The following is a 115,343-nucleotide window of genomic DNA, read 5'->3' as shown; positions in this document are numbered from 1 at the left end:
CTCCTTAAGATGCAGCATCGACATGACGACCTCCTCATCTCTCTATTTACTAAACGATATCGGCCATGCACATCGCTGGAGTTGCCCCCGCTACCAGAAAGATGAAGGGCTTGGAGAAAATCTCTCCAAGCCCTTTTTCGTTGTTGTCCGACTGGAGCGACGTCCGCCCCTCCCCTCTTCCGCCGCACTCAGCGCGCCGGAGCGTCGAGATCGTCCTCGGAATCCGATTCGCAGAGAGACACCTTCTTCAGCTTGGCGCTCAGGGCTTGCTGGGAGATGCCGAGAATGCGCGCGGCCACGGTCTGGTTGCCGCAGGAGATGCGCATGGCCTGACTGATGAGTATCTGCGCGACCTTCTGGGTGGCGACCTTGAGTCGGGGCATGTTGTCCGCGGAGAAATCCAGGTTGTCGAGCGGATTGGCGGAGCGTCCCTCCGCCCCACGAGTCTCCGGCTCCCCTTCCTGAAAGATGTAACGTTTGAAGGTCTCCGACGAGAGCATCCGCGAGGTGTGGTTCATCAGCGCGTCCCCGACCATGGCCCGCAGTTCGCGGACATTCCCGGGGAAAGCATAAGACCGCAGCAGATTGACCAATTCGGGATGGTAGGACGGACGTTTGCGCCGAAGTTCCCGGGCGTCCTGATCCAGAAAGTGGTCCAAGAGCCTCGGTATGTCGTTGGGCCGCTCCCGCAACGGCGGAATGTGGACCTGGTGCGTGATGAGCCGGTAGTAGAGATCTTCGCGGAACTGCCCCTTGCGCCGGAGGTCGCCGATGTTCTTGAGGGTCGAGGCCACGATGCGCACGTTGGCCTTCTTCAGCGAGTCCGACCCCACGGGGAAGTATTCCTGCTCCTGCAGCAGGCGCAGAAGCTTGACCTGCGACGGCAGGGGCAGATCGCCGATCTCGTCCAGGAAAAGCGTGCCTCCGGCGGCCTTCTCCACCAACCCAGGCCGGGCGCTTTCCGCGCCGGTGAATGCGCCCCGCACATGGCCGAACAAGGTGTCCGCGAACATCGGGTCGTCGAAGGCCGCGATGTTCACGGCCACGAACTCGCCCTTGCGCCCGCTGAGATCATGGATGGAGCGGGCGATAAGCTCTTTTCCCGTGCCGGTCTCCCCGGTGATCAGGATGGGCCGCGTGCTCGGGGCCACGGCCTCGCAGTATTTGAAGATCGCGCACATCTTCGGATCCTGGGTGACGATCTCGGCGAAGGCCTCCGGGTGCAGCAGGGCTTCATCCAACAGGGACTCCCGCAGCAGGGCGTTCTCCTGCTCCAGTTCGCGCACCTCCAGGGCCTTGCGCACCCGGTTCCTCAGATGGTCCTTGTCCACGGGCTTGATGATATAGTCCTGCGCCCCGTTGCGGATGCACTCGACAACGGAGTCCACATCGTTCACCGCGGTGATGATGAGCACCGGCACATCAGGGCAGATGCGCCGGATCTCCAACAGCAGTTCGGAGCCGCTCAGGTGCGGCATGATGAGGTCCAAAAGAATAAGCTCGACATTGTTTTTCGCCAAAAAAGGCAACACCTTGCGACTGTCATCCAGAGTCACGATGTTGGTGTAGCCGGACGAGACGAGTGTGATCTCGAACCCGTCCAGGGCGGCTCGCTCGTCATCCACCACCAGAATGGGGCGCGCGGGAAACGTGTGTCGGTCCATGGCTGACTCCTCTCGGCTGTCGGATCAGGCGCGGGCATCGGGCACGGGGAACAGGAGCTTGACGCGGGTGCCCTCCCCGGGCTCGGAGGATATCTCCATGATCCCCCGGTGCTCTTCAATGATCCCCGCTGAAACCGACAAACCGAGTCCCGTGCCGCCCTGATCGCGCTTGGTCGTAAAGAACGGATCGCAGACGTTCTTGAGGTATTCGGCGCGGATGCCGTGCCCCTCGTCCTCTATCTCGAAGCAGACATGCCCGTCGTTCTGGCCGGTGCGGATTCTGATGGCCTGGCTCCTGCGGGTCAATGCCTGGTAGGCGTTCTGAATGAGGTTGACCAGAACCTGCTCGACGCGCCGCAGATCGCCGCGGAAGCTGGGCAGATTCGGGGTCATCTCGACCTCGAGCCTGTTGGTCGCCTTGCGCAGGGGATTGGCCAGCAGCTCCAGCGACGAGGTCAGAGCCAAATTGATGTCCACTGTGCCGCCCATGTCCAGGGGACTCTGGCGGGCATAGTCCTTCAGGTTGCGAATGATCGTGGAGACCCGTTCCGCACCCTGGTGGATGCCACGCAGAAGCTTCGGAATGCTCGACCTGGCGTAGTCGAAGGGCATCCCGGCGATCCACAGGTCGCTTTCCGCGTTCTTCTTGTCCAGCATCGACAGCAGGCCGTTCCAGACCTCCTCGAGCATGCCGATGTTCAGGCGGATGAAGCTGGCCGGGTTGTTGATCTCGTGGGCAACGCCGGAGACGAGAATGCCCAGCGAGGCCATCTTGTCCGCCTGGCGCACGGACTCGAAGCTCCGTTTCAGCTCTTCGGTGCGGGAGCGCACCTGGGCTTCGAGGCTCTCGTTGAGTTCCTTGAGCCGTTCCTCGCTGCGCAGGAGCCGCTCTTCGGCCAGCTTGCGTTCGCTGATGTCGTCCAGGAGCCAGATGCTGCCGTGCCGTACGCAGTCCGGATTGACCGCACTGATGGACAGGACGCACCAATGGCGCCGGGCGGGCGAGATGGTGACGGGCAATTCCACGCAAAAGCGGCCTCCATCCGACAGGGCCTGCTGCACCTCGTCCATGATCCCCGGCCGGATGCCCGCGCGGCGCAGGAACGAGTCGAGCTGGATGGCTCCTCCCGGCGAACGCTTCCCTACCCCACAGAGCCATGTGAATCGGTTGTTGCTCCAGACGAGTTGGTCATCCTTGGCATAGGCGATGCCGATGGAGGCGTTCTCAAGGATGAGCCGTTGCTGGTTGCCAGTCTCCTCCAGGGCCGCGCTCACGGCTTCTCTCCGCTTGACCTCCACCTCCAGTTCGTGGACATGCCGGTCCAGTTCATCCTCGGCCAACAGGCTGGTCTCCTGGATGAGCGAGAACCACCAGATCCAGATGCCGGTGATGAGCATGGAAAAGAGGAACAGGGTGACGAAGATGTCCGACAAAAGCTTTCGGTCGTAGTCCGTGCTGGTGGCGAAATAGGCGTAGCAAAGGGCGAAGATGAGCGCCAGGGCGCAGAGGATGTTGAAGAAATGGATGCAGAATATCCTCACCCTGCGGCTGAAGTGGCGCGAGAGGGAGGTTTCGAAGGCGAAGTTGAACACGCGGTCGCGCCAAGTCTTTCCGTTGACGGAAACCTTGCAGAAGCCTTTGCAGATGCTGTCCAGGGAGCAGCAAAGCGAGCAGACCTGCTCGTCGTAGGCCGGACAACAGACCGTGTCCCTGGCCTCGTAAAGCTTGTTGCAGATGGTGCAGGCCACGAGATTCTCCCCCTGCGACGGGGAGACCTTGCGGGCCAGATAATATTTCCCGCCCGTGATCAGGGCGAGGAGCACCGTGGCCGGAATGGACACCCCCAGGCCGATGAGCGGGGCGAAGGCCTTGGGATAGGCCCCGAAAAGGCCCAGGTGGCAGAGAATGGCCGCGCCCGCGGCGATGAGCATGGCGCCGAAGCCCACGGGGTTGACGTTGTAGAGGTTGGCCCGCTTGTACTCGATGTGCGCCGGACTGATCCCCAGGGGTTTCAGGATGGCCAGGTCGGTGAAGATCGCCCCGACCCAGGCCACCGCGAAAATGGCGTAGACCATGAGCACGGAATGCAGGATGTAGAACACCCCGAACTGCATGAGCAGCACCGAAATGGTCACGTTGAAGATGAGCCAGACCACCCGGCCCGGGTGACTGTGGGAAATCCGCGAGAAGAAGTTGGACCAGGCCAGGGAACCGGCATAGGCGTTGGTCACGTTGATCTTCACCTGGCAGATGACGACGAAGAGCGTGCTGACCGCCAGGGTCAGCCCCCCCGGCCCGAACATGGCTTCAAAGGCGTTGAGGTAGAGGTTGAAAGGCTCCAGCGCGTCGCCCATCGTCGCCCCGGCCTTGCGCATGAAGAGCACCGCCAGAAAGGAGCCGCACAGCAGCTTGATCGCCCCGATAATGATCCAGCCTGGTCCTGCGGCCGCCATGGACACCCACCAGGCCACGCGGTTCTCGCGGGTCTTGTCCGGCAGGAAACGGAGATAGTCCACCTGCTCCCCGATCTGCGGCACGAGTGAAAAGGCCAGGGACAACGCCCCGCCGAAAAGCAGCGGATTGAACGCCTCCGCCGCGCCGCCGAGACCGGCGAAGGAGGTCCAGGATTCCAGGGCCGTGGGATCGGTATGGAGGATATAAGCGAACAGCGATACGGAAAGAATGATCCAGAACGGTTGGGTGTAGAGCTGCAGCTTGTTGATGAAGGTGATGCCGTAGAAGACCAGGGGGATGATGACCACGGAACTGACCAGATAGCCGATGGCGAGCGGGATGCCGACGGCCACCTGGAGGGCCTTGGCCATGATGGCCGCCTCGATGGCGAAGAAGATGATCGTATAAGAGGCGTAGACGAGCGAGGTCACGGTGGAGCCGAAGTAGCCGAAGCCGGCTCCCCGCGTGAGCAGATCCACGTCCACGTTATAACGCGAGGCGTAATAGGAGATGGGCAGGCCGGTAATGATGATGATCAGCGAGAGACAGAGAATCGCCAAGGTGGAGTTGATGAACCCGTAATCGAGGATGAGCAGCGCGCCGATGGCCTCCAAGGCCAGGAAGGTGATGCCGCCGAGAGCCGTATTGGCCAGCAGCCAGCACGGCCAGCGGCGAAAAGACTTGGCCGCCCTGCGCAGGGAGTAGTCTTCAAGGGTCTCATTGCTGACGAAGGCGTTATAGGTACGACGCCTCTTCAATACCTTTATTGAAAGGTTCATCGCTCCTGATCCGGAAAGCAGATACCTTTCCTTCATACAACACCTATTTATCAGTCTATTGGGCGTAAAATATAATCAAACTCATCCTGACGACCGTATTATTCACTGCATTGGTACATTCGTGATGCAATTTTGTACAGATATATAATTTAACATCAAGCGCAATTACAGACAAAAATCTTTCTTTTCTCATCTGTAAATGTAATTAAGCATTCACTTCCCCCCGCCTGCAGCTCGGGCTCAAAAATCATCCTTCACTGAACAGCAGGTGCTCCGCCCTGCACTGTGGGGAGCAAAACTCCCTCAATGACTCCCCGGGATGCGGCGCCGCTTGCGTCGAGGGTTCGGCTCCCGGCTGGAGTTCGACCAGAAACCGGCGGCCGCAGTGGTCGCATATCCTGACGTAACGCTGGATGAGAACGCGCAGGCAATGGTCCGAACACACGGAAACCTCATCGCCGCCCGCGGCATGAAGCGCGACGGATCGGCGGCAGGGACGCCCGCAGATGCGGCACGGAGCGTCGGGCAGAGCTGCGGTCAGGTCGCCGCCGCATGCCGGGCAAAAACGCCTGGGCACGTCCGGAAATGGTTCGCCGCAATGCGGGCAGTCCGTTCGCATGGAAGTCTGGCAGTGCGGGCAGGACAAGCCGACAACAGGTTGAGCTTCCAGGCCCTGCACGAAGGAATCCCGGACCCGGCTCCCGTCGGGGCCGCGCCGGTATCCGCATTCCGGGTTGGGGCAATAGGCGAAATATGTCCGAGACATTGCGCTCTCCTCCTTGATGATTTCACCCTTCCCGATCCCTGACGAGAATCAGGCCCCCTCGGCAGAGAGCGAATTGGGTGCCAAAAGACGTCATTGTCACAATGAATTGAAATAATGGCATAAAAAAGTAAAATATCACCTGCGGGGCAAGACATGTGGCACAAATAAAATTGTGGCCAAACTGCGATTTGGCCTCCCTCCCCCTTATCCGACGCCGCGACGCCTCCGGACGCTTCGACAACTTCCGTTGTGACCGTTCATGGGTAGGCGCGGCGAGAGCGGAAAGACGGCACGCCAATCCGTCTTTCCGCCCATTTGGAAGGTAAACCTGCTGGCGTGTGATGCGGAGGGTGCCGCTCTCTCACGCCGGATCGCGCAGCATGCGGAGGTTCTCCTCTGGGGTTCCGGCTTTGCCGGCGGGTACCGGGGCGGTATTCCGGAAGAGCGCTCCGGCGAAGAGAAAGAGCCAAGTGACCACGATGAACGGCCAGGTCAGGGCGGGCATGCCGATGGGCGCGAGGAGCACACCGAACGAGGCCGTGGCGATGGAGCCGAGAACCATGCAGCCCAGGGCGTAGAGGAACGTCTTCCAATTAAGGTAGAAGAAGACGCCGCCCATGGCGATGCCGCAGAGCACGGAGTTGAAACCATACAGGCCGAGACGCACCGGGGCCTCGGGCGATTGCATGACCAGGGCCGTGAGCAACCCCACCAGCGAGCCGATGACGGCGAACAGGGCCGAGAGCCGCGAGTTCACCAGGATGGCTATCGCGAAGATGATGCCCGTGACCACGTTGTCCTGGAACATGACCTCCCCAAGGCCCTTGGCGACGCCGTCCTGGAAGGTCGCCCCGGCCACCGCGCCCATGTCCATAGGCGCGCCCGGAACCGGCAGGGACGGGAGGATGAGCGTCCCGGGCTGGAACAGGGCGAACTTGTAGACGCAGAACATGAGCAGCCAAGTGGCCAGGACGAAGGGCGCGGTAAGGGCCGGGACGCCCCACTTGCCCAGGAGATTCAAAAGCGCGGCCATGATGACGGTCGAGAACGCGCCGTTCAGGATCACGTAAAGCAGCATGGACGGTTCGAAGGCGAAATAAAACGGCAGGGCGATACCCGCCAGGGTGCCATTGAAGCCGAAGAGACCGGCCCGAACGAGTTGTTTGTCCGCGCCGAGCAGTTGGGCCGTCAGCGTGGCGGCCATGGTGCCGAGCACCGCGCAGACGCCGAAGGTTACGGAGTTGTAGAATATCCCGGCGAAGAACAGCAGGCCCGTGATGGCGTTGTTCTGAAACATGACCTGCCCGCAGCCGCGACAGACCGAGTCAAGAAACTCGAAAAACGGATTTTTCAACAGCGATTCGTAGCTCATGACGTTTCCCCCGAGGTTGTGGTTCCCGTAAATCAGGCGGGCGCCTTCAGTTCGGCCTTGAGCTTGTCCCTCTCCTTGGACTTCGCCAGGCCCTTGAGCATGTCCTTTTCCCAATGATCCGCGTTGCGATAGTGCGTGAGCGAAATGATGCGCGTCGTCTCGCACGAGTCGCAATACGGGCAACGGCCTCCGGATTCGCTCTTGTGGGCGAAGACCTCGAAGTCCGTGCGGCAGCTTCTGCAATGGAATTCATAGATCGGCATCGTGGTGCTCCTTGGGTTCGTTGCCTTGGGCTGTAGCCACAAACGTGCCATCGGCAGAACTTCTGCAACCATCTCTATTAATGCATATTTTTTTGTAAATGTGCGCGGACTCCCAGGGCAAGTCCAACAAACACGCTTGTCGTCGCAACACCCGGACGACCCGCCCGGGAGCGGCCTGAGCCGTTCCGATAATCCACGCCCGCCACCGGAATTCTGGTGGGAGTTCCGGGCTTCCGATCCGGGCTCCGGCCGGGAACCGGCCGGGCCTGGGGGGAAGGGGAACGGTCCAGCCGGATATGGCTGAACCGTTCGTTGAGGTCGCGCGGTTTCATGGGACAGCCTGTTCGGGTTGCTTCGCCGTGCGGCCGCTGGATGCGTTTCAGGAAGCTTCCTGGGCCGCCTGCTGGGCGTAGAACCGCCGCTTGAGCCGCAGGTCGTGGGCCAGGAAGAAGGTCACCGCCAAAGCGAAGGTCAGGAATCCGGCGAAGATGTACAGGGTGGCGCTGTAGCTGCCGGTGGCCTCCAGGACGTGGGTCACGATGGACGGGCCGACCATGCCGGCCAGACCCCAGGCCGTCAGCTCGTAGCCGTGGATGGTGCCGAGCTGCTTGGTGCCGAACATGTCGCCCAGGAAGGCCGGAAGGGTCGAGAAACCGCCGCCGTAGCAGGTCAGGATGATGAAGATGAGGCACTGGAAGAACAGCGGATTGGTGGTCTTGGTCAGAGCCAGGAAGGCGAACACCTGGATGATGAAGAACGCCATGTAGGTGCGCGCCCGTCCCAGGTAGTCGGAGAAGCTGGCCCAGCCGATCCGGCCGCCGCCGTTGAACAGGCCCATGAGCCCGACCATCGCGGCCGCCTGCATGGGCGAAAGCCCGACCACTTCCTGCGCCATGGGCGAGGCCACGGAGATCAGGGCGATGCCGCAGGTGATGTTGATAAAGAGCATGACCCACATGCAGTAGAAGCGCCGGGTGCGCAACGCCTCGGCCACGGTGAGCTGGGCCAGATCCTTCTTGATGACCTTGCGGCCCGACTCGGAAGCCGCGGCGGAATAGCCGGGAGGCAGCCAGCCGGCGGGCGGCGGGGCGATATACAGCGAGGAGCCGAAGATGAGACAGAAGTAGATGGCGCCCAGCAGGAAGTAGACCTTCCAGATGTCCATGACCAGGAACAGCTTGGCCATGATGGGGCCGAAGATCATGGCCGCGAAGCCGAAGCCCATGATGGCCATGCCGGTGGCCAAGCCACGGCGGTCCGGGAACCACTTCACCAGCGTCGAGACGGGGGTGATGTAGCCCACGCCGAGCCCGATGCCGCCGATCACTCCGTAGCAAAGCAGAAACAGGGGCAGTGAGCCGATCTTGACCGCCAGGCCCGACCCCATGATGCCGCAGGAATAGAAGATGGCCGCGAGGCGGCCGGATTTGCGCGGCCCCATCTTCTCCACGGACCGGCCGAGAAAGGCGGCCGAGAAGCCAAGAAAGAGAATGGCCAGACTGAAGGCCATGGTGATGTCGCTCTTCTGCCAGCCGTGGAGTTCCTTGAGCGGCAGGGTCATCACGCTGTAGGCGTAGACCGAGCCGATGGATATGTGGATGCCCACGGCCGATGCGGCTATGAGCCAGCGATTTTTTACCTTTTCCATTCCGTTCTCTCCTGTGCGGCCGCCCTTGGGGGCTCCGGCTCCGCCGTCGGTCTCGGCCGGAGCCCCGGGCCGCTGATGCTGCTGGGAGTGAAAAGGCGGCCGTTTCCGGCCGCCTCGACAAGACACTTTGCGGGGCCTGGACGATTACAGGCCGAAGCGACCGCCGGTGGTGGGGTAGCCGTAGATCGTGCCGTCCTTGATCTTGATCTTGTCTTCCCAAGGCAGATGGTACTTGCCCTTGGCGAAGTCCTTGACCCAGTTGTAGGGGCATTCCTTCACGCCGCCGGGCTGCGCCACGTAGCCGCGAGTGCCGACGTTGTAGATGTTGTTCTCCAGACCCCAGTCCGTGCGGGCCTGGTCGGCCATCTTGGGGAACACTTCGCCGGTCACGATCTCCCAGGGGTTGCGATGTCCCTGAACCAGGGTCGTGCCGTCGAAGTTGCAGATCTGGCCTTCGCCGAAGTAGTAGAAGACGCCGTCGTAACCGGCCAGGTTGACCGCGGCGGTGTACATCAGGTTGTGCCAAGCGTTGGAACGGTTGGTCAGGATCCACTGCTCGTTGACCTGGGTGCTGTAGCCGGAGATGCGGATGTACACGTTGCAGCCGTTGTAGGCGGCTTCGCGGGCCTGCTCCGGGAACATGCCGTCGTGGCAGATGCAGATCGAGAGCTTGCTGCCGCCGGGGCCTTCGCACACGGGCTGGCCGAGGTCGCCGGGCATCCAGGGCTCGATCGGAACCCAGGGGTTCAGCTTGCGGTACTTCAGGGCGAGCTCGCCCTTGTTGTTGAAGATGACCGCGGTGTTGTACGGCATCTGGTTCTTGTTCGGGTTGCGCTCCATGATGGAGAACACGCCCCAGACGTCGTTCTCCTTACAGGTCTGGGCGTAGCGCTGGAACAGGGGGCCTTCCACGTCGAGCAGGAACTCGTCGGTGACCCACTTCTTGGTGTTCAGGCCCTGGCTGCTGTATTCCGGCCACACGATGAGATCCATGCCCGGATAGCCGGCCTTGGTGGCGGCGGTGGCGGCGCAGATGCGGTCGATGCTGGCCTCGATCTCCTTGCGGGAGTTGATGACCGGAACGGGATACTGAACCAGGCCCATCAACATGCCTTCAGTCGGTCTGCTGATACTTCCGATGCTACCCATTGTGATTCTCCTGGTGGTTGTGTCGTTCAGTGATGCTTCTTGCCTACCGTCATGACTGGCCAGTCAGTGTTTGATCGGGAATAGCCACAAGCGTGCCAAGCATTTTTCACTCTTAATATGTTGATATAGTTATATTATTTTTCTAGACCGCAAAGCTCGTGGCACAATGGGCGTTGTGGGTGGGGAGCGGCCGGAACACGGGAGCGAAGCGGCGCGCGAATCGGAAAGGCGCACAAGCGGCATTGTGGCCTCCCGGAGTCCGAGGTCAGTTGGCGGAGGGGCGCGGGCGAAAAAAAACGCTCCCGGCCCAAAGGCGGGAGCGTGTCGGAGCGGAGGGAGGCGATTTACGCGCGGTGACGGGGTCCGGGATCGCGACGATCCAAAACCGCCGCCCCTGTTGACGCCTGATGCAAAGAGCGAGTAATGCCGCCAGGATGAACGAACAGTCCAGCGGCAGCGGCAGAACGGCCTTCCAGGCCTTCGATCGGGTCGCGGTGCTCAGCGGCAACAAAATCCACGCAAAAATCGACAAGAGGATCCTGCGGCTGTTCGCACCAAGCGTGATCCAGGTGTTCGAGAAGGGTCAGGCAGCCCTGGACCAAATCGAGCGTCACGGGGTCGATCTCGTTCTCTGCGACTCGGGACTTGCCGACATGACCGGCCTGGATTTTTTGGGAAAAATCCGCGGGGAACTGAAGCGGCGCAGCCTGCCGGTAATCATGGTCTCGCTCATGAACAGCCGGGAATACGTCCTGGACGCCATCGGCCAGGGCTGCTCGGGATACGTGATCCGGCCATACGCTCCCAAGACCCTGGAGCGCTATCTCGTGGCGGCCAAACGCATGGCCGACTACCCGGAAGAGCAGCGTGTACGGATGGAAAAGGCCCGGGCCCTGGCCGAACAGGGCGACCACAAGGCCGCCGCCGAGCACTACGAGGAGATCATCAGCGGGGGCAACGAGGCCCAGTTCTACTACGACATGGGTTGTTCCTTCCTGGTGAAGAAGGAATACGCCAAGGCCGTGGTCGCCTTTCAGAAGGCCATCAAGTACAATGAACTCTTCGCCGAGGCCTACAAGGGGCTGGCCGAGGCCTACAAGGCCCGGGGAGATTTCGAACGCTACAAGACGAACATCGAGAAGGCCGCCGAGGTTCTGGCCCAGCTGGACCGTTTTGAAGAGGCCAGGTTGACCTTCATCCAGGTGCTCAAACACAACCGCGAGGCCCACAACCCCTACAAGCTGCTCGGGCTCAAACTGCGCCGCGACGGCGACTTGGCGGGGGCCGTGGAAGCCTATTTCCGTGCCCTCGAAATGACCCCGGACGACGAGCAGATTCACTTCAACCTCGGCAAGGCTCAGCATCTCCTCGGACAGGAGGCCGAGGCCCGGGAGAACATCTCCCGGGCCCTGGACCTCAATCCATTTTTCGAGGAAGCCAAGAAGCTCTACACCGAGCTTTTCAAGAAGCCCTTCCAGGCGCCACTCGGAGCGGCCTTCAAGGGCCTGTCCTCGGCCGCCCGTCTGCGCGGGTTGGACGCCGACTGACCCACCCCGCCCGCTCAGACCGTGACCGGCAGCACGGTGAAAGGCAGCGCCCGGCGCAGAAGCCTGCGTTGAACGCCGAAGACCACCTGGTTGTGCAGCAGCCTGCTCCAGAACGATTCCCTGGGGAACACGAGTTGTCCCGCGAAGAATACTGACCAGGGGTAGCGCTCGGCCACCTCCTCGGCCAGACCGGCGATCACCTCCACCACGTCGGTGCCCACCCCGAGCACGCTCTCGGCGTGATAGCCGCGTCGCCGCATGAGCCGAACGTACTGCCCCAACTCGTCGGAGAGCCGATCCCGCAGTTCCTCCATCTCCCGTTTTCCGCGATAGACGCCCGCGTCCACGGCCCCGGCGCAAAGGAAGACGTAATTGCTGAATTCGCCGGGAAAGCGTCGGTGGATCGCCAGCAGGCTGTGCAGCCCCAGGCCGTTGTAGCCGCTCACCAGGACCACCGCCGTGCGCGCGAAGGAGCCGGCCGGCGCGGAGAGATCGCCCGGTTCCGGGTTGTCGGGCAGGCGGCTCATGTCCTCCTCCACCGCCTGCTTGAGCCCGTCCAGTTTGCGCACCAGCGCGCCCACTCGCCGGTAGTGACGCCGGATGAGCAACGCGGCCCCGGCCAGGGCCCCGGTGACCACCAGGGTGGCCCAGCCACCCTCGAAGAACTTCACGGCCACGATGGTGGCCAGGATGAAACCCGTGAGCACCAAACCCAGACCATTGAGCAGCAGCCCCTTGCGCCAGTGCGGCTCCTCGCCGCGCGCCTGCCACCAGTGTCGGACCATGCCCGCCTGGGACAGGATGAAAGTAACGAAAACATTGATGCTGTAGAGCACGAGAAGCACTTCCACCGAGCCCCCGGTGATCTCCATGAGCACCAGGGCCGCGCCGCCCATGAGCAAGATGCCGTTCTGGGTCACCAGACGGTCGCTCAGGTGCGCGAACTGGGCCGGGGCCCAGCGGTCCAGGGCCATGTTGGCCAGGATCCGCGGGCCGTCGAGGAATCCGGCCTGTGCCGCGACGAAGAGGATGGCCGCCTCGGTCACCAGCACCGCCGAGACGACCACCGGCCCGGCCACGCCCCAGGAACTGATCATGGCCCCGAAGAGCACGGCGTTCAAGGTCTTTCCGGGCTGGAACTCCACCCGGTGGAGCATGTAGTTGAGGATCAGGCCCACCACCATGAAGGACAGGGACAGGGCCATGTAGAGCATGGTCCGCTTGCCGGTGCGGGCCCTGGGCTCGCGCAGCACCGGCAGGCCGTTGGACACCGCCTCCAGGCCCGTATAGGTGCCCGCGCCCATGGCGTAGGCCCGCAGGATGAGGGCGATCATGCCCCAGAACCCCAGCTCCCGTTGCGTCGCGCCCACGTCGGCCGCTGCCCGGGACACGATCTCCGGCAGGCCGTCCAGATGCTGGCCCAGACCATAGAGGATGAGAAAGACGTGCCCGACCAGGAAGGCCAGGAAGATCGGCACGAGGACGCTCACGGATTCCTTGACCCCGCGAAGGTTGAGCACGGTGAGCAGAATCACTCCCGCGAGGGCGAAGGCCAGCTTCCCGCCCTGCCACGATGGAGGCAGGAAGCTGAACACCGCGTCGGCCCCGCTGGCGATGGAGAGCGTGATGGTCAACACGTAGTCGATGAGCAGGGCGCAGCCGGAAACCATTCCCACGGAGGGCGAAAGCAGGCGTCCGGCCACCAGGTAACCGCCCCCGCCCGTGGGGAAGAGGTCGATGATCTGGGTGTAGCTCGCGCTGATGACGCAGACCGTGACCACCGTGGCCAGGGCCACGAACAGGGAGAGGGCGTGATGCCCGCCCAGGGCCAGGAAGGCCTCCGAAGGACCGTAGCAGGACGAGGACAGGGGGTCGGCGCCCAGGCCGACCCAGGCCAGAAACGAGGCCAGGGCCAGTTTGTGGAACAGGCCGCGATCCTCGGGATCGAGGGGGCGGCCGAGAACAAGCGCACGGAAGCGCGCCGTCAGCGAAGACCGGGACATGCAGTCCCTCCTTCTTGGCTGGGGGAATCCGCGCGGTGCGCGGCGGTCGGAAAGGGGAGTTTCGCCCGTCGAAGAAGACTGGGCGAGAAGTTTTCCTCGCGCGCGTGACCGCAGGGAGGCTCCCCCCGCAGCCTTCGGAAGGAAGTCTCCTCGACGCCTGCGAGGTTAGCTGACGGGCTCGGGCCGAGAAGTGCCCTACGCCTTGCGGCGATGCGCCCCAAAGGGTGGTTCCCCCGCTCCCGCCCCAGGCGGGATTCGGCGATATGGCTTTTTTACGCCGGCACCGTGGGACTGTCAATTTTCGGGGTTCAGAGCAGCCGGATGCGCGGACACTGGGACTTGCGGGGAATGTACAGGCCCATCTCCGGCGGCTGGGGCAGGGGCTGGGGCAGCACGTCGCGCAGGAAGGACGAGGCCTGCTTCAGTATCTTCTGGTCGGGATTGCGGACGGTGAGGCAGAAGACCTCGCCCCAGTTGGTGGCGTAGACCACCGAGGCGGTGACGATCTTCTGGGCATCCTGGGGCACGGCCAGGTTGAGGATGAAGAAGGCCCGGGTCACGCGCTCCGGCCGGAGGGTCTCCTCCATGTCCACCTCGAAGGTGCTTTCACGGGGGAAGAACTCGTACAGAGCCTGGAGCGACTTCTTCAGATCATCAACGGACATGGGCGCGATGCTGCGCTCCCCATGCACGTGCGTGGACGGGGAATAGAGGCCGTTGACCACCAGCCAGGCCAGGAGCAGGGCCGGGTCGGTGTCCTTGCGCAGCACCTGCATGTCCTTGCTGGAGATTTTGCCGCTCCCGGCCTCCTGGCCGCGGGCCAGCCAGACGGTGCGGCGTCCGGGGGCCTTTTCGGCCTCGAAATAGAACTCCGGGAACAAATGGCCGCTCAAGTCCAGGAACGGCACCCGCTCGACCTTGTGCTTGCGCGGAGCGAAGTTGGCCTGGATCTTCCGTCCCAGCCGGGTCAGATCCTCGGGAGAGATGCGCGCGCCGGCCCTCTCCCCGCCCTGCTCCAGCCGCTCCTGGATGCGCTCGTAGGTCTTGATGAGGAAGCGGCTCAGCGTGGCCCCGGCGGTCATGGAGCGGGCGAAGCTCCAGGTCTGGCCCAGTCCGCGCACGGCCTCCTCGCTGATTTCCTCCTTCCCGCTCAGGAAGGTCAGGAAGCTCCGCTCCTCCTCCACGCAAGGGAAGCCCAGGGAGACGTCGAAGGAACCGATGCCCGCCTTGAGGGTGAAGGACTCGGTGAGCAGGTCCACGGCCTCCTGGTCGTCCAGGGAGCGATAGTAATCCCGCAGGTTGCGGAAGAGCACGGTGTAGGGGTCGGCCTGCCAGGCGGGGGAACGCCGGGTCACGGCGTCCTTGATCTGGTCGCAGAGCATGAGTTCGCCGGAGGCGTCCCGTCCGGCGTACTTCTCCAGCAGGCCGAGCTTCATCACCGACTTGTACGGGCTGTGCAGGCCCTTGACGATCTGCCAGAGGGACGCCCCGAAGAACTCCTCCGGCGGCACCGCGTCCAGGCGGCCCAGGTCCACCACTCGACCAGGCCCCAGCAGCGGCGACCGGGACGCGGCCAGACCGTATGATTCCCATGTTTCACGATCCGCGCCGGGCGGGGTCAGCCACCAGAGCGGCTCCTTGCCCGCCACCCGCAGGGCCGTGCGGTAGAACTCCTCCTTGAGCAACAGGGCCTGGGCCGTTCCCGCGCTTTCGCTGTCGCTGAAGCCGAAATCGTTGGCCCGCACGGAGGGCAGGCTCATGAGGAAGAAATGGACCTCGGCCCCGAACCCGGCCTGGGCCCAGGCGGCCACGGCCTCCAGCTTGCGCCGCAGGCGGGCGTCCTCGGCCGGGCCCACGCCCTCCGGGTCGTAGCAGACCCAGATGTCCATGTCCGAGGCGTCGGTCTGAGCGATGCTCCCCAGGCTGCCCATGGCGTAGACCGCCTCCAGCAGTACGGGCCGGGCCTGGGTCTCGGGCGGCGTCACCCCGGCGAAATGCTTGCGAGCCAGCCGCAAGGTCTCCAGGTCCGGGCGGTATCCGGCCAGGACGCAGGAAGGGACGTTCTCGATGGCGTCGCGGGTCTCGAAGTGGCGGGAATGCAGCAGCCAGGGCAGGAGCCGGAAAAACTCCGCCTGGCCGGGGGTCATGCGCCGCAACGCCAGACGCTGGCGTCGGGCGTTGTCCCCGAGCATGCGGCGCTCGAAACGCCCCAGGGCCCACTGGCGCACCCAGCGGCGCACGGCCGGTCCATGCAGCGCTGTCCCCTCCTCCGGCGGCAACTCCAACCGGATCGTCTGGGCCTCCAGCAACCTCCGCCGCAGGGTGTCGGCCCGGGCCTGGAGCAGAGCGGGCTCCAGGGCGTCGCTCTCGCGCACCCGACAGCCCGGGAAGAGGCAGTCCACAGTGCGGCATTCCACGAAGGAGCAGTTCAAGACCGCCGTATCGCGCAGCAGGCAGTCGGTGAACAGCACCCCTTCGAAGCGGCAGGACTCCAGCGCGGCCAGGGAGAAGTCCGAGGCCTCCAGGTCCGTGGCCGTGAAGGCCGCCTGCCGGAGCGAGGCTCCGGCCAGACCGAGGTGACGGCCCTCGCTCTCGTTCCAGGCACAGCCCTCCAGGGACGCCTCGCCGAAACGGCAGTGGGACAGGTCGCAGCCGTCCAGGCCGCCGCCTTCCAACATGGCCCCGGAGAAATCGCAGCCCTCCAGCACGCAGCCGCTGAAGCGGCACTGTTCCAGCACCGCCCCTTCGAAACGCACGCCGGAGAGCAGGCAGTCCTGGAAAACGGTCTTGCGCAGCCTCGCTCCGGCGAAATCGACGCCCAGGAGGCGGCACTTGATCAGGGAAACCTCGTCGAAGGCCGCTCCAGTGAGAACCACGTTCTGCAGGGTGCGCTCCTCGACCACCGCGCCCGTCAGTTCCGCGCCGCCGAAATTCTTGTCCTTGAGCATGCGGGCGTGGACCAGGGTCTCCCCCAGCTCAGGGCGTTTCTCGCCCAGGAACATGGAGAACAAGCCCTTCCTGGGTGCGGCCGGATCGCCGGATTCCCGGGCGGCCTGGGCGGCCGAGGCCCGGGCGACGGCGTCCGGGCGGGTCTCCATCCTCTCCAGATAGCGGTCCAGGGCCTCGGGCAACCCTTCCGACCCGGCTTCCACGGCCAGGCAGGCGCGCAGGAAATCCGTGTCCGCCCGGGCGATGAAGGCCAGCGTCTCAGCCAGGATCGCAGGTCGGACCTCGGGCTTGAAGGCCTCGAGAAAGTTCTCGAAGGCGGCCTCGGGCAGCGTGGCGGCCCGAGCGGCCATGGCCCGGCGCAGGCCCGGATCCTTGCGGCAGAACAAGGCCAGGGCCTGACCCGTCCTGGGCCAGTTGATGCCGATGAGAATGTCCATGCAGTGGGCCACTCGCCCGTTGCGGGCCACCTTGAGCACGGCCCGCACCGCCTGGGACAGGGCCGTCTCGCCCGCCTCCAGACACCGCGAAAGAATCTCCATGACCTCGGCGGTGCTCCGCTCCGGATGAGTGGCCACGAGGCGCGCCAAACGGCGACTCATGTCCGGGTGCCCCAGTCCGCGCACGGCCCGCGCCGCCTCGGCCAGTTCATCCCCGGCCAGGGGGTCGCGCAGCAGGCGCTCCAGCCAGTTCCGGAAGGAGCCGCGCAGCAGAGTCTCGCGCAGGGGAAACGCGGGCGTGTCGCCCAGGCGGTCCAGTACGCCGAGGGCCTTCAAAATATCCCGTGGCGGCGCTTCACCGAGGGTCTCCAGAACGGCGCGGGCCCAGGCCGAAACGGACCGCTCCAAGGTCCAATGGCGACGCAGGAGTTCATGCAGCAGATAGAAACGCGCTTCCGCCCCCAGGCTCTCGGCCCGTCCTCCGAGCATCTCGGCGGGGTTGCGCCAAGTCTGGACCTGGGCCGAGGCGGCCAGCCAGCCCGGCCGCCCGAGCAGCAGCAGCCCCTTGAGCGAGGCCAGTACGGCCTGTCGGCTGCCCGAAAGGCTTTCGCAGCAGCCGGAGAGAAGATCGGCGACCGTATGCGCCGCGCGCACCGCCTCCGGCGCCGGGGAGGCGTCCTCCAGGGCCGGGGCCAGCACGGCGGCCACGCGGGTCAGTTCGTCCAGGCAGTCCGAGCGCACGGGGAACGTCAGCCGCTTCAGGGTCTCCAATGCCCCGGGCAAAGAATGCAGATCCAACCCCATGCTTCAGCTCATCCAGAGACGGAGGGGACTGTCAAGGATTATCCGGCGAAAGGCGCGGAACAGAGGCGCGGAGGATGCGGTCATGTCGTGAAGCGTGTCGCCAGCCAGTCCAGCACCAGGGTCGGATTCGCCTGGGCTTCCAGGGCGTCCTGGGCTTCTCCCAGGGCCAATCCAAGACGACGCAGGCCCGAGGCGTCGAAACGGCGGGCCAAGCGGTCGGCCCCCGACGCGCTCTCACCGGTCAGGGTCCGACGCAGGCCGCGCATGACTTCCAGGATCACCCTCCGGGCCAGATCGCGGTCCACCGCGCCTTTGGCCATGGTCCGACCGAACCAGCCCCGGCCGGTCTCCCAGACTCCGTACAGCGCATCCGCCCACTGGGAGGCCTCGGCGTCTTCGCGGGAATCGTCGGGCCAAGCCAAGGTCAGGATGAAGCTGCGCGAGACCAGGGTGGGCAGGAGCCGTTCGCGCTGCGGCGCGGTGAGCACGAAGACATTCCCGGGCCGGGGCTCCTCCAGGGTCTTCAGCAGGGTGTTGGCGATCTCGGGGTTGCGGTCCTGGAACTCGGGAAAGATCGTCACCCGGCGTCCCTCGCCGTGCGGCGGTTGGCCCCAGGTGGGCCGCAGTTCACGGACCCGCTCCACATGCGACTTGTGGGTCGCTCCCTCGCTCTCGAAGAAAGCGCCGTCCACCAGGATGAGGTCGCGGAAGACCCGCTCGTCGATCTGGCGGCAGGTCTCGCAGGTTCCGCAGGCCCCGCCCGGGCAGTTGAGCAGCTTGGCCCAATAGAGGGCCAACGTCTCGCGCTCGTCCGCGCCCCCGCCTTCAAGAACCAGGCTCTGGGGAGGATGGGCCGCCAGGGCGTCCAGACGACGCCGGACGTGTTCCTGGCGAGCCGGGATATGGGAGCCGCCGTCCACCGTGAGATTCCTAGAAGGTCTGGCCCCGCTCCGGGCCAACGGACACGAGGCCCACGGGCACGCCGAGCAGCTGCTCGACCCGGTTCAGATAGGCCCGGGCGTTCTCCGGCAAATCGTCATAGCCCCGGGCCTTGGTGATGTCCTCATTCCAGCCCGGCAGGGTCTCGTAAATCGGCTCCACGTGGGCCAGGGCGTTCTGTTCCTGGGGCGGGTAGAGCACCTCTTCGCCGCCGTAACGGTAACGGGTGCAGATCTTCAGCTCGGACAGACCGGAGAGCACGTCGAGCTTGGTGATGGCCAGCTCGGTGGGGCCGTTCAGACGCACGGACTCGCGCAGGACCACGGCGTCCAACCAACCGCAGCGGCGCTTGCGGCCGGTGGTGGCGCCGAACTCGCCTCCCTGGCTCTGGAGATAGTCGCCCACCTCGTCGGACAATTCCGAGGGGAAGGGGCCGCCGCCCACGCGGGTGGTGTAGGCCTTGACGATGGCGATGATCCGCGTGAGTTCGCGGGGCGAGCAGCCGGAGCCCGAGGCCGCGTTGCCCGTGACCGTGGAGGAGGAGGTCACGTAGGGATAGGTGCCGTGGTCAATGTCCAGGTGTGTTCCCTGGGCTCCCTCGAAAAGAACCATCCCGCCGGACTTCTTGACCTTCTGGATGGCCGTGGAGACGTCGCCCAGGTAGGCGCGGATGCGCTCGGCGAAAGGCTTGATCTCCTCGAAGACCGCCGCCGGGTCCATGGGCTCGCAACGGAAGAGGTGGCGGAAGAGGACGTTCTTCTCCTCCAGGGCGCGGGCGATCTTCTCCTGGAGCAGCTTGAAGTCGGCCAGATCGGCGGCGCGGACGCCCACCCGGGCCACCTTGTCCTCGTAGCAGGGCCCGATGCCCCGGCCCGTGGTGCCGATCTTCCCGGCCGCGTCGCGGGCCGCCTCGCGGCAGCCGTCCATGCGCCGGTGATAGGGCATGATCACGTGGGTCTTCTTGGAAATCATCAGCCGCCGGGGCGTGACGTCCACGCCCTTGGCCGCCAGGGTGTCGATCTCACGACAGAAGACTTCCGGGTCCAGGACCACGCCGTTGCCGATGAGGCAGACCTTGCCGGGGTGCAGGATACCCGAGGGGATGAGGTGCAGGATGCACTTGTCGCCGCCCACCACCAGGGTGTGCCCGGCGTTGTTGCCGCCCTGGAAACGGACGATGGCCGCGGCCTTCTCGGCCAGCATGTCCACGATCTTGCCCTTGCCCTCGTCTCCCCATTGGGAGCCGAACACGACGATGTTCGACATTGGCTTCGCTCCTCGCGGCGGGCGCGATACCGCCCGCGGACAGGGGGAGTCGGCTCCCCCGTTCCGGTTCCGTGGCCTTTTCGACCTATTTCTTCTTGGGTTGCAGCTTGAGGACCTTGCCCGTCCGGGAGGATTTCTCCGGGGTTTCCCCCGGTTCCTTGGCGGCGGTAGGCGGGACGTCGCCGACGGGCGTCCTGCTCGGAACGGTGAGCGCGGCGAGGTCGATGTCCCCGACGGGCTCGGGCTTGCGCGACTGGGCCCAGTTGTAGTTGAAGAGCTGGTTCTTCAGGCGCATGCCCTGGATGATGCCGAAGAGCAGCGCCGATTCCTCCCAACGCTTGGTGGGCTCGAAGCGGCGGACCTTCTCGGCGTATTTCTCCCACAGGTCCATAAGGGACGCTTCGTCGTAGGCGTTGATCTGCCGGGCTATCTTCAAAAGCGCCCGCTCGATGTAGCTCTCGGACATGCTCGTTGTCGCTCCCTGCCTGAATGATCGGCGCAAGGCCGAATCTCTCATAACAGAAAGACCAGGGACCGCCAACGACTATCTGCCGGGCCCGGCCGGGTGGGCCGTTTGCCCGCCGAAGCGGCCTGTGCTATGGAGGCGTCCCACGTCAGACAAACCTGGAGCAGCCCATGAGCGACCTCAAAAAGATGTACTCCACCCTGCAGCAGGATCCCTTTCCCGCGGAGATGCGCCTGACCCTCGGGGACCAGGAACTGGTCTTCCACAAGCGCACCTGGCGCATCGGCGACGAAACCCTGGGCCTGCGTTACGGCGAGAACCCGGACCAGCCCGCCGCGCTCTATGAACTCAAGGAAGGCGGACTCTCCGTGGGCGGTGTGGCCTTCCGGGGTCCGGGCAAGGGTCTGGTCTCCGCTCTCACCGAGGAGCACATGATCCAGTCCGGCAAGCACCCGGGCAAGATCAACCTCACGGACGTGGACAACGGTCTGAACATCCTCCAGTACCTTTCGGCCAAGCCCGCCGCCGTGATCCTCAAGCACAACAACCCCTGCGGCGCGGCCTGGAGCGATGAGGGCCTGGCCGTCGCCCTGGAGCGGGCCCACATGTCCGACCGCATCGCGGCCTTCGGCGGGGCCATCGTGGTCAACCGTCCCTTGGACAAGGCCACCGCCGAACACATCGACTCGGCCTACTTCGAGGTGGTGGCGGCCCCGGACTACGAGTCCGGCGCGGTGGACATCCTCAAGAAGCGCAAGAACCTGCGCATTCTGCGCATTCCCGGCATCGCGGATCTGGCCGGGCTCTCCCGCGAGCCCTTCCTGGACGTGAAGTCCCTCATGGACGGCGGGGTCGTGCTCCAGTTCTCCTTCCGCAACCGCATCCTGGACGCCGCCGACTTCATCCCGGCCACGGCCGAGAAGGACGGCAACCACTTCGCGGCGCGCAAGCCCACCAAGGCCGAGGCCGAGGATCTGCTCTTCGCCTGGGCCGTGGAGGCGGGCGTGACCTCCAATTCCATCCTCATGGTCCGCGACGGAGTGACCACGGCCATCGGCACGGGCGAACAGGACCGCGTGGGCTGCGTGGACCTGACCATCGCCAAGGCCCACACCAAGTACGCCGACCTGCTGGCCTTCCGGGAACTGAACCTGTCCATCTACGAGTTGCGGCTCAAGGGCCGCGATGACAAGGCCCTGGCCCAAAAGCTGGCCGACATCGAGGCCCGCGCCAGTGAGGCCCGGGGCGGCCTGCCCGGTTCCGCGGCCGTGTCCGATGGATTCTTCCCCTTCCGCGACGGCGTGGACCTGCTCATCGCCTCCGGTGTCACCGCCATCGCCCAGCCCGGCGGCTCCATCCGGGACTTCGAGGTCATCCAGGCCGTGAACGAAGCCGCCCCCCAGGTGGCCATGGTCTTCACCGGCCAGCGTTCCTTCCGCCACTAGGACGAAAAAACGGAGCGGCCGCCACGGTTGTTGCACCGCGACGGCCGCTCCGTGAACCGGACCACGGCCGTCATGCCCCGTGCGCGGCGGACTCCAAGCGCGTCATGCAGCGTGTGCAATGGGTGGTGGCGGGCAGAAGCTCCAGCCGTCTCCAGGGAATGTCCTCGCCGCATTCCTCGCATATGCCGAACTCGTCCTCGTCCATGCGGTCCAAGAGAAGGCGCAGCTCGGTCAGGCGGCCTTCCGTCTTCTCCTTCCAGCCGATGTAGACCACGCGCGAGGCGCAGTCCTCCACCCGGCGATCACCGTTCTCGTCCAGCCCGTTGCAGGCCCTCCAGGCATCCAGCGCCTGCCGGATCTCCCGAATCTCGTCCTCCACGATTTCTCGCAATCTCGACAACTGTTCCGCGGTCATGACTTCCTCCTTTTCCGGTTGTTCGTCGCGGACAAAAAAAGAAGACCCCTCCTCCGGCTGACCGGAACGAGGGGCCTTCGTGCGGGCGTTCTCCAAAAAAGCGCGCTACACGAGGGCCCCCTTCTGCGCGAAGAGGAGCTTCTCCTGGACAGCCGGGCTCATCCCGGCGTCATGCATGCGGCGCGTTTGCATCATCGTTCGTTTTCCTGGGGAATGTCGTTCGGATTCGTCCTTACCATACCTCATGCAATGAAAAATGCAACCGCCCGCCGCGCCGCGTTTTTTTCCCGTTCACCGCCACACGTCCGCCTGGACCTCCGTCCCCTCATGGGCTATGGGATGCCGGCGCCGCGGCTTGACCTGCTTTCGGCCGGGCGCTACCCCTGGACGCGAACAGCGATTCCCTCACCCTTTCTGCAAAGAGAGCGACATGCCCAAGCCCCCCAAGATCGGCGGGTTCATCCATCCCGGCTGCGTGGTCGAATTTCTGCAAGGCAACCAGGTCCATCTGGCCTGGGTCCAGGAGGAGACCTCGGGACGCCTGCGCCTGTACACCCACACCAAGCGGGAGACGGTCCTGCCCGCCGCCCGGATTCTGCCCTGGACCGGGCCGGAATATCCCGGCCAAGCAGGACGGCAGGAGATGCTCGACCGTCTGACCGAGCATCACAAGCGCCGCGAGGAACTGGAATCCCGGGTCAACGCCATGGAAATCTGGGAGATGGCCCAGGGCGAGGTGGACACGGCCCCGGTGGATTGGTTCGCCGGGCTGATCTGGGAAAAACCCGGACCGGACGAGATCGCGGCCATGGGGCGGGCCCTGCTGGCGGCCAAAACGCATTTCAAGTTCCAGCCCCCGGATTTCGAGATCCATCCGGCGGAAAAGGTCGACGCCCGCTTGAACCAGCAGAACGAGGCCCGCGAACGGGAACGGCTGGTGGACGGCGGGCAGGCCCTGTTCAAGGCCCTCTGGGAGCGCCGCCGGGGAGGCCAGGGTCCGGCCCTGCCGCCGATGGACGAGGACGTGGCCGAACGCCTGCGCGGCCTGCTCCGTTCGGTCCTGGCCAAGTCCCTGGACGAACGCGACGCCAAGCTCTGGGAAACCCTGCGCAAAGGCCTGCCCGACCACCCGCACCTGGCCCTGCTCCTGGCCGAGGCCTGGGGCGCGGTGGAGCCGCATCACAACTCCCTGCTGGACGAGGCGGGCTTCGCCTGGGGCGACGCCTGGAGTTCCGACTTCGCGGGACAAATGGAAGACCAGCGCCGGGTCTTCGAGGCGGCGCGCCGGGAGCCCGAGCCGCTGCCCCTGGTGAGCATCGACGCGCCCACCACCCGGGACATCGACGACGCCTTCCACATCGAACGCGAATCCGGCGGCTACCGCCTGTGGATCGCCCTGGCCTGCCCCACCGTGACCTGGGCCTTCGGCTCCCCCCTGGACCAGGCCGTGTTCTCCCGGGCCACGAGCCTCTATCTGCCCGAGGGCACGAGCCACATGATGCCCGAGGCCCTGGGCACGGACCTCTTCAGCCTGCGGGCCGGAGAGACGCGGGCCGCGCTGCTGGTGGAGATGCGCCTGGACGAGCGGAGCCTGCTGTTGTCCGTGGAGCCGCGCCTGACCTTCGTCCGCGTGGCGGCGAACGTCTCCTACGCCGACGCCGAGACGGCCCTGGAGCGGGGAGATGATCCCCGCCTGGCCCTGGCCTTGGAGCTGGCCGAGAAGCGGCTGGCCCGGCGCGTGGAGGACGGGGCCTCGGTGATCCAGCGGCCCGACCCGGAGGTGATCCTGGAAGGCTCGGGCCGCGACGTGCGCGTGTCCGTGGAGGTCAAGGAGCCCCACCCGCGCGCCGAACTGCTCATCAGCGAGTTCATGATCCTGGCCAACGCGGGCATGGCCGCCTGGGCCCGGGAACGCGGCGTGCCGCTGCTGCACCGCACCCAGGACATCGCCCTGCCCCCGGAGGCGGCCGGCGTCTTCAGCGAACCCTCGGACATCTTCGCGGCGGTCAAGCTGCTCACCCCGCCGAGCCTGGAGGTCGCGCCCCGCCGCCATGCGGCCCTGGGCGTCCCGGCCTACAGCCCGATCTCCTCGCCCATCCGGCGCTACACCGACCTGATCAACATGGCCCAGGCCTCCTCGTTCCTGGCCACCGGCGCGCCCCGGCTGGACCGCGAGGCCCTGGAAGCCCTGCTGCCCAACCTCTCGGGCCGCATCCAGGCCGTGTCCGTGATCCAACGCTACCGCCCGCGCTACTGGAAGCTGCTCTTCCTGGCCCAGCACGGCCGCACCCCGCACCCCGCCGTGCTGGTGGACGACTCCGGGCCCTACCCCACCCTGGCCCTGCCCCAGCTCCAGATCAACGTGCGCGCCCCGCGCCACATGCTTGGGGACAAGCTCTACCCCGGCCAGCGCTTCGACCTCGTCTTCGGCCGCGTCGATCCCCTGACCAACGAGCTGAAGGTCCTGGAGGCCCACGAAGGCTGATACGTGCCCGGCCTCGTGGATCACGGAGGTGGGATCGGCGGACGTGAACAGCCGGATCAGGGCCCGGCCGTCGTCCAGGAAGGTGACGGCCGCGCGGGGGGATTTGTCGGACAAGGCCTCATGGAACAGGGGCTTGCCGTCCGATCCGAGAGGCGTTATAGCTTCATCAGAAGTCGTTCCCGCTCCATCCTGGGAATCGGAAGCGGATTCGGAGGACGACGCCTCCGCTCCCTCGCCTGGACGAGTACGCATAGGCCCGGCGAGCGTAGCGCCGGATGGGCCATAACCCCCACCGGAGGCACCGGAGGCATCGTCCTTCCATCCCGTCGGCAACCATGTTTCCCGCCCCCCCCGAAATGGTACAGCGAAAGCACGGCCGTGTGCCCGTCATGGGCGACATTCACCCTTTCGTCTCCGCCGCCTCCTGGAGCTGGGCCAGGATCGCACGCACGGCCTCCAAGCCGATGCCGGGGCCCTGCCCGGGGTCCGCGTCGCGCGGTTTGACCAAATCCGCGTCAGTATATATTCTCTGTCCTGTCGTGATTGCGCGTGGGTTCGCCCCAGGCAATCGGAGCCTGGAAGTGCGCGCCCAATCACGGCCTTCTTTTGCGAGCGCATTGTCGCCGGACGTGGAATCGTCTATATTTGAATCGCCAGGGGCGGAGATTGCCCGGATGACCTCCTGGGAGACACCTCCGTAGGACTCCATGGAACGCTCCCCCCTGGCTGCGGACTGGTACAGCGTGGGGTTCACCTCGCGCAGCTTGACAAGATCACTCTCGGAGTACATTTTATGACCAAAGCCGTTGCTTGGAGCACCCGGGGGCAATTGCAGCCTGTGTTGGTTCACCCACGCGCGGCTTTTGTTTTTTGTCCTGATACCGGAGCTTCCCGTTGGTGATCTGGTCTAGAAACCAGGCGGGCTTGTTTCCATAAACCGACGTGACCAGATTGACGAACGTTCTGTCCTTGTGAACGTCGAGCTCCACCAGCACCATAACCGTCTGCCCATTCTCCCCTTTAAGGCCGAACATCACGACAAGCCGCTCCGGCTGAGTGGCGCTGTCAAAAATCATGATCGGGTCATCCATGGCCCGGGGTATCTGCTTTGCTACTCCAAGCGATACCACGGGGTGTTCCTTCATTAGCCGACTGAGCTTTCCGGCGGTAATCACAAGGTCTAGCGGCTTCGCCCCGATGTAACACAAAGGGGGTCCGCATGATCCGAATATTCGAGCTGCGATCCTTTTTGGCGTCAACGGCAGAGCGATCCAGCTCTTCAGCAAACCGTGCCGCGTCTTCTTCTAAACGCTGTTTTGCGTTAGCCCCGATACCGTTTTGGTACAGCGTGGGGTTCGCCTCGCGCAGCTTGACAAGATCGGCTTCCGTGTATAGCTTTTTTCAGTCGCGAATGGCGGCGTCCCTCCTGCGGGCAATTGGCGCCCGACAGAGCCCGCCCATTCGTGACTTTTCGTATTGTTTATGTAGCGCAGCCTTCCTTTTTCTATCTGCTCCAGGAACCAATCGTTCCGCGGGGATTTCGTCTCCTCATAATTCTTGACGTACATGCTGGGCACAAGGTTCAGACTTGTAGCCCTTGGAACCTTCGCGCGCCAAAACCACGGGCACGACGACTGTTGCGCCGTGTGCGTCTTTCAACTCAAGCATCATGGTGAGATCGGATATGGCGGTCTGTGAATCCGTTTTGAACACCATGATGGGATCAGCCATCGCCGCCGGGATCTGTTTCACCAACTCGGCTGGAAGGTTGTGCTTCCCGGAGAGAACCTTGTCCATAACGCCGTAAAGCATGCGGATAGGCAGATTTCGCGCCCCCAGCATCTGCAGGACCAAGGGCGTTTGCCGCAGCATGGTCACCGGACGTGTTCTGACCAATGTCCCGTTGACATATCGGTCAACGCTTCTCCCCCAGCCTTCCGCGTCGCTTGCGAGCGCCTCGTCCGCCAGCCGGACATCCTCCCGGCTGGGCTGGAACAGTTCCTTGCCGCCGGACGTGGAATCGTCTATATTTGAATCGCCAGGGACGGAGATTGCCCGGATGACCTCCTGGGAGACACCTCCGTAGGACTCCATGGAACGCTCCCCCCTGGCTGCGGACTGGTACAGCGTGGGGTTCACCCCGCGCGGCTTGACAAGATCACTCTCGGAGTATATCCTATGTTTATAGCTGGTTCGTGGACGCCCCGGGGGCAATTGGAGCCCGTGTTGGTTCGCCCACGAACGGCTCATTTTTTGTCCTGATACCGGAGCTTCCCGTTGGTGATCTGGTCTAGAAACTAGGCGCGCTTGTTTCCATAAACCTACGTGACCAGATTGACGAACGTTCTGTCCTTGTGAACGTCGAACTCCACCAGCACCATAACCGTCTGCCCATTCTCCCCTTTAAGGCCGAGCATCACGACAAGCCGCTCCGGCTGAGTGGCGCTGTCAAAAATCATGATCGGGTCATCCATGGCCCGGGGTATCTGCTTTGCTACTCCAAGCTATACCTCGGGGTGTTCCTTCATTAGCCGACTGAGCTTTCCGGCGGTAATCACAAGGTCTAGCGGCTTCGCCCCGATGTAACACAAAGGGGGTCCGCATGATCCGAATATTCGAGCTGCGATCCTTTTTGGCGTCAACGGCAGAGCGATCCAGCTCTTCAGCAAACCGTGCCGCGTCTTCTTCTAAACGCTGTTTTGCGTTAGCCCCGATACCGTTTTGGTACAGCGTGGGGTTCGCCTCGCGCAGCTTGACAAGATCGGCTTCCGTGTATAGCTTATTTTTGGAGGCATTGGCTGGAGTAAAGGGGAAATAGACCCCGGCGCTGGCAGTCCAATGCTTCCATTTATGCCCGTTCATGTAGCGGGCATTTTTTTATAGCTGCTTTGCACAAACCATGTGTTTGACGGTATACCTTCGCGCTCTTTGGCATAAGCGCTCTTAATAATATTAATTTGCGATCCTGGAATTTCTCCTGTTGCTTTCAACACCACCGGCACGACCAGTGTCGCCCCGTTGGCATCCGTCAGTCCCAGCATGAACACCAAGTCGCCTTTGGCGCGGCTGGCCGGATTATCCGAATCAAAGATGGCGATGGGGTCCGCCATTGCCGCCGGAATCTGTTGAAGCAAATCCGGCGTGATATTGGGATGCGCGCCGTCAAAAAGATGGGGGGCGGCGTAGATGCCTCCTGTGGCGGCGGCCTTTCCGGTCACGGTGTCCGCTCCGAGCAGTTGCATCACAAGCGGCGTTTGGCCGAGCATTTTTTGAGGGCCGGACGGCGGCCTTCCGGATGAGGCGATTGCGTCCACCGTCTTTTTCCATTCCCGCACATCGCTTGCGAGCGCCTCGTCCGCCAGCCGGACATCCTCCCGGCTGGGCTGGAACACTTCCTTGCCGCCGGATGTGGAATCGTCTATATTTGAATCGCCAGGGGCGGAGATTGCCCGGACTACCTCCTGGGAGACACCTCCGTAGGACTCCGTGGAACGCTCCCCCCTGGCTGCGGACTGGTAGAGCGTGGGGTTCGCCGCGCGCGGTTTGACCGACTCCACGGCAGTGTATATTTTTTGTCGAACCGGGATTGAGCGTGTGTTCGCCCCAGGCAATTGGTGTCTGGAAGTGCGCGCCCAATCCCGGCTCTTTTTGCTGGGGCTGCCCGGGGCAGGAACGGCTCTTCGGCGTTGTCCTTGACAACCTGCGGCGTCCCCGCGGCGAAACACAATGAATGCCCACTGCTGGCCACGTGGGATTTCGGCTTATGTCGGATGAAGGCGTGGAGGTACCCGGTGGGCATTTCCTTTCCGGCTTCAGCCCGCAGAGCCGAACGTCAAGTTCCCCATACCCGTCCGGAACGTCCTTCACCGTCAGCACCGCATGAACGCGGCCGCCGGTGCGGGCTGGAACAAAGAGGGAACCTCGTCTATCTTGTTTCCGCCAGGGGGGGGAGATTGCCCGGACCATGCAGGCCGCCTCCGGGCCAGCCTCCGAGAAACGCTCCCCCCCGACCCTCCCTTGCAGCTCCCCTCTCCACGGTGTCATGTGCCCCCCCGCCGAACGGTCTTGCCGGGACAGGCGGCGTCCCTCCCGCGCGGACGTTGCCGATCCGGGCGGAAGCGGATACAAGGGGAGCCACGAAGGAGACGTACATGACCCTCTTGTGGATGGTGCTCGCCTATCTTCTCGGCTCCGTGCCCTTCGGCCTGATCCTGGCCAAGACCCTCTGCGGGGTGGACCCGCGCGAGGACGGCAGCCGCAACACCGGGGCCACCAACGTGGCCCGGCTCTGCGGCACGAAATACGGCGTCCTGGTTCTGGCCCTGGACATCCTCAAGGGGTACGTCCCGGCGGCTCTGGTCGTCTCCGGCCCGGCGGGAGCAACGTCCGTCAGCCTGGTGGCCCTCTGCGCCATCCTCGGCCACGTCTACTCGCCCTGGCTCAGCTTCAAGGGCGGCAAGGCCGTGGCCACGACCATCGGCGCGTTCCTGGCCCTGATGCCCCTGGGCACGCTCCTGGCCGTGCTGGCCTGCGTCGGGATCATCGCCCTCACCGGATACGTCTCCCTCGGCTCCCTGACCCTGGCCCTCTGCCTGCCGGTCTTCGCCCTGCTCACCGGCAAGTTCGCCTTCCTGCCGCTGGCCCTGGTGGTCATGCTCCTGCTCTTCTGGCGTCACCGCGAGAACATCCGCCGCCTGGCCCGGGGCGAGGAGATGCCCTGGCGGCGCAAGAAGGAGGCCGAATGAGGGCCCACCGGGTGCCCCCGCGCTACGCCGTCTACTCGATCATCGCCTCGCTTCTGACTCTGACTCTCAAATTCACGGCCTTCGCCCTGACCTCCTCGGTGGGGCTCCTCTCCGACGCCACGGAATCCCTGGTGAACCTCACCGCCGGGTTCATCGCCCTGACCGCCCTGCTCATCGCCGCCCGCCCGGCGGACGAGAGGCACACCTACGGCCACGGCAAGGCCGAGTATTTCTCCAGCGGGGCCGAGGGGGTGCTCATCATCGTGGCCGCCGGGGGCATCGCCTGGGCCGCCTGGGAGCGCTTCCACGCACCGGTGCCGCTGGACAACCTGGGCCCGGGCCTGCTGGTGGCCGTGCTGGCCTCGGCAGTGAACATCGTGGCCGCGCGCATCCTGCTCTCGGCGGCCCGCCGCTTCGACAGCATCACCCTGGAGGCCGACGCCCGGCATCTGCTCACCGACGTCTGGACCTCGGCCGGCATGATCGCCGGACTCTGCATCCTCTTCGTGGCCCCCACATGGCTCATCCTGGATCCGATCATCGCCGGGATCATGGCCGTGAACATCGTCTTCACCGGCGTCTCGCTCATCCGGCGCTCCGTGTCCGGACTCATGGACGAGGCCCTGCCCGAGGAGCAGATGCGCGCCATCGAGGAGGCCATCCGCGCCGTACTGCCGGACGCCGAATACCACGGCCTGCGGGCCCGCAAGGCCGGAGCCGCGCTGTTCGTGGACTTTCATCTGCTCGTGCCGGGGGAAACCACGGTCCAGGCCGCGCACGACCTGACCTGCGACATGGAGGACGCCATCCGCGCCCGGCTGCCGCGCAGCCAGGTCACGGTGCACGTGGAGCCCCTGGAGGACGACGCCTCCAAGGACGGTGACCACGTGGGCGGAATCTGCGGCGGGGGAAGAACTCCGGCGGAATGACCCCGGCTATTCCCCGGGGGCCCTGGCCTTGTCGCGCTTGTCCCAGGGGATGAGATTCAGGATCGCCTGGACCAGCGGCTCCAGGCCGGGCCGCTCCAGGGCCGAAAGCGGAATGCCCTGGGGGTGGAGCCGCCGGGCGGTCTCCCGGGCCTCCTCGTCCAGCAGATCCCACTTGTTCAGGGCCAGAATGCGCGGCGCCTCGTCCAACTCCAACTCCCGCAGAATGCTCTCCACGGCCTCGATCTGCTCCTCGACCTCGGCATGCGAGGCGTCGGCGACATGCACGAGCACGTCCGCGGACTCCAGTTCTTCCAGGGTGGCCCGGAAGGCCTCGCGCAGGTCTGGGGGCAGGCGGCGAATGAAGCCCACGGTATCCGTGAGCACAACCTCGCGGTCGCGGGGGAAGCGGATGCGCCGGCTCGTGGGGTCCAGGGTGGCGAAAAGCCTATTCTCGGCCAGCACCCCGCTCTGGGTCAGGGTGTTCAGGAGCGTGGACTTGCCCGCGTTGGTATAGCCCACCAGGGAAACCACCGGCAGCCCGGCCTTGGCTCGGCGTTCGCGGGTCTGACCGCGCTGGCGGCGCACGTCCTCCAGTTCCTTTTTGAGCCGGGCGATGCGGTCGCGGGCACGGCGGCGGTCGATCTCCAGCTTGGTTTCGCCCGGGCCGCGTCCGCCGATGCCGCCCACCAGCCGGGACATGGCCCTGTTCTTGCCCACCAGACGCGGCAGGGCGTACTTGAGCTGGGCCATCTCCACCTGGAGCTTGCCCGCCCGGGACGTGGCGTGCTGGGCGAAGATGTCCAGAATGAGCTGGGTACGGTCCAACACGCGGCGCTCGGTGAGGTCGGCCAGATTGCGCAGTTGCGAGGGTGAGAGATCCTGCTCGAAGAGGATCACGGCCGCTCCGGTCTGCAAGGCGCGCACCTCCAGGTCGGCCAGCTTGCCCTTGCCCAGGATGAACTTGGAATTGAGCACCGAGACGCGCTGAACCACCGTGCCCACGGGCGCAAGCCCGGCCGTGCGGGCCAGTTCGGCCAGTTCCTCCAGGGAGCGCTCCTGCACCGGACGCGGTGCTGCGGCCACGCTGACCAGCAACGCCCGCTCCCCGCCCCCGGCCTCCCGGGCCGTGTCCAGCCGGGCCAGTTCCTCTTCCAGCGCCGCCACCTGCGCGCCCAGGTCCAGTCCCTCCACCCGGTCCCAGCGCGCGGGTTGCGCCACGTCGTGGCTCTTGCCTTCGGGGTTGGGCGGCAGGAGGTGGGCCCACTGGAAGCGCTCGGGCTCGCCCGCGTCGCTCACCGTCAGCGCGCCCACGCTGTCCAGTCGCAGGAAGACCATGTCCATGAGGTCTTCCTGGGACAGGGTCTCGCCGGAAAGGTGCGTGTGCAGGAGGCGCAGGCCGCGCAAGCGCCCGGCGCCCAGGCGCAGACGGGGCAGTTCGGGGATGAGGATGCCCCCCGGGTCGCCCACCAGGACCATCAGGGGATAGCCTTGCCGATCGATGAGCAGGGCCACCTGGCGGCCGATCTCGCGGCTGATGGAGGCCAGTTCCCAGGCTTGCTCGTGGCTGTAGGGCGCGGCCTGGGGAAAACGCCGGGCGTAAAGCCGGGTCAGGCGTTTGATCTGGCTGGGCTTGAGGCCCTGGACGTTGCCCTGGGGCTTCTGGGCGATGGTGAACTCCTCGGCTAGGCGCGGTGCCCGGACAGATAGTCCGCGATCATGGCGTCATAGGCGCTGACCAGCCGGAAGGTCTCGGCGGCCATGTCCTTGCGCAGCGGGAGCGAGAAGCCGCCCCGTTCGGCCAGCTCCGTCAGGACGCGGCCGTAGTGGGCCACGCCGGGCACCACCAGGATGCTGTGGAAGTTCTTGGCCGAGGCGCGCAGCAGAGTGGGCCCGCCGATGTCGATCTGCTCCACCGCCGCGCGCAGGTCCAGGCCCTTCCGGGCCGCCTCGGCGAAGTTATAGAGGTTCACGCAGATCAGGTCGAAGGGCTTGATCTTCAGCTCGTCGAGGGTCGCCATGTGGGCGGGATCGTCCTTGTCGGCCAGGACGCCTGCGTGGACGTGGGGGTGCAGGGTCTTGACCCGGCCGCCGAGGATCTCGGGAAAGCCGGTCACGTCGCTCACGGAGGTCACGGGCAGGCCCGCCTCGCGCACGGCCTTCATGGTGCCGCCGGTGGACACCAACTCCACGCCCTTTTCGTTCAGGGCGCGGGCGAAATCAACGAGTCCGGTCTTGTCGGTGACGCTCAGAATGGCTCTGCGGGGAACGAGAAAATCCATGAGCACGCCTCGCTTTTGAGCAGGCTGTGCCAGATTTGCCGGAGGTTGGCAAGCGAGGAAGCCGCCCGTTCCCACGTTGGATGATCCCCCGTCCCGCCCGGGGGAGAGCCGGACGGAACGGGGAATCATTGGGAGGGGAGACCGAAATTCGTCCTAGAGCTGAGCCAGGAGTTCCTTGGCGGGCTCGAAGTCCGAGTTGCCTTCCAGGATGCGCTCCAGCTCGGCGCGGGCTTCATCCTTGCGATCCAGGCAGACCAGGCAACCGGCCAGGGAGTACCGCACCTCGGACTTGCCCGGGTCGATCTCCAGGTAGCGGGAGAGGTGCGGAATGACCTCTTCCAGACGGTTCTGTTCGTGGCCCAGGCGCACCAGGCTGAACAGGGCGACCATGTTCTCCGGGTTGACCTTGAGGGCCTCGACGAAGTGGCCGATGGCGTCCCCGCCGCGTCCCTGCTCCATGAGCACGAGGGCGATGCCGGCGTGGGTCTTGTCCGTGGGGTCCACCTTGTGGGCCTTCTGATACATGCTCAGAGCCCCGTCCAGTTGACCACGATGAATGGCGATGGCGGCCAGACCGAGATAGGGATCGGCATGCACGCCGTTGGAGCTGGCGGCCTTGGTGTAGTACTGCTCGGCCTTGTCCAGCTCACCCATGAACAAGTAGCATTCGCCAAGTTCCTTGTTGATTTCGTAGTCCAGATGACCGCTCATGATCTTCCCCTCCATACTCCTTGCCCGCCGGTCGGGCGGGAAAACGTGTCGGGCCCCATGCGGGCCTGCTTCGCATTTGCAACGCTCATGCCAACCTATCCGAAGAGAAAAATCGTCCCCAAGGGGCCGGCCCTCGGAAAAAGTTAATCAACATGCTTATTCCATTGGATAAAAATGCACGGCTTTTTATTCCGCGCGGAGGTCTGGGCGTGGTGGCGGTCGGATCGCCGCCAAAGCGGCCCGGAAAACCTTGCCGCCCGATTTCCGGCGCGTGCAGAATCGTCATCTCTCTGGTAAAATCAATGTAAAACAGCATGTTAATTTGTTTGGCATGACGGTTGCTCATCATTCCCGACAGACGGCCCCGGCCCCAGGCCCGGCCCACCGGGAAAAAACGTCCGGAACCGGAGGAAGTGAGCAATGAGAAGCCTTTTTGACGGACACATCGAACTCCAGGAGAAGGTCCTCGACCTGCGCCTCCAACGTCAAAATCTCGTCATGAGCAACATCGCCAACGTGAACACGCCCCAGTACAAGGCCAAGCGTCTGGAGTTCGAAAAGGATCTCCAGTCCGCCCTGGCCCTGGACGTGAGCGGCAAGGTCACGCGGACCAACGATGCGCACATGCCCGCGGCCTTCGACGAATCCACGTTCCAGGGCACCGGGATCAAGGAGTTCAAGCCCCGCTACATCCACGGCGAGGACTCCGTCGACCTGGACAAGGAAATGACCGTCATGGCCAAGAACGCCATGCTCTACAACGCCCTGACGGAAATCATCACCAAGAACTTCACCGGGATGCAGAAGATCATCAGCGAGGGAGGGAAGTAGCGTATGGACTTCATGACCGCGCTCGACGTCGCCGCCACGGGCATGAAGGCCCAGCGGGACTACATGAACGTCATCTCCATGAACATGGCCAACGCCAAGACCACGCGCACTGCGGACGGAGGCCCCTACCGCCGCAAGAGCGTGTCCTTCGAGTCCGCGCCCATCCTCTCGCCCTTCGACGAGGCCATGCGGGACCAGCTCAACCGTGACCTCCAGGGCGTGACCGTGCGGGGCGTGGTCAACGACACCCGGCCGTTCAAGTACGTCTACGAGCCGGGCCATCCCGACGCCAACCAACAGGGCTACGTGGCCTACCCGGACATCAACGTGGTCGAGGAAATGACCAACATGATCACGGCCATGCGTTCCTACGAGGCCAACGCCCAGTCCATCCAGGACGTGAAGAGCATGTTCAACAAGGCCCTGGCCATCGGCCGCGGCTAACCCGAGGGAGACGAACCATCATGATCGGCAGCGCATACGGCATCCAGGCGTACCAGAAGGCCATCGGCCGCCAGACCGCCATTGAGGGCAAGGTCTCCCAGGGGTTGGCCAAGAACCAGCCCAAGAACGGCGGATTCCTGGACGCTCTCCAGAATTCGCTCAAGGAAGTCAATGAGATGGAGGCCGAGAAGAGCGCCCAGATCACGGCCTTCGCCTCCGGCAAGAGCGAGAACGTCCATGAACTCATGATCAGCCTCCAGAAGGCGGGAGTGGCCATGAGCTTGACCGGCGCCGTGCGCAGCAAGGTGCTCTCGGCCTATCAGGACCTCATGCGGATTTCCTTCTAGGAACTGAGAACCGGCGCGCAACGAGCGGAACAGACGGAAACGAGGAGTCCGAGACATGCCCCCCGCCATCAAGCAGTACTTCCAAAAAGTGACCTCCTACTGGGCCGACCGCACCATGTCGCAGCGCATCCTGCTACTGGGTCTGGCGCTCTCCGTCACCGTCGCCTTCGTGCTCATGATCTACTGGCTGAACAAGCCGGATTACCGCGTGCTCTACTCCAAGCTCTATCCGGAGGACGCGGCCAAGATCGTGGAGATGCTCAAGGCCGGCAAGGACAAGTATCAGCTCCAGGACAACGGCCAGACCATCCTGGTCCCGGCCGATCGGGTCTACGACCTGCGCCTGAAGATCGCCGGCGAGGGCAACCTGCACGGCCAGGGCATCGGCTTCGAAATTTTCGACGACCTGAAGATCGGCCAGACCGACTTCGTCCAGCAGATCAACTACCAGCGCGCCCTGCAGGGTGAGCTGTCGCGCACCATCAGCGAGTTTCCCCAGGTGGAGAAGGCCCGCGTGCACCTGGTCATGCCGCACAAGAGCCTGTTCATCGAGGACCAGCTGCCGCCCTCGGCCTCGGTCGTCCTCAAACTCAAGGACAAGGGAACCCTGGAAGCCAAGCAGATCCAGGGCATCGTCAACCTCGTCAGCATGTCCGTCGAAGGTCTGGACAAGAAGCGCATCACCATCACGGACATGAACGGACAGCCCCTGTACATCCCCGAGGACGAGAGCACGCCCGGGCTGTCCACCACGCAACTGGACTACAAGGCCCAGATGGAGCGCAAGCTGGAGCGGCGCATCGAGGAACTCCTCATGCCCGTGGTCGGCCCCCAGAAGGTCATCGCCCGCGTCAACGCGGACCTGGATTTCAGCCAGAAGACCATCCGCAAGGAGATGTACGATCCCAACGCCACAGTGGTCCGCTCCGAAAACCGCAGCGAGGAGACCACCCAGGGGCGCGCGGCCATCGACGGCGGCGCGCCCGAGGCCAACTTCCGGGGCGACGGCTTCGCCGGAACCCAGTCCACCCAGGACTCCACCCGCGAGGCCCGGACGACCAACTACGAAATCAACAAGGAAGAGCAGAGCATCGTCTCCCCCGTGGGAGAGTTGCAGCGCCTGAGCGTGGCTGTTATCGTCGACGGCACGTACGCCAAGGACGCCCAGGGCCAGATGGCCTACACGCCCCGCTCGGCCGAGGAGATGCAGCGCATCCAGAACCTCGTCCGCTCGGCCGTGGGCTTCGACAGGAACCGCGGCGACGCGGTGGAGGTCTCCAACATCTCCTTCGGCGCGCCGGAACTGGAAGACGGCCAGACGCTCATGCGGACCATGCTGGAATACGCCCAGCGGCTGGGCAAGCCCTTCCTCAACGGCCTGCTGATCTTCCTCTTCCTCATCCTGGTGGTCCGGCCCGTGATCATGGCCCTCATCCGGCCGCGGGTGGCCGAACAGGAAATCTCCGAGGTGGCGGGCCTGCCCGGCATGGAACGGCTGGCCATCGAAGAGGGCGAGATGGACGAGGAGGCCCTCGACGCGGCGCGAAAGCTGGAGAACATCAAGGCCCAGGCCCTCCAACTCTCCGAACAGAACATGGAGCAGGCCGTGAGACTCCTCAAGGTCTGGATCAAGCAGGAGGCATAGCGTGAGCGGCTTCACCGGTCCCCAGAAAACGGCCATCGTACTCCTGGCCCTGGGCGAGAAGTTCACCGCCGACGTCTTCAAGCGCCTGGAGCGGGCCGAGATCGCGGCCATCTCCAAGGCCATGCTGGACATCGATTCCGTGCCCAAGGAGCAGGTGCTGGAAGTGCTCAAGGAGTACAACGAGAGCCTGGCCTACGGAGCGGAACTCCTGGTGGGCGGCCCGGACCAGGTGAAGCGCCTGCTGGCCAAGGCCCTGGACCCCGAAACCGCCAAATACATCATGGACTCCCTGGAGATCGACACCGGCCCCACGCCGTTCCAGGAGCTGGGCAACGTGAGCCCGCGCATCCTGGCGCAGATACTGCGCAACGAGCATCCCCAGACCCTGGCCCTGATCCTGGGCCACCTGCACCCGGACCAGGCTGCGGAACTGCTCTCCAACCTGCCCGCCGGCGTGCGCGCCGAGGTGCTCATGCGCCTGGCCAAGCTGGAGTCCGTGGCCGCCGAAATGCTCATGGAGGTGGACAAGGTTCTCCAGAGCCAGCTCATCGCCATGGGCGGCAAGGAAGGCAAGAAGGTCGGCGGCGTGCAGGCCGTGGCCGAGATATTGAACGCCGTGGACCGCGCCACCGAAGAGGAAGTGCTCTCCGAAATCGAGGAGGAGTCCTCGCAGATGGCCGAGGACATCCGCAACCTCATGTTCGTGTTCGAGGACATCAAGGCCCTGGACGATCGCGGCATCCGCGAACTGCTCAAGGAGATCTCCAACGAGGATCTGACCACGGCCCTCAAGGGCGCCTCCGACGATCTCAAGGAGAAGTTCCTCAAGAACCTCTCCGAACGCGCCGGGGCGATGATCCGCGAAGACCTGGAGATCATGGGCCCGGTGAAGCTCTCCGAGGTGGAGGGCGCGCAGCAGAACATCGTCAAGACCGTGCGCCGCCTGGAAGACGAGGGTCGCATCGTGGTCAGCAGAGGGTCGGGAGATGTCTTCGTCTGACGCCCAGGAAAAGTTCTACACCGGACGGGTCATTCTGGGCATGGACACGCCCGGCCCGGACGTCATGACCATCCAGGAAATGGAGGGCAAGAAGCCCCCCACCTGGGACGAGGACACCTGCTCCGCCCTTCTGGAACGCGTACGGGTCAAGGCCCGGGACGCGGCGGCGGAGATCCTGGCCCAGGCCCGCAGCGAGGCCGAGCAGATCCGAGAGCAGGCCCGCAACGAGGGCCAAGCCGAGGGCTACGCCCAGGCCCAGGACGAGGTCTCCCGCCAGATGCGCGAATTCGGCATGACCCTGGGCAACATTCTCCAGGCCGTGCAGACCCAGGAAGTCGAGATATTCGAATCGCAGCGCAAGGACTTCGCCCGGCTCATCCTCCTGGCCGTGCGCAAGGCCCTGGGCGTGGAAATGGCCGAACGCCGCAAGGAAGTCCTGGACTCCCTGCTGCGCGAGGCCCTGGAAAAGCTTGAAAGCCTGCGCCAGATCACGGCCCGGGTGGCCCCGGAAGACGTGGAAGGCATGGAACTGCTCCTGAACGAGGCCAAGGCCGCGTTCCCGCGCCTGGACCAATGGCAGGTCAAGGGCGACGCGGGCATCGCCTCGGGCGGCGTGGTCCTGGAGACGCGCGTGGGCATGATCGACAATACCCTGGACACCCGCTGGGCCGAGGTGCAGGCCATCCTGGACCGCCTGGCCGGAGCCGCCTCCGGGGACGCGGACGGCGGAGCGGCCCATGGCGGCGCTTGATCCGCGCGGCTGCTGCGCGCTGTTCGAGGAACTGGACGCCTGCCGGAGCTACGGCAAGGTCACCAAGGTGGTCGGCCTCATCGCCGAAGGCCAGGGCATCAAGGCCCCCATCGGCTCGGTCTGCCACCTGCTGCCGGAATCCGGCGACGAGGCGTCGGCCATCGCGGCCGAGGTGGTCGGCTTCCGGGGCGGTTCCTGCCTGTTCATGCCCTACGGCGACCTGCGCGGCGTGGCCCCGGGCTGCCTGATCCGCAACTCCTCGATCCCGCCGCACGTGCCCGTGGGCGAGGCCCTGCTGGGCCGCGCCGTGGACGCCTTCGGCGAACCCCTGGACTCCTTGGGGCCCTTCGTGCCCGAATCCTTCCGCCCGCTTTTCGGGGAACCGCCGAACCCCATGTCGCGGCCGCGCATCCTTGAGCCCCTGGACGTGGGCGTACGGGCCATCAACGGACTTTTGACGCTGGGCAAGGGCCAGCGCGTGGGCATCATGGCCGGTTCCGGCGTGGGCAAGAGCACCCTGCTCGGCATGATGGCCCGCTACACCAAGGCCGACGTGAACGTCATCGGCCTGGTGGGCGAACGCGGCCGCGAGGTGCTGGAGTTCATCGAGCGCGACCTGGGCCCGGAGGGTCTGGCCCGCTCCGTGCTCGTCATCGCCACCTCGGACAAGAGCCCGCTCATCCGCATGCGCGCGGCCTACACCGCCACGGCCATCGCGGAGTTCTTCCGCGACAAGGGCGCGGACGTGCTGCTCATGATGGACTCGGTGACGCGCTTCGCCATGGCCGGGCGCGAGGTGGGGCTGGCGGCCGGAGAACCTCCCACGCGCGGCGGCTACACCCCGAGCGTCTTCGCCCACCTGCCCAAGCTCCTGGAACGCGCGGGCAAGAGCGTCGAGGGCTCCATCACCGGCATCTACACCGTGCTCGTGGACGGAGACGACTTCACCGAGCCCATCGCGGACTCCACTCGCTCGATCCTCGACGGACACGTGGTTCTCACCCGCGATCTGGCCGACCAGGGCCATTTCCCGGCCATCGACGTGCTCAAGAGCATTTCCCGTCTGCGCTCGGACATCACCCCGGCCGAGGTCCAGGACGCCGGGCGCGTGGCCCTCAAGTACCTCGCCACGTTCAAGCGCGTGGAGGACATGGTCAACATCGGGGCCTACCAGCGCGGCTCCAGCCCGGAGATCGACACCGCCCTGCGGCTCATCCAGCCCATCAACGCCTTTCTGCAGCAGCGCGTGGCCGACCGCCAGCCCCTGGAGGAGAGCTACGCCCAGCTCATGGCCCTGGCCGCCCAGGCCGGGGGCGACGCGGCCGCCAAACCGCAGGCCAAGCCCGCCGCGGCGAAGCCCGCGCCCAAACCCGCCAAACGCTGACCGGTCCGGAGCCCAGACGGTCTGATACGGATCAGCCCTTCCCCGCCTTCATCAGGGCGTGGAAGAAGTCCTGCACATATTTGCCCGAGACCACGTCGGCCAGGGAGAAGGACGGCGGCCCTTCCTTGGGGAAACGCGAGGTCAGGGCGAAGAAGAGTTGGGCCGAGGACTGCTTCAGGACCGGCTCGAGCACGTTCTGCCAGAGATCCTGCTTGGTCTCCTCGTCCAGTTCATGGGTCCGGCACTGCAGGGGCCGGAAGTCGAAGATCAGGCACTTGCCGTCTTCCGACAGCGGACAACGCGCGCCCGAGGCCGAGAGACAGAATTCCGTCGGCGCGGTGGTGGGCACGGCGGCCCGAGCCTCGTGCTCGCTGCGGGCGGCGGCCACGGCGCGCTCGATGAGCTGTTGGCGGGCCTGGCTGGTGGTGGCGGCGTCCACCTTGCGCCGCACATGCACGGCCTCCACCAGGGAAAGATGCACTGGAATGGAGCAGCAGCGGTCGTGGTCCCGGCCGCAGCGCGACCCCTCCCCGCTCTCGTAGGAGAAGAGATCCTCGGCCCGGGACACCAGGGCCTCGTAGTCGGCCAGAAACGGCCCAAGATCCACGAAATTCTTGTACTCCAGGCACGGTTCGCGCACCGTGAGCTGCCCGGCCTTGCGGCCGTATTTGCGCACCGCCCACCATTGCTCGAAGTTGCTCGGCTTGGAGCGCAGCTTGCGCAGCTTGAGCCAGGCCAGCTTGTGGCCCAGACCCCGGCGCAGGAGATAAGCGTTGAGCACCGTGCCCGTGCGGCCGATGCCGTGGCGGCAATGGATGTAGACCTTCTTGCCCAGATAAAGGGCCTCGTCCAGCCACTCCAGGGCCTTTTCCAGAGTCTGAAGGTCCGGGGCCTCCTCGTCGCTGATGGGCAGATAGTAGACCTCGAAGCCGGAGTCGGCCTCGATCTCGTGCAGATCGCAGAATTCGCCGCAGAGGTTGAGGATGGCGGTGATGCCCTGTGCGCGCAGCGTGTCCAACTGGCCGTAGGACATGGGCGCGCCGCCCACGGCCAGACGGTCCGTGATCCAGGTGATCCCGTCCGCCGCCTTGGGCGGGCTCACGCGCGGCCCCGCTCGATGCGCCGCAGATGCTGGTCCACCAAACCCTCCACCTGTTCCCGGTCCTTGAGCCCCATGTCCATGAGCCGGGTCACGGCCGTGAGGTAGCCCAGGGCCGCCAGCCGCTTCTGCGTGTCGTTCTCGGGCTTGCGGGCGTACTTGGCGTCCAGCATGTCGCCCCGGGTGGAGCACTCGAAGCCCAGCCGGGTCAGCACTCCGGTGAGGAACTCCAGGCGCAGCAGACGCTGCTCCAGGCTCCCTCCCCCGCCCTTGAAGCGGAACTGGATGTAGTTGCCGTTGACCTCATGGCCGCAGACCGAATCCAGAACCGAGAAATGGTAGCCAAAGCGGATCATGCAGTGCAGATAGTCCGCCGAGATGATGGCGTAGCTGGCCAGCAGACGGGAGTTCTTGGAGAAGATGCCCGCGCTCACGCGGTCCAGCTCCTCCCAGTCCACATGCACCAGATCGCCCCAGCCCACGCTCCGGTCGGCCAGCCCCCACCAGAAGGCCCACATGGGCTGGCTCTTGATGTCCTCCGGCAAAACCTCGGAACGGGATCGGCCGGAGTCGAACAGGCCGTCCTCCAGATCCAGGAGGTAGAGCACCAGAGGCAATTCGGTCCGCAACTTGCGTGAGCTGGCCAGCCCCCGGCCGCCCTTGCCCACCAGGCTGAACATCTCCGCCACGCCCTTCTCGTGACAGAAGCGCACCATGTCGTGCAGGGACTTGCAGCCTTCGGGGCTGAACTCCGGGGCCTCGGGATCGGTGAGGCTCAGCTTGGCCGTCAAGGGCAGGATGCGGGCGAAGCGGGGGTCCGCCACACGTTCGCCCTCCACGCTGGGCGGCGGCAGCAGTTCATCCACGCGCCCGGCGTAGACCGCCCCGGCGTCGGCGTCCACCGTGACCTCCGCGCCCTCGGGCAGGGACTGGAAGCCCCCGGGACCGACGAGCACGGGGATGCCGTTCTCCCGGGCCACGGAGGCCAGATGGCTGGCCCGCGACCCGGTTTCGGCGACCACGGCGGCCAAACGCCCGGCGAACTGGGCCAGGATCGGCGGCAGGGTGGAGGTCACGGCCACGGCTCCGGGCGGGAAGGAGGTCAGCTCGCCCACGGTCCGCAAATGCCGGACCGTTCCGGCGGCCACGCCGCCGGAGGCGCGGATCAGGCCGGAGGCGAGGACTTCCGCCCGGGGGACGGATCGCGCTTCATGGCGCGGGGCATCCATGTGGAACTGGCGGGACTGGAGGATGAACAGGCGGTCCTCGGCGTCCACGGCCCACTCCACGTCCTGGGGCCGTCCGAAAAGGGTCTCCAGCTTGAGCCCCGCCTCGCGCAGGTCCGCCAGCGAGGCCTCGGAAAGCGGCACCGGCCCGGGGCCGCTGCATGCCGCGAGTATTTTCGGGCGGCCGCGGCGCGAGAGCAGGAGGCGGCGCGGCGTGCGGCTGCCGTCCACAAGGCTCTCGCCCAGGCCCGAGACGGCGAACAGGGACATGGCCTCGGGTTCGCCCGAGAGCGGGCATCCCTCGGGGTCCAGGGTGTAGAGCACGCCCGCGGCCTTGGGCTCGATCATGGGCAAGATCAGGACCGACATGGCCGTCTCCGTGTCCGAAAGCCCGTGGGAGATGCGGTAGACCAGGGCCCGGGAGCAGTATTTTCCGGCCAGAACCCGTTTGTAGGACTCGACCGCGTCGTCGGGCCGCACGTGCAGTTCGCTGGCGTACTGCCCGGCGAAAGACAGTTCCGAGTCCTCGGCCAGGGCGCTGCTGCGCACCGCCAGCAGGCGGCCGCCCCGGGACAGTTCGTCGGCCGCGGCCTGAATTTGGGCGGCGAGCCCCTGGGGCACCTCCGCCCCAAGGATGACCTCCATGAGTTCGCCCGCCAGACGCGGCACGTCCTCCGGGCGGGAAAGCACGATCTGGCGCAGTCTGCGGTCCAGAGGGCGGCGCAGTCCGGCGGCCTCGATGAAGTAGTGAAAGGCGTTGGCGTTGACCAAGTAGCCCGGGGGCACCGCGAGATCCGTCTCCACGGCGACTCGGCCCAGGTTGGCGGCCTTGCCGCCCGCAAGCTCCTGGCGTCCGGCGGCCTCGGCGAGCGAAAGCAGATACGGCGGAGCGATGTCCCCGCCGGGCCGGTCCAGGGCCATGCGCAGATAGAAGTCGATCTTCTTGAAGTGCTCGGGCAGGCCCATGTAACGCGTGGGGCTCATGGCCATGAGGTTGCCGACCAAACGCTCCACCGCCGCCGAGAGCCGTTCGCAAAGCCAGACCACCCGGGCCTGATCGGCCTTGTCCTGGCCGTAGGCCAGCTCCTCCAGGTCCGCGATGAGCGAGAGGCAGATGTCGTCGGAGCGCAGGAGATCCTTGAAGGCGTTGTACTTGGCCCGCAGCAGAGACCCCGGGGCGAAGACCTGATAGGTCCAGTGCCGGAAGAGCTGGGTGATGAGCGACATGACGGCCGCCGCTACCCGGCCAGCACTTCGGCCACCTTGGCCTCCAACTCGCCCTTGTCGATGGGCTTGACGCAGTACTCGCCGGCCCCCAGGCGCAGGGCCTCACGGGCCGTCTCCAGCGTGGGATAGCCGGTGAGCATGATGGCCTTGGTGTCGGGGGACAGCTTCCTGATCTCCTCCAGAACCTCCACCCCAGTCATCTTCTTCAGCTTCATGTCCAGAATGGCCAGGTCCGGCTTGTTCTTGCGCACGAAGGCCAGGGCGTCCTCCTCCTCGGTGAAGGCCGTGACCTTGTGGCCTCCACGCTCCAAGATGCGCTTGACCAGGACGCCCGCGTCCGAAATATCGTCCACCACGATGATGTCGGCCATGACTCACTCCTCTTTTGCGCCATCTCCGGGGGCCGGCGTGTCTTCATCGTCCCGTTCCCCGTGGTCCAACGGCAGATGCACCGCGAACACCGATCCCGCGCCATGCTCCCCGGCCGCCTCTCCCCGAGGCAGTCCGAAGTCCGTCGGCACCGGGCTCTGGGCCGAGATGTCCCCTCCGTGTTCCTTGACGATTCCGAAGGATACCGCCAGCCCCAGGCCCGTGCCCTTGCCCACGGGCTTGGTGCTGAAGAACGGATCGAAAATGCGCCCCAGGATGGCCGGTTCGATGCCCGAGCCGGTGTCCGCCACCCAGACTGTCACCTTTTGGGCCCCGGTGTCCAGTCTCGTGCGGACGAAAACCATACCCCCACCCGGCATGGCGTCGCGGGCGTTGGTCAAAAGATTCATCCAGACCTGGCGGAGCTTGTCCGGGTCGCCGTAAAGCACCGGCATGCGCTCGTCCAGGTCGGTGACGATGCGCACATTGTCCAGTTCGAAGGAATGGCGCACCAGGGTCACGGTTTCCATGACCGAGTTGTTCAGACACATGTCGCGCCTGGCGCTGCGGGCTTGGCGCGAGAACCCCAGCAGGTCGGCCACGATCTTGCGGCAGACCTTGGCCTGGCGTTCGATGGTCCCCAGATCCTCGCGCACCTGCCCCTCGGGAACGTCCTCCTGAAGAAGCTGGGCGTAGCCCAGAATGATCCCCAGGGGAGTGTTGATCTCGTGGGCCACGCCTCCGGCCAGTTTGCCCATGGACTCCATCTTCTGGGCCTGGATGAGCTGGTCCTGGTAATCCTTGATCTGGGTCACGTCGCGGGCCGTGCGCAGAACGCCCACGATGCGGTCGTCGCGGTCGAAGACCGGCACCTGCACGGTATGGAACCAGCGTTCGCCGTGCCCGGCCTCGCGGCGGGTCTCGGTCTGAAAGCGTTCGCCGGTGAGCAGCACGCGACGGTTGGCCTCGGTGCGCGCGGCCGCCAGCTCGGCCGGGAAAAGATCCGCATCGGTCTTGCCCGCCACCTCGTCCACCTCGCGCGAAACCGAGGCCGCGAAGGCCCGGTTGCAGGCCTGGTAGACGAGGTGCTCGTCCAGCAGGCTGACCAGGTCCGGGGTCACGTCCAGGATGGTGCGCATGATCTGCTGCTGGCGGGTGAGAACCTTCTCGGCCTCGCGCAGCTCCGCGATGTGGGTCTTGAGCGTCATGGCCATGGCGTCGAAGGTCTCGGTCAGATCCTGGATCTCGTCTCCCGCGTTGGCCAGGAACACCGGACATTCCCGGCAGGACTCCAGCTTCTGAGGAAAGGGCCCGTCGTCACACTCCAGACAAAGGGTTCCGGCCACGTACCAGCAGCGCCGCCGCTTGTCCCCGTAGGCCGGACACTCCTTGCGGTCGCAGTCCATGATGTCCCAGCAGTTGCGGGCCAGTTCCCCGCCAGCCTGCATGTCCAGGTTGCCGGTGACCATCTCGGCGGCGTGCGCGCGCAGGATGTTGAGCCGCCGGGTCACCTGGCGGGCGAAGATGGTCGAGAGCACCACCGAGACGAACAGCCCTCCTCCGGCCAGCCCCAGGATGATCCCGCCCAGGCGCTCCACCGGGGCCCGGGCCCGGGTCCAGGACAGACCCACCCGGGCCGTGCCGAAGGACTCTCCGGCCACGCGCACGGGCACGGCGAAGTCGTAGATGCGCTCGTCCCCGCTGTCCAGAAGGCGCACGGACAACGTTCCGCCGGGGCCGGGGGCGTTGGCGGTGATGAGATCCACGGGGAAGCCCTTGGGATAGCTGTGGGCCAGGACGCCGCCCGCCTTGTCCAGGATGAAGGCGTACTCGATGTCCCCGCTCACCCCGCGCAGGTCGTCCACCAGGTTCTTGAGCCGCAGGAAATCCTGGGCCAGGACCGGATCGGCCGAACGCACGGACAGGCTCTCGGCCAGCACGCGGCCGCGCATCTTGACCTCGTCCACCAGGGCCTGGGAGGCCACCCGGGCGACGGGCGCGCCCATGACCAGGCTCAGGAAGAGCACGATGCCCGTGGTGCCGAGGTTGATCTTGGAACTGAACTTGAGCCGGTCCAGGGCATGCATCCGGCTACTCCTGTGAAATGCGGTTCGCCAAGCTTCGAATGGAATCGTAGTCCGCGTCCATGGCCGGAATGATGCCCTTGAAATGAGCCGCCGCCAGTATCTGCTCCGCCTCTTCTCCCCCCTGGTCCAGGCGGAGCAGGGCCTCGGTGATGACCTTCAGCCGGGCCGGATCGAAGCCCCGTCGGGCGGAGTAGACCCAGCCGGGATAGGAGCGGCTCTCCGCCAGGACGCGGATGGCGTCCAGGTCCACCTTGTCCTTGACCAGCTCCAACGTGCCGTTGCGCACCGAGCCGATGTCGTACTTGCCCGCGTAGACCGCCAGCACGACCTTTTCCTGCTTGCCGCCCGGCCCGGGGGCGAAGGCGATCTCGGCGAAGTCCTCGCGCTGAATGCCATGGCTCAGGAAATAGTCCAGGGCGAAGACGAAACCTCCGGCGGACCCCGGGTCCACGGCGATCCAACGCTTGCCTCGGCAATCCTCCAGGCTGCGGATGGCCCGGTTGTCCTTGCGGCAGATGATCTGGCTGTGGAAATCCGGCCTGCCGGACTCCTCCACGATGCGGGCGAAGGCCCTGGCGCCCGCGCGGGCCAGACGGATGTAGATGAAGGGATTGGAGAAGGAAATGTCGATCTCGCCGCGCTCAACCATCTTCACGTGTTCGTCGAAGGTGTCCGGGAAGACTTGGCGGAAGGGGTATCCCGTGACCCGGGAGAGGTATTCCACCAGGCGCCGGTGGCGCTCGAAGGAGATGCTGTGGGAGTACTGCGGGAGATAGGCGTAGGTGATGGCTTCGGCCTGGGTCTTGAGGGTGATGTCCACGCGCCGGGAGAGATCCACACGGGTCGCCGGTTCATCCCGCTCCCAGCCCACGGCCAGGATCAGCAGCGCCAGCGCGGCCAAGCCGACGGCCCAGTACTCCTTGCGCATGCGACGGCTCCTTCAGACTCCTTGCCGCCCGCCTCCCGTTCCCGGGGCGGAATGTGCGGCATCCTCGCCGATGTCCAGGGTGGCGGCCGCCCGCATCCGGGCATACCAGGGGATGCGCCCGATCGTCCGAGAATAGAGAATCCGCGCCAGGATGTACAGGGGGAGAAAGAAAAAGACGTAGTTGGCCTCGAAATCCATCAGGGGGAGCTTGATGAGCACGCCCTGAAAACGGATGTCCAGCCAGGCCAGGGCGAAGGGCACGGGCCAGATGCTGGACGTGAACACGGCGGCCTGGCTGAAGAAGTACTTGCCGAAGGCCTCGTGGGCCTGGCGGTTGACGGCCTTGAAGTTCTCCTTGCTGCCGGTCTTGGCCGCCGTGATGGAAAGTTCGTGGTGGCGGACCATGTCCTTGAGGTAGCCGCCGAAGACCTTGCGGTTCAGACGCAGTACGGCCAGAGCCGCGAGATCGCCCAGGAACACGCAGACCAGGGAAAGCGCGAAGATGCCAAGGAGAAACGCGGGCATCGGCGCGTCCAGCCAACGAAAAGGCTGGATGAGCCAGGGATCCAGGATCAGCAGGAAATCGCGGAGTCCGTCCATATCCCACGCAAAAGGGGCCCCGGGCCGCTTGCCCGGAGCCCCTTGGTTGTCGGTGACGCCGTCGGCTAGCCGAAGATGCGGTAGTTGAAGAAACCCCTCAACACATAGTCGATGCCGACGTAAAGCGAAAGCACGATGAACAGACGCTTGAGCCAAAGATCGGAGAAGTACTTGGAGGTGCGCGGGCCGATGACCGAACCCACGATGATGCCCACCAACTCAAGCCCGATGAGGCTCCAGTCCACCGGGGTGCCCTTGGTCATCAGGGTGGCGATGCTCGTGATCATGGAGATGAGCACGGCCAGGGCCGAGGTGCCCGCCGCCAGATACATGGGCAGCTGGGCCACGCTGGTCAGGAAGGGCACCAGCAGGAAGCCGCCGCCCACGCCCAGGAAGGCCGCCACGGCCGCGATGACGATGCCGCCCAGCAGGGGGATCAGCGGATTGAAGGCGAACTCGACTCCGTAGAAGGTGAATTCGCAACGGGTCAGGGTGAACTTGGTGGTCTTCACGCCCATGGCCTTGGTGTCCACCTGCTCGCCGGCCTTCTGCTTCTTGACCGATTCCTCGAAGGCCTTGGCCGCGGCCTTGGCCTTCTTTTTGCTGGCCTGGCCCGCGCCGGAGGTTTCCCAGAAGAGGTAGCAGCCGAGGACCAGGACGAAGAGGCCGAACCAGCCCTGGTACTGGGAGAAGGAGATCTTGCCAGCGGTCAGCGTGGCCGACCCCCAGGCGCCCAGGAGCGAGCCCGCGCCCAGCGCAACGGCCAGGGGCAGCACCAGACGGCCCATCTTCCAGTAGTTGAAGGAGGAGATGAGCGCCGAGGTGCCGACCAGGAACTGGTTGGAGGCGCGGATGGAGTCGGTGGCCAGCTTGTTCAGCGCGGGGGCGGTGGTCTTGAAGCTCTTGGCGTAGGCGCCCAGACCGAACACGGTCATGTGGCCCACACCGGCCATGACGCCGCCGAACGCACCCACGGTGGAGAAAATCCAGCCCACCCACACGGCCCAGACGAAGGCCAGGATGAGGTTCACGCTCGGAGCGCCGGGAATGCCGAGAAAGCCCGCCGGTTTGCTGGGATCGATCTGACCGGCCTCGGCGCCCTGCGGCGCGCTGGCGATGGCGTCGGACAGTTTGTCGGCCCAGGCGGGCTCGAACCACAGGCAGACCCCGACCATGACGATCAGGGCCACGATGAAGAGCATTCTTTTCGAGTGCAGCACGTTGATCCTCCTCACTCTTTCATGCCGTTGCAAATTTTCCCGCCGCGCCTCCCCGCCGGAGCGCGCGCCGTTCATACCGGAATCAGGGGCGCGTGAAACTCAGGGCCTTGGCCGTGCAGCCCGTGACGCAGGCCGGGTCCAGCCCCTGCTCGATGCGATCCATGCAATAGTCGCACTTCATGATCTTGCCGGTCAGTTCATTGAACACCGGCACGCTCCAGGGGCAGGCCTCGATGCAGGCCTTGCAGCCGTCGCACAGCTCGGTGCGCACGTAGACCAGCCCATCGGACTCGCGCATGGTCATGGCCCCGGTGGGACAGGCAGGCACGCACTTGGGCTCCTTGCACATGAGGCAGGGCTGATACTTGGTCACGAATTCCGGCCGGCCGTCCTTGCGCGCCCTGGGCCCTTCCACGAAGATGTGGTTGAGCTGGATGCCTACGGGCACGTGGTTCTTCACCTTGCAATGCACCTCGCAGGCCTTGCAGGCGATGCAGCGCTTCTTGTCCAGCTTGATCTTGTAGATGCTCATGAACGCTCCTTGCCGGGCCAGGTGACACCCCGCCCGCCCCATCCCGTGAAAATGGCGACACCGCGTCCCAACCTCTGGGACACATAGACCATTGGAACCACATCCGGCGACTTTGTGTCAATGAATTTCCCTTTTGTTCACAAATTCCCAATATGTTGCTTGAAACCAGATGCCCGCTCCCCGACTTTGTCCGGGAAATTGTTTCTTTTTTCACATTCTCGATTTTGCTTGCCCAAGCCGCTTCAGGTGCCCTAAAAATGATAATCCCGTGATAGTAACCAACGGGCCTTCCGGCTCGAAAGACGACTTTTCCGAGGAGGTTTTTCCCATGACCAAGACCACGGTGAACAGCGTCTGCGGCATGTGCTCGGTGCGCTGCCCGATCCAGGCCGAGGTGGAGGACGGACGCCCCGTCCGCCTGCAGGGCGGCCAAGCCCTCAAGGGATCCCTCTGCGCGCGCGGCGCGGCGGGCATCGCCCTTTACGAAGATTCGGAACGCCCCCAGCATCCCATGATCCGCGAGGGCGCGCGAGGCGAAGGCCGCTGGCGGCGCGTGAGTTGGGACGAGGCCCTGGACTACGTGGCCAAGCGCCTGAACGAAATCCGGGCCAAGCACGGCGACCGTTCCGTGCTTCTCTCCGACCGGGGAGGCCCGTTCCGCGACGTGTACCGCGCCTTTCTGCGGGCCATCGGCACGCCCAACTACTGCAACCACGACTCGGCCTGCGCGCGCAACGTCATGAACGCGGCCATGTCCGTGTTCGGCTTCGGCCGCAAGGACGTGGTCTACGATTACAAGAACTGCAAACACCTCGTGCTCCAGACCCGGAACATCTTCGAGGCCATCAACGTGGCCGAAGTGAACAACGCCCTGGACGGCATGGGCGCGGGCTGCAAGCTCTCGGTCATCGACGTGCGGGCCAACATCTCGGCGGGCAAGGCCGACAACTTCTACCTCATCCGGCCGGGAACGGACTACGCCCTGAATCTGGCCGTGATCCACGTGCTCCTGGCCGAGGATCTCCACGACAAGAAATTCGCGGAGATGTGGATCAGCGGGCTGGACGAACTGAAGGTCTTCACCGCCAAGCACACCCCGGAATGGGCCGAGGCCGAGACCGGCATCCCGGCCGAGCGCATCCGCGACCTGGCCCGTCAGTTGGCCGCCGCCGCGCCCTCAGTCATCTGGCACCCGGGCTGGATGGTTTCCCGCTACTCCGACTCCTTCTATGTCTGCCGCACGGCATACATCATCAACGCCCTGCTCGGCGCGGTCGGAGCCAAGGGCGGACTGCCGCTCACGGCCAAGCCCGGCGACGTCGGGAAAAAGGGCCTCAAAAGCCTCATGGAGCAATTCCCCAAGCCCGCCGAAAAACGCGCGGACGGCGTGGGCTGGATGTCCGGCCGCACGCACTACGACGCCGGGCCTGGACTGGTGCATCTGGCCTACGAGGCCATCGTCACAGGCGAGCCTTACCCTATCAAGGCCTACATCGTCCAACGCCACGATCCGCTCATGGCCTTCCCGGACTCCGCCGACGTGAAGAAGATCCTGGACAACCTGGAGCTGCTCGTGTCCGTGACCTTCTCCTGGTCCGACACGGCCTGGTACTCGGACGTGGTCCTGCCGATGTCCACCTACCTGGAACGCGAGGACACCATCGCCACGAAAAACGGCCTCAAGCCCTCCTTCTTCGTGCGCAAACGCGCCTGCGAACCGCTCTACGACACCAAGTCCGTGTGGGAGATCTACTGCGGGCTGGCCAAGCGCATGGGCATCGACAAGCTGGCCTACGAACGCATCGAGGACATCTGGGCCTTCCAGTTGCAGGACACCGGTCTGACCATCGCCGACTTCGAGAAGAGCGGTTCCGTGTCCCTGGCCGCCGATCCCCTCTACCGCAAGATGGAGGAGCTCAAGTTCAAGACCGAATCCGGCAAGGTGGAGATCGCCTCTTCCCGCCTGGCCAAGTCCGGCCTGCCTTGGCTCGCGCCTTACACCTCCCCGGAACGTCCGCCCAAGGGCCGCTTCAGGATCACCTTCGGCCGTTGCGGCGTGCATACCCAGGGCCACACGGTGAACAACCCCCTGCTCTTCGAGCAGATGCCCGAAAACCTGCTCTGGATTCATAGCGACGCTGCGAAGGAACTGGACATCGCCGACGGCGAATACGTGACGGTGTCCTCCAACGGCCATTCCGGCCGGATCAAGGCCTTCGTCACGGACTTCATCCATCCCGAGGCGGTCTTCATGATCCACGGTTTCGGCCACACCCTGCCGGTGGAGAGCCGGGCCAGGGGCAAGGGCGTCGCGGACAACGAACTCATGCCGAAGGGCATCGAAAAATGGGATAAGGGCGGGGGCGGCATTGCCATGCAGGAGCATTTCGTGGCAGTGACCAAATAATTTGGCGTTTCTCTCCCACCTCCGGCGCGGCCGTCCGTCCCCGAGGGGCGGGCGGTCGCGTCATATCTTGCCCGGGAGGAGTTCATGAACATCGGACCGTACAGCTTCGAGGAGTTCAAGCAGAAAGCCGCGGAGTTCCACGGCTACCCGGCCCCAGGCCTGCTCATCGGCGGCTACATGGTGGCGCTGGCCAAGTCGCGCATCCCCGAGGGCACCCTTTTCGAAGCCCTGGTGGAATCCCAGAAATGCCTGCCCGACGCCGTGCAGATGCTGACCCTGTGCAGCACGGGCAACGGCTGGATGAAGATCGTCAACCTCGGCCGCTACGCCGTGACCCTCTATGACAAGTTCACCGGCGTGGGCGTGCGCGTGGCCCTGGACCCGGCCAAGGTCGAGATGTGGCCCGAAATCAAGGGCTGGTATCTCAAGCTCAAACCCAAGAAAGAGCAGGACACGGAACGGCTCTTCGACGAAATCCGTCGCGCCGGGCCGAGTCTCTGCTCCGTGCAGGAGGTGCTCGTGCCGGAACGCGCCCGGCGCAAGGCCCACATGGGCGGCATCGCCGTCTGCCCCATCTGCGGGGAGGCGTATCCCTCCCGCGACGGCGGAGCCTGCCGGGGCTGTCAGGGCGAAGCGCCCTACCTGCGCCGGGACGAGACTGAAAGCGCGCCATCGGAAGGCCCGCGGCTGCGCGCCGTGCCCGTGGACCAGGCTCTGGGACGCAAGGCCCTGCACGACATGACCCGCATCGTGCCGGGCCGGGTCAAGGATCCCCTGGTTCATGCCGGACAGACCCTGGAGGCGGGGGATCTCTGCGAACTCCAGCGCATGGGCCGCTTCGAGGTCTACCTGGAATCCGAAGCGGTTCAGGATGAAAAATGGGTGCATGAAAACGAAGCCGCCCTGGCCTTCGCCCGGGTCATGGCCGGTCCCGGAGTGCTGCACGACCCCGAACCGCGCGAGGGCAAGATCAACTTCACGGCCGGGCGTTCGGGCCTGCTGGTCCTGGACCGCGAGCGCCTGCTGGCCTTCAACATGGTTCAGGACGTCATGTGCGCCACGCGCCAGGGCGACATCCTGGTCGAGGAAGGCAAGCGCCTGGCCGCCTGCCGGGCCATTCCGCTGTACCTGGCCCGCGCCCGCTTCGAGCAGGCTCTCGCGGCCCTGGCGGAGGAGCCGCTCTTCTCCGTGCTGACCCTGCGGCGGGCCCGTGTGGGCATCCTGGTCACCGGCACCGAGGTCTTCCAGGGGCTCATCGAGGACAAGTTCGCGCCGATCATCAAGAGCAAGGTGGAGGCCCTGGGTTCGGAAGTGGCCTGCGTGGACATCGTGCCCGACGACCGGGCCCGCATCGCGGACAGCGTCCGCCAGATGCTCGCCGCCGGGGCCGATCTCGTGATCACCACGGCCGGGCTCTCCGTGGACCCCGGCGACGTGACCCGCCACGGCCTTCTGGACGCCGGGCTCACGGACTTCCTCTACGGCGCGCCCATCCTGCCCGGGGCCATGACCCTGGTGGGCCGCATCGGCGAGGCCCAGGTCCTGGGCGTCCCGGCCTGCGCCCTGTTCTACAAGACCACCAGCCTGGACCTGCTCCTGCCCCGCCTGCTGGCCGGGCAGACCCTGACCCGCCGCGATCTGGCGCTTATGGCCGAGGGTGGCTTCTGTTTGGGTTGCAAGTCTTGCACCTTCCCCAAGTGCCCGTTCGGCAAATAGAAGACCGCAACAAAAGAGCCCCCGCCCCGGCGGGGGCTCTTTTTCCTTCTCCGGCGGGGGCTACTGACTGACCCTATCCAGCTCGGAGAGCGAGGCGGCAAGGCTCGACAAGCCCGAGGAACGGGCGAAGAGCACGGGCTTGAGGCAGTGCTTGCACATTTTCTTGACCGCGGCGCAGGCCTCGTGGCTCACGCAGTCCACCGGACAGATCACCGCGTCAGCCCCGGCCAGCTGCTGCTGAAGCCGGTGCGGAGACTGCTCCAGGCCGCCGTCGTGATGCAGGAGTTCACAGCCGAGGCGTTCGGCCAGCAAGCGATAATGACAGCGCAGCCCGCTGCGCCCGCCCACGTAGAGCACGCGCTTGCCACGCAAACGGGGGCAGGAGCAGCTCTCCGGGTGGCCGCAAGCCCCGCCGCAGGCCGGGCTCCCCTCCAAGGCCATCGTCAGCGAGGCCTCCAGGGCCGCGACTTCGCGTTCACGGCCGGACAGGTTCTCACGCGCCTTGGACAATTCGCGGCTTCCGCGTTCCAGCAAGGCGGCCTGGGCGACGATACGCTCCTCGGCAGCCTCCAGCCGCAGGGCCAGATTCTCGGCCTGCCGCCGCAAATCCTCCCGCTCCCGGGTGAGAAGCTCCAGGGCCCTGCCTTCCAGCAATTCACGTAGGGAAAGCCGATCCCGCTCCACGCTCTCGCGTCGGGCCCGCTCCCGGGCCAGGTCGCGCTCCAGGGCCGCGTTGCGCTCCTTCCAAACAGCCACGGACTTGCGCAACACGCCCTTGCGCTCGGCCAGGGTCTCGGTCAGTTCGACGTTGCGCGCCTCCAGTTCGTTCAGCCGCTTCAGGTCGGCGCGGTTGGCCGCGCCCTGAACGTGCGAGAGCATGTGCACCTCGCCGTAAACCCGACGCAGGCAATCACTCGAAACGTCGGGATGAGACATGACGGCCCAGAAGGGGCCGGCGATGTCACCCCGGTCGGCATACTCCCGCCAAAGCTCGCATATCCCCTCCCCCGGAGTATGGAGAAACCGCCGCAGGACACGACGGTATTTGCGGTCCAGGTGCTTCTGCACGGCCCGGGCCGGACGCTCGGGCCGCTTGCAGAGAACCACGAACAAGGAATGCATCTCGAAATCCGTGGTCCCTTCCGCGATCTCCAGGCCGACGCGGACGGCGATACGGCGCAGCTCGGCCGTGGTCAGGCAGGTGCCCACGATGGGGCACTGAAAATCAACGTGTTCCCAAATATTTTTGCGGTTCATATCGTCCCTCCAACCGATCCTAATTGATTTTGATTTTCAATATCAATATAGCGGCAGAAGGGCAACTGAAAAATCCCACCCCGCAGCACTTGACAGACCATCATGAAAATGATTATCAAAATCTTAGCGACAAGACACTCCTCGACTCTCTGGGGCAACGCGCTTCGACCAGAGCGCGAGGCCCCGAAGCCGGACTCCTCGCAACGGGCCCGCCGGCCACTCCCTCCGGCGGGCCCCGGCCGCTTCCGCTCCGCGTCGGAAGCACAAAGGGCCCCCACCGACGGTGGAGGCCCTTTTCATTTTTTCCGGAAGGCGTGGCTGCTAGAAGAGCTTCTTGAGTCCTTCCAGGGCGCCGCCCTTCTTCTTCGGCTCCTGCTGCGGCTGTGTCTGCTGCGTCGACGTGCCGGAGGATTCCTTCTTCTTGCCGCCGAACACGCCCTCAACGGCCCCGCCGATGGCCCCGCCGACTCCCTGGACCGCTCCGCCCACCCCCTTGACCAGACCGGCGGCCGCGCCCTTGAAGTACTCGGCCAAGTCCACGCCGAAGGACGGATCGGACAGGCTGCCCTTGATGCGCACTGGCACCAGGAGCCCGGTGTCCGAGGAGGTGGCGGCCACGAGCCGGGCCCGCACGAGGTAGTCGATGCTGTCGGCCGGCAGGTTCACCTGCCCCTCGCCGTCGGCCCGCACGTTGGGCGAGCGCACGTCCAGGTCGCGGTTGACGATGACGCCGTTGGCGGCCACGGCCGTGGCCGTGATGGAGCCGAACGGTGTGCGGTCCGAGGACTTGCCCTGCACCGTGCCACTCTTGCCGCCCGCCGACATGACCGCCTTGGTCATGGCCTCCAGGTCCACGCCCGGGAACACGCCGTCGTGGATGTCCAGGGCCAAGTTGCCGCCGAGCCCGCGCTTGAGGGCCGGGACCGTGGCCCCGGTGGTGCGCAGATCGGCCTTGAGGTTCAGGTTGCCGTCGATGTTGTCCTTGCCGCTCATGTCCTTGAGCAGCGGCCCGAGTTGGACCTTGGACAGGGTCGCGCGCACGGCGCTGTGCGGCGTATCCGGGCGACAGTCGATGGAAAGCGCGGAAGCGAGACTGCCGCCGTAGAGCAGCAACTCCGCCGGGTCCACGGTGAGCAGGCCGTCCTTGGCCTGGGCCCGCACCTTCACGTCGCTCAGGCGCAAGCCGGAGACCTTGAGTTTGCCCACGTCCAGCCGGGCGTCCAGGCCCAGGTCGCGGATGACTTTCACCGGGATGACTTCGCCGGAGCCGCCGGAGGCTCCGGAGGACTGGCCCGAGGGACTCCCGCCGCCTTGTTTCTTGGGCGGCAGATAACGATCCACGTCGATGCTGTCCACCTGGGCGGTCAGGGCGTAAAACGGCTTGGCGAAGTTCTGTATCGAGGCCACCGCCTCCAAGGTGGTCTGGTCCAGCTTCAACAGGAGCTTGTCCACGGAGGCTTTGTCCTTGGCGGTCTTGAACGAGAGCTTGGCCGAGACCTGCTTGAGGGCCTCGGGGTCGGCGGTCTCCAGCGGGGCCTGTCCCAGGGAGCGGAGCAGTTCCTTGACGTCGAAGGGCGCGATCTCCAGTTGCCCGGAGGCCTCGGGGCCGTCCAGTATCTTGGCCGCATCGGCCTGACCCGTGACCTTCAGGTTGTAGGCCGTGAACACGAGGCCGGAAAGCCCACCTGTCTGAGCCTTGAGGTCGGTCTGGGCCTGGGCCGCGGCCAGGACCGCCTCGACCTTGCCGCCGGGCACGGCCTTGCCCTGGGCCTGGACCGAAAGTTTGAAATCCTTCACCGCATAGCGTTTCGCGCCGGTGTCCAGGGTCGCGACGCCGGAGAGGACGTTGCGTGTCCGCAGTTCGGGCTCCGTGCTGTCCAGGGCGAAGGCGAGCTTGAAGTCGAACGGGTCGCCGGGATCGATGGCCCCGGTTTCCAGGTTCACCTCGCGCACGGCGTAGCTCTTGCCTTCCTTGGCGTCCTCCCAGAAGATGTTGGCGTTGGTGATCGCCAGTCCGCCCACGGCCAGGGACAATTCCCCGCCGCTTTTGGATGGCGCCGACGCCGGAGCGGCGCCCTTGTCCTCGCCCTTGCCCGCGAGGTCGTCCCAGTTGGTCCGCCCGTCCTTGGCCCGAGCCAGGTTGAGGGTCAGGTTGTCCAGGCTCACCTTGCCCATCTCCACACTGCCGGAGAGGAGCGGCAAAAGCTTGATGCGGACCTTGGCCGAGGTGAAGCTGACCATGGGCTTGTCGCCGAAGCCGGGGGCGTTGCCCAGGGTCACACCGCCCACGTCGGCCCCGATCCAGGGAAAGACCGACACCTTCACGTCGCCCTGAAAGGCGAGGTCGCGGCCCGTGGCCTTCTTCACGGCCTCGGCGATCTGGGTCTTGTACTGGTTCGGGTCGAAGGTGCTCACGAAAATCACCGCCCCGATCACCAGGAGCAGCACTCCCACACCGAGGGTCAGCAATCCATACTTGAGCCATTTGTTCATGAGCGCACCTCCGTGTTGAAACCGTCCTTGCCCGCGAGCAGGTCGCGGATGGCCAGCAGCTCGTCGCGCACTTCGCGCAGCAGGTCGCTGGGCCCCTTTTCCTCCAGGCGCTTGCGCGCGCCCTCGATGGTCAGGCCCTCGTCGTAGAGCAGGTGCTTGATCTCACGCACCAGCCCGAGCTGCTCCTCGCTGTACATGCGCTGGCCCGAAGCCGTGCGCAACGGCTCCAACTGGGGGAACTCGCCCTCCCAGAAGCGCAGCACAAAGGGCTTGATGCCGAGCAGTTCGGCGGCCTGGCCGATCTTGTAGGTCTTGGAGCCGGATTTCCCGTCCATGAGGGAACAATAGCAGAGGAAGGGGGCGCGGGGAACACCTGAAACAAGCGAAAAAAAGGGGGCCGGAGCCCCCTGGATTCTGAACGGCGGAAACGCCTACAGCCGAACCGGCAGCTTTTGCAGCAACCCGTCGACCATCTTGCCGTGTTCCTTGTCCACTTCCTTGTCCTTCAGGGTCCGGGCCGAGTGACGGTAGGTCAGGCGGAAGGTCAGGTTGCGCTCGTCCTTGTCCGGGGCGGGCGTGAACAGGTCGACCATTTCCACGCTCTCCAGGAACTGCGGACGGAGTTCCTGGATGGTCCGGCGCACGGACTCGGCGGCCAGGCCGCCGGGGCAGGTCACGGTCACGTCCCGGCGCACCGGCGGGAAGGTGGGCAGCGGCCGGAACTCGACCTTGCGGGCCGTGTGCAGCGCGCGGAGAAGGTCCACGTCCAGGTCGGCCATCCAGACCTCGCGGCGGGCGTGATGGGCGTCGGCCATGTCGGCCTTGACCCGGCCCAGCGTACCCAGAGTCTTGCCCTCCAGGCTCACGGCCACGGCGGGTTCCAGGAAGCAGTGCCCGTCCAGGGCGGCAAACTCCGGGCGGCCCAGCTTGAGGTGTTCGAAAAGCCCCTCGACCAGTCCCTTGGCGTCGAGATAATCGGCGTCCTCCAAGGGCCAGGGCCAATCCTCGGCGAAGCGCGGACCGTGCAAAAGGATCCCCAGCCGGGTGTGCTCTCGGGCGCGGGTCTCCGAATCCTGGTCCTCGAAGTACACCCGGGCCAGCTCGAACAGCCGCAGCCGCGCATTGCCCTGGGCGATGTTGTGCTTGAGGTTCTGGAGCAGGCTCGGGGCCACTGCCGTGCGCAGGACGTTCTGCTCCTCGGTGAGCGGGTTGGCGATGGCGATACGGCAGCCGCCCTCCAGACAAAGCAGGTCCAAATCCTTCTGGCCCACGAAGCTGTAGTTGACCACCTCGCGCAGGCCCACGCCCGAGGCCCAGGCCTTGATCCGGCGGTTGAAGGCGAACTCGCCTTCCTCCCGGCCCACGACGTCCAGGGACTTGGCCACGCGCGGAAGCACGGCCGGAATGCGGTCCACTCCGTACACCCGGGCCAGTTCCTCGGAGAGGTCCACCTCGCGCTCCAGGTCCAACCGCCAGGGCGGCGTGGTCACGGACCAGCGGGCGGCGTCGGACTCGTCCACGAGGCAGCCCATGCGTGTGAACGTCTCGCGGGCGAACTCTGGGGCCAGTTCGAGGCCCAGGAGATCGTTGCAGCGCCCCAGGCGGAATCCATGCACCCGGGTCGTCCAGGGCTTGGGCTCGGCGGTCACCACGCCGCGCAGGACGCGGGCCCCGGAGACCTCGGCCATGAGCCGGGCCGCGCGATCCACGGCCAGACGCGCGCCCACCTGGTCCACGCCGCGCTCGAAGCGGTAGGACGCCTCGCTGGGCAGGGCCAGGCGGCGGGCGGTGCGGCGGATGGTTCCGGGCCGGAACACGGCGCACTCCAAGGCCACCTCGGTGGTCCCGTCGCCGATCTCGCTGTTCAGGCCGCCCATGACGCCCGCCAGGGCCACCGGCTTCTCACCGTCCCAGATGAGCAGGTCCGAGGCCAAGAGCTTGCGCTCCTGGCCATCCAGGGTCGTGAAAAGCATGCCGTCGATGGCCGGGGCCACGCGTATTTTCGCGCCCGCCAGGAGGTCGCGGTCGAAGGCATGCAGGGGATGCCCCAGCTCCATCATGACGTAGTTGGTCACGTCCACGATGTTGCTGATGGGCCGCAGGCCAACGGCCGTGAGCCGGTAGCGCATCCAGTCCGGGGCCTTGCCCATGCGCACGCCGGAGAGCAGCCGGGCCTGATACAGGGGGCAGAGTTCGCCGTCCGCGATCTCCAGGGCCAGCAGTCCGGCCGCGTCCTCGCCGCCTTCCTCCACCGCGCAGGACGGCATCGTCAGGGGCAGGCCGAAGGCCAGGGCGGTCTCCCGGGCGATGCCGAGCACGCTCAGACAGTCCGCGCGGTTGGGCGTGATGGATATGTCCAGGACCGTGCGCTCCAGGTTCAGGGCCTCGGTCAGGGGCCGGCCCACGCCGCAGGAGTCCGGCAGGACCAGGATGCCCTCGTGGGCCTCGGAGAGCCCCAGTTCGCGCTCGGAGCAGATCATGCCCATGGAGGGCACGCCGCGGAGCTTCGCCTTCTTGATCTGCAGCCCGCCGGGCAGGGTGCTGCCCACGGGGGCCACGGGCACCTTCTGCCCGGCGGCCACGTTGGGCGCGCCGCAGACTATAGATAGGAGTTCGCCCGTGCCGATGTCGACGGAACAGACGGAAAGATGATCGGACTCGGGGTGTCTGGCGCACTCGGTCACGTGGCCCACGACCACCTGGGCGATCTCCGCGAAGGGGTCGTGGATGCCCTCCAGCTCCAGGCCGAGCATGGTCAGCCGGTCACCGAGGTTTTGAACGTCGCCCTCGTAGGGCACGAACTCACGCAGCCAGGAAAGAGAGATGAGCATGGACGGACTCCGGGGAAGGCCCCTTTGCGGGATGCGGGCCTTCCCCAAGCCCACTCCCGACGCTTGCAACAGGCCGGGCCGGCGCGGCACGCCGCGACGGCCCGGGGAATATGCCGAACGGGGACGCGCGCGGCGCCCCCCGGGTCAGGCGAACTGTTCCAGGAACCGGACGTCGTTCTCGAAGAACATGCGCAGGTCGTTGACCCCGTACTTGAGCATGGCCACGCGCTCGACGCCCATGCCGAAGGCGAAGCCCGTGATTTCCTCGGGATCGTAGCCGACGGCGGCGAAGACGTTGGGATCGACCATGCCGCAACCCAGGATCTCCACCCAGCCCGTGCGCTTGCACACGCGGCAGGGCTCCGAGCCGACGTGCCCCTTGCCGCCGCAGAGCACGCAGGAGATGTCCACCTCGGCGCTCGGTTCGGTGAAGGGGAAGAAGCTCGGCCGGAAGCGCACCCGGGTGTCCGCGCCGAAGACCGCGCGCACGAAGGCCGTGAGCGTTCCGCGCAGGTCGCCCATGCTCACCTTGCGGTCGGCCAGCAGGCCCTCGATCTGGTGGAACATGGGCGTGTGGGTGATGTCCGAGTCGCGGCGGTAGACCTTGCCAGGGGCAACGACCGCCACCGGCGGCTTGCGGGCGAGCATGGTGCGCACCTGCAGGGGCGAGGTGTGCGTGCGCAGGACGATGGACTCCGAGACGTAGAGGGTATCCTGCATGTCCCGCGCCGGATGTTCGGGCGGGATGTTCAGGGCCTCGAAATTGTACCAGTCGCTCTCCACCTCGGGCCCGGAGACCACGTCGAAGCCCAGGCCCGCGAACACGTCGCAGATTTCCTGGGTCACCAGGGTCACGGGGTGCAGGGAGCCTTGCTGGGGACGACGGCCGGGCAGCGTGGGGTCGAAGCGGGACAGGGCGGCCCCGGCCTCGGCGGCCGCCAGCTCGCGCTCGCGGCCCTCGATGATCTCGGTGAGGGCGGCCTTGATCTCGTTGGCCTTGCGGCCGGCGGTGGGCTTGTCCTCGGCGCTCATGCCGGGCAGGTCCAGCATGCACTGGGCCAGGCGCCCCTTGCGGCCGAGGAATTCGACGCGCAGTTCCTCCAGATCCTTCAAGGAAGAAACCTGGCCCCGGCGCTCTTCACACGCCCGGGCCAGGTCGTCCAGTGATTCCAGAAAGGACCGGATGTCCTTGGCCACCGTCTACGCCACCTGGGCCTTGGCGGCCTCGGCGATCTTGGCGAACACGTCCTTGTCGCGCACGGCCATGTCGGCCAGCACCTTGCGGTTCAGCTCGATTCCGGCCTTCTTCAGGCCGTTCATCATACGGCTGTAGGACAGGCCGCACAGGCGGGCGCCGGCGTTGATGCGCACGATCCAGAGCTTGCGGAATTCGCGCTTGCGGTTCTTGCGGTCGCGGTAGGCGAAAACCAGGGCCTTTTCGACACGCTCCCGGGCGGTGACGTACAAACGCCGCCCGGAACCACGGTAGCCCTTGGCCATCTTCAGGAATTTCTTGTGTCGCCGATGGGCGGCGAGACCACGTTTGACTCTCATTGCTCGTTCCTCCGAATTCGCTTTGGACCCCCCAACTGCCGCGTGGGCTTTGGCGGGTGGACCAGAGTCTTTGGGTTCGTTTCAGCTACGCCTAGGCGTAGGGCATCAGGCGGCGCAGTCCCTTCTCGTTGGTGGAGTCCGCAACGGTGGACTGGCCGAGACGACGCTTGCGCTTGGCGTTCTTCTTGGTCAGGATGTGGCGCAGGTTCTTGCGGCGGCGCTTGAACTTGCCACTGCCCGTGACGCTGAAGCGCTTGGCGGCGCTGCGGTTGGTCTTGAGCTTGGGCATTCTTTCCTCCTTAAATGAACAACCGGAAAAACCGGCCGTCGCCTATTTCTTGATCGGGGCCAGCATGATGTTCATGGTCCGGCCCTCGAACTGGGCCCCCTGCTCCATCTTCGCTATCTCGCGCAGGTCTTCCACCACGCGGTCCAGCATGTTCTGTCCCCTGTCCTTATGCACGATCTCCCGCCCCCGGAAGAACACGGTGGCCTTGACGCGGTCGCCGTCTTCCAGGAAGCGCTTGATATGCTTGAGCTTCGTCTGGTAGTCGTGCTCGTCGGTCTTGGGCCGGAACTTCACTTCCTTGATCTGAATGACTGTCTGTTTCTTCTTGGCTTCCTGCTGCCGTTTCTGCTGCTGGTACTTGAACTTGCCGAAGTCCATGATGCGGCAGACCGGCGGATCGGCGTTGGGCGAAACCTCCACGAGGTCGAGACCCTTCTCCTGAGCGTGACGCAAAGCGTCAGCCGTGGCCATGATCCCGAGCTGGGAACCATCATCGTCAATGACCCGGATCTGAGGAATGCGAATCCGCTCGTTGCGGCGGACTCCATCATCCTTAATCGGCGGGCCCTGTCGCCGTGGAAAAGCTATAGCGCATCCCTCCGCGTTTGAAAGGTTCCTGGGCGGCGTCAAGGATCATGGCCGCCGCGTCTTCCAGCGGCTTCATGCCGGGATCGCCGCCTTCGCGCAGACGCACGTTGACAGCCCCGGCCTCCACTTCCTTGTCGCCGACGACAAGCATGTATGGAATCTTCTCAAGCTGGGCCTCGCGAATCTTGTAGCCCAGCTTTTCGTTGCGCAAATCCGCTTCGGCACGAATGCCCTTTTCCCGTAAAAACCGCAAGACCTTTTCCGCGAACGGGTTCTGGGCGTCCGTGACGGTGACGATGCGGGCCTGCACCGGCGAGAGCCAGACCGGGAAGGCTCCGGCGAAGTGCTCGGTGAGCACACCGATGAAGCGCTCCACCGACCCCAGGATGACCCGGTGGATCATCACCGGGCGATGGCGGTCCCCATCCTCTCCCACATACATCAAATCGAAGCGATCGGGCAAGGTGAAGTCGCACTGCACCGTGGCGCACTGCCAACTGCGGCCCAGGGCGTCCTTGATCTTGATGTCGATCTTCGGCCCGTAGAAGGCGCCGTCGCCCTCATTGATCTCATAGGGCAGGCCCATGGTGTCCAGGGCGTTGGTCAGGGCTTCGGTGGCGCGCTCCCAGTCCTCGTCGCTGCCGATGGACTTCTCCGGCCGGGTGCTGATCTCGGCGGTGAAGTCGAAGTCGAAGAGGCTCATGACGTCGCGCACGAAGTTCACCACGCCGATGATCTCGTCCTGGAGCTGGTCCGGGCGGCAGATGATGTGCGCGTCGTCCTGGGTGAAGGAACGCACGCGCAACAGCCCGTGAAGCACGCCGGACTTCTCGTGGCGGTGGACCACGCCGTGCTCGAAGAAGCGCTTGGGCAGGTCGCGGTAGCTGCGGATGCGCGACTTGTAGATGATCATGTGCGCCAAGCAGTTCATGGGCTTGACGCCGTAGGCCTGCTCGTCGATCTCCGTGAAATACATGTTCTCACGGTAGTTGTCGTAGTGACCCGAGCGTTCCCAGAGGTCGCGCTTGAGCAGCAGCGGGCCCTGCACGAACTCGTAGCCGCGCTTGAGGTGCTCCTTGCGCTCGAAGTCCTCCAGAATGGCCCGCAGGAGCGCGCCCTTGGGATGCCAGAAGACGAAGCCCGCCCCGGCCTCCTCGTGGAAGCTGAACAGGTCGAGCTGGGTTCCCAGTTTGCGGTGGTCGCGCTTCTTGGCCTCCTCCAGTTGGTGCAGATGCTTGGCCAGATCCTTGGGGTTGGCCCAGGCCGTGCCGTAGATGCGCTGGAGCTGAGGGTTCTTCTCGTCGCCGCGCCAATAGGCTCCGGCCACGGTGAGCAGCTTGAAGGCCTTGAGCAGACCCGTGCGGGGCACATGCGGGCCCCGGCAGAGGTCGGTGAAACCGCCGTGGGTGTAGAGGGAAACCTCGGGCGCGCCCAGGTCGCGGATCAGCTCCACCTTGTAATTTTCGCCCTCGGCGTCGAACAACCGAGAGGCCTCGTCCGCCGTGACGTTCCGGCGCGAGAAGGGCTTGTCCGCGCCCACGCTCCGGGTCATCTCGGCCTCGATGGCCTCCAGATCCTCGGGCGTGAATGGACGCTCGAACTCGAAATCGTAGTAGAAGCCGTTCTCGATGGACGGCCCGATGGTCACCTTGGCCTGGGGGAAGAGCTTCTTCACGGCCTCGGCCATGAGGTGGGCCGTGGAGTGACGGATCACGTCCAGTCCCTCGGGGCTCTCGGCGGAGACGGGTTCAAGGGCCGGGCAGTCCTCGGGAACGGGGGCGGTCAGGTCCAGGAGCGCTCCGCCGCAGCGGGCGACAACGGTATTCTTGTATTGCTTGTTGGACAGAACGGACTTGAGCACGTCACCGATGACGCCACCCTTCTCCACCTCGACATTCTGTCCCGCGACCTCGACCTGCACGACTTCACTCCTTCCCGCGCGCTTTCCCCGTTCGCGGCGCAAGATAACGAAAGGGAGGCATGGGCCTCCCTTCCGTTCAAATATGGTAGGCACGAGGAGACTTGAACTCCTGACCCCTAGCGTGTCGAGCTAGTGCTCTAACCAACTGAGCTACGCGCCTATTTCCTCCGGGGGAACGCTTCTATATGCGAGCCGCCCGTTTTTTGTCAAGCGGATTTCTCCACGATCCCGGCGGCCTCCTCGGCCAGCCCGCCCACCGTGGCCCGGCGCACTTCCCCGTCGCGGAACAACGGGAAGGACGCCTCGTCCCCCGCCAGGGCGCGCAGCCCGGACAGGGCTTCGGCGGCCCCCAGGATGCCCAGGGCCCAGGCCGCCAGCCCCCGGTTGCCCGGGTCGGCGTCGTTCAGGGCCGTCAGCAGGAACGGTCGGGCCGACTCCACCAAGGCGGGCCGGACCTGGGCCAGGCGGGCGATGCCCCAGTAGGCCCCGCGCCGCAGCAGGGCGTGGTCCAGATAGTTGCCGTCCCGCGCCGGGTCGTCGAAAATGTAGGAACAGAGGATGCGGTGATATTCCCGGGCCAGGCCCTCGTGCCGCGCGAGGCTCGCGCCGATGCACTCCGGGATGCCCCAGCCCAGGTTGCCTGATTCCTCGTTGAGCCGCCACATGCACGAGCGCATGAGCACCCGGGCCTGCTCCATGCCGGAGTCGGCGAGCCGCGCGGCGGTCAGCCCGAAGGCCTCCACCGCCCGCCAGCGGATCTCCTCGTCCCGGTCCAGCAGAAGTCCGAAAAGCGGCCCGGTGAGCTGCGCAGGCGGCCAGGCGGCCAGCTCGTCCAGGCGGGCGCTCCAGTCCGGCGCGGCCAGGATCGCCCGAACCGTCTGCTTCAGCTGCCGGAAACCGGACATGGACGCGGACCCCGTGCTAGAGGTTGGACGCGATCTCTTGCAGGAACTCGGCCGGAACCTCGTAGCCGGATTCCTGGGCCTTCTTCACGCACTCGTCGGCCTTGGCCCACTCGCCCTTCTCGGCATGCACCAGGGCCAGGTTGTTCCAGGCCGGGCCGAACATGGGCTGAAGCGACACGGCCTTCTCCAGATCCCGGGCGGCGTCGTCCAGCTCACCGCGCTGGAAATGCGCGCTGCCCTTGGTGGCCATGGCCTGCACGAAGTTCGGGTCGTACTTGATGGCCTTCTCCAGAGCCTTGACGGCCTTCTCCGAGTCGCCCTGCTGAAGATGGCAGAAGCCGATGTTGCCCCAGGGCACGGCGAAGAAGGGCCGCACCTGGGTGGCCTGAACGTTGTAGCTCAGGCAGGATCCCAGATCGCCCCGGTGCATGGCGATGCCGCCGAGTTGCACATAGGCCTCGGCCAGCTTGGGCGAGTTGCCCACGGCCTCGCGGAAGGCCCGCTCGGCCTCCAGGAAGTCGCGCTTGGAGAGCAGGGCCACGCCCAGATTGTACCAGGTGTTGCCGCACTCCCCGTTCTTCTGGAGCTTGGCCTTCAGGTCGGCGATGTATTCGTCCACGTTGGCGAACTGCTGTTCGGACATGGGATGGTCCTCGCGGTTACAGGGTCTTGCCGTACTTTTCCAGCATCGTCGAATACCACAGACAGAAATCGTAGATGGGCCGCATGCGCTCGCTGTTGTGGATCATGACCACGGTGAACTCCGCGATGGTCGAGGCGTAATCCGGCGTGGGCGGCTTGGGCCGCGACTTGATGAACGCGGAATACAGCTCCTGCGGCGTGTGCCCGGTCACATCCCGGCGGATGTCGATGGGATCGAAGGGCTTCTGGAACGGATCCCAGTTCTCGTAGCCGATCTTGTCCACGAACTTGCGCCGCCGGGGCGAGAGCTTCTCGTACATGAGCTTCTTCTGCTCGTCGATCTGCTCCGGGGTCATGGTGCCCATCTCAGTCCTCCTTGCCGCCCGCATCCGGGCCGCCGATGGTGATGCTGAAGGATTTCTCCTTGCAGGAGGCGCAGGCCGAGGAATCCTTGTCGCAGGAGCCGCAGGCCTCATCCTTGACCGGCTCCTTGAGCAGGGCGGCGGAGAAGTCCGGCTTGGGCTCGGCCTTGGGCGCGGCCAGGCCCAGATATTCCTCGTCGTAGCTGGTCAGCAGGGCCATGGACAGGGGCACGAGCACCGCGCCCAGCTCACGGTAGCGGCTGCCGATGGCCGTGGCCAGCTCGTGGCTCAGGAGGTAGAGCCGGTCCTGGAGCTTGTCCAGGAACACGGTGGGATACTTGCCCCCGGGCTCGAAGCCGGAACGACCGCAGGTGTGCGCGGCGCCGCCGATGGCCGTGGGTACGCCGTAGATGCGGCAGGTCACGGGACGGCGCGCGTAGAGGGCGCACAGGTCGTCGTCGTTCAGCAGCGGACAGCGGACCTTGGCCCGGGCGGCCTCGCGCAAAATGTCCTCGGTGGAGGTTCCCGCCTGGGAGGCCTTGAACATGTCGCGCTTGAATTTGTGCACGGCGCGGTCGGCCTCGTCGGCCCGGTCCAGGATGCGTGAACGCTCCAGGCCGGAGTAGGAGGAGTTGAAATGGTGGTTGACGTAGAGGGCCTCGATGAGGGTCAGGTCGAAGAGGGCGTGACAGCAATCGCTGCAGCCTTCCTTGCAGCGCACCCGGTCCCCGGATTGGACCTTGACCGTCTCGAAGACCTTGTCGGCCTCGCCTATGATCGCCTCGTATTTCTTGAAGAATTCGGTGAAGTCCAGCGACATGTGCTCTGCTCCTGGGCGGATTGTCCGGGGCGGGCCCGGCTGCCGCGAAAGGTAATGCATTTTCCCGGCTCGTCAAACCGGAAAATGAGCGGGAGAAAAACAAAAAAACCGGGAGAAGACCCGGTTCAGGACGCCCGTGGGCGGGCGGGCCGGAGCGGCCTCGCGGCCGTTTCCGGGCAAGCCCGGGCGGGGCCGAAACCCCGCCCGGACCGGACGACTATTCTTCCTCGACGGTGATGGCGTCCTGCTCGCAGACCTCGACGCAGGATTCGCAACCCAGGCACTCTTCCATGTTCACCGGAACGGCCTTGCCGTCCTGAAGCTCATAGACCTCCACGGGGCAGACATCAACGCACTCGCCGTCGCCGATGCACTTGTCCACGTCCACAGTGATCTTGTAACCCATTGTATCCTCCGGGGTTATCTGGGAGCATGCTCCCTTGGTCTCATCCGCCCGGTCTCCGGGCTCCGGCGGCGCGGCGCGGGGTTTTCCCGGCCCGCCGGGTTCTGGTGCTGATAGCCTCGGCTCCCTTCCCTGTCAAGGAGAAGCCGCCGCCCGGCAACTCCCGGTGCTTGTTGAGCTTTGCCCGCGCATCCTTTATTATGTCGGACAGAGCCGAAGACAACCAACCGAGGAGACTCGATGTTTCAGCCCCATGAATTGCGCGCCTACGCCGAAACCCTCTGGTGGGGCCTGATCACGGCCCGGACCAAGCCCTACGTTTCCGGAGACCGGGTTCTGCTGCGCTACGACCTGGACGCCCTGCCCCTGGCCGAGGCGGTATACGCCCTGCTTCTGGAGAAGGGGCTCAACCCCGTGCAGCGCCTGAACCTCACCCCCGGCATGGAAAAGAACTTCTACAGCCTGGGCAGCGAGGCCCAGGTGGCCGACGTGCCCCCGGGCGAACGGGAATTGTTCGAGAACCTGAACGGCCTCATCTCGCTCATCGCGCCCGCCTCGCTGACCCACCTGGCCGGAGTGGACCCGAAGAAGATCGGAACCGCCGCCGTGGCCCGCAAATTCCTGCGCGACGTCATGGACAAGCGCGAACAGCGCGGCCAGTTCGGCTGGACCCTATGCGCTTGGCCCACCCGGGCCATGGCCGACGCGGCCGGGCTGCCCCTGGAAGACTACGCGGCCCAGATCAAGGCGGCCTGTTTCCTGGACCAGGCCGACCCCGTGGGGCGCTGGCGTGAGCTGTTCACCCAGGCTCAGGAGGTCAAGGACTGGCTCAACTCTCTGCCCATCGCCTCCCTGCGCGTGGAGTCCGAGGGCACGGACCTGACCGTGACCCCCGGCGAACAACGCCGCTGGCTCGGCGTCTCGGGCCACAACATCCCGAGCTTCGAGATCTTCCTCTCGCCGGACTGGCGCGGCACGCGGGGAACCTATCACGCGGACCAGCCCTCCTACCGCTCCGGCAACCTCGTGCGCGGCGTGCGCCTGACCTTCGAGAACGGCTCCGTGACCACGGCCACCGCCGAAGAAGGCGAAGACTTCGTGAAGAAGCAGCTCACCATGGACGAAGGCGCGGGACGGCTGGGCGAATTCTCGCTCACCGACCGCCGCCATTCGCGCATCAGCGCCTTCATGGCCAACACCCTCTTCGACGAGAACTTCGGCGGGGAGCACGGCAACTGCCACGTGGCCGTGGGAGCCTCCTACGCCGACACCTTCGCCGGAGACCAGTCCACGCTGGACGAGGAGAAGAAAGCGGCCCTGGGGTTCAACGATTCGGCTCTGCACTGGGATCTCGTGAACACGGAGAGCAAGACCGTCACCGCCCGGCTGGCGGGCGGATCGAGTCTGGTCCTGTACGAAAACGGCCAATTCCACCGCTAGGAGGCTGCCCGCATGGACGAGCGCAACATCTACCTGACCACCGTTCCCGTGGCCGAGGCCGTGGAACGCGCCAGGAAGGCCCTGAACCGGGACGCCCTGCTGGGCGTCGAAACCGTCGCCGCCCACGAGGCCCTGGGCCGGGTCACGGCCCGGCCGGTGATCGCCCGCTGCTCCTCGCCCACCTTCCACGCCGCGGCCATGGACGGCATCGCCGTGCGCGCCGAGTCCACCTTCACCGCCCGCGACGGCAGCCCCGTGACCTTGCGCAAGGGCACGGACTACGTGGAGGTCAACACCGGCAATTCCCTGCCTTCGGGAATGGACGCCGTGGTCATGGTCGAACACGTGGTCAGGGCCGACGGCGACGCCGTTCTTCTGGAGGCCCCGGCCTTTCCTTGGCAACACGTGCGCCGCATCGGCGAGGACATCGTGGCCACGGAGATGATCCTGCCCCAGAACCGGACCCTCTCGGCCTACGACATCGGGGCGCTCCTCTCGGCGGGCATCTTCGAGGTCGAGGTCCGCGCCCGGGTCCGCCTGACCTTCATCCCCACCGGCGACGAGGTTCTGGATTTCCGCTCCAAGCCTACCCCCGCGCCGGGTCAGGTCATCGAGTCCAACTCCCAGGTCTTCGCGGCCCTGGCGCGCGCCTGGGGCGCGGATCCGGTCTGCGCGCCGCCGGCGCCCGACGACCGCGAATCCCTCAAGGCCGCCGTGACCCAGGCCCTGGACGGCGAAAGCCAGATCATCTGCGTGGGCGCTGGCTCTTCGGCCGGGTCCAAGGACTATACCCGAGCCGTGTTCGAGGAGTTGGGGCAGATCCTGGTCCACGGCATCGCGGTCATGCCCGGCAAGCCCAGCCTGCTGGCCGTGGCCAAAAACGGCAAGCTGCTCGTGGGGGTGCCCGGCTATCCGGTGAGCGCGGTGATCTGCCTGGAAGACGTGCTGGCCCCGCTGGTGGCGTGGCTCTCGCGCTCGGCGCGCCCGGCCCGGCCGGAAGTCACGGCCCGGCTGGCCCGCAAGCTGCCCTCCCGCCCCGGCATGGAGGAGGTCGTGCGCCTGGCAGTGGGCCGCGTGGGCCAGGAGTTCGTGGCCGCCCCCCTGCCCCGGGGCGCGGGGTTGATCACCAGCCTGACCAAGGCCCAGGGCCTCACGCGCATTCCGGCGGACAGCGAGGGTCTGGAGCAGGACGCCCGGGTACGGGTGGAGCTGCTGACCCCGCGCGAGAACCTGGACCGCGTGCTGGTGCATATCGGCAGCCACGACAACGTGATCGACATGCTCGGCAACGAACTCATGGGCCTGCCCGAGCCCATGCAGCTCGTCTCCAGCCATGTGGGCAGCATGGGCGGACTTTCGGCCCTGCGCGACGGCACCGCCCTGTTCGCGGGCAGCCATCTCTTCGATCCCGAGACCCAGGACTTCAACTTTCCGTTCCTGCTCCGCTATCTGCCGGACGTGGAGGTCCTGGTCGTCAATCTGGCCATCCGCCACCAGGGGCTCATCGTGGCTCCGGGCAACCCCAAGAACATCAGCGCCGTGAGCGACCTGGCCCGGCCGGACGTGCTCTTCATCAATCGCCAGAAGGGCGCGGGCACGCGCATTCTCCTGGACCATCATCTGAAAACCGCGGGCATCCGGCCCGAGGAGGTACGCGGCTACGACCGCGAGGAGTTCACGCACATGGCCGTGGCCGTGAACGTGCTCACCGGAGCGGCCGACTGCGGCCTGGGCATCTACGCGGCGGCCAAGGCCCTGGGGCTGGACTTCCTGCCCCTGGCGCGGGAACGCTACGACCTGGTCATCCCACGCGCCCATGCCGAGGATCCGCGCATCCTGGCCCTGCTGGAACTGGTGCGTTCGAAAAAGTTCCAGAAGGACATCCAGGCCCTGGGCGGCTATGAAACCACGCTCACGGGACGGAAGATGCACCCCGGGGCGGGGCTCGGCGGCTGACGCGAACGGACCAGCGCCGAACGGTAAGAAAGCCGGGCCCTGAAGGGCCCAGCTTTCTTTTCAGGGAAGACCGATTCAGGAGTCCGGCGCGGCGTAGTGCGAGCGTCCGGTCAGCACCGCGGCCAGGGCCACAATTCCCAGCAGCACGGCCAGGCCCAGGTGCGTCCAGTCCACCAGCATCACGGTCAGGGGGTCGAAGGCCAGCTCCGGCCGGTTCTTGAGCACCCGCAACCCGCCGCTCAACGCCAGCCCGGCCAGGAGCGCCACACGAACCAACCCCAGGGGCGTGAGCCGCCGATGGAAACGCCAGTCGCGAAGCCAACGGGCGGCGGCGAAGCCCATGACGGCCAGGAGCGCGGCGGCCAGGGCGTAGTGCAGCTTGTTCGTCAGGTAATAATCCGCCAGCCATCCCAAACCGGGCAGGTCGGCGATGTAATACCTCTTGAAGATGGGCATCTGGGCCATGCCGGTGAGGGCCAGTCCGGCGGCGATCCAGACATAAACCCGCCCCAGCCGGGAGCCTCCCGGACGCCTAGTCATGACCGTCCTCCTTGTCCTTGCCAGTCCGCGCGGCCAAGCCGAGCACTCCGGCGGCCACTCCGGCCACGGGGGCCAGGAGCGTGGCCCAGGCCAGGTTGCTCTCGTCGGCCATGCTGTCGGCCACCGTCCCCAAGTGCGGACGGCCCGGCCCGGTGGCACGGGCCTCGGTCAGGGCGGCGTCCAGCAGATCGAAAGGCACGGGCGAGACGTAGATGCTGTTCGTACCGCCATTCTCGGTCAGGCCATAGAGGAACCCGTCCATGCCCCGGGCTCGGTCGCGTGCCCTGGCGATCATCTCGGAGCGCGGGCCGATGCTCTGCACCCCATAGGGGCAGGCCGCGATGCAGCGGGGGTTCTCGCCCCGGGCCACCAGTTCGTGGCAGCGGTCGCACTTGTACATGACCCCGTTGCCGCCGAAGCGCGGCAGGAGCTTCAGATACAGGCCCACGCCGGTCTGGCGCTGGGGAATGCGCCAGGGGCAGACGTCCCGGCACTTGGCCCCGCCCAGGCACACCGTGTCGTTGATGCGCACGATGCCGTCGGCCTGCTTGCCCGCCGCCCCCCAAGGACAGAGGTTGGCGCACGGCGGGTTGACGCAATGCAGACAGCGCCGGGGGATGTTCACGGCGACCGTCTCCCCCTTCCACTCCACCTCGACGCTCTGAATGTAGAGCCAGTTGTAGGGAGTCAGCCGATCGTCCACATCGCGCCTGTCCGACCAGTCCTCGGGCTTGGAGCGCGCGGGGAACATCTCCGGGAACGGCTTCACCGGCTCCGGGAACTTGGCCGCGTTGCCCTCCCGGCAGGCCGCCACGCAGGCCCCGCAGCCCACGCATTTGGAGAGGTCCAGGACCGTGACCAGTTCGCGGTCCGAGCCCTTCGTCCCGGCCCCGGCCGCGCCGGGAGCCAGGAGGGTCAGCCCGCCCAGGCCCAGGGCCTTGAGAAAGCCCCGGCGGTTCAAGGGAACTCGACTCTTCGTCGTCATCGTCCTCATATCCTTATATGAAAATTGGTCCATATCCGGCCTTGACCGGACAGTGGAAACAAGCATGAATCATGCCCAGCGGGGGCGCCGGTGCAACCCTCTCGCATCGCTCGCCTTTTCACTCCTCAATAACGGACGTTGCCAAGCGCGATTCGCATGTCTATGTTAACACATGTCTAAACACATGGGGAGAACGCCGTGACCGAAGAGGAAATCAACCTCCACCTGCGCGAGATCATCGACACCATGAACGACGGCATGATGCTCGTCCGCCCGGACGGCAGCATCATGATGGTCAACGACGCCCTCTCGCGGATCACGGGCTACTCCCGGGAAGAACTCATGGACCAGCCCTGCTCCGTGCTCGGCTGCGACGTCTGCCGCAAGTCCCGGGCCGAGGGCCGGGCCCACTGGTGCCGCCTCTTCGACACCATGCGTGAAACCCTCAAAAGCTGCCACCTGAAGCGCAAGGACGGCACCCTGGCCCACGTGCTCAAAAACGCGGCAATCCTCCAGGACAGCCAGGGCCGGGCCATCGGCGCGGTGGAGACGGTCACGGACATCAGCGAACTGGACAAACGCGACCTGAAGATCCGGGAGCTGTCGCGCATCCTGGACGCCGAGGAGGGCTTTCAGGGACTCATCGGCCGCTCTCCGGCCATGCGCCGGGTCTACGAAATCCTGGAGCGCGCGGCCCAAAGCGACGCCCCGGTGATCATCCTCGGAGAGTCCGGCACGGGCAAGGAACTCGCGGCCAGGGCCATCCATGCCCTGGGGCCGCGCCGGGACGGGCCCTTCGTGCAGATCAATTGCGCGGCCTTCAACGACGCCCTGCTGGAGTCCGAGATATTCGGCCACGTCAAGGGTGCGTTCACCGGGGCTTACCGCCACCGCACCGGCCGCTTCGAGGAGGCCGCCGGGGGCGACGTGTTCCTGGACGAGGTGGGCGATGTGCCCCTGCCCATCCAGGTCAAGCTCCTGCGCGTACTGGAGACCAAGCTCTTCGAACGCGTGGGCGACAACCGCCCGTTGACCATGGACGCCCGGATCATCACCGCCACCAACCAGAATCTGCCCGAGCTGGTGGCCGCCAAACGCTTCCGCCAGGACTTCTTCTACCGCATCAACGTCCTGCCCATCCATCTGCCGCCGCTGCGCGAACGTCGCGAGGACATCCCGCTCCTGGTGGAGCACTTCATCCGGCGCCTGAACCGCACCTCCGGCCGAACCGTCGAGGGCCTGACCCCGGACGCCCTGGATCGTCTGGCGCGGCATTCCTGGCCCGGCAACGTCCGTGAGCTGAAAAGCGCCCTGGAGTACGCCTCCGTGGTCTGCGACAAAGGGCTCATCGGCCCCGAGCATCTGCCCCAGCAGATCGCCCACGGCGCGGCCGGAACCTGTGCGCCGGACCCGGCGGCAATCTTCCAGGAGGCGGGAGCGCCACGCGAGAAGGTCGAACTCGTCGAGGCACTGCGCCGGACCGGCGGCAACAAGTCAGCCGCCGCGCGCATCCTGGGCGTGAACCGGCTCACCGTGCAGAACCGTATGCGCAAATTCGGCCTGGACATGCGCAAGGTGGTCACGGAATAGGCGGCTTGCCATTTTTGCAAAACAGCCCCCGAACATGCTTCTGGACAGGGTATTTCATTTTGCATAGGGTGTACCCCGTCTCGCGGACTGCCCGCCCCTGGCGTCGCCGCGTCCCCGAAAACGATGAAAAAGGATGCCTTCCGACACCCCGCCGAATTTCGTTTGGCGGCGCGGAACGTGACGTGCAAGAAATCCTGACGGATCAAGGATGCGCCGTATGACGAAGATCGCTTATCTGACCATCGACGGCACCGTATACGAACTGCCCATGTTCGAGGGCAGCGAGGGGGAGCGGGCCATCGACATCACCCAACTGCGGAGTCTTTCCGGCTGCATCACCTACGACCCGGGTTTCGCCAACACCGGATCGTGCCGCAGCGCCATCACCTTCGTGGACGGCGAAAAAGGCATCCTGCGCTACCGAGGCTACCCCATTGAGCAGATCGCGGCCCAAGGCTCGTTCATCGAGACGGCCATGCTGCTCATCTTCGGCCACCTGCCGAGCAAGGAAGAACGCTCCTGTTTTCGGGAGCTGCTGGGGGGACAAGAGCTCCTGCACGAGGGTCTGCGCCACCACTTCGAGGGCTTCCCCTCCAAGGGCGATCCCATGGCCATCCTCTCGGCCGTAATCAACTCCCTGGGCTGCTACCACCCCGAACTGGTGGACATCGAGAACGAGGAAGAGTTCACCATGGCGGCGGCCAAGATCATCAGCAAGGTGCGCACCATCGCGGCCTGGGCCTACCGCAAGTCCAAGGGACTGCCGTTCATGTATCCGAACCCGGCCCTGAGCTACTGCCGCAACTTCCTGCACATGATGTTCTCGATCCCGAACAGGTTCCACGAGCCCTCGCAGGAAGCCGTGCGGGCCCTGACCCTGTTCTTCATCCTGCACGCGGACCACGAGCAGAACTGTTCCTGCTCCACGGTGCGCATGGTGGGTTCCACCCAGGCAAGCCTCTTCGCCTCGGTTTCGGCCGGAATCTGCGCCCTTTGGGGCCGTCTGCACGGTGGGGCCAACGCGGGCGTGATCCGCATGCTCCACCGCATCCGCGACGGCCAGATGTCCATCCCCACGGTCATCGAGAAGGTCAAGAACCGCGAGATGCGGCTCATGGGCTTCGGCCACCGCATCTACAAGAACTACGACCCCCGGGCCAAGATCCTCAAGCAGGCCGCCCACGAGCTGCTGGAGAAGATGGGCCGGCATGACGAGCTGCTGGACATCGCCCTGAACCTTGCCGCCGCGGCCATGGCCGACGACTATTTCGCCGAGCGCAAGCTGTATCCCAACGTGGACTTTTACTCCGGCCTCATCCTGCGCGCCCTGAACATCCCGGTGAACATGTTCCCGGTGATGTTCGCCATCGGCCGCATGCCCGGCTGGATCGCCCACTGGTACGAGGACCATCAGAACCCGACCCTGCGCATCCATCGGCCGCGCCAGATCTATATCGGCGAGCCCAAGCGGGATTACATCCCCATGGAAGAGAGGGGAATCATCGACGGTTGAAGAAAAGTCGAAAAAAAAGCTTGCCAAGCGGGGCTGGTCTGGCTATACGTCTCTCCTCCCGAGTGCCGAAGTGGTGGAATTGGTAGACACGCTAGGTTCAGGGTCTAGTGGGGGTTCCCCCGTGGGAGTTCGAGTCTCCCCTTCGGCACCATCGAACGAAAAGGGCCCCGGCGAAAGCCGGGGCCCTTTTCGTTTCTTCAAGCATCGGCATTGGTCGGCCGCTGCATCTCCGTTCCTTTCCCGCGTACTTCCCCGCCTATCGCCTCAGGCCTCCTTGACAGCCTCCTCATTCTCATTCATCGTTAAAATGTATGAAGATGTTTTCCATGAACACAGAACGAGGCTTCGCTGTCGGGAGACTGATGGAGCGCGTTCCAACATGCGCAACGGCGGCACCGCGCAACTCGGGTACGGGGGGAGGGACGCAAGGTATGCCGACAGGGAGACGTTTCCTTCCGATCCTGCTGCTGCCCCTGCTTCTGCTCCTCTCCTTCCCAGGCCACGCCCGTTCCGGCGTGGAACTCACCCAGGCCGAAACCGAATGGCTGGACGCCAATCGCGGCAATCTGGCCCTCTGGTATGACGGCAACTTCCCGCCCATCGAATTCCAGGGACTGTCCGGGGAATTCGAAGGCCTGGGCGCGGACGTGATGCGCCTGATCGCCGATGAACTCGGAGTGACCTTCCGCATGATTCCCTCACGAGACTGGAACGCCCAGCTCAAGTCCCTGGAGAGCGGCGAGTCGGCCATCGCCCCGGTCATCGTGCGGAACCCGGAACGCGAACGCTACGCCCTGTTCAGCGCCCCCTACATCGACATCCCGGTGGTCATCATCACCACCAGGGAGAAGAGCGGAGCCCGGACACTCGACGACTTCAAGGGCATGCGGGTGGCTGTGGTCAAGGGGTACGTCTCCGAGGGCTTCCTGCGCGACCACTACACAGGAAGTTTCGAGATCGTCCTGAAGAATAACGTCCAAGAGGCGTTGCGGGACGTGTCCTTCGGCGTGGTCGACGCCCTGGTTGAGAACCTGGCCGTGGCGGCCTACTACATCGACCAGGAAAAACTGCCCAACCTGCGCGTGGCCGGAACCACGGAACTGACCTATCCGATCAGTTTCGCCGTGAGCAAGAAATATCCCCTGCTGTTCAGCGCCATGCAGAAGGCCCTTTCCGCCGTGCCGCGGGAAGACATCGACGCAGTCGTCCAGAAATGGATCCGTCTGGAGCAGCCCGGCGTCCTCAACCCCGACCAGGTCCGCCAAGTCAAGGTCGGCGCGGGCTTCCTCCTGGCGCTGCTCCTGTCCCTGGGACTCGTGAGCTGGCTGCTCAAGCGCCGCCTGCGGGAGAAGGTGGCCAACCTGAACAGGATCGAAGAGGAACTCCTGGACAAGAGCAAACGCCTGGAGCTGGCGCTCACCGCCACCAACGCGGGCATCTGGGATTTTTTCCCGGCCACGGGCAAGGCGTATTACAGCCCCCAATGGTGCACCATGCTCGGCTATGGCGAGGGCTGCGCCCCCCAGACGTTCGAAGGCTGGGCCGCATTCGCCCATCCCGACGACGTGGCCGGAGTGAACCATGTCCTCCAGGAATATATCGCCCAGGGCGGCCACGGGGAATACGAGGCCGAATTCCGCATGAGCACCCAGGACGGCGGCTGGCGCTGGGTGCTCGGCAAGGGCCGGGCCGTGGAGTGGGATGCCGAGGGGCGTCCCACGCGGCTCATCGGCCTGAACCTGGACATCCACAAACTCAAGGAGGCCCAGGAGGCCCGCCGCAAGTCCGAAGCCCTTTCCCAGGCCATCCTGGACCAGACGTTCGCGCTCATCGCCCTGCTGGATTCGCAAGGCCGCATCCTCAACCTGAACAGGACCGCCTCGGATTTCATCAACATTCCCCCCAGCGCCCTCCTGGGCGTCCCCTTCTGGGCAGGGGCATGGTGGCCCGATCCAAGCGAGGCCGAGGCCATCTGCCGGGAGGGCATGCGCAAAAGCTTGCGGGGAGAAGTCTTCCGGCGCGAGGTCCGACACCGGGGGCACGACGGCGAGGAGCACATCATCGACTTCTCGATCTCGCCATTCACGGACGAAACCGGCGCCGTCCGCCAGTTCATCTGCGAGAGCCGCGACATCACCGAGATGCGGCGGGCCCAGGACGCCGTGACCGAGAGCGAACGCCGCTTCCGGAGCATTTTCGAGAACGCGCCATACTCCATCGCCATCAACCGCCTGAACGACGGCGCATACCTGGACGTGAACAACGCCTTCCTGGAAAAAAACCGCCTGACCAAGGCGGAAGCCCTGACCCTCAAGCCATATGATCTTCTGGTGTCGTCCTCGGAGGACGAATCCGAAATCCGACGCCGACTCAACGAATCCAAAGGGGTCCACAACATCGAAGCCGCTGTTCGTCTGCAGGACGGCGGCGTCGGGCACATCATCTACTCCGCGGTGCCCATCACCGTGGACGGCGAACGCTGCGCCCTGTCCATGACCGTGGACGTGACCGACAAAAAGCGAGCCGAGCAGGCCCTCCGGGCCAGCGAGGAGAGATACAAGGCCATCTTCAACAATGCGCCCATCGGCATTTTCCGCACCACCTTCCAGGGCCGCTTCGTGGAGGTCAACCCGACACTGGCGCACATGCTCGGCTACGCCGACCGCGACGAACTCCTCGATTCGGTCCACGATCTGGCCCGCGACCTCTACCCCAGCGCGGCCATGCGCAAGCGCCTGTTGGATGCGGTCCTCGCCACCCCCAGCGGCGCGAGCTTGGAGATCGAGTTCAAGCGCAAGGACGGCTCACCATTCTACGCCATCATCAACGCCTCGCTGCAATTCGACGCGGAGGCCCACCCGGCCTTCCTGGACGGCACCATCGAGGACATCACCGAACGCAAGCGGGCCGAGGAGGCCCTCCGGGCCAGCGAAGAAAAATTTTCCCGGCTCTTTCGGCTCTCGCCCGACAGCATCATGCTCGTGCATCTGGACAGCGGACGCCTGGCGGACGTCAACGACGCCTTCGTCCATCTCACCGGGTACTCCCGGGAGGAAGCCCTGGGACTGGATGCCCTGGAACTTCGGCTCTACCGTGATCCCGCCGCGCGCGAACGACTCTATGAGCGTCTGCACACCAGCGACCACGTGAAGGATTACGAGTTCGAACTCAAGCGCAAGGACGATTCCCCGGTGCTCTGCTCCATTTCCTGTCAGGTGTTGGCCATCAACGACCAGCCGTACATCATGGCCGTGATGCGCGACGTCACCGAAATCAAGCGGATGCAGGAGATGATGATCCAGACAGAAAAGATGATCTCGGTGGGAGGCATCGCGGCGGGCATCGCCCACGAGATCAACAACCCCCTGGGCATCGTGCTCCAGGCGACCCAAAACCTCAGCCAGCGGATGCGCCCCGACTTTCCCAAGAACCTGGAGGCGGCCCGGGACGTCGGCATCGATATGGAACGACTGGCCGAATACATGCGGGCCCGCAAGCTTGATGTCTTTCTCGAGGATATCCGGTTCGCCGCGCAACGGGCCTCGGCCATCATCCGACACATGCTCGACTTCAGCCGCCGCAGCGAATCCAAACGCAAGGTCTGTCACCTGGACGAAATCGTCGAAAAGGCTCTGAGCTTGGCCCAAAGCGATTACGATCTCAAAAAAAGTTACGATTTCAAAAACATAAACGTGGAAGTCGACATGGATGACGACCTCCCGACCATCAACTGCACCGAAACGGAGATCGAACAGGTGCTTCTGAACCTGTTGCGCAACTCGGCCCAAGCCATGGCGGAAGCGGAACATCCCCGGGAGGCCCCGCGCATCGCCGTGCGCGTCAAGGGCTCTCCATCCGGCGTTCGCATCGAGGTCGAGGACAACGGCCCGGGCATACCGCCCGAGATACAGCGACGCATCTTCGAACCATTCTTCACCACCAAGGCTCCGGGAGTGGGCACGGGCCTCGGCCTCTCGGTGTCCTACTTCATCGTGACCAAGAGCCACGGCGGACGCATGAAGGTCGTTTCGACGCCGGGCGTCGGCACCTCGTTCATCATCGAACTGCCCACCGACGCGGCGCGGCGCGGCGGCGACACGACGCAATGAGGCGCAAGATGAACCGGGCAAGGAAATCCCCGACCAATGTTATTTTTTTCGCAGGAGCGCGTTCCATGCGTGGACGTTTTCAGTATCATGCCCTCATGACAGGCCGACCTGCCATCTTCCTATGGGCTCTCCTCGCCGCGATGCTGCTCTCGACCGCGGAGGCGCTCCCCTTCGGCAACTCTTCCACAGCCAAGCAAAACCTCGTCTTCGTCACCGAGCAGATGAAGCCGTTCAGCTACAAAGAAGACGGGAAAATACGCGGCATCGCCGCGGACATCGTGACCGAGGCCCTCAACTCCGCCGGAATCGCGCATACGCTGGAACTCCTGCCCTGGAACAGGGCCGTGGAGCGGAGCCAAACGGAACCCGGAGTGTTCATCTTCTGCCTGGCCCGGACACCGGAACGAGAACACCGTTTCGCCTGGGTGGCGCCGTTGGCCCCCGCCGAACTGGTCCTCTTCCGGCTGCGGTCGCGCGGCGAACTCGCCGAAGTTGGGAGGGGGAATCTGGCCGGCTACCGGGTGGCCGCCATACGGGGATATTTCACCGCCGAAATCCTGCGCCAGTGGGGTGTGCCCGAGGCCAACGTCACCTTGTTCCCGGACCAGAACAAGCAGGCGGTCATCGAGCACCTGGAATTGGGACGCTCGGACTTCTTCCTGGGCGATGTCCTGGTGTTCGGCACCCTGCTGAAGGATGCCGGGAAAGAGGATACCGTGGTTCAAAACAGTCCCTCCCAAAGGGCGGGGGACTATTACCTCGCGGCCCATCCCGGCACGCCCCCGGAAGTGTTGCGCCGCGTGGGCGAGGCCGTGCGAAGTCTGCAGAGCGACGGCCGCGCCCAGACTATTTTCCAGGAGTACATGCGGAGGACGAAGCCATGACCTCTCGCCGGAGCGCACGAGCCGACAGACCTTCCTCTCAACGCATGGGAGATGCGTCCGCTGTTCGTTCCGCCCGTACGGACAGATTCAATGTCTCCCCAAAATGCTTCGATGATGAAGCGTCCGGCGCTCAACGGAAACGACAGCGGGGAGAGCCGGCAGGATGAAGCCATCCCTCACGCCGCGATCCCTGGCGGGACGTCTTTCCCTTTCGGTGGCCATGACCTCGGTGGTCCTGATCCTGCTGGTCCTCGGAACCGGCCTGCTGGTCATCATGCAGCGGATCGACGCGCAGATGGAGGAGCAGGCCCGGCGTTCCGCCGCGTTCCTGTCCGAATCACTTGCCGTGCCGCTCTGGTCGCTGGACTTCGACGCCGCGCGGGCCGTGGGTCAGGCCCTGGCCCAGGACAAGGTGGTCGGGCTGGTGGAGATTCTGGGCGCGCGCGGGGAACCCATCTACCGCCACGCCAAGGGCGAGAAATTGCTTCTGGAACGTTTCGGGCAAGTGATCCACGACGGCCAGGTCATCGGCACGGTACGCCTGGGCCTGAACGACACTCCCCGCCGTGAGGCGCTCTGGGCCATGGCCGGAGCCGGGGCCGGCCTGGTGGCCCTGACCATCACGCTCCAGTTCCTGCTCCAGGTCGTGCTCTTCAGGCCGCTCCTGCGCAAGCCCTTCGCCGCCTTGGATGGACTTGTCGGAGCTTACGCGGCCGGTGATTTTTCCCCCTCCCCACCGCCCATCCGCCATGCCGAATTCGCCCCGTTGGTGAGCCTGCTCCTGGATATGGGACGGACCATACGGGAACAGATGGAAAGCCTGCGGAAAAGCGAGGAGCGTTTCTCCCTGGCCCTGGACGCGGCCAACGACGGGCTGTGGGACTTGGACATCCCCAGCGGGACGGCCTTCTACAGTCCCCGCTATTACACCATGCTCGGTTATGAACCGAGAGAGTTTACGGCCACCCTGGACTCCTGGCGCGGGATGCTTCACCCCGACGACCGTGAACGGGCCGAGACCGCCCTGGCCGCCTGCCTCGAGGACGGCGCCCCCTACGAAATCGAATTCCGCCAGCGCGAGAAAAACGGAAATTGGCGTTGGATTCTCTCCAGGGGCCGGGTGGTGGAGCGCGACGCCGAAGGCCGCGCCAGTCGGATGGTCGGCACCCACGCCGACATCTCCGAACGCAAACAGGCCGAGGAACTCCTGCGCCAATCCGAAGAAAAGTTCGCCCGGCTTTTCCGGCTCTCACCGGACGCCATCATCGTGGTCCACTTGGCCACCGAACAGGTGCTGGACGTCAATGACGCCTTCAGCCGCATGTTCGGCTTCACGCACACCGAAGCGGTGGGGCGAACCACCGGCGAACTCGGCCTCTACCAGAACGCCGCGGTCCGGGATGCGATCTTCGGAACGCTGCGGGACGGCGGCCAGGTGGAGAATCTGGAAATCGAAGCCAGGCGCAAGGACGGAGCGCCGCTCGGCTGCTCCCTGTCCTGCCAGGTTCTGCTCCTCGACGGCCGGCCGCACATCCTGACCGTATTCCGCGACATCACCGAGACCAAGAAGATGCAGGAGATGATGATTCAGACCGAGAAGATGCTCTCCGTGGGCGGCATCGCGGCGGGCATCGCCCACGAGATCAACAATCCGCTCGGCATCGTGCTCCAGGCCGCCCAGAACCTCGTTCAGAGGACGCGGCCCGACTTCGTCAAGAACCAGGAGGCGGCTCAGGCCATCGGTCTGGATCTGGAACTTGTGGCCAGCTACATGCGCATGCGCAAGCTGGACGTCTTCCTCGAAGACATCCAGTCGGCGGCCCTGAGAGCCTCGGCCATCATCCGGCACATGCTCGACTTCAGCCGCCGCAGCGAGTCCAAGCGCAGGATCTGCGACTTGGCCGCCATCGCGGACAAGGCCCTGGCCCTGGCCCAAAGCGACTACGATCTGAAGAAAAGCTACGACTTCAAGCGCATCCGGATCGATCGGGAATACGCGGCGGACATTCCGGCCGTCCATTGCACCGAAACCGAGATCGAGCAGGTGCTCCTGAACCTCCTGCGCAACGCGGCCCAGGCCATGGCCGAGGCCCGCCCTCCCGTCGAGGAGCCGCGCATCGCCATCCGCCTGAGCAGGCGTCCCGGAAGCCTGCGCATCGAGGTGGAGGACAACGGGCCCGGCATGCCCCCCGAGGTGCAACGCCGCGCATTCGAGCCCTTCTTCACCACCAAGGCGCCCGGCGTGGGCACGGGTCTCGGCCTCTCGGTGTCCTACTTCATCGTGACCAAGGGCCACGGCGGCGCCATGCGCATCGAGTCCAAGCCGGGCTCCGGCTCCCGTTTCGTCATCGACCTGCCCGCCGAGGAGGCGTGAAGATGAACGACCAGCTTCCCAGAGTGCTCATCGTGGATGACGAGGAACGCATCCGTCGCCTGCTGCTGGAATACTTCGAGGATTACGGAGAATTCCGCTTGGTCGCGACCGAGTCGGGAGAGGCGGCCTTGCAGGCGTTGGCCGAGGAGCCCGCTGACCTTTGCGTGGTGGACATGCGCCTGCCGGGCATGAACGGCGAGGCGTTCATCCTCGCCGCCGGGGAACGGCGTCTCTGCCGCCACTTTCTGGTGCATACCGGTTCCGTGGACCTGAGCCTGTCCGAAGGATTGCGCCGCCTGGGCATCACGGAAAAAGACGTCTTTTTCAAGCCGAGCGACGTGGAACGCATCCTGGGGCGGGTCCGCGAAATCATGGAAGGGGGCGAATGACATGGCCATCCTCATCATCGACGACGAGGCCGGACTGCGCCGCTCCCTGGCCGCCCATCTGGAAGACCTGGACTACGAGACGTTGGAGGCGGAAAACGGCCAAGCGGGCCTGGAAACGCTCACGGCCAACCTGAGCACGGTGGAGGCCGTGGTCGTGGACCTGAACATGCCTGTCATGGACGGCTACTCCTTCATCGGCCACGCCGTGCAGACGGCCCCGGAAATCCCGATCGTGGTGCTCTCCGGCGTGGGCGTGGTGGAGGACGCACTGCGCGCCATGCGCCAGGGAGCCTGGGATTTCATCACCAAACCGCTGCACAACCTGAACATCCTGGATTACACCCTGGACAAGGTCTTCGAACGGGCGAGGTTGATCCGGGAAAACCGTGAATATCAGGAGAATCTCGAATATCTCGTGCGCGAACGCACCCGGGAGCTGGAGTCCGCCAGACGCCAGATCATGCAGCGCCTGAGCCGCGCCGCCGAATACAAGGACAACGAGACCGGCCACCACGTCATCCGCGTCGGAGAAATCAGCGCACTGCTGGGACGGGCCATGGGTCTGTCGGAAAGCCAGTGCGAGATGCTGCGGGAATGCGCGCCGCTGCACGACGTGGGCAAGATCGGCATCCCGGACGGCATCCTCCTCAAGCCGGGCAAGCTCGAAGAGGCCGAATGGGAGGTCATGCGCCGCCACTGCACCTACGGTTGCGAAATCCTCGGCCCCCTGACCAGCAAGGACGAGGCCCGCAAGGTCTGCGCCGACCTGGACCACGTGCTCGACAGCGGCGGCAACGAACTCCTGCGGCTGGCCCGCATGCTGGCCCTCTGCCACCACGAACGATGGGACGGCCGGGGCTATCCCTTCGGACTTCAAGGCGAGGACATTCCGCTCATGGCCCGCATCGTGGCCGTGGTGGACGTCTACGACGCCCTGGGCAGCGACCGGCCCTACAAGGAGGCCTTTCCGGAAGAAAAATGCCGGGAGATCATCCGCTCCGGCTCCGGCAGCCAGTTCGATCCCGCCGTGGTGGAGGCTTTTTTCGCGAATATCCTGGATATCAGCGCGATCCGCGAACGCTGGAAGGATTGATCCCGCCCCCGGCGATTGCATCCGGACGCAAGGCAGGCTACAAGCGTTGCCGCGCAACGAACGTCCGCAACGCACCATCGGGGGAGCGCATGTCCCGGATCATCCTCACGCTGAGCCTTGTCCTGACCCTCGCCACGGCCGCCCGCGCCTTCGACGAACCCACCGCCCGCCGCCACATGGCCGGAGAATGCGTGGAGTGCGCGGCCTATTACGACGTCATCGCCAACTGCCTGGAGGCCACGCGCCCCCTGGACAAGGATCTGGCCGAACGATACCGGAGCATCAGCCGCAAACTGGCGGGGCAGGCCCGGGAACTGGGAGAGGAAAACGACCGGGCCGTTGAGGACGCCGAGGCCGGCATGGCCCGGGAAATCCGTCAAGACTGCAATGCCCTCGCGCCCATCAAGGACCGCTACAAGGAAATCTGCCGGGGATTGGTGGAAAAGCCGAAGGCCCGCATGAACTACTGGCTGGAACGACGGAATTAGGCCTCCCCGCTTCAGCCCTCCCCGAAAGTCCCGGCTTTCCTCGCTTCCCAGCTTCCGCCGGATTCGGCTATTTCCCGTTGAAATCCCTCCCGTTCACGGTACAATGGCCTCAAACCCGACGGGAGTTCTCGTGACGCAGCCCGCGATCCAGCCCCAGCAGGAGCAACCCCAGATCGAGCCGGTATTCGTGGCCCGACAGCCCATCTTCGACCGGGCCGAGCGGCTCTGGGGCTACGAGTTGCTTTTCCGGCACAGCGCCGAGGCCACCAGCGCGGCTTTTTCCGAGTCCAGCGTGGCCACCTCCAAGATGGTGGCCGACGGCTTCATCCTGGCCCAGGCCGGGCTGCCGCCGGCCTGCATGCTGTTCATCAACTTTCCGGAAGCCCTCCTGCTTGAAGGCGCGGCCTACGCCCTGCCCAGGGAACAATGCGTGGTGGAAATCCTGGAGGACGTGCCCCCCACTTCGGCGATCCTGACGGCCTGCGGCAAGCTCAAGGAGGCGGGCTACGTCCTGGCCCTGGACGACTACTTCGGCGAGACGGCCATGGAGCCGTTCCTGGCCCTGGCCGACATCATCAAGGTGGACCTCAGGGGCAAGGGCCGGGCCGAAATCGAAACCCTCACCCGGCGACTCTCGCGCGAAGGCCGCAAGCTTCTGGCCGAAAAGGTCGAGGACGCCGAGACCCACGCCCTGGTCAAGGGCCTGGGCTACGCCCTGTTCCAGGGATTCTATTTCAGCAGGCCGGAGACCCTTTCCGGGCGCAAGGTATCCGGAGCCGCGGCCTCCCGGGTCAAACTGCTCTCCGAACTGAGCAAGGAGGACTACGAGACCGCGGCCCTGTCCAAGATCATCTCCAGCGACGCGGCCCTGAGCTACCGCCTGCTCCAGTTCATCAATTCGGCCTACTTCTCGCGTCCCTTCAAGATATCCTCCATCGGCCAGGCCATCGCCGCCCTGGGCCAGCGCCCCCTACGGCATTGGCTCATGGCCGTGATCCTCTCGGATCTCTCGCCCACCCCCAAGGCCAAGGAAATCTGCGCCAACTCCGTGCAGCGCGCCCGGCTTCTGGAGACGCTCGCGGAACAGTCCAGACGCTCTCCCCGGCCGCCCGACTCCATGTTCCTCCTGGGCCTGCTCTCCCGGCTGGACGCCCTGCTGGGCATGGAAATGGCCCGGATCATCGCGGGCATGCCGCTGGACGATGAGATCGCGGACGCCCTGCTCGGCAAGCCCAACCCGCCGCGGTCCTGGCTGGACATGGCCGCGAGCCTGGAGGCGGGGGACTGGGGCACGGCCGAGGATCTGCTCAGCCGCCTGGGACTGGAGGGTGCGGATACGGCGCGACGTCAGGCGGAGGCCCAGGCCTGGACGTTCCAGACCCTGACTTCCGCTTCCGCCTCGGCCTGAGCCGCGCTCAGGAATCGATGTAGCTGCCGGGGAACTCGGAACGCAGCCGGTTGAGCGCCACGCGGGCTTGCTCCATGTCGCGGAAGGCTCCGGCCTGGACGAGGTAGACCTCGCGGCCGCCACGCATGATGGTCCGCACCCGGGTGCCCGAGAAGCCGGAGCCGACCAGGCGTTCACGCAGGCGGTAGGCGTTCTCCTCCACCGCGAAGGTGCCCACCTGGATGTAGTAGCCCTGGGCCGACTCGGCGCTCCGCGCCGGAGCCCGACGGCTGTTGCCGGCCAGGTAGGAGGACGGGGCGGAGTAGCTGCCGATGGCCGTGACCCGCACCTTGGCGATGCCCTGACGGGCCGAGCCGAGCTGCTTGGCCGCGCCGTAGGAGAGGTCGATGACCCGGCCGTCCACGAAGGGGCCGCGGTCGTTGACCAGGAGGTCCACCTGGCGGCCGTTGTGCAGGTTGGTCACACGCACCACGGTGCCCAGGGGCAGGGTCTTGTGCGCGGCGGACACCGCGTACATGTCGTAGATGTCGCCGCTGGCGGTCTTCTTGCCGTGGAAGTCGTCGCCGTACCAGGAGGCCACGCCCACCTCGTCGTAGCCCTGGGCATCCGGCAACGGATAGTAGGTACGCCCGAGCACGGTGTAGGGTTGGGTCTTGGGGTCGTACTGCTCCTGCCAGCGCTCCACGTTGTGACTGTCGGTCACGGGCCGGGCGGGCTGCCGGTAGGAATTCGAAGGAATGGACGAGGGCAGCAGGGCGCAACCACCCAGTGCCGTCAGCGCCAGAGCCAGAAAGATGAAACGAATGTGTTGCATGGCCGCTCCCTCCCTGGAAATCGGTCTTGATCTCGTCCATGCAGCAGCCATGCCAAACCCTTTGAAGCTTCTCGCCATTTCATCGTTCCCAGGCCTTGGAGCGAGGAATCATGCGGATTTTCACTTGCAACCGGAGAGGGCGTGTCTTATAAGCGCCTCCGCCGGAGCGATCCCCGGCGTCAAAATTCCCGCGCAACCTTTATCCCCGGCAATCCCATGAAAACACGAAACGATTCCCTGCGCAATGTCGCCATCATCGCCCACGTCGACCACGGCAAGACCACCCTGGTGGACGCCCTGTTCCGCCAGAGCGGACTGTTCCGCGAGAACCAGGAGGTAGTGGAGCGGGTCATGGACTCCATGGACCTGGAGCGTGAGCGCGGCATCACCATCGCGGCCAAGAACTGCTCGGTGATGCATGACGGCGTGAAGATCAACATCATCGACACTCCGGGCCACGCCGACTTCGGCGGCGAGGTGGAACGCTCCCTGGCCATGGCCGACGGCGCGATCCTCCTGGTCGACGCCTCGGAAGGCCCCCTGCCGCAGACCCGTTTCGTGCTCAAAAAGGCCCTGGAGGCCGGACTGCCGATCATCGTGGTGGTGAACAAGATCGACCGCAGCGACGCGCGGGCCAATGAAGTCCTCAACGAGGTCTACGACCTGTTCATCGACCTGGACGCCGACGAGAACCAGCTGGAATTCCCCGTGCTCTACGCCATCGGCCGCCAGGGCGTGGCCATGCGCGAACTCGACGAGCAGGGCAAGGATCTCTCCCCGCTCTTCCAGCTCATCCTCAAGCACATCCCCGGCCCGGCCTTCGACCCCGAGGCCCCCTTCCAGATGCTCGTCTGCGACCTGGGCTATTCCGACTATCTGGGACGGCTGGCCGTGGGCAAGGTGGTCAACGGCCGGGTCCACGCCAATGAGAGCCTCGTGCGCCTGGGCGAGGGCGGCGAACAGGCCCCGCTCAAGGTGCTCAAACTCCAAACCTACATGGGCCCGCAGCTCGTCCCGGCCGAGACGGCCACCCCCGGCGACATCGTCGTCCTGGCGGGCATCGAGGACGTGAAGATCGGCGACACCATCTGCACCAAGGACGCGCCGCGCGCCCTGCCGCGCATCACCGTGGACGAGCCCACCGTGTCCATGCGCTTCTCCATCAACACCTCGCCCCTGGCGGGCCGCGAGGGCAAGATCGTCCAAAGCAACAAGATCCGCGAACGGCTCATGAAGGAGTCGCTCAAGAACGTGGCCATCCGCGTGGAGGACTCCGAGGACCGCGACAGCTTCATCGTCAAGGGTCGCGGCGAGTTCCAACTGGCCATCCTCATCGAGACCATGCGTCGCGAAGGCTTCGAACTCACCGTGGGCCGCCCAGAGGTCATCCTCAAGATCAAGGACGGCAAGACCATGGAACCCATCGAGCGGCTCTTCGTGGACTGCGACGAGGCCTTCCTGGGCGTGGTCACGGAAAAGCTCTCCGGCCGCAAGGGCAAGATGACCAACCTGGTGAACAACGGCCGGGGCCGCGTACGCATCGAGTTCAGCGTGCCCTCGCGGGCCCTCATCGGCTACCGCGACGAGTTCCTGACCGACACCAAGGGCACGGGCATCATGAACTCCTACCTGGAGGGCTACGGCGAATTCCGGGGGGATTTCCCCTCGCGCTTCACCGGTTCCCTGGTGGCCGACCGGGTCGGCGTGGCGGTGCCTTACGCCCTGTTCAACCTGGAGCCGCGCGGGCAGCTCTTCGTCAGCCCCACCGAGCCGATCTACGAGGGCCTGGTCGTGGGCGAACACAACCGGGACAACGACCTGGACGTGAACGCCTGCAAGGAGAAAAAGCTCACCAACCTGCGCGCTGCGAACAAGGACGAAAACGTCATTCTCTCCCCGGTGAAGCCCATGACCCTGGAGCGGGCCCTGCATTTCATCAAGGAGGACGAGGCCGTGGAGGTCACGCCCCTGTCCATCCGCCTGCGCAAGGTCGTGCTTCCGGCCCAGAAGCGTCACGCCCTGCGCGGCGAGAAGAAGAAGCAGGAGATGGGCAAGTAGACTAGAGCGCGAGCAGCGTCTTGCCGTTGGCCGCGAAGTAGAGGGCCAGGGCCAGAACCACCAGCAGGATCACCGTCTCGGCCAAGCCGCGCAGCTTCGTGCCGTCCGAGCCGATGCGCAGGGCGATGGAACGGGTCCGGGCCGCCGAGAGCAGCAGGATCAGAGCTCCTGCTCCGAAGCAGAACTGGCTCACCAGGCCCAGCTTTTCCGTGCTCGCCGGGTGGGCCCCCCCGCCGGGGGCCAGGAAGAGCAGCAGGTCCACGCGCTCCAGCACGAAGCCGAAGGCCATGAGGGCGATGGCCGTTCGCACCCAGGCCAGATAGGTCCGGGTGTTGGCCAGATGGGTGGTGGTGCGCGCCAGACGGTCGCGCTCGTCCCGGCAGCCCTGGTCCGACGCGGTTTCCTTCTCGCTCTTCATGCGGATCCTCCGGGCCCGGATCATACACCAACGTCCCGGTTTCTCCAGCCCCTCGCCGGGAGTGCCGGTTTGCAACGTTCTTCGAGGGTGCTAGGGTGCCTCCCATGAGCGACTCCACGGCGCTTCCCCAACGTCTTCTTGCGCGTCTGCTGCGGCCCTCGACCCTGGCCTTCTTCCGGGAGGGACGGGCCGACGGCGTGGCCTGGGGCGAACTGCTGCACGGCTACGTCTACGCCCGCTGGCCCTACCTCTACATCGGCGTGGCCACCGGGCGGCGCAAGTGGGCCGCGATCCTGCTCTCGCCCCTGCTCCTGCTCCTTCTGCGCCACCGCCCGCTCAAGCCCGGGAAGACCGGCCGCCCGGGATTCGCCGACTCCTACCACGGCAAGGCCCTGCCGTTGGAAGAGGCCACGCGGCTCGTGACGGTGAATCGAAGCGTGGAGTTGCGCGGCCAGGAACAGGTCATCCCCTACGCCCTGGCCCGCGACATCGTGCTCAAGAACCCCGAGCGCATCGCGCTCCTGGACTGCCCCTGCCGCGCCATGAGCGAGACCCCCTGCCTACCTATGGACGTCTGCCTCATCGTCGGGGAACCCTTCGCCTCCTTCATCCTGGAGCACAATCCCGAGCGCTCCCGGGCCATCACCCCGGAAGAGGCCGTGCGCATCCTCAAGGAGGAGGACGCCCGGGGCCATGTGCACCACGCCTTCTTCAAGGACGCCATGCTCGGCCGCTTCTACGCCATCTGCAACTGCTGCGCCTGTTGTTGCGGGGCCATGCGGGCTCAGGCCCACGGCATCCCCATGCTCTGCTCCTCGGGCTACCTCTGCCGGGTGGACGCGGACGCCTGCGTGGGCTGCGGCCAGTGCCTGAAATCCTGCCAGTTCAAGGCCATGCGCGTGCGCGACGGGGTCTGCAAGGTGAACGTCAAGCGCTGCATGGGCTGCGGCGTCTGCGTGGGCCACTGCGCCAAGTCCGCCCTCTCCCTGGAGCCGGCCCCGGAAAAGGGCGCGCCCTTGGAAGTGCAGAAAATCCTGGAGAACGCCTGAGATGGATTTCTCCCCAGGCGTCCTTCCCCTGCTCAAGGTCCTGGCCGCCTTCGCCGTCATGCTCGTCTGCATCCGGTTCAAGATCGCACTGGGTCTGTCCATCCTCTGCGGCGCGGCGATCCTGGGCCCGCTCTTCGGCATGGCCCCCGGGGCATGGTTCACGGCCACGGCCAGGGCCCTGGTGGACCCCGAGACGCTCTTCCTGGCGGGCATCGTGGCCCTCATCCTGGTGCTCTCCGACCTGCTGGAACGCACGGGGCAGTCCCGCCGCCTGATGGACGCCCTTGCCGGAAGAATCCGCTCCCACCGGCTGCGTCTGGGCCTGTTCCCGGCCCTGGTGGGCTTCCTGCCCATGCCCGGCGGGGCCATCTTCTCCGCGCCCATGGTGGCCGGGGTGGCCGAAAAGCTCAATCTCGACGCCGAGCACAAGGCGCTCGTGAACTACTGGTTCCGGCACCTCTGGGAAATGGCCTGGCCGCTCTTCCCGGGCCTGATCCTGACATCCAATCTCGCCGCGCTGCCGATCACCACGCTCATCTTCTTCACCGCGCCGGGCGCGGTCTGTTGCCTCGTCCTCGGCTGGATCTTCTACCTCCGCCCGGGCGTCCTGCCCTTGCCCGAAACGCGCCCGGAGGCCCTGGCGGAACGCCCGGGAGCCGGAAGGCTGCTCGTCCTGGGTCTGCCGCTGCTGGTGGCCATCGTCGGGGCGCTGGGATTGGAGGCGGCCATCTCCGCCCTGGCCCCCCGGCTCCCCTTCGAGTTGGGCGTGGTCACGGCCCTGGCCGCTGCGGTGGCTTGCGTCGCCGTCCAGAACCGCGCCGACGCCCGACTCATGGTCTCGGCCCTGGCCAAAAAGAGCTTCCTCGGCATGATGCTCGTCATCGCGGGCATCTTCGTCTTCAAAGGCCAGCTGGCGGCCTCCGGCGCGGTGCGCGGCATGGCCGAACTGGCGGGCGGTCCGGCGGCTCTGTTCGTGGCCGCCGTGTTCCTGCCCTTCCTGGTGGGTTTCATCGCGGGCATCAACGTGGCCTTCGTGGGCTCCACCTTCCCGCTGCTCCTGGGACTTCTGCCCGTGCTCGGGCTGCAGCACCAGCTCATCCCCTACGTGGTCCTGGCCACCTTCGCGGGCTTCACCGGCGTCATGGCCTCGCCCATCCACATCTGCCTCGTGCTCACCTGCCAGTACTTCAAGACGGACGTCGGCGGAGTCTGGCGCCGTCTCATCCTGCCCTGCGCCCTGCTCCTGGGCTTCGGCGGCCTCTATTTCCTGCTCCTGACCCGGCTGTAAGCCCCCCGTCGCGGGGCTCCTCCCTTGCCCCACGACGCGGCTTGGGCTAGGCTCCGGCCACTCCAACCCCGACGAGGCAGCCACATGACCATTGATCCCGCCGCCCTGCGCGGCAGCCTCCTGACCATGATCCGCCGCCGCGTGCTGGCCCAGGACGAGGGTCATCGCCGCGAGGCGCTGGTGGAATACCTGACCCTCACCGGCACGGCCACGGATCCCAAGCTGGCCGCCGAACTGGCGGGCATGGTCCCGCCCCTGCTCACCGGGCTGTACGAGAAATGGATCGGCATGTTCCTGGACCGACTCATGGAGACCGTCCCCCCGGAGCAGATCGAAATCCTGGCCGAGGACACGCCGGACAACGAGGCCGCCGTGGTCCTGGCCTATCTCATGTTTCTGGAGTCCGCGCGCATGGAGAAGCAGGTCCAGCAGGATCTGGAGGCCTACGGACTGGCACATTCCGGGGACACCGACCAGGGCGGCGCGGTGGCCGGGTTCCTGCGTTCGCGCGTCCTGGCCCTGGCCCGGGAGCTGAACGAGAAGGACAAGGGCGGCCCAGGCACGACCCACTAAGCCCGGGAAGTTCCGCCGCCACATGCTCCGCGCCCTGCTCCTCGGCGTCCTCTCCGCCTTCTTTTTCAGCAGCACCTTCGTGCTCAACCGGGCCATGAGCCTGGAAGGCGGGCACTGGGCCTGGACCGCCGCCCTGCGCTACGCCTACATGCTGCTCATGCTCCTGGCCTGGCTGGGGATCACCCGCCAGGGAGCGGTCCTGCGCGGGGTCTGGAACGCGTTGCGCACCCGCCCGCTGTTCTGGACCCTGGCCGGAGGCGTGGGCTTCGGCGTGTTCTACGCCCCGCTCTGCTACAGCGCCACGCGCATGCCCGGATGGGTCGTGGCCGCCACCTGGCAGGCCACCATCCTGGCCACGCCCCTGGTCCTGCTCCTCTTCGGCCGCAAGGTGCCCACGCGGGGCCTGGCTTTCACCGGCCTCATCTTCCTGGGCATCGTGCTGGTGAACCTGGAGCAGGCCGGAGGATTCGGGGACGCGGCCGGGCTGATCCTGGGGGTGCTGCCGGTGCTGCTGGCGGCCCTGGCCTATCCCCTGGGCAACCAGCTGGCCTGGGAGGCCCGGAGCGACGCCGCGCGCGGTGGGCCGGAGGCGGCCAATCCGGCCCTGGAGAGCGGCCCGGGGCTCGTGCTCCTGCTCTGCCTCGGCTCCCTGCCCTTCTGGCTCGCGCTGCTCCTGGTCGTGCGGCCGGAGGCCCCGGTCGACGGACAGTGGGTCCAGACCGCCCTGGTGGCCTTCCTGGCCGGGGTGGTGGCCACGAGCCTGTTCCTGCACGCCCGCAACCGCGCCCGCTCCTCCTATGAGCTGGCCGCCGTGGACGCCACGCAATCCATGGAGGTGGTCTTCTCCCTCGTCGGGGAGATCCTGTTCCTCCACGCCGCGCCGCCCGGCCTCCTGGGCTTTTCGGGCATCGCGCTGGTGACGCTGGGGCTGGTTCTCTACGTGGCCCGGCAGACGGCCGGACGCAAGGCGGGCGGCTAGGCCGGATTCCGCAGCACCGACTCCACGGCGTCCGCGATCCGAATCCCGTCCGGCTCTTCGCTCTCCTCCAGCAGGGCGGCCTGGAGGTTGATCTCGCGCACCAGGGGAACGTTGCGCATGTCCTTGAAGTTCTTCCAGACCGACACGGCCTTGGCCGGGCTGCCGCCACGGGCCAGGGTCAGGCCCAGGAAGAGCCAGGCCTCGTTGTCCTCGCGGTCCGCGCGCAGCACCCGTTCGAACTCCACCTTGGCCTGCACGAACTTGCCCTCGGCATAAAGGCAGCGGCCCAGGCGGCGACGCGCCTCGCGGTTCTCGGGCTCCTTCTGAAGCAACTCGCGGTACTTGGGCGTGGCCGCGGCGAAGTCGCCGGAGTCGAAGGCCGCGTTGGCCTCGTTCAGCAGCGGCAGGGTCTCGGAGCTGCGGGCCTGGGGACGGCCCTCGGCCTCCTCCCCGCGCAGACGGCGGAAGGCCCCGAAAAGCAGGTTGCGGCGGGAAACATCGATCTCTTTCTTGGCGGACATGGGCGGCTCCTGCGGCGATGTGGGCGCAGGATACCCGATGTCCGCGCCAAATCAAGCCCGGCCCTTGCCATTTGCCCCCGGACGTGGAATCACCAGCCCATGCACGGCTGGACCGGCTCCATCCTCATCGCCGACCTGACCACCCGGACCCAGGGCGTCCTGCACCCGTCCGAGGAGACTCTCCGCCTCTTCCCCGGCGGCCGGGCTCTGGCCGGTCATCTTCTGCGCCCGCGCTTCGGCCTGCCCTGGAACCACCCGAACATGCCGGTGATCTTCATGACTGGGCCGCTCACGGGCACGGCAGCGCCCTGCTCCGGTCGCTGCCACGTGGCCTCGCGTTCCCCGCTCACCGGAGCCCCGGGCGACGCCTCCACAGGCGGCAACCTCGGCCCGGCGCTGAAGACTGCGGGATGGGACGGTCTCGTGCTCACCGGCGTGAGCGACGCGCTCCTGGGCCTGGAGATCACCTCCGGCGGGGTGCGCTTCGTCGAAGCCGGGGCGCTTCGGGGCGCGGACACGGAAGCCGTGTTCACGGCCCTGCCCGGCTGGGATTCCGTGGCTTGCGTCGGTCCGGCGGCCGAAAACGGCGTGCTCTCCGCCTCCATCGTGGTGGACCGCCTCCAGGCGGCCGAGCGTTGCGGCCTGGGCCTCTGCCTGGCGGCCAAGGGCTGCAAGTTCCTGGCCGTGTCCGGCGAAAGGCCGGTGTCCGTGGCCGATCCCAATGGACTGGCGGCCGCGAATCGCGACATCCTGCGGCTCTTCAACGCCTCGCCCGCCCTGCGCGGCCCCCTGGGCTTCCACCGCTTCGGCACGGCCGCGCTCTGTGATCTCACGGCGGCCCGGAGCATGATGCCCACGGACAATTTCCGCCATACCCGCTTCGAACAGGCCGGAGGCTGCAACGCCCCGGCCCTGGCCGCGCGGCTGCTGCCCGCGTCCGCGCCCTGCCCGTCCTGCCCGGTGGGCTGCGTGCAGCGGACCGGGGACGGCCGCCTCCTGCCCGGGTTCGACGCCCTGTCGCACTTCACGGCCCTGATCCGCAACCCGGACCCGCTCCTGGCCGTGGAGGCCGTGAACCTCTGCGCCCGCCTGGGCCTGGACCCGGTGTCCGCCGCCGTTTCCCTGGCCGCCTTCGCCGAGATCACCGGACGGGCGCTCGGCCCGGAACACCTGCTCGAACTCCTGGAGGACACGGCCCTGGGCCGGGGCGACGGCCGCCTGCTGGGCCGGGGCGCGCGGCGGCTGGCCGAGGAACTGGGCAAGCCCGACGCGGCCATGACGATCAAGGGCCTGGAGATTCCGGCCTGCGATCCGCGCGGGGCCTATGGCCTGGCCCTGGGCTACGCCGTGAGCACGCGCGGGGCCTGTCATCAGCGGGCCCTGCCCCTGGCCCACGAACTGCTGCGCAAGCCCGTGGCCACGGACCGCTTCAGCTTCCTGGGCAAGGCCCGGATCATCAGGCTCGCCGAGGACCAGATGGCCGCCGCCGACTCCCTGCCCGCCTGCGCCCCGGCCTTTCTGGCCGCCGGGCTGGAGGAGTACGCCCGGGCCTTCACGGCGGTCACGGGCCTGCCCTTCACGGCCGGGGATCTGGCCCTGGCGGGCGAGCGCTGCGTCTACCAGGAACGGCTCATGCTGGCGGAGCTGGGCTTCACGGCCGAGGACGACGACCTGCCCGAGCGTTTCTTCCGGGAGCCCGGCGACCCGGGCGAGGACTTCGACGTGCCGCCGCTGCCCCGTGAGGACTTTCTGACGGCCCGGGCGCGCTACTACCGCGTGCGCGGACTGGACGACAACGGCCTGCCCCGGCGGGACACGGCCGAGGCCCTGGGGCTCGCATGGACCGCATCCTGAAATCCTTCGCAGCGCGCCTGGAAGCCGCCGGTCTGGCCGGGCCCGGGGACGCGCTGTTCCTGGGCCAGGACGACGCCGTGGCCTGCAACGAGCCCGGCCACCCGGACCGGGACGTCGCCGAGGCCGCTTTGCGCGCGCTTCAGGCCAGCGCCCTGGCCTGCGTGCGCCCGGCCGAGCCGTACCGGACCATCCTGGACTTCCTCCTGACCCGCCACCCGGAGATCATCACCCCGGGCGACTGCGAGACGCGGCTTTTTCTCCACGATCTGCCCGTGGCCCGGGAGTTCTCGACTGAAGCCATGACCAGGGCGCTCCGGCGACGCAAGGGTGCGGTCCTGCCCGGCCCGCGCCTGGCGGCCCCGGGATCGGTGGGGCCGGAGCAGGCCTTCGTCACGGTCAGTTCCATGTGCTTCGCGGCCTTCGTGCTCTTCTTCGAGGAATACCTGGATGACCTGCGCCACGGCCGGGCCACGCAGGAGCAGCACACGGCCTTCGCCCAGGCCGTACCCCACTTGCCCAAGCCGCGCGCGGACCGGCCCGCCCTGGCCAGGGGGCCGTTCCAGGACGCGCCCCAGACCCGGCGAGCCATGCTGGAGGCCGGGCGGGCCACGGTGAAGCACGGTCTGGTGGACTCCTATTTCGGCAACATCTCGTATAGGATGGGCGGGATCGTGCACATCAGCCAGACCGGCAGTTCCCTGGACCATCTGGCGGGCTGCATCGACGCCTGCCCCCTGGACGGGTCGAGCTGCGCCGGGCTCACGGCCTCCAGCGAACTGGCGGCCCACGCCGGGATCTACGCCGCCGACCCCACGGCCGCCTGCATCCTGCACGGCCACCCGAGGTTCGCGGTGATCCTCTCCCTGGACTGCGACCTGCCGGACTGCCCGGATCGCGGCCGCTGCCACCTCGACTGTCCGCGCCCCCGGCGGGCGGGCGGCGCGCCGGTGGTGCCCGGCGAGGTGGGCACGGGCCCGCGCGGGCTCTGCCACACCCTGCCCCCGGCCCTGGCCTCGGAGCGGACGGCCATCGTCCTGGGCCACGGCCTGTTCGCCACCGGCCGGACGGACTTCAACGAGGCCTTCGCCCTCCTGGCGGACACCGAGAACGCCTGCCGCGAGGAATACTTCCGCCGCGTGCGCGACCTGGGGGGCTGAGCGTGCCGCTGGTCGAATCCCGCCTGCCGTCCCCGCCGCCGTTCCTGAGCAACGGCCACGCCGAGACGCTTTTCGCCGGGCTGCTGCGGCGGTCGCCGCAACTGGAGCTGGAGCGCGAGCGGCTGGAACTGCCCGACGGCGACTTCCTGGACCTGGACTGGAGCCGGAACGGATCGCGACGGCTGGCCCTGCTGACCCACGGCCTGGAGGGACACTCCCGGCGGCCCTACATCCTGGGCATGGCCCGGACTCTGCGCGACGCCGGATTCGATGTGCTGGCCCGCAACCTGCGCGGCTGCTCCGGGGAGTTGAACCGCCTGGCCACGGCCTACCACAGCGGCGAAACCGGGGATCTGGACCAGGTCCTGGGCCACGCCCTGGCGGCGGGCGGCTACGAGAGCGTGGTGCTGGTGGGCTTCAGCATCGGCGGCAACCAGACCCTGCGCTACCTGGGCGAGGACCCGGACCGCGTGCCCGGGGCCGTGGCCGCCTCGGTCTGCATCTCCGTGCCCTGCGACCTGCCCTCCTCGGAGCGCGAGCTCGCCCGGCGGAGCAACCGCATCTACGTGCTGAACTTTCTCAAGACGCTGCGGGAGAAGCTGCGCGAAAAGAACCGCCGCTTCCCCGGGCTGGTGGACCCGGAGCGGCTGGAGGCCGTGCGCGACCTGCGCAGCTTCGACGACCTCTTCACCGCGCCCCGCCACGGCTTCCGCGACGCGGCCCACTACTACGCCGAGGCCTCCTCGCGACCCGTGCTCGGCGCGATCCGCGTGCCCACCCTGCTGCTCAACGCGCGCAACGACCCCTTCCTGCCCCCGGAGTGCTTTCCCGAGGCCGAGGCCAGGGCCAATCCCATGCTCTTCCTGGAGACGCCCGCCCGGGGCGGGCACGTGGGCTTCGTGCCGCCGAGGCCGGGGCTCTACAGGTCCGAGGCCCGGACGCTGGAGTTCCTGGCCCGGGTGCTCTAGAACCAGCGGGCCAAAAAACCCGGCGAAATCGTATCCAGGGTCAGGAGCAGGGTCAACGCGATCATCACCGCCACAGTGATCCAGGCCACGGCGTTGAACACCGGGCCGTTGACCGCCTCGCCCATGAGCCGCCTGTCGTTGACCAGCAGAAGCATGAAGACCAGGATGAACGGCAGGACCATGCCGTTGACGACCTGCGAGAGGTACATGACGAGGATGAGCGGCGCGCCGGGCAGCAGGATGGCCCCGGCCCCCAGGACGATGCTCAGGGTGAAAAGCCAGAAGAACTGGGGGGCCTCGCGGAAATCCTTGTCCACGCCGAGTTCCCAGCCCATGCCCTCGCAGATGTAGTAGGACGTGGACAACGGCAGGACGCAGGCGGCGAAGAGCGAGGCGTTGCAGAGGCCGAAGGCGAACAGGAAGGAGGCGTACTCGCCCACCAGGGGCTTGAGGGCCAGGGCCGCGTCGGCGGCGGTTTCGATGTTCAGCCCCTGCTGGTGGATGGTGGCCGCGCATGCCACCACGATGAAGAAGGCCACGGCCACGGCCATGACGCAGCCCACGATCACGTCCAGTCGGCAAAAGGCGTAATTCTCGCGGGTGATGCCCTTCTCCACCACCGAGGCCTGCTGGTAGAACTGCATCCAGGGGGCGATGGTGGTGCCCACCAAGCCCACGATCATGGTCAGCGATTCAGGACTGACCGAGGTCTCGGGCAGGACCAGTCCCCGTCCCACGGCCGACCAGTCCGGCCCGGCCAGGAAGGCGGCCACGGGATAGGCCACGTAGACCAGGCAGGCCACCAGAAATATCTTCTCCACCAGGCGATAGGTGCCCTTGACGATAAGCAGCCAGACCGCCACGGCGGCCAGGGGCACGGAGATGAACCGGCTCACGCCGAACAGCTCCATGCCCGCCGCGATGCCCGCGAACTCGGAGACGGTGTTGCCCAGGTTGGTCAAAAACAGGGCGATCATCACGTAGAACGTGACCTTAAGGCCGAAGGATTCGCGGATGAGGTCGGAGAGCCCCTTGCCCGTGACCGCGCCCATGCGCGCGCACATCTCCTGGACGACCACCAGGGCTGCGGTGGTGGGCAGGAGCAGCCAGAGCAGGGAATAGCCGAAATGGGCCCCGGCCAGGGAGTAGGTGGCGATGCCGCCGGCGTCGTTGTCCACGTTGGCGGTGATGATGCCCGGGCCGAGAAGACTCAGGAAAAGCAGGATGTTGCGCAGGCTGAAGCCGCCCGCCAAGGGCCTCGCGCGGAAGTCGGACATGCGGAGTCTCCGGGATCAGAACCGGCGCGAGGCCCGGAACTGCCTGAGCCGCAGGGTGAGCGGCAGAAAGTGCTGCATCACGTCGTCGGCGGTGACGATGCCTTCCATGCGGCCTTCGGCGTCCAATACCGGAACGGCCGCCAAGCGGTACTTGACGATGATCTCGTAGATGTCCTCCGGCTCGGCCCCGATGTCCACGGTCTTCAGGCCGGTGGACATGACCTCGCTCACGGGGGTCGTGGGCGCGGCCAGGAGCAGTTCCCGCAGGCTGAGCACCCCCAGCGGATGGCCGTCGGCATCCAGGATATAGCCGTAGGCGATGCTTTCCATGTCCCCGGCCGAGGCGCGCACCTGGCGCAGGGCCTGCTCGGCGGTCATGTCCGGGGTCAGGGCCAGGTATTCGTTGTTCATCAGGCCGCCCGCGCTGTCGCCCTCGTGCTCCAGGAGTTCCCGGACCTTGTCGGCCTCCTCGACGTCCATGAGCCCGAGAAGCTCGTTGGCACGCCCCTCGTCCACCTCGGCCAAAAGGTCGGCGGCCTCATCGGGCTCCATCTCCTCCAGGATGTCCGAGGCGTGCTCGGCTCCCAGTTGGCTCAGGACCATTCCACCCATTTCGGGTTCCAATTCGCCGATGGCCTCGCCCGCGGCCTCCACATCCAGGGCCCCGATGACCGCCGGAATGGTCCGGTGCGGCAACTGGGCGATGATCCCGGCCAAGTCGGCGGGGTGCATCTCCGAAAGGCGGTCCCGGGTCATGGTCAGGGCCAGCCGATGCAGGCGGCGCTCCAGGGGCTGCACATACTCCCAGTCGATCTCGGTCCTCGGCGCCGTGCGCCCACACAGCCGCAATAGATGCTCCGCAAAACCAAGAAATCCCAGGCGGCGCAGCATGCCGCTCAGGCCCACGTCCGCCGCCCGCAAATGCAGCGCCCCCGGGGTCGGTTCCAGCCTCAAATCGTTGACCCGCACCACCCGGGCCCCGTCCACGTCCACGATCTGCTTGTCCAGAAGGTCGCGGCGCAACAGGAGGTCGTCCTGGTCCGCGTCGTCCCGGACCAGGGTTCCCCCGCTTCCCACCAGAATGATCTCCGGACGGAAGAGCGTGACTGAACTCCACGGCACGCGACGATGCCCCCCCCCTCGTCCGTCAATCAGCAGGTGCGTGACCGGGGGATACGTGTCGCCCGAGGTCACGGCCAGATCCCGCAGGCGCCCCAGGACGCCGCCGGATTCGGCGGCCACCCGCGTACCGAGGACCGAACTCACATACACGGCGTTGACGGCTCCGCTCACGGCCCGCCTCCTCAGATGATGTACAAGGAAAGGACGGCGGAACTACTTTCTGGTTTCGGCTTGGCCGTCCGGCTGCTCGGGGTTGTCCAGGGATCGGCGCAGCTCACGCAGGGCCTTGCCCAGGCCGGCGCCGAACTGGGGCAGCTTGCTCGGCCCGAGAACGATGAGCAGGACCACGAGGATGACGATGAGATGCATGGGCTGAAACAGTCCGCTGATCATGGGTGCCTCCCCCCGGGCGCGCGGGCGTCCCGGCATCCCTCCTGCCTAGTCGAGTTCTGGAAAAAGAAAAGCCCGCCCGGGACAACTTTCCATCTTTTCATCTTCGGAGGACGGAGGCTGACGGATCAATACATCTTGCGTTTGGCGAACCCCCGGCCCAGGACGCTGAAGGTGTTCTCCACGATGAACAGGGCCTCGGGGTCCGTGGTGAAGACCAGCTCTTCCAGGCGCTTGAGCTGGATGTTGTTGATCACGGTCATGACGATGTTCCGGTCCATGCCTGAGAAGGCCCCCCGGGCCTTGAGGAAGGTGGCCCCGCGCTTGAGGTCGTCGAGGATGACCTTGGCGATCTCCTCGCTCCTCTCCGAGATGATGAAGGCGATCTTGCGCTGGCTGAACAGGGACAGCACATAGTCCACCACGGTGGAGGAGATGAAGACCAGGATCAGGGAGGCGATGACCATATCCACCGGCAGACTCACCAGGGTAAGCAGGAAGAGCGCGGCGTTGTAAATGAAAAAGAAGCGTCCCACGCCGAAGCCCCAGCGTTGGTTGAGGATCACGGCCACCACGTCCAGTCCGCCGCCCGAGCCCAGGGAACGCAGCATCATGCCCGTGCCGCCGCCGCAGAGCACTCCGGCGGCCACGGCGGCGTAGAGCTGGTTGTGGATCCCCAGGTTCACCGGCAGGAACTGGTGGAACGCGGCGGTCATGAGCATGGCGTAGAGGCTGTAAAAAAAGAAACGCCTGCTGACGAATATCCAGCCAAGGATGAACAGGGGCACGTTGAGCAGGAAATACCAGACCGCGGCCGGAAGGCCCACGCCCAGGTAGGAGAGCAGGAGCGCGGTGCCGAAAATGCCGCCGGTGACGAAGCCGTGGTGCACGGCCACGCCCTTGGTGCCCAGGGTGAAGACGAAGGCCCCCACGGTCAAGAGCAGCACGTTCCAGGCCGGGGAATAGGTGAAATCGAGCGGTGCGGAGCGTTGAGTCGCCATGGGCTCATTGTAGACAGGATAGCGGGGGAAGCAACCCGAAAAGACCGCGTTTCGCTAAATCAGACCGCCCTCGGATTCGCGCGCGGTCTTGACGTGCTGGTAGGCCTTGGCCGTGGCCACGCGGCCGCGCGGAGTGCGTTTCAGGAAGCCGCACTGGATGAGATAGGGCTCGTAGATGTCCTCGATGGTCCTGACCTCCTCGGAGCAGGCCACGGCCAGGGTCTTGGCCCCCACCGGCCCGCCGCCGAACTGGTCGATGACCACGGAGAGGATCTTGCGGTCCATCTGGTCCAGACCGGACGGGTCCACGTCCAGGCGGTCCAGTGCCAATTCGGCCATTTCGCGGTCCACGTCCTTCCGGCCCTGGACGTGGGCGAAGTCGCGCACGCGGCGCAGGAGACGGTTGGCGATGCGCGGAGTGCCGCGGCTGCGACGGCCGATGGCCAGCGCGCCGTCCTCGGTGATGCCGATGCCCAGGATGCGCGCGGCGCGATGGACGATGCGCGACAGGTCGCCGGGGGTGTAGAAGTCCAGGCGGAAGATGCAGCCGAAGCGGTCGCGCAGGGGTGAGGTCAGCAGTCCGATGCGCGTGGTGGCGCCCACCAGGGTGAAGGGTTCCAGGTCGATCTTCACCGTGCGCGCGCCGGGGCCCGCGCCGATGATCAGGTCGATCTTGTTGTCCTCCATGGCCGGGTAGAGAACCTCCTCCACGCTGGGCGGCATGCGGTGGATCTCGTCGATGAAGAGGATGTCGTTCTTGGAAAGGTTGGTCAGGATGGCGGCCAGGTCGCCGGTGCGCTCCATGACCGGCCCGGAGGTGGAGATGATGTTCACGCCCATCTCCGAGGCCATGATCTGGGCCAGGGTGGTCTTGCCCAGGCCCGGGTTGCCATAGAAGAGCGTGTGGTCCAGGGCCTTGCCCCGCTCCCGGGCCGCGCGCACGAAGACCTCCAGGTTGGCGCGCAGGTCGTCGTGGCCGATGAAGTCGGCCAGTCGGCTGGGCCGAATGGTGTCGTCGATGTTGGCGCAGTGGGTCATGTGCGTGCCGAAGCGATCCTCTTGAGGGCCGCGCGGATGGCTCCGGCGGCGTCAAGATCGGGCTCCTCGCCGAAGATCTCCTGCAACAGGGGCCGGGCCTCCTCTTCGGAGTATCCCAGGTTCCTGAGCCCCGCAAGGGCGTCCAGGTACTCATCGGGCGGACGGGAGGAAGCGCCCCGGGCCGGAGCCTTGCCCAGCGGCCCCTTGATCTTGTTCACCTTGTCCTTGAGGAACCAGAGTATCTGGCGCGCGGACTTGGGCCCGATGCCCGGCACCGTGGCCAGGGCCGCGTCGTCCTCGCGGAAGGCGATCTCGCGCAGATGATCGGGCGTGAAGTGGGCCAAGATGGAAAGGGCTTTCTTGGGGCCGAGCTTGTCGATGGAGATGAGCGTGCGGAAGACCTCGCGATCCTCGGCCGTGAGGAAACCATAGAGGTCCATCGCGTCCTCGCGGATCACCGTATGCACGAACACGGCCAGCTGTTCGCCCAGAGCCGGGAGTTGTCCCAGGGCCGATGAGGGCATGAATATCTCATAGCCCACCCCGCCCGGCGTGACCACCAGACAGGATCGCTCGGAAAACTCCAGGAGACGGCCCTCGACGTAGGCGATCATGACAACCCCGCCATTTTGCGGAAACGCCGCTCGTTGAGGTGGCAGACGGCCACGGCCAGGGCGTCGCTGGCGTCCACGGCCCAATCCGGGTTCTTGACCCCGAGCACGCGGGCGACCATGAAGGCCACCTGCTTCTTGTCCGCCGCGCCCGCGCCCACCAGGCTCTTCTTGACCTTGGAGGGTTCGTACCCGGCCACGCTCAGCCCGGCCACGGCGCAGGCGGCCATGGCCGCCCCCCGAGCCTGGCCCAGCTTGAGGGCCGAGGCCGCGTTCTTGTCCACGAAGACGTTTTCGATGGCGGCCTCGACAGGGGTGTGGCGCTCGATGACGGCGGCCACCCGACTGTAGATGACGCCCAGCCGGGCGGCCATGTCGCCCGTGCCCGTGCGGATGGTTCCGGCCTCCACCAGGCGGGCCTGGCCCGAAACCTCGGCGACCACGCCGAAGCCCGTGACCCGCGAGCCCGGATCCAGCCCCAGAACCACCACGGCGGCCATGCTAGTCGGCCACGAAGTCGTCCGGGAAGTCGGCGTTGACGTAGACGTTCTGCACGTCGTCGTTGTCTTCCAGGGCGTCGATCAGGTTCATGACCTTCCTGGCCACGTCGGCGTCCACGGGAACGAGGTTCTTGGGCACCATGGCCAGCTCGGCGCTCTCGACCTTCTTGCCCGCGTCCTCGAACGCCTTCTGGACCGCCATGAAATCCTCGGGCGCGGTATGCACCTCGAAGGAATCCTCCTCGTCCTTGACGTCCTCGGCCCCGGCCTCCAGGCCCAGTTCCAGAAGCTCGTCCTCGGTGTTGCCCTCCTTGGGGAAGACGAGGACGCCCTTCTTGTCGAACATCCAGGCCACGCAGCCCGCCTCGCCCATGTTTCCGCCGCCCTTGCTGATGATGTGGCGGATTTCGGCCACGGTGCGGTTGCGGTTGTCCGTGGCCGCGTCCACCAGGATGGCCACGCCGCCGGGCGCGTAGCCCTCGTACATGACTTCCTGGAGGTCGCCGCCGGCCAGTTCGCCCGTGCCCTTCTTGATCGCGTTCTCGATCCTGTCGTTGGGCAGGTTCACGGACTTGGCCTTGGCGATGGCCAGACGCAGGACGGAGTTATGCGAGGGGTCGCCGCCTCCGGCCTTGGCCGCCAGGATGATGTCCTTGGCCGCCTTGGTGAAGAACTTGGCTTTCTTGGCGTCCTGCCGCCCCTTGCGATGCTGGATGTTGGACCATTTGCTGTGTCCGGACATAATGCCTCCGAATTATCCCTCGGCGGGAGATTGTCTGAGGGGAACGCGCGCTCTTTACTCCGGGAGGCCGCGAAAGCCAAGGGCCACCACGAAGGTTTCCTTGCTTTCCGAGCGGGAGCTCTTGGGCTTGAAGCCCTTCACCGACTCGAACAACGGCCGCAGGCCGTCGGTGAAACCCTTGACGTCCGGGCCCTCGAAAATCTTGGCCACGAAATGGCCGCCCGGCTTGAGTCGGTTCAGGGCCAAATCCCGGGCCCGCTCGCAGAGTTCCAACGAACGCGCCTGATCCGTGAATTTGATGCCCGTGGTGCTCGGGGCCATGTCGCTCATGACCACGTCGAAGGGCGCAAGCTCCTCCATGGCCGCCATAAGGTCCGGATCGTCGGAAAACACGTCCCGGCAGAGGAAACGGACGTTGCCGGGAAAGCCCGTGCGGGTTTCCTGGATGTCCACGCCGAGCAGGCGGCCCGAGGGCCCCACCCGCTCGGCGGCCCAGAGGGTCCAGGAGCCCGGAGCCGCGCCCAGGTCGAGGATCTTCTGTCCGGACTTGAAAAGAGAGAAGCGCTTGTCTATCTCTTGGAGCTTGTAGACCGAGCGGGCGGGATAGTTCTCCTGCTTGGCCTTGAGAAAGTAGTGGTCGCGGTATTTCTTCATGACGCCTCGACAACACGCTATAGCCTAAACCAGGCCGCAAGCCAAGAAGGAGGGCCCGTGCCCCGACGCCCGCGCCGCCCATGCCTGACCGCCGAAACCGGTCGATCCCTGACCCTGGATTCAGGGCCGGACGCCTTCGACGTCCTGGGCGGCGAAGGCCCCCCGCTCTTCCTCGGCCTGGGCCCCGAGCCCGCAGCCCTGTCCCTCTGGTTCCCGGCGGCCGCCACGGGAGCAGAATTCGTTGAATGGCCGGAAACCGAAGCCTCCCTCGGCCCAGACTTCACCTCGGCGATTCCGAGGAACTTCCAACGCCTGACGCCCGGCGAGCTGACGCCCGAGCGATTCCGCACCCGCCGCGTCCTGGCCTTTCGCCAGAACATGCGCTTGGCCCCGTCCTTCTGGGGCCCGATTCTGGCCCGCCGCGGGCTGGCCTTCCTGGCTCCGCCCCCGGCCCAGCCCGTGGTCTGGCTGCCCGGCGACGAGCACGGCCTGCTGCTCCGCGAGCTGGAGGCCGCCTTCGCGGCCCAGGGCCTGACCGCCCGCCGTGTTCCCGGCGATCCCGCCGCCCTGCCCGGTCTGCTGCGCGAGGAGCGCCCTCTGCTGTTTTTTTCCGTGAACTTCCGTGGCCTGGACGCCCACGGCGAGGCCTTCCATCTCCTGGATCAGGCCGGCGTCCGCGTGGCCGCCTGGTGCGTGGACAACCCCTTCCATGTTGTAAGCGCGATCAAGGCCCGTTTCTGGACCCGTCTGCACCTCTTCGTCACGGACCGCTGGTTCATGGAGCCGTTGCGCCGCCTGGGAGCCGAGCGGGTGGAACACCTGCCCCTGGCCCTGGACCCGGCCTTCGCAGCACCGGGACCGCTGCCGAAGCGCCTCGGTCCCCTGGCCGGACGCCTGCTCTTCGTGGGCCGCTCGGCCTTTCCGGATCGGGCCGGATTCTTCGCCGGAGCCCGCGTGCCGGGGGACATCCTGGCCGAGGCCCGGGACCTGCTCGCCGCCGGGAAGCGGCCGGATTTCGGCTGGTGGGCCGTGCGGCTGGGCATCGCGGCTCTCTGGCCGGGCAACGAGGCGCGCCGGGCGGGCCTGGGCGCGGACGAGTCCGGCCGGATCTGGCGCTCGCTCTGCCTGGGCCGCGCGCCGGGGCTGACCATCATCGGCGACGAGGGGTGGCGCGATCTCCTGCCCGGCGCGGACCTGCGGCCGCCCGTGGACTATTACGGCGGACTCGCCGCCGCCTATCGGGAGGCGGCCTGCTGCCTGAACGTGACCAACATGATCCTGCCCTCCGGCCTGACCCAGCGGCATTTCGACGTCTGGGGCGCGGGCGGCTTCCTCATCGGCGACGCCAACCCCGGGCTGGACATTTTCCCGGCGGACCTCACCCGGCCGGTCACTTTCCAGCGGGCCGAAGACCTCCCGGAACTGTTCAAGCGCTTCGCGGACGATTCGCCGGAAAAGCGCGATCTCGCCCGGGCCTGGCGGAACGAACTGCTGGCGCGGCACACCTACGGCCACCGCGCCGCGCAGATCCTGGCAGCCATCGATCTGGAGCGGTCACGCCCGTGACCTGAAATTGGGGCTTGAGGTCCGTCGCAAAACCGGCTATGAAATCACTCCTTCATGGGGACGTAGCTCAGCTGGGAGAGCGATGCGTTCGCAACGCATAGGTCGTCGGTTCAATCCCGATCGTCTCCACCAAAGAAAACAACGGGTTGCAGCACACAGACTGGAACCCGTTTTTCTTTCCCGATCCGCGCCCGAGTGTACCGTTCTCAAGACAAGCGCGTCCTTGGCAGAATACCTCCATCCCATCAAGGAAGAATCATGCTTGGTCCCATCGTCAACAGCGCCTGCATCGTCTTCGGCGCTCTCACAGGGTCGCTCTGCGGCCGCATCATCTCGCCGGAATTCAACAAGAAGATCATTCTCGTCTTCAGCTGCATCACCATGGGAATCGGCGTCTCCATGACCGCCAGGGGCAATTCGCTGCCGCCGGTGGTCATCGCCCTGCTGCTCGGCACCCTGCTGGGCGAAGCCTGCCGCATCGAGGCCGGGGCCATGCGACTGGCGTTCCGGGTCGTGGGTTTCTTCCGGCGAGGCAAGACGGCCGCGGCTCTCCCCGAGCAGGCCTTCCGCGACCAGTTCGCGGTGCTGACCGTGCTCTTCTGCGTCAGCGGCCTGGGCATCATGGGCTCCATGAACGAAGGCATGACCGGCGACCCCTCGCTCCTGCTCATCAAGTCGCTGCTGGATCTTCCCACGGCCCTGCTCTTCGCGGCCAACATCGGAGGAGTCGTCGCGGTGCTGGTCGTGCCGCAATTCCTGATTCAGGCGGCCATCCTGCTGTTGGCCACCAGTGTGGCGCCGCTGACCACACCCGCCATGTTCGCGGACTTCTCCGCCTGCGGCGGCATCATCATGCTGGGGGCCGCGCTACGGCAGTTCGGGCTGGCGCCGGTGCCGGTCATCAGCATGATCCCGGCTCTCTTCCTGGTCATGCCCATCTCCGCCCTCTGGGTCCGTCTGCTCGCCTAAGACGCCCGGCGGTGGACTCATTGCAGGGTGAAAGAGATCGGCAGGAGCATCCAGACGCTCACACTCCGGCCGCGCAACACACCTGGGGTGAACTCCCAGGCGGACACGGCCTCCACTGCGGCTTGGTCGAACACGCCCTCGGGCCGCGATTCGACCACGTCCAGATGGCGTACCCGGCCCGAGGAGTCCACCAAAAATTTGACCAGCACCTTGCCGGTGACGTGGCGTTTGCGCGCGGCGAGCGGATATTTCGGCTCCACCTTGCGCAGCAGGCGCGGCGCCAGTTCCACCTGTCCCAGGCCATAGCCTCCATGCCTCACGCCTTGCGCTTCCCCACGAGACAGTCCGGCCGGATGCCTCTCCGCCACGACGGAACCGGGCGCTTCGCCATCCGCCGGAACGGAGGCAAAGGTTTCGGAGGGGGCCGGAGTGTCCGCCCCGACGTCCGAGGCATTGGGATCGGGCACAGTTACCGGAGCGGGAGTTGGAGCCGATTCCGCCGCGCGGAATGGAACGGGTCTCTTCGGGCGCAAGGTTTGCCGGACAGCCGCGGGCTCCCGCCGTTTGGGTTGGACCGAGGCGACTCGGGCCACGACTGCCGGAACGCCGTGTTCGTGCCCGTCGCCCTCGCCAGGGCCGAGACTCACCAGTTCCACTTCATATATGGGAACCTCTCCGTACGTCACAGCTTCCGGCGGCAACACCAGGGCCGAGGCCAAGGCGAGGCCGTGCAGAATCAGCGCCAGCAAGGCCGCAATGAAACCACGCCCCTTGCCGTCTCTGGGAGGAGGTGGACTCACCGGCTCCAACGCAGGACGGCAGATCGCCCCGCCGCTCATGTCCGAACCTCCGCCTGGAAGCGAAAACGCACCATCCATTCCTTGTGAATCCTGTTCGCATCCAGGACAGTCGCCCCAACCCCGGGGAATGAAAATCCACCGCACCGCGGCGCACTTCCTCTCGTTCATCTCCGCCTGGGGAATAAGTAGCACTAATTTTTATTTCATAACACTGCAGACTGCCAATGGGAACCCCCTTCCCCGGCCGATCCGGCCGCTCCGCGTCATGGCCGGGACAAAACGCCCCGGAGAGCGTGCCCATCATGATGTGCTTACGAAAGCCGGCCAGATCCGCGCCGGGAGCGCAATCCGGGAGTCAGGGCAAGACGTAGTCGAGCAGGACAAGCAGGCCGGAGGCCAACTGGATGCACCCGGCCGGCACCAGCAGGGCGTTGTTCAAGCCGTGGACCAGCGGCAGCCAGCGTCGCTTTTTTCTGCTCCGGTCCATGATCAGGCCGGAGATGAGCCCGAACAGAATGAGCGGCAACATGGCCAGGGCCAAACGATGGTGTGTGCCGGTGAAAAACACGGCCTGCCACTTGAGCCAGGCGACACCCAACCCGGCAAAGAATCCGCCCAGCCAAGTGAACAGCACGAGGGCTCCCAACGTCACATGCCGCTTCCACTGGAACTGCCCGGCCCGTCCCAGATGAACGGCCGCGAAACGGGTCCAGCCGAGCAGGAGGACGAAGACGGAGAGCAGCAGGGCCAGGGTCTGAAAGATGGGATGAAGCCAGAGCATGCGATGACTGTTCCTTTTCGCTTTTCCTGACGTGTCCGGCACGGATTCCCATGCCCAGGGCGTGGGCGATAGGCGGCATATTTCGAACATACCCTCCTGGCGGAACAATGGAAAGCCCAGGCTGCGGATTCCCGACTGCTCGGAACGAAAAAAGCCTTGCGGTTTCACCCGCAAGGCCCGCCTTGGAGAAAGAACGCCGCGCCGCATCCCCGGATCGCGGGCCTTGGGGCTCCGCCTTCCCGACACCCGGCGGTCGGCCTACGCCAGGAATATCCGCACGATGAAGTCCGCGGAACGGGCGACGTGGTGTTCGGAGAGTTCCCGCAGGGCCTTCTCGTCGTTGTTCACCACCGCGGCGATCATCCCCAGGGTGTCGTCGAAGAACGAATCCAGCTCGATCCGCTGCGGCAGGGACAGCCAAAAGCGCAGATAATGGCTCAGCAGATGGTCCAGCACCTTGGTGAGCTGCGTGTTCCGGGTGGCCGTGTACAGACGGCGATGCAGCGCCAGGTCCGCGTTGACGATGTCCAGGTTGGTGGCCGAGGAGTCCAGGCCATTGATGCGCACCCGAAGGCTGTCGAAGGAACGGCGCGTCGCCTCGTCCATGCGCCGCAGGGCCAGGAGGTTGGACTCCACCTCCAGGATGGAGCGTATCTCGGTGATCTGCTTGATGCGCTCCAGGCTCAAGGGGGTGACCATGAAATGCGACCCGTGCCGCTGGACCCACTCCTCGGCCTGCAGCACGATGAGCGCCTCCTTCACGGGCGTGCGGCTGACGCCATGCTGCAGGGCGAGTTCACTGATGTTGAGGATCGTCTCGGGGGGCAGTTCGAGCATGATGATCTTCTGCTTGAGCTGCTCGGCGACTTGGCGGGGTGTCATGAAAGGATGCCGCTCCTTCTGCGCTCGGCCCGAAGAACCGGCGACGCCGTTTGGATACAGGAATTGAGATAGCGCGCCATACCACGGCGATCGGGAGAACTCAACGCGCCGTGGAGGCCGCGCCACCGGCCCAGGCCCGGCGGCTCCACCCGGAGGGAAGAGGCGCGGCGGAACCCGGGACAAAACCCGGATTCCACCGCCAGGGTCGGGCGAAGGCCCATTAATGCACGTACCCCATCAGCCGGGGCAGGAACAGGGAGAGGTCCGGCCAGTAGGTGGTGGCCAAGGCCACGGGCAGGGAGCCGAAGAGCAGAAGCACGGCCACCGGCTTGATGAACTCCTCGATGGTCACGCCTCCGATGCGGCCCGCCAAGTAGAGGATGGGGGCCGTGGGCGGGGTGTTCGCGCCGATGGCCAGGTTGGTTCCCACGATGGCAGCGAACTGCACCGGATGCACACCGATCTTGAGCATGAGGGGCATGAGCAGCGGCGCGGCGATGAGCGTGCCGCTGATGTCGTCCATGAGCATGCCCACGATGATCAGGAAGACGTTGGCCATCATGAGGATGACGATCTTGTTCTCGGAGATGTTCAGCAGGGCGTCGACGATCATCTGGGGCACCTGCTGCATGGTGAACACGCGGCTGGCCACCAGGATGAACAGGAACATGATGACGATGGCCCCGATGGTGGCGGCCGAGTCGATGGTGGTCTGCCAGAGCTTCTTCAGGGTGAGCCCCTTGTAGATCCAGAACCCCACGGGGATGCCGTAGAGCGCGGCCACGGAGGCCGCCTCCGTGGGGGTGAACAAACCGCCGTAGATGCCGCCCAGGATGAGGACGGGCATCATCAGGGCGAAGCTGGCATGGCGCGTGGCCCGGCCGGTTTCGCGCAGGGAATCGGCCAGCCCCAGCCTCGGTCCCACCTTGATGGTGGGGATGCGGCGGCACATGAGCCAGTTCAGGAAGGCGTAGAGGACGATCATGAGGAGTCCGGGGCCCACGGTGGACAGGAAGCAGGCCGCGATGGACTGGCGCGTGATCCAGGCGAAGAGGATCATGGGCACGCTGGGCGGAATGAGCTGGCCCAGCAGCGAGGAACAACTGATGAGCCCGGTGGTGTAGCCCCGGGGATAGCCGGCCTCCTCCATGCGCGGGATCATCACCGTGCCGATGGCGGCCACGGCCGAGGAGGCCGTACCGGAGATGGCCCCGAAGAGGGCGCAGCTGAACACGAGCACGATGCCCAGGCCGCCGCGCACCCGGCCCACCAGAGTCTCGGCCAAATTGATGAGCGGGGTGGCGATGCCGCCCTCGCCCATGATCCGCCCGGCGAAGATGAACATGGGCAGGGAGAGCAGAACCACGGAATAGGTCTGGAAGAAGGCGCTGGGCAACAGCAGGCCCGGGTCCAGCTGGAAGTACGCGGTGAGGAACAGGACGGCCCCGGCGAAGGCGAAACCGATGGGCACGCCGATGACCAAGAGAACCACGATGATGCCCAGGGCGGTCAGAAGCCCGATCATGCCTCCCTCCGAGCCGGGCCGTTCTTCCCGGCGGCCAGGGTCGCCACGTTGCGCACGCGCGCGACAAGTTCCAGTCCGAAATACAGGGTCATGAGAAGGGCGCCGACGAACAGGGCGCTCTGCGCCACGAGGTAGTTCAGGCCCAGCGACGGGGTGACGGACTTGTGCTCCAGCCCCCAGCGCACGAAGTCATAGCCCCATTTGGCCATGACCGAGGCCAGGGTCATGCTGACGGCGCTGGCCAGACAGCGGACCAATTCCTGGTGCAGCGGCCTCTTGAAGATCAGGTGCACCATGCTGGCCTCGATGTGGCTGTGTTCCCGGGTGCAGTAGGCCGCCCCGATGAGGTAGAGCCACGTCCCGGCGATGAGGGCGATCTCCTCGACTCCGAACAGCGGGCTCTTCAGCACCACTCTCAGGAATATCTGCGCCACGATGAGCACGGCGATGAGCCCCACCGAGACGACCAGCACCACCCGCTGGGCCAGGGCGAGCCCCTTTTCCAAGGTCGCCAGCATTGCGATTGTCCTGTTCATGCGCTCTTCCTCCTCCACTCGCCCCGCCGTCCCCGAAAGGGCCGGAGCGGCCCGACGCGCCGACGCGCCGGGCCGTAAACGTCGGCCGTTCGTGGTCTACTTCTCGGCGTTGGCCTTGATCTCCGTGATGATGTCCTCGCCCACCAGCTTGGCCAGCTTGGGCCAGACCTTCTCGCGCACGAGCTTCTTGGCCCGGGCCGCGTCCTCGGGGGAGAGCTGGATCACCTGGACCTTGGCCTTGCCCAACTCCTCGATGTAGCGGCGCTCCGAAGCCTCGGCCTGCACGAAACGATCGGCGATGACCTTGGCGGCGGCCTGGACGATGATCTCCCGGTCGGAGGGAGACATGCGGTTCCAGAGGTCCTGGTTCATCATGAACTGGGCGCAGGAGAAGTAATCCTTGTAATGGATGTAGTACTTGGACACGTCGCGGAAGTCGCTCCAGGCCTGTTCGGGGCCGCCGCCCACCTGGCCGTCCACCACACCGGTCTGAATGGCCGTGGGCGTCTCGGCGTAGTCGATGGGCGTGGGAATGAAGCCCAGGGCCTCCCACACGGACATGAAGGGCTCGATGGGAGGCACGCGGACCTTGATGCCCTTGGCCATGTCGGCGTTGGTGGCCGGAGCCGCGTTCAGGGTCACGCCGCTGAACTCATAGGGGTAGGGCCCGAGGTACTTGATCTTGGATTCCTCGAAGACCTTGCCCACGATCTTGGTCAGCCAGCCGTCGGGCACGGCGTAGGCCGCCTTGGCCTGCTCCCAGGAGGTGAACATGTAAGGGGCGAAGACCACCGCCAGCTTCTGGTTGTAAGAGGTCATGGGCCAGTCCATGTTGAAGTCCACGACCCCGCGCAGCAGGGCGTCGTAAACTTCCTTCTGGCCGCCCAACTGCCCCCCGTCGAACACGCTGACCGAGATCCGCCCGCCGGACTTCTCCTTGACCAGGGCGGCGAACTGGCGTGCGGACTTGCCCAGGTCGCTGTCCGTGGCGAAGAGCTGCGCCAGCTTGAGATCGTACTTCTGTTCCGCGGCAAAGCCGCGGGGCGTGCCGGCCAGGAAGGCCAGCATCAGGGCCGTGACACCCAGCAGAATCAATTTCGCGCGCATCGTTTCCTCCCTCTTCTGATGACCGGTTGCTGTCGACACCTATTCCACCGCCGCTATGGCGTCCATCTCCACCGCGAGCCCACCGAACATGCTGCCCACGGCCACGGTAAGCCGGGCAGGATAGTCCTTGGTGAAATATCGTTTGTAGACCTCGTTCATGGCCTCGAAATCCCCGATGTCGGCCAGGTAGACGTTGCACTTGAGAATTCGGTCCAGGCCGCTGCCCGCCGCTTCCAGCACCGCGCGCAGATTCTCCAGGGCCAGTTCGGTCTGCTCCGCCACCCCGCCGTAGACGACCTCGCCGTTCACCGGGTCGATGGCCACCTGCCCCGAGGCGAACACCAGCCCGCCATGGCGCACGGCCTGGGAATACGGCCCCACGGGGCCGGGGGCCTTGTCCGTGAAGATGATTCTCCTCATGGCCTTCTCTCCTTCTGATTCGTCCTGATGATCTCCAGGATGCACGAGCCCACCTCGCGCATACCCTGCTCGTTGAGTTTGCCGAGGTTGGCCAAGGTCTGGGCCAGGGTCGAGCCCACCACGCCCATGCCCTGGGGGATGGCCACTCCGTCGCCCACGGCGAAAAAGGCATACTCAATGGCGCTGCCCGCCGTGGCCGAGGCCTTGTAGGCGCAGGATTCCTTGGCCCCGTCGCAGACCACGCCGCTGAAGGCCCCGAGCACGGCCTGGATGGCCTCGTCCATCCTCACCCGGCTTCCTCCCAGCAGGGAGACCGTGCCGGCCGCCACGCCCGAGGCTCCGGCCACGGTGCAGCCGCAGACATTGGTCATACGGGTCAGGATGCGTTTCACCGTGATGGTCACCACGGTGCTCACGGCCAGCGCCCGGATCAGTTCCTCGCGGGAGGCCTCCAGGCCCTCGCCCGCGCCCAACACCCCCAACAGGGCGATGATGCCGATGTTGCCGCTGCCGGCGATGGCCGTGATGGGACGCACCAGCCCACACATGCGGGCCTCCACGGCGGCCCCGGTGTACAGCTTGCCGAGCGCCGCGCAGGCGTGGCGTCCCGCGAGTCCCTCGGTCATCCTCGCCAGGGCCCCGCCGAAACGCAAATCTTTCAGATCGGAGGCGGCGGCCTTGTTCATCTCCGCGGCGCGCAGCAGAAACTCCAGTTCGTCCAACGGGATGCATTCAAGGGCGTCCAACGCCTCCTCGATGTCGAAGGTCTCGGCAAGCGTTTCAGGCGCCGCCGAAACAACCCTCGTCAGGGGCAATTCCCGGCCATTTCTTTCCAACCGCGACACGGCGTCGTAGTCGCCCTGAATCACGGCCAGGGCCTCCTCCGCCCCGGCGCGCACACGGGCCTGAATGTAGAGTTTGTCCGGGCAGTCTCCCGCGTAGCCCACGCGCACACCTCCCTGTTCCAGGTGCGTCAGGGAAGCGGCCACTTTTTCCGGAGTCACGCGGTTCATAATGGCCAGCCCATCGTCGGCGTACTCGGCCATCTCGACGCCCAAGGCCGCGGCCTGTTCGGCTCCGCGACGGCCCGTGCCGGGGATGCCGACGCTCACCGCGTTCTTGTAGACTTCGGGACTGAGCACGACCTCGACATCGCCCGGGGTCCGCCCCAAGGCCTGGGCGGCCACGGCCACCGCCAGGACAATGGCCCCGGGATCGGTGCATCCGGTGGTCTCGACCAGTTCACCCCGAATGATGCGCAACAATTTCTCGGAATCCACGCTCTCTCCCCCTCTCGGAATCGGCCCGGGCGACATGGTGTCCGTAGTTTTCCAGGCTCATCTCGCGCCGAGCGAGTTGATCGGAATTCAATTTTGATTCAACTTGAATTCAAAATGAACCAAAACAGTATTCATGTCAACAGGGATCGCGCTCCGCGTTGGAGCATCTCATCCAGGAGTCCTGTTTTATTGAATGAATATATCTTGGATGGGGTTTGGCGCGCGAAACATCCCGACCCGGCTGGGGCGCGGGTCCATGTTTGCGAAATGCATCATCGAACAAAGCGATGCCGTTCGCGC

99 protein-coding genes, 3 tRNA genes and 1 riboswitch are annotated in these 115,343 nt (G+C 65.8%); of the genes, 37 read left to right on the top strand and 65 right to left on the bottom strand.

All coding sequences use genetic code 11. The features are described 5' to 3' along the window. Nucleotides 1-188 precede the first annotated feature (188 nt). The 6 genes from H587_RS17560 to H587_RS0106460 all read right to left on the bottom strand — a co-directional run bounded on the left by H587_RS17560 (nt 189) and on the right by H587_RS0106460 (nt 10,096). Nucleotides 189-1,664, bottom strand: a complete 1,476-nt coding sequence (locus tag H587_RS17560; RefSeq protein ID WP_051202496.1) for a sigma-54-dependent transcriptional regulator — start codon at nt 1,662-1,664, stop codon at nt 189-191. Between the two features lie 24 nt (nt 1,665-1,688). Next, complete coding sequence (locus tag H587_RS0106480; RefSeq protein ID WP_027175574.1) at nt 1,689-4,898, bottom strand: ATP-binding protein; 3,210 nt, start codon at nt 4,896-4,898, stop codon at nt 1,689-1,691. 1,127 nt (nt 4,899-6,025) lie between these two features. Then, complete coding sequence (locus H587_RS0106475; RefSeq protein ID WP_027175573.1) at nt 6,026-7,036, bottom strand: urea transporter; 1,011 nt, start codon at nt 7,034-7,036, stop codon at nt 6,026-6,028. A gap of 32 nt (nt 7,037-7,068) precedes the next feature. After that, a complete protein-coding gene (locus tag H587_RS0106470; RefSeq protein WP_027175572.1) occupies nt 7,069-7,299 on the bottom strand; it encodes an FmdB family zinc ribbon protein in 231 nt (76 codons plus the stop codon). Between the two features lie 379 nt (nt 7,300-7,678). Then, nucleotides 7,679-8,947: an L-lactate MFS transporter gene (locus H587_RS0106465; RefSeq protein WP_027175571.1), complete on the bottom strand. Its 1,269-nt coding sequence runs from the start codon at nt 8,945-8,947 to the stop codon at nt 7,679-7,681. A 144-nt stretch (nt 8,948-9,091) separates the two neighbouring features. Continuing rightward, nucleotides 9,092-10,096: a formamidase gene (locus H587_RS0106460; RefSeq protein WP_027175570.1), complete on the bottom strand. Its 1,005-nt coding sequence runs from the start codon at nt 10,094-10,096 to the stop codon at nt 9,092-9,094. A 434-nt stretch (nt 10,097-10,530) separates the two neighbouring features. On the opposite strand from H587_RS0106460, the gene H587_RS0106455 reads away from it, so the two are divergent. After that, nucleotides 10,531-11,643 carry a tetratricopeptide repeat protein gene (locus H587_RS0106455; RefSeq protein WP_027175569.1) on the top strand — a complete coding sequence of 371 codons (1,113 nt, stop codon included), beginning with the start codon at nt 10,531-10,533 and terminating at the stop codon, nt 11,641-11,643. Nucleotides 11,644-11,657: 14 nt separating this feature from the next. Here the strand turns inward: H587_RS0106455 and H587_RS0106450 are convergent, their stop codons facing one another. From H587_RS0106450 to H587_RS0106430, 5 genes are all read right to left on the bottom strand, one after another. Continuing rightward, the gene (locus H587_RS0106450) at nt 11,658-13,646 is read right to left on the bottom strand and encodes an APC family permease (protein ID WP_027175568.1); all 1,989 of its coding nucleotides are present in this window, start codon (nt 13,644-13,646) and stop codon (nt 11,658-11,660) included. Nucleotides 13,647-13,785: 139 nt separating this feature from the next. Next, nucleotides 13,786-13,917, bottom strand: a riboswitch (cyclic di-AMP (ydaO/yuaA leader). Between the two features lie 37 nt (nt 13,918-13,954). Beyond that, nucleotides 13,955-17,836, bottom strand: coding sequence for a class I adenylate cyclase (locus H587_RS0106445; RefSeq protein ID WP_027175567.1), 3,882 nt, complete (start codon nt 17,834-17,836; stop codon nt 13,955-13,957). Between the two features lie 80 nt (nt 17,837-17,916). Next, nucleotides 17,917-18,756 carry a DNA polymerase III subunit delta' gene (locus tag H587_RS0106440; protein WP_027175566.1) on the bottom strand — a complete coding sequence of 280 codons (840 nt, stop codon included), beginning with the start codon at nt 18,754-18,756 and terminating at the stop codon, nt 17,917-17,919. A 10-nt stretch (nt 18,757-18,766) separates the two neighbouring features. Next, nucleotides 18,767-20,041, bottom strand: coding sequence for an adenylosuccinate synthase (locus H587_RS0106435; RefSeq protein ID WP_027175565.1), 1,275 nt, complete (start codon nt 20,039-20,041; stop codon nt 18,767-18,769). An 85-nt stretch (nt 20,042-20,126) separates the two neighbouring features. After that, nucleotides 20,127-20,507: a hypothetical protein gene (locus H587_RS0106430; RefSeq protein ID WP_027175564.1), complete on the bottom strand. Its 381-nt coding sequence runs from the start codon at nt 20,505-20,507 to the stop codon at nt 20,127-20,129. A 170-nt stretch (nt 20,508-20,677) separates the two neighbouring features. Here H587_RS0106430 and H587_RS0106425 point away from each other — a divergent pair, with 170 nt between their 5' ends. After that, nucleotides 20,678-21,952, top strand: a complete 1,275-nt coding sequence (locus tag H587_RS0106425; RefSeq protein WP_027175563.1) for an IMP cyclohydrolase — start codon at nt 20,678-20,680, stop codon at nt 21,950-21,952. A 70-nt stretch (nt 21,953-22,022) separates the two neighbouring features. Here the strand turns inward: H587_RS0106425 and H587_RS0106420 are convergent, their stop codons facing one another. Further along, the gene (locus tag H587_RS0106420) at nt 22,023-22,367 is read right to left on the bottom strand and encodes a TraR/DksA family transcriptional regulator (protein ID WP_027175562.1); all 345 of its coding nucleotides are present in this window, start codon (nt 22,365-22,367) and stop codon (nt 22,023-22,025) included. A 430-nt stretch (nt 22,368-22,797) separates the two neighbouring features. Between H587_RS0106420 and H587_RS0106410 the strand changes: the two genes are divergently transcribed. Next, on the top strand, nt 22,798-24,852 hold the full coding sequence (locus H587_RS0106410) for a ribonuclease catalytic domain-containing protein (protein ID WP_027175561.1): 2,055 nt from the start codon (nt 22,798-22,800) through the stop codon (nt 24,850-24,852). Between the two features lie 791 nt (nt 24,853-25,643). Here H587_RS0106410 and H587_RS0106400 read toward each other — a convergent pair. The 4 genes from H587_RS0106400 to H587_RS0106385 form a co-directional block, all read right to left on the bottom strand. Beyond that, nucleotides 25,644-25,997, bottom strand: a complete 354-nt coding sequence (locus H587_RS0106400; RefSeq protein WP_169432752.1) for a MuF-C-terminal domain-containing protein — start codon at nt 25,995-25,997, stop codon at nt 25,644-25,646. A 403-nt stretch (nt 25,998-26,400) separates the two neighbouring features. Next, nucleotides 26,401-26,946 (bottom strand): MuF-C-terminal domain-containing protein, encoded by a 546-nt coding sequence (locus tag H587_RS0106395; RefSeq protein WP_027175558.1) that lies wholly within the window; start codon nt 26,944-26,946, stop codon nt 26,401-26,403. 227 nt (nt 26,947-27,173) lie between these two features. Further along, a complete protein-coding gene (locus tag H587_RS20545; RefSeq protein ID WP_281167620.1) occupies nt 27,174-27,338 on the bottom strand; it encodes a MuF-C-terminal domain-containing protein in 165 nt (54 codons plus the stop codon). Between the two features lie 372 nt (nt 27,339-27,710). Continuing rightward, a complete protein-coding gene (locus H587_RS0106385) occupies nt 27,711-28,244 on the bottom strand; it encodes a MuF-C-terminal domain-containing protein (RefSeq protein WP_027175557.1) in 534 nt (177 codons plus the stop codon). A gap of 759 nt (nt 28,245-29,003) precedes the next feature. Here H587_RS0106385 and plsY point away from each other — a divergent pair. Both plsY and H587_RS0106375 read left to right on the top strand, forming a co-directional pair. After that, nucleotides 29,004-29,597 (top strand): glycerol-3-phosphate 1-O-acyltransferase PlsY, encoded by a 594-nt coding sequence (gene plsY, locus H587_RS0106380; protein WP_027175556.1) that lies wholly within the window; start codon nt 29,004-29,006, stop codon nt 29,595-29,597. After that, nucleotides 29,594-30,526 carry a cation diffusion facilitator family transporter gene (locus H587_RS0106375; protein ID WP_034608651.1) on the top strand — a complete coding sequence of 311 codons (933 nt, stop codon included), beginning with the start codon at nt 29,594-29,596 and terminating at the stop codon, nt 30,524-30,526. Before plsY ends, H587_RS0106375 begins: the two co-directional genes overlap by 4 nt. A gap of 6 nt (nt 30,527-30,532) precedes the next feature. On the opposite strand, the gene hflX is transcribed toward H587_RS0106375, so the two are convergent. The 4 genes from hflX to H587_RS20540 form a co-directional block, all read right to left on the bottom strand. Next, on the bottom strand, nt 30,533-32,038 hold the full coding sequence (gene hflX, locus H587_RS0106370) for a GTPase HflX (RefSeq protein ID WP_245560829.1): 1,506 nt from the start codon (nt 32,036-32,038) through the stop codon (nt 30,533-30,535). 170 nt (nt 32,039-32,208) lie between these two features. Beyond that, on the bottom strand, nt 32,209-32,805 hold the full coding sequence (locus H587_RS0106360) for an IMP cyclohydrolase (protein ID WP_027175552.1): 597 nt from the start codon (nt 32,803-32,805) through the stop codon (nt 32,209-32,211). 153 nt (nt 32,806-32,958) lie between these two features. Continuing rightward, entirely contained in the window at nt 32,959-33,516 is a 558-nt protein-coding gene (locus H587_RS0106355; protein WP_027175551.1) for a tetratricopeptide repeat protein, read from the bottom strand. A gap of 85 nt (nt 33,517-33,601) precedes the next feature. Further along, nucleotides 33,602-33,862: a hypothetical protein gene (locus tag H587_RS20540; protein ID WP_156904470.1), complete on the bottom strand. Its 261-nt coding sequence runs from the start codon at nt 33,860-33,862 to the stop codon at nt 33,602-33,604. Nucleotides 33,863-33,936: 74 nt separating this feature from the next. Between H587_RS20540 and flgB the strand changes: the two genes are divergently transcribed. The 7 genes from flgB to H587_RS17555 are packed head-to-tail and all read left to right on the top strand — an operon-like array spanning nt 33,937 to nt 39,918. Continuing rightward, nucleotides 33,937-34,347, top strand: coding sequence for a flagellar basal body rod protein FlgB (flgB, locus tag H587_RS0106350; RefSeq protein WP_027175550.1), 411 nt, complete (start codon nt 33,937-33,939; stop codon nt 34,345-34,347). 3 nt (nt 34,348-34,350) lie between these two features. Continuing rightward, complete coding sequence (gene flgC / locus H587_RS0106345) at nt 34,351-34,791, top strand: flagellar basal body rod protein FlgC (protein WP_027175549.1); 441 nt, start codon at nt 34,351-34,353, stop codon at nt 34,789-34,791. Between the two features lie 20 nt (nt 34,792-34,811). Beyond that, nucleotides 34,812-35,138, top strand: a complete 327-nt coding sequence (gene fliE / locus H587_RS0106340) for a flagellar hook-basal body complex protein FliE (protein ID WP_027175548.1) — start codon at nt 34,812-34,814, stop codon at nt 35,136-35,138. A 55-nt stretch (nt 35,139-35,193) separates the two neighbouring features. Then, nucleotides 35,194-36,783, top strand: coding sequence for a flagellar basal-body MS-ring/collar protein FliF (fliF, locus tag H587_RS0106335; RefSeq protein WP_027175547.1), 1,590 nt, complete (start codon nt 35,194-35,196; stop codon nt 36,781-36,783). A gap of 1 nt (nt 36,784) precedes the next feature. Next, nucleotides 36,785-37,783 carry a flagellar motor switch protein FliG gene (gene fliG, locus H587_RS0106330; RefSeq protein ID WP_027175546.1) on the top strand — a complete coding sequence of 333 codons (999 nt, stop codon included), beginning with the start codon at nt 36,785-36,787 and terminating at the stop codon, nt 37,781-37,783. Beyond that, the gene (locus H587_RS0106325) at nt 37,770-38,534 is read left to right on the top strand and encodes a FliH/SctL family protein (RefSeq protein WP_027175545.1); all 765 of its coding nucleotides are present in this window, start codon (nt 37,770-37,772) and stop codon (nt 38,532-38,534) included. Before fliG ends, H587_RS0106325 begins: the two co-directional genes overlap by 14 nt. Beyond that, a complete protein-coding gene (locus tag H587_RS17555; protein WP_051202493.1) occupies nt 38,521-39,918 on the top strand; it encodes a FliI/YscN family ATPase in 1,398 nt (465 codons plus the stop codon). Before H587_RS0106325 ends, H587_RS17555 begins: the two co-directional genes overlap by 14 nt. A 31-nt stretch (nt 39,919-39,949) precedes the next feature. Here the strand turns inward: H587_RS17555 and H587_RS0106315 are convergent, their stop codons facing one another. From H587_RS0106315 to H587_RS0106280, 8 genes are all read right to left on the bottom strand, one after another. Further along, nucleotides 39,950-41,020, bottom strand: coding sequence for a protein-tyrosine phosphatase family protein (locus H587_RS0106315; RefSeq protein ID WP_027175544.1), 1,071 nt, complete (start codon nt 41,018-41,020; stop codon nt 39,950-39,952). Beyond that, nucleotides 41,017-43,470: a PEP/pyruvate-binding domain-containing protein gene (locus H587_RS0106310; protein WP_027175543.1), complete on the bottom strand. Its 2,454-nt coding sequence runs from the start codon at nt 43,468-43,470 to the stop codon at nt 41,017-41,019. Before H587_RS0106310 ends, H587_RS0106315 begins: the two co-directional genes overlap by 4 nt. Nucleotides 43,471-43,481: 11 nt before the next feature. Next, nucleotides 43,482-43,841 (bottom strand): response regulator, encoded by a 360-nt coding sequence (locus tag H587_RS0106305; protein ID WP_027175542.1) that lies wholly within the window; start codon nt 43,839-43,841, stop codon nt 43,482-43,484. A 3-nt stretch (nt 43,842-43,844) separates the two neighbouring features. Then, nucleotides 43,845-45,926, bottom strand: coding sequence for an ATP-binding protein (locus H587_RS17550; protein ID WP_034608650.1), 2,082 nt, complete (start codon nt 45,924-45,926; stop codon nt 43,845-43,847). Nucleotides 45,927-45,930: 4 nt separating this feature from the next. Continuing rightward, complete coding sequence (locus tag H587_RS0106295; protein ID WP_027175541.1) at nt 45,931-46,854, bottom strand: phosphate/phosphite/phosphonate ABC transporter substrate-binding protein; 924 nt, start codon at nt 46,852-46,854, stop codon at nt 45,931-45,933. A 12-nt stretch (nt 46,855-46,866) separates the two neighbouring features. Then, the gene (locus H587_RS0106290; protein WP_027175540.1) at nt 46,867-47,454 is read right to left on the bottom strand and encodes a hypothetical protein; all 588 of its coding nucleotides are present in this window, start codon (nt 47,452-47,454) and stop codon (nt 46,867-46,869) included. Between the two features lie 65 nt (nt 47,455-47,519). Continuing rightward, nucleotides 47,520-48,629 carry a sulfite exporter TauE/SafE family protein gene (locus tag H587_RS0106285; RefSeq protein WP_425387182.1) on the bottom strand — a complete coding sequence of 370 codons (1,110 nt, stop codon included), beginning with the start codon at nt 48,627-48,629 and terminating at the stop codon, nt 47,520-47,522. Nucleotides 48,630-48,756: 127 nt separating this feature from the next. Beyond that, a complete protein-coding gene (locus H587_RS0106280; protein ID WP_027175538.1) occupies nt 48,757-49,206 on the bottom strand; it encodes a 4Fe-4S dicluster domain-containing protein in 450 nt (149 codons plus the stop codon). Between the two features lie 328 nt (nt 49,207-49,534). Between H587_RS0106280 and H587_RS0106275 the strand changes: the two genes are divergently transcribed. Together H587_RS0106275 and H587_RS0106270 are read left to right on the top strand one after the other, a co-directional pair. Then, entirely contained in the window at nt 49,535-51,613 is a 2,079-nt protein-coding gene (locus H587_RS0106275; protein WP_027175537.1) for a molybdopterin-dependent oxidoreductase, read from the top strand. An 84-nt stretch (nt 51,614-51,697) separates the two neighbouring features. Then, nucleotides 51,698-53,329, top strand: coding sequence for an FmdE family protein (locus H587_RS0106270; protein WP_027175536.1), 1,632 nt, complete (start codon nt 51,698-51,700; stop codon nt 53,327-53,329). A 60-nt stretch (nt 53,330-53,389) separates the two neighbouring features. On the opposite strand, the gene H587_RS0106265 is transcribed toward H587_RS0106270, so the two are convergent. The 15 genes from H587_RS0106265 to H587_RS0106195 form a co-directional block, all read right to left on the bottom strand. Further along, nucleotides 53,390-54,586 carry a DUF2325 domain-containing protein gene (locus H587_RS0106265; protein WP_027175535.1) on the bottom strand — a complete coding sequence of 399 codons (1,197 nt, stop codon included), beginning with the start codon at nt 54,584-54,586 and terminating at the stop codon, nt 53,390-53,392. A 321-nt stretch (nt 54,587-54,907) separates the two neighbouring features. Next, the gene (locus H587_RS0106260) at nt 54,908-57,079 is read right to left on the bottom strand and encodes an AsmA family protein (RefSeq protein WP_027175534.1); all 2,172 of its coding nucleotides are present in this window, start codon (nt 57,077-57,079) and stop codon (nt 54,908-54,910) included. Next, entirely contained in the window at nt 57,076-57,414 is a 339-nt protein-coding gene (locus tag H587_RS17545; RefSeq protein ID WP_034608648.1) for a MerR family transcriptional regulator, read from the bottom strand. The genes H587_RS0106260 and H587_RS17545 overlap by 4 nt, the downstream gene beginning before the upstream one ends. Nucleotides 57,415-57,510: 96 nt before the next feature. Beyond that, nucleotides 57,511-59,910, bottom strand: a complete 2,400-nt coding sequence (gene pheT / locus H587_RS0106250) for a phenylalanine--tRNA ligase subunit beta (RefSeq protein ID WP_027175533.1) — start codon at nt 59,908-59,910, stop codon at nt 57,511-57,513. Nucleotides 59,911-60,054: 144 nt separating this feature from the next. Continuing rightward, entirely contained in the window at nt 60,055-61,083 is a 1,029-nt protein-coding gene (gene pheS, locus H587_RS0106245) for a phenylalanine--tRNA ligase subunit alpha (protein ID WP_245560830.1), read from the bottom strand. Between the two features lie 27 nt (nt 61,084-61,110). Beyond that, the gene (gene rplT / locus H587_RS0106240; RefSeq protein WP_027175531.1) at nt 61,111-61,464 is read right to left on the bottom strand and encodes a 50S ribosomal protein L20; all 354 of its coding nucleotides are present in this window, start codon (nt 61,462-61,464) and stop codon (nt 61,111-61,113) included. Between the two features lie 91 nt (nt 61,465-61,555). Further along, nucleotides 61,556-61,753: a 50S ribosomal protein L35 gene (gene rpmI / locus H587_RS0106235; RefSeq protein WP_027175530.1), complete on the bottom strand. Its 198-nt coding sequence runs from the start codon at nt 61,751-61,753 to the stop codon at nt 61,556-61,558. 42 nt (nt 61,754-61,795) lie between these two features. Continuing rightward, the gene (gene infC, locus H587_RS0106230) at nt 61,796-62,311 is read right to left on the bottom strand and encodes a translation initiation factor IF-3 (RefSeq protein ID WP_211219492.1); all 516 of its coding nucleotides are present in this window, start codon (nt 62,309-62,311) and stop codon (nt 61,796-61,798) included. Further along, entirely contained in the window at nt 62,307-64,262 is a 1,956-nt protein-coding gene (thrS, locus tag H587_RS0106225; protein WP_027175528.1) for a threonine--tRNA ligase, read from the bottom strand. Before thrS ends, infC begins: the two co-directional genes overlap by 5 nt. Before the next feature lie 83 nt (nt 64,263-64,345). Beyond that, nucleotides 64,346-64,422: transfer RNA gene (locus tag H587_RS0106220), tRNA-Val, on the bottom strand. A 46-nt stretch (nt 64,423-64,468) separates the two neighbouring features. After that, on the bottom strand, nt 64,469-65,167 hold the full coding sequence (locus H587_RS17540) for a DVU0298 family protein (protein WP_034608646.1): 699 nt from the start codon (nt 65,165-65,167) through the stop codon (nt 64,469-64,471). 16 nt (nt 65,168-65,183) lie between these two features. Next, complete coding sequence (locus H587_RS0106210) at nt 65,184-65,810, bottom strand: tetratricopeptide repeat protein (protein WP_027175527.1); 627 nt, start codon at nt 65,808-65,810, stop codon at nt 65,184-65,186. Between the two features lie 16 nt (nt 65,811-65,826). After that, nucleotides 65,827-66,174 carry a hypothetical protein gene (locus tag H587_RS0106205; protein WP_051202492.1) on the bottom strand — a complete coding sequence of 116 codons (348 nt, stop codon included), beginning with the start codon at nt 66,172-66,174 and terminating at the stop codon, nt 65,827-65,829. Nucleotide 66,175: 1 nt separating this feature from the next. Beyond that, nucleotides 66,176-66,991 carry a YkgJ family cysteine cluster protein gene (locus H587_RS0106200; protein ID WP_027175525.1) on the bottom strand — a complete coding sequence of 272 codons (816 nt, stop codon included), beginning with the start codon at nt 66,989-66,991 and terminating at the stop codon, nt 66,176-66,178. 217 nt (nt 66,992-67,208) lie between these two features. Next, a complete protein-coding gene (locus H587_RS0106195) occupies nt 67,209-67,397 on the bottom strand; it encodes a ferredoxin (RefSeq protein ID WP_027175524.1) in 189 nt (62 codons plus the stop codon). Nucleotides 67,398-67,634: 237 nt separating this feature from the next. Between H587_RS0106195 and H587_RS0106190 the strand changes: the two genes are divergently transcribed. Together H587_RS0106190 and H587_RS0106185 are read left to right on the top strand one after the other, a co-directional pair. Beyond that, on the top strand, nt 67,635-68,834 hold the full coding sequence (locus H587_RS0106190) for an aminopeptidase (protein ID WP_027175523.1): 1,200 nt from the start codon (nt 67,635-67,637) through the stop codon (nt 68,832-68,834). 12 nt (nt 68,835-68,846) lie between these two features. Then, the gene (locus tag H587_RS0106185; RefSeq protein WP_027175522.1) at nt 68,847-70,790 is read left to right on the top strand and encodes a molybdopterin biosynthesis protein; all 1,944 of its coding nucleotides are present in this window, start codon (nt 68,847-68,849) and stop codon (nt 70,788-70,790) included. A 75-nt stretch (nt 70,791-70,865) separates the two neighbouring features. On the opposite strand, the gene H587_RS0106180 is transcribed toward H587_RS0106185, so the two are convergent. Both H587_RS0106180 and H587_RS0106175 read right to left on the bottom strand, forming a co-directional pair. Next, nucleotides 70,866-71,330, bottom strand: coding sequence for a hypothetical protein (locus H587_RS0106180; protein ID WP_027175521.1), 465 nt, complete (start codon nt 71,328-71,330; stop codon nt 70,866-70,868). Then, on the bottom strand, nt 71,323-72,315 hold the full coding sequence (locus tag H587_RS0106175) for a 4Fe-4S dicluster domain-containing protein (RefSeq protein WP_027175520.1): 993 nt from the start codon (nt 72,313-72,315) through the stop codon (nt 71,323-71,325). Before H587_RS0106175 ends, H587_RS0106180 begins: the two co-directional genes overlap by 8 nt. A gap of 198 nt (nt 72,316-72,513) precedes the next feature. Here H587_RS0106175 and H587_RS0106170 point away from each other — a divergent pair, with 198 nt between their 5' ends. From H587_RS0106170 to H587_RS0106125, 10 genes are all read left to right on the top strand, one after another. Further along, nucleotides 72,514-73,905, top strand: coding sequence for a sigma-54 interaction domain-containing protein (locus H587_RS0106170; RefSeq protein WP_027175519.1), 1,392 nt, complete (start codon nt 72,514-72,516; stop codon nt 73,903-73,905). Nucleotides 73,906-74,122: 217 nt separating this feature from the next. Then, nucleotides 74,123-75,418, top strand: a complete 1,296-nt coding sequence (locus H587_RS0106165; RefSeq protein WP_027175518.1) for a citrate synthase — start codon at nt 74,123-74,125, stop codon at nt 75,416-75,418. Between the two features lie 64 nt (nt 75,419-75,482). Further along, nucleotides 75,483-75,569: transfer RNA gene (locus H587_RS0106160), tRNA-Leu, on the top strand. Between the two features lie 280 nt (nt 75,570-75,849). Further along, on the top strand, nt 75,850-79,527 hold the full coding sequence (locus H587_RS19595) for a PAS domain S-box protein (RefSeq protein WP_051202491.1): 3,678 nt from the start codon (nt 75,850-75,852) through the stop codon (nt 79,525-79,527). A 65-nt stretch (nt 79,528-79,592) separates the two neighbouring features. Next, entirely contained in the window at nt 79,593-80,411 is an 819-nt protein-coding gene (locus H587_RS0106150; RefSeq protein ID WP_027175517.1) for a substrate-binding periplasmic protein, read from the top strand. 163 nt (nt 80,412-80,574) lie between these two features. Then, on the top strand, nt 80,575-82,785 hold the full coding sequence (locus H587_RS19590) for a PAS domain-containing sensor histidine kinase (RefSeq protein ID WP_051202490.1): 2,211 nt from the start codon (nt 80,575-80,577) through the stop codon (nt 82,783-82,785). A 2-nt stretch (nt 82,786-82,787) separates the two neighbouring features. Continuing rightward, nucleotides 82,788-83,174 carry a response regulator gene (locus H587_RS0106140; RefSeq protein WP_027175516.1) on the top strand — a complete coding sequence of 129 codons (387 nt, stop codon included), beginning with the start codon at nt 82,788-82,790 and terminating at the stop codon, nt 83,172-83,174. Nucleotide 83,175: 1 nt separating this feature from the next. After that, nucleotides 83,176-84,267, top strand: a complete 1,092-nt coding sequence (locus H587_RS0106135) for an HD-GYP domain-containing protein (RefSeq protein ID WP_027175515.1) — start codon at nt 83,176-83,178, stop codon at nt 84,265-84,267. 89 nt (nt 84,268-84,356) lie between these two features. Beyond that, nucleotides 84,357-84,755: a hypothetical protein gene (locus H587_RS0106130; protein WP_027175514.1), complete on the top strand. Its 399-nt coding sequence runs from the start codon at nt 84,357-84,359 to the stop codon at nt 84,753-84,755. A 130-nt stretch (nt 84,756-84,885) separates the two neighbouring features. After that, complete coding sequence (locus tag H587_RS0106125; RefSeq protein ID WP_051202489.1) at nt 84,886-86,163, top strand: EAL and HDOD domain-containing protein; 1,278 nt, start codon at nt 84,886-84,888, stop codon at nt 86,161-86,163. Between the two features lie 7 nt (nt 86,164-86,170). On the opposite strand, the gene H587_RS0106120 is transcribed toward H587_RS0106125, so the two are convergent. Continuing rightward, entirely contained in the window at nt 86,171-86,977 is an 807-nt protein-coding gene (locus H587_RS0106120; RefSeq protein ID WP_027175512.1) for a septal ring lytic transglycosylase RlpA family protein, read from the bottom strand. Nucleotides 86,978-87,193: 216 nt separating this feature from the next. Between H587_RS0106120 and typA the strand changes: the two genes are divergently transcribed. After that, a complete protein-coding gene (typA, locus tag H587_RS0106115; RefSeq protein ID WP_027175511.1) occupies nt 87,194-89,035 on the top strand; it encodes a translational GTPase TypA in 1,842 nt (613 codons plus the stop codon). A 1-nt stretch (nt 89,036) separates the two neighbouring features. On the opposite strand, the gene H587_RS19585 is transcribed toward typA, so the two are convergent. Beyond that, entirely contained in the window at nt 89,037-89,453 is a 417-nt protein-coding gene (locus H587_RS19585; protein ID WP_051202488.1) for a YidH family protein, read from the bottom strand. Nucleotides 89,454-89,557: 104 nt separating this feature from the next. Between H587_RS19585 and H587_RS0106105 the strand changes: the two genes are divergently transcribed. The 4 genes from H587_RS0106105 to H587_RS0106090 all read left to right on the top strand — a co-directional run bounded on the left by H587_RS0106105 (nt 89,558) and on the right by H587_RS0106090 (nt 93,342). Then, nucleotides 89,558-90,502 carry a 4Fe-4S binding protein gene (locus tag H587_RS0106105; RefSeq protein ID WP_051202487.1) on the top strand — a complete coding sequence of 315 codons (945 nt, stop codon included), beginning with the start codon at nt 89,558-89,560 and terminating at the stop codon, nt 90,500-90,502. Between the two features lies 1 nt (nt 90,503). Next, the gene (locus H587_RS0106100; RefSeq protein WP_027175509.1) at nt 90,504-91,790 is read left to right on the top strand and encodes a DUF401 family protein; all 1,287 of its coding nucleotides are present in this window, start codon (nt 90,504-90,506) and stop codon (nt 91,788-91,790) included. Nucleotides 91,791-91,874: 84 nt separating this feature from the next. Continuing rightward, the gene (locus H587_RS0106095; RefSeq protein ID WP_027175508.1) at nt 91,875-92,363 is read left to right on the top strand and encodes a hypothetical protein; all 489 of its coding nucleotides are present in this window, start codon (nt 91,875-91,877) and stop codon (nt 92,361-92,363) included. Between the two features lie 22 nt (nt 92,364-92,385). Continuing rightward, the gene (locus tag H587_RS0106090; protein WP_027175507.1) at nt 92,386-93,342 is read left to right on the top strand and encodes a DMT family transporter; all 957 of its coding nucleotides are present in this window, start codon (nt 92,386-92,388) and stop codon (nt 93,340-93,342) included. Here the strand turns inward: H587_RS0106090 and H587_RS17520 are convergent. Further along, complete coding sequence (locus H587_RS17520; RefSeq protein WP_034608644.1) at nt 93,339-93,863, bottom strand: tetratricopeptide repeat protein; 525 nt, start codon at nt 93,861-93,863, stop codon at nt 93,339-93,341. The genes H587_RS0106090 and H587_RS17520 overlap by 4 nt on opposite strands. 99 nt (nt 93,864-93,962) lie before the next feature. Between H587_RS17520 and H587_RS0106080 the strand changes: the two genes are divergently transcribed. From H587_RS0106080 to H587_RS0106070, 3 genes are read left to right on the top strand one after another with little or no spacing between them, the layout of a single operon-like run. Then, nucleotides 93,963-95,717, top strand: coding sequence for an aldehyde ferredoxin oxidoreductase family protein (locus H587_RS0106080; RefSeq protein ID WP_027175506.1), 1,755 nt, complete (start codon nt 93,963-93,965; stop codon nt 95,715-95,717). Continuing rightward, nucleotides 95,702-96,874 (top strand): class II aldolase/adducin family protein, encoded by a 1,173-nt coding sequence (locus tag H587_RS0106075; protein ID WP_027175505.1) that lies wholly within the window; start codon nt 95,702-95,704, stop codon nt 96,872-96,874. The genes H587_RS0106080 and H587_RS0106075 overlap by 16 nt, the downstream gene beginning before the upstream one ends. 2 nt (nt 96,875-96,876) lie before the next feature. After that, nucleotides 96,877-97,842, top strand: a complete 966-nt coding sequence (locus H587_RS0106070; protein ID WP_027175504.1) for a YheT family hydrolase — start codon at nt 96,877-96,879, stop codon at nt 97,840-97,842. Here H587_RS0106070 and H587_RS0106065 read toward each other — a convergent pair. From H587_RS0106065 to H587_RS0106025, 9 genes are all read right to left on the bottom strand, one after another. Next, a complete protein-coding gene (locus H587_RS0106065; protein ID WP_034608642.1) occupies nt 97,839-99,119 on the bottom strand; it encodes an Nramp family divalent metal transporter in 1,281 nt (426 codons plus the stop codon). The genes H587_RS0106070 and H587_RS0106065 overlap by 4 nt on opposite strands. Nucleotides 99,120-99,134: 15 nt before the next feature. Then, nucleotides 99,135-100,412 carry a magnesium transporter MgtE N-terminal domain-containing protein gene (locus H587_RS0106060; RefSeq protein ID WP_027175502.1) on the bottom strand — a complete coding sequence of 426 codons (1,278 nt, stop codon included), beginning with the start codon at nt 100,410-100,412 and terminating at the stop codon, nt 99,135-99,137. A 42-nt stretch (nt 100,413-100,454) separates the two neighbouring features. Beyond that, nucleotides 100,455-100,634, bottom strand: a complete 180-nt coding sequence (locus H587_RS17515) for a twin-arginine translocase TatA/TatE family subunit (RefSeq protein ID WP_034608640.1) — start codon at nt 100,632-100,634, stop codon at nt 100,455-100,457. A gap of 125 nt (nt 100,635-100,759) precedes the next feature. Beyond that, on the bottom strand, nt 100,760-101,632 hold the full coding sequence (locus H587_RS0106050; protein WP_027175501.1) for a YitT family protein: 873 nt from the start codon (nt 101,630-101,632) through the stop codon (nt 100,760-100,762). A gap of 54 nt (nt 101,633-101,686) precedes the next feature. Then, nucleotides 101,687-102,670, bottom strand: a complete 984-nt coding sequence (gene ruvB, locus H587_RS0106045) for a Holliday junction branch migration DNA helicase RuvB (protein WP_027175500.1) — start codon at nt 102,668-102,670, stop codon at nt 101,687-101,689. Further along, nucleotides 102,667-103,284 carry a Holliday junction branch migration protein RuvA gene (gene ruvA / locus H587_RS0106040; protein ID WP_027175499.1) on the bottom strand — a complete coding sequence of 206 codons (618 nt, stop codon included), beginning with the start codon at nt 103,282-103,284 and terminating at the stop codon, nt 102,667-102,669. The genes ruvB and ruvA overlap by 4 nt, the downstream gene beginning before the upstream one ends. Next, entirely contained in the window at nt 103,281-103,781 is a 501-nt protein-coding gene (ruvC, locus tag H587_RS0106035; RefSeq protein WP_027175498.1) for a crossover junction endodeoxyribonuclease RuvC, read from the bottom strand. The genes ruvA and ruvC overlap by 4 nt, the downstream gene beginning before the upstream one ends. A gap of 1 nt (nt 103,782) precedes the next feature. Beyond that, nucleotides 103,783-104,523 carry a YebC/PmpR family DNA-binding transcriptional regulator gene (locus H587_RS0106030; RefSeq protein WP_027175497.1) on the bottom strand — a complete coding sequence of 247 codons (741 nt, stop codon included), beginning with the start codon at nt 104,521-104,523 and terminating at the stop codon, nt 103,783-103,785. Nucleotides 104,524-104,577: 54 nt separating this feature from the next. After that, nucleotides 104,578-105,177 carry an RlmE family RNA methyltransferase gene (locus tag H587_RS0106025; protein WP_027175496.1) on the bottom strand — a complete coding sequence of 200 codons (600 nt, stop codon included), beginning with the start codon at nt 105,175-105,177 and terminating at the stop codon, nt 104,578-104,580. 57 nt (nt 105,178-105,234) lie between these two features. Between H587_RS0106025 and H587_RS0106020 the strand changes: the two genes are divergently transcribed. From H587_RS0106020 to H587_RS0106010, 3 genes are all read left to right on the top strand, one after another. Then, nucleotides 105,235-106,743, top strand: a complete 1,509-nt coding sequence (locus H587_RS0106020) for a glycosyltransferase family protein (protein WP_027175495.1) — start codon at nt 105,235-105,237, stop codon at nt 106,741-106,743. Nucleotides 106,744-106,799: 56 nt separating this feature from the next. Then, nucleotides 106,800-106,875 (top strand) — tRNA-Ala (locus tag H587_RS0106015). Nucleotides 106,876-107,001: 126 nt separating this feature from the next. Then, entirely contained in the window at nt 107,002-107,712 is a 711-nt protein-coding gene (locus tag H587_RS0106010; RefSeq protein ID WP_027175494.1) for a DUF554 domain-containing protein, read from the top strand. Between the two features lie 17 nt (nt 107,713-107,729). Here the strand turns inward: H587_RS0106010 and H587_RS20795 are convergent, their stop codons facing one another. From H587_RS20795 to H587_RS0105970, 8 genes are all read right to left on the bottom strand, one after another. Next, entirely contained in the window at nt 107,730-108,032 is a 303-nt protein-coding gene (locus H587_RS20795; RefSeq protein ID WP_169432751.1) for an energy transducer TonB, read from the bottom strand. An 835-nt stretch (nt 108,033-108,867) separates the two neighbouring features. Next, nucleotides 108,868-109,293, bottom strand: a complete 426-nt coding sequence (locus H587_RS0106000; RefSeq protein WP_027175493.1) for a hypothetical protein — start codon at nt 109,291-109,293, stop codon at nt 108,868-108,870. A 258-nt stretch (nt 109,294-109,551) separates the two neighbouring features. Then, a complete protein-coding gene (locus tag H587_RS0105995) occupies nt 109,552-110,175 on the bottom strand; it encodes a GntR family transcriptional regulator (protein ID WP_027175492.1) in 624 nt (207 codons plus the stop codon). 220 nt (nt 110,176-110,395) lie between these two features. Beyond that, nucleotides 110,396-111,700, bottom strand: a complete 1,305-nt coding sequence (locus H587_RS0105990; RefSeq protein ID WP_027175491.1) for a TRAP transporter large permease — start codon at nt 111,698-111,700, stop codon at nt 110,396-110,398. Further along, on the bottom strand, nt 111,697-112,236 hold the full coding sequence (locus tag H587_RS19580) for a TRAP transporter small permease (RefSeq protein ID WP_084630453.1): 540 nt from the start codon (nt 112,234-112,236) through the stop codon (nt 111,697-111,699). The genes H587_RS0105990 and H587_RS19580 overlap by 4 nt, the downstream gene beginning before the upstream one ends. A 96-nt stretch (nt 112,237-112,332) precedes the next feature. Next, a complete protein-coding gene (gene dctP, locus H587_RS17500) occupies nt 112,333-113,343 on the bottom strand; it encodes a TRAP transporter substrate-binding protein DctP (RefSeq protein ID WP_051202485.1) in 1,011 nt (336 codons plus the stop codon). Between the two features lie 39 nt (nt 113,344-113,382). After that, the gene (locus H587_RS0105975; protein WP_027175489.1) at nt 113,383-113,763 is read right to left on the bottom strand and encodes a Rid family detoxifying hydrolase; all 381 of its coding nucleotides are present in this window, start codon (nt 113,761-113,763) and stop codon (nt 113,383-113,385) included. Beyond that, nucleotides 113,760-115,043 (bottom strand): L-serine ammonia-lyase, iron-sulfur-dependent, subunit alpha, encoded by a 1,284-nt coding sequence (locus tag H587_RS0105970; protein ID WP_027175488.1) that lies wholly within the window; start codon nt 115,041-115,043, stop codon nt 113,760-113,762. The genes H587_RS0105975 and H587_RS0105970 overlap by 4 nt, the downstream gene beginning before the upstream one ends. Between the last annotated feature and the right edge of the window lie 300 nt (nt 115,044-115,343).

It is taken from the genome of Desulfovibrio aminophilus DSM 12254 (assembly GCF_000422565.1).
Classification (GTDB): Bacteria; Desulfobacterota; Desulfovibrionia; order Desulfovibrionales; family Desulfovibrionaceae; genus Aminidesulfovibrio; species Aminidesulfovibrio aminophilus.
This window is presented reverse-complemented; position numbering and strand designations above follow the sequence as displayed.

Coding starts and splice junctions, on each gene's coding strand:
- H587_RS17560 (WP_051202496.1), bottom strand. CDS start 1,664: ATGGACCGACACACGTTTCCCGCGCGCCCCATTCTGGTGGTGGATGAC.
- H587_RS0106480 (WP_027175574.1), bottom strand. CDS start 4,898: ATGAACCTTTCAATAAAGGTATTGAAGAGGCGTCGTACCTATAACGCC.
- H587_RS0106475 (WP_027175573.1), bottom strand. CDS start 7,036: ATGAGCTACGAATCGCTGTTGAAAAATCCGTTTTTCGAGTTTCTTGAC.
- H587_RS0106470 (WP_027175572.1), bottom strand. CDS start 7,299: ATGCCGATCTATGAATTCCATTGCAGAAGCTGCCGCACGGACTTCGAG.
- H587_RS0106465 (WP_027175571.1), bottom strand. CDS start 8,947: ATGGAAAAGGTAAAAAATCGCTGGCTCATAGCCGCATCGGCCGTGGGC.
- H587_RS0106460 (WP_027175570.1), bottom strand. CDS start 10,096: ATGGGTAGCATCGGAAGTATCAGCAGACCGACTGAAGGCATGTTGATG.
- H587_RS0106455 (WP_027175569.1), top strand. CDS start 10,531: ATGAACGAACAGTCCAGCGGCAGCGGCAGAACGGCCTTCCAGGCCTTC.
- H587_RS0106450 (WP_027175568.1), bottom strand. CDS start 13,646: ATGTCCCGGTCTTCGCTGACGGCGCGCTTCCGTGCGCTTGTTCTCGGC.
- H587_RS0106445 (WP_027175567.1), bottom strand. CDS start 17,836: ATGGGGTTGGATCTGCATTCTTTGCCCGGGGCATTGGAGACCCTGAAG.
- H587_RS0106435 (WP_027175565.1), bottom strand. CDS start 20,041: ATGTCGAACATCGTCGTGTTCGGCTCCCAATGGGGAGACGAGGGCAAG.
- H587_RS0106430 (WP_027175564.1), bottom strand. CDS start 20,507: ATGTCCGAGAGCTACATCGAGCGGGCGCTTTTGAAGATAGCCCGGCAG.
- H587_RS0106425 (WP_027175563.1), top strand. CDS start 20,678: ATGAGCGACCTCAAAAAGATGTACTCCACCCTGCAGCAGGATCCCTTT.
- H587_RS0106420 (WP_027175562.1), bottom strand. CDS start 22,367: ATGACCGCGGAACAGTTGTCGAGATTGCGAGAAATCGTGGAGGACGAG.
- H587_RS0106410 (WP_027175561.1), top strand. CDS start 22,798: ATGCCCAAGCCCCCCAAGATCGGCGGGTTCATCCATCCCGGCTGCGTG.
- H587_RS0106400 (WP_169432752.1), bottom strand. CDS start 25,997: ATGAAGGAACACCCCGTGGTATCGCTTGGAGTAGCAAAGCAGATACCC.
- H587_RS0106395 (WP_027175558.1), bottom strand. CDS start 26,946: ATGGAGTCCTACGGAGGTGTCTCCCAGGAGGTCATCCGGGCAATCTCC.
- plsY (WP_027175556.1), top strand. CDS start 29,004: ATGACCCTCTTGTGGATGGTGCTCGCCTATCTTCTCGGCTCCGTGCCC.
- H587_RS0106375 (WP_034608651.1), top strand. CDS start 29,594: ATGAGGGCCCACCGGGTGCCCCCGCGCTACGCCGTCTACTCGATCATC.
- H587_RS0106360 (WP_027175552.1), bottom strand. CDS start 32,805: ATGGATTTTCTCGTTCCCCGCAGAGCCATTCTGAGCGTCACCGACAAG.
- H587_RS0106355 (WP_027175551.1), bottom strand. CDS start 33,516: ATGAGCGGTCATCTGGACTACGAAATCAACAAGGAACTTGGCGAATGC.
- H587_RS20540 (WP_156904470.1), bottom strand. CDS start 33,862: ATGAGCAACCGTCATGCCAAACAAATTAACATGCTGTTTTACATTGAT.
- flgB (WP_027175550.1), top strand. CDS start 33,937: ATGAGAAGCCTTTTTGACGGACACATCGAACTCCAGGAGAAGGTCCTC.
- flgC (WP_027175549.1), top strand. CDS start 34,351: ATGGACTTCATGACCGCGCTCGACGTCGCCGCCACGGGCATGAAGGCC.
- fliE (WP_027175548.1), top strand. CDS start 34,812: ATGATCGGCAGCGCATACGGCATCCAGGCGTACCAGAAGGCCATCGGC.
- fliF (WP_027175547.1), top strand. CDS start 35,194: ATGCCCCCCGCCATCAAGCAGTACTTCCAAAAAGTGACCTCCTACTGG.
- H587_RS0106325 (WP_027175545.1), top strand. CDS start 37,770: ATGTCTTCGTCTGACGCCCAGGAAAAGTTCTACACCGGACGGGTCATT.
- H587_RS17555 (WP_051202493.1), top strand. CDS start 38,521: ATGGCGGCGCTTGATCCGCGCGGCTGCTGCGCGCTGTTCGAGGAACTG.
- H587_RS0106310 (WP_027175543.1), bottom strand. CDS start 43,470: ATGTCGCTCATCACCCAGCTCTTCCGGCACTGGACCTATCAGGTCTTC.
- H587_RS0106305 (WP_027175542.1), bottom strand. CDS start 43,841: ATGGCCGACATCATCGTGGTGGACGATATTTCGGACGCGGGCGTCCTG.
- H587_RS17550 (WP_034608650.1), bottom strand. CDS start 45,926: ATGCATGCCCTGGACCGGCTCAAGTTCAGTTCCAAGATCAACCTCGGC.
- H587_RS0106295 (WP_027175541.1), bottom strand. CDS start 46,854: ATGCGCAAGGAGTACTGGGCCGTCGGCTTGGCCGCGCTGGCGCTGCTG.
- H587_RS0106290 (WP_027175540.1), bottom strand. CDS start 47,454: ATGGACGGACTCCGCGATTTCCTGCTGATCCTGGATCCCTGGCTCATC.
- H587_RS0106285 (WP_425387182.1), bottom strand. CDS start 48,629: ATGGTCGGGGTCTGCCTGTGGTTCGAGCCCGCCTGGGCCGACAAACTG.
- H587_RS0106280 (WP_027175538.1), bottom strand. CDS start 49,206: ATGAGCATCTACAAGATCAAGCTGGACAAGAAGCGCTGCATCGCCTGC.
- H587_RS0106275 (WP_027175537.1), top strand. CDS start 49,535: ATGACCAAGACCACGGTGAACAGCGTCTGCGGCATGTGCTCGGTGCGC.
- H587_RS0106270 (WP_027175536.1), top strand. CDS start 51,698: ATGAACATCGGACCGTACAGCTTCGAGGAGTTCAAGCAGAAAGCCGCG.
- H587_RS0106265 (WP_027175535.1), bottom strand. CDS start 54,586: ATGAACCGCAAAAATATTTGGGAACACGTTGATTTTCAGTGCCCCATC.
- H587_RS0106260 (WP_027175534.1), bottom strand. CDS start 57,079: ATGAACAAATGGCTCAAGTATGGATTGCTGACCCTCGGTGTGGGAGTG.
- H587_RS17545 (WP_034608648.1), bottom strand. CDS start 57,414: ATGGACGGGAAATCCGGCTCCAAGACCTACAAGATCGGCCAGGCCGCC.
- pheT (WP_027175533.1), bottom strand. CDS start 59,910: ATGCTCATCTCTCTTTCCTGGCTGCGTGAGTTCGTGCCCTACGAGGGC.
- rplT (WP_027175531.1), bottom strand. CDS start 61,464: ATGAGAGTCAAACGTGGTCTCGCCGCCCATCGGCGACACAAGAAATTC.
- rpmI (WP_027175530.1), bottom strand. CDS start 61,753: ATGCCCAAGCTCAAGACCAACCGCAGCGCCGCCAAGCGCTTCAGCGTC.
- H587_RS17540 (WP_034608646.1), bottom strand. CDS start 65,167: ATGTCCGGTTTCCGGCAGCTGAAGCAGACGGTTCGGGCGATCCTGGCC.
- H587_RS0106210 (WP_027175527.1), bottom strand. CDS start 65,810: ATGTCCGAACAGCAGTTCGCCAACGTGGACGAATACATCGCCGACCTG.
- H587_RS0106205 (WP_051202492.1), bottom strand. CDS start 66,174: ATGGGCACCATGACCCCGGAGCAGATCGACGAGCAGAAGAAGCTCATG.
- H587_RS0106200 (WP_027175525.1), bottom strand. CDS start 66,991: ATGTCGCTGGACTTCACCGAATTCTTCAAGAAATACGAGGCGATCATA.
- H587_RS0106195 (WP_027175524.1), bottom strand. CDS start 67,397: ATGGGTTACAAGATCACTGTGGACGTGGACAAGTGCATCGGCGACGGC.
- H587_RS0106190 (WP_027175523.1), top strand. CDS start 67,635: ATGTTTCAGCCCCATGAATTGCGCGCCTACGCCGAAACCCTCTGGTGG.
- H587_RS0106185 (WP_027175522.1), top strand. CDS start 68,847: ATGGACGAGCGCAACATCTACCTGACCACCGTTCCCGTGGCCGAGGCC.
- H587_RS0106180 (WP_027175521.1), bottom strand. CDS start 71,330: ATGACTAGGCGTCCGGGAGGCTCCCGGCTGGGGCGGGTTTATGTCTGG.
- H587_RS0106175 (WP_027175520.1), bottom strand. CDS start 72,315: ATGACGACGAAGAGTCGAGTTCCCTTGAACCGCCGGGGCTTTCTCAAG.
- H587_RS0106165 (WP_027175518.1), top strand. CDS start 74,123: ATGACGAAGATCGCTTATCTGACCATCGACGGCACCGTATACGAACTG.
- H587_RS19595 (WP_051202491.1), top strand. CDS start 75,850: ATGCCGACAGGGAGACGTTTCCTTCCGATCCTGCTGCTGCCCCTGCTT.
- H587_RS0106150 (WP_027175517.1), top strand. CDS start 79,593: ATGCGTGGACGTTTTCAGTATCATGCCCTCATGACAGGCCGACCTGCC.
- H587_RS19590 (WP_051202490.1), top strand. CDS start 80,575: ATGAAGCCATCCCTCACGCCGCGATCCCTGGCGGGACGTCTTTCCCTT.
- H587_RS0106140 (WP_027175516.1), top strand. CDS start 82,788: ATGAACGACCAGCTTCCCAGAGTGCTCATCGTGGATGACGAGGAACGC.
- H587_RS0106135 (WP_027175515.1), top strand. CDS start 83,176: ATGGCCATCCTCATCATCGACGACGAGGCCGGACTGCGCCGCTCCCTG.
- H587_RS0106130 (WP_027175514.1), top strand. CDS start 84,357: ATGTCCCGGATCATCCTCACGCTGAGCCTTGTCCTGACCCTCGCCACG.
- H587_RS0106120 (WP_027175512.1), bottom strand. CDS start 86,977: ATGCAACACATTCGTTTCATCTTTCTGGCTCTGGCGCTGACGGCACTG.
- typA (WP_027175511.1), top strand. CDS start 87,194: ATGAAAACACGAAACGATTCCCTGCGCAATGTCGCCATCATCGCCCAC.
- H587_RS19585 (WP_051202488.1), bottom strand. CDS start 89,453: ATGAAGAGCGAGAAGGAAACCGCGTCGGACCAGGGCTGCCGGGACGAG.
- H587_RS0106105 (WP_051202487.1), top strand. CDS start 89,558: ATGAGCGACTCCACGGCGCTTCCCCAACGTCTTCTTGCGCGTCTGCTG.
- H587_RS0106100 (WP_027175509.1), top strand. CDS start 90,504: ATGGATTTCTCCCCAGGCGTCCTTCCCCTGCTCAAGGTCCTGGCCGCC.
- H587_RS0106095 (WP_027175508.1), top strand. CDS start 91,875: ATGACCATTGATCCCGCCGCCCTGCGCGGCAGCCTCCTGACCATGATC.
- H587_RS0106090 (WP_027175507.1), top strand. CDS start 92,386: ATGCTCCGCGCCCTGCTCCTCGGCGTCCTCTCCGCCTTCTTTTTCAGC.
- H587_RS17520 (WP_034608644.1), bottom strand. CDS start 93,863: ATGTCCGCCAAGAAAGAGATCGATGTTTCCCGCCGCAACCTGCTTTTC.
- H587_RS0106080 (WP_027175506.1), top strand. CDS start 93,963: ATGCACGGCTGGACCGGCTCCATCCTCATCGCCGACCTGACCACCCGG.
- H587_RS0106075 (WP_027175505.1), top strand. CDS start 95,702: ATGGACCGCATCCTGAAATCCTTCGCAGCGCGCCTGGAAGCCGCCGGT.
- H587_RS0106065 (WP_034608642.1), bottom strand. CDS start 99,119: ATGTCCGACTTCCGCGCGAGGCCCTTGGCGGGCGGCTTCAGCCTGCGC.
- H587_RS17515 (WP_034608640.1), bottom strand. CDS start 100,634: ATGATCAGCGGACTGTTTCAGCCCATGCATCTCATCGTCATCCTCGTG.
- H587_RS0106050 (WP_027175501.1), bottom strand. CDS start 101,632: ATGGCGACTCAACGCTCCGCACCGCTCGATTTCACCTATTCCCCGGCC.
- ruvB (WP_027175500.1), bottom strand. CDS start 102,670: ATGACCCACTGCGCCAACATCGACGACACCATTCGGCCCAGCCGACTG.
- ruvA (WP_027175499.1), bottom strand. CDS start 103,284: ATGATCGCCTACGTCGAGGGCCGTCTCCTGGAGTTTTCCGAGCGATCC.
- ruvC (WP_027175498.1), bottom strand. CDS start 103,781: ATGGCCGCCGTGGTGGTTCTGGGGCTGGATCCGGGCTCGCGGGTCACG.
- H587_RS0106030 (WP_027175497.1), bottom strand. CDS start 104,523: ATGTCCGGACACAGCAAATGGTCCAACATCCAGCATCGCAAGGGGCGG.
- H587_RS0106025 (WP_027175496.1), bottom strand. CDS start 105,177: ATGAAGAAATACCGCGACCACTACTTTCTCAAGGCCAAGCAGGAGAAC.
- H587_RS0106010 (WP_027175494.1), top strand. CDS start 107,002: ATGCTTGGTCCCATCGTCAACAGCGCCTGCATCGTCTTCGGCGCTCTC.
- H587_RS0106000 (WP_027175493.1), bottom strand. CDS start 109,293: ATGCTCTGGCTTCATCCCATCTTTCAGACCCTGGCCCTGCTGCTCTCC.
- H587_RS0105995 (WP_027175492.1), bottom strand. CDS start 110,175: ATGACACCCCGCCAAGTCGCCGAGCAGCTCAAGCAGAAGATCATCATG.
- H587_RS0105990 (WP_027175491.1), bottom strand. CDS start 111,700: ATGATCGGGCTTCTGACCGCCCTGGGCATCATCGTGGTTCTCTTGGTC.
- H587_RS19580 (WP_084630453.1), bottom strand. CDS start 112,236: ATGAACAGGACAATCGCAATGCTGGCGACCTTGGAAAAGGGGCTCGCC.
- dctP (WP_051202485.1), bottom strand. CDS start 113,343: ATGCGCGCGAAATTGATTCTGCTGGGTGTCACGGCCCTGATGCTGGCC.
- H587_RS0105975 (WP_027175489.1), bottom strand. CDS start 113,763: ATGAGGAGAATCATCTTCACGGACAAGGCCCCCGGCCCCGTGGGGCCG.